Annotated in this window: 94 protein-coding genes and 1 tRNA gene (2 of these 95 running past the window's edge); 53 read left to right on the top strand and 42 right to left on the bottom strand. The window is 58.3% G+C overall.

Going from position 1 to position 115,343, the window contains the following annotated elements; genetic code table 11:
- The 22 genes from nusG to XX99_RS22600 form a co-directional block, all read left to right on the top strand.
- A protein-coding gene (nusG, locus tag XX99_RS22705; RefSeq protein WP_050061691.1) for a transcription termination/antitermination protein NusG crosses the window boundary here: on the top strand, positions 1–11 show its 3' portion. 577 nt of this gene lie to the left of the window's left edge; 11 of the gene's 588 nt are visible here — the last part of the coding sequence; its start codon lies off the left edge, out of view; it ends in the stop codon at positions 9–11.
- 23 nt (positions 12–34) lie between these two features.
- A complete protein-coding gene (locus XX99_RS22700; protein ID WP_050061690.1) occupies positions 35–757 on the top strand; it encodes a polysaccharide biosynthesis/export family protein in 723 nt (240 codons plus the stop codon).
- Positions 758–822: 65 nt separating this feature from the next.
- Positions 823–2,313 carry a GumC family protein gene (locus tag XX99_RS22695; RefSeq protein WP_050061689.1) on the top strand — a complete coding sequence of 497 codons (1,491 nt, stop codon included), beginning with the start codon at positions 823–825 and terminating at the stop codon, positions 2,311–2,313.
- Positions 2,314–2,325: 12 nt separating this feature from the next.
- Positions 2,326–3,675: an AAA family ATPase gene (locus XX99_RS22690; RefSeq protein ID WP_050061688.1), complete on the top strand. Its 1,350-nt coding sequence runs from the start codon at positions 2,326–2,328 to the stop codon at positions 3,673–3,675.
- Between the two features lie 49 nt (positions 3,676–3,724).
- The gene (locus XX99_RS22685) at positions 3,725–4,474 is read left to right on the top strand and encodes a CpsD/CapB family tyrosine-protein kinase (RefSeq protein WP_050061687.1); all 750 of its coding nucleotides are present in this window, start codon (positions 3,725–3,727) and stop codon (positions 4,472–4,474) included.
- A 215-nt stretch (positions 4,475–4,689) separates the two neighbouring features.
- On the top strand, positions 4,690–6,141 hold the full coding sequence (locus XX99_RS22680) for a sugar transferase (RefSeq protein ID WP_082125859.1): 1,452 nt from the start codon (positions 4,690–4,692) through the stop codon (positions 6,139–6,141).
- Positions 6,142–6,327: 186 nt separating this feature from the next.
- Entirely contained in the window at positions 6,328–7,473 is a 1,146-nt protein-coding gene (locus XX99_RS22675; RefSeq protein ID WP_050061685.1) for a glycosyltransferase family 4 protein, read from the top strand.
- A 10-nt stretch (positions 7,474–7,483) separates the two neighbouring features.
- Positions 7,484–8,053 carry an acyltransferase gene (locus tag XX99_RS22670; RefSeq protein ID WP_050061684.1) on the top strand — a complete coding sequence of 190 codons (570 nt, stop codon included), beginning with the start codon at positions 7,484–7,486 and terminating at the stop codon, positions 8,051–8,053.
- Positions 8,054–8,226: 173 nt separating this feature from the next.
- A complete protein-coding gene (locus XX99_RS22665; RefSeq protein ID WP_050061683.1) occupies positions 8,227–9,228 on the top strand; it encodes an NAD-dependent epimerase/dehydratase family protein in 1,002 nt (333 codons plus the stop codon).
- Between the two features lie 24 nt (positions 9,229–9,252).
- Entirely contained in the window at positions 9,253–10,023 is a 771-nt protein-coding gene (locus tag XX99_RS22660) for a WecB/TagA/CpsF family glycosyltransferase (RefSeq protein ID WP_050061682.1), read from the top strand.
- A gap of 84 nt (positions 10,024–10,107) precedes the next feature.
- On the top strand, positions 10,108–11,061 hold the full coding sequence (locus XX99_RS22655; protein WP_082125858.1) for a glycosyltransferase family 2 protein: 954 nt from the start codon (positions 10,108–10,110) through the stop codon (positions 11,059–11,061).
- A gap of 218 nt (positions 11,062–11,279) precedes the next feature.
- Positions 11,280–12,452 carry a glycosyltransferase family 4 protein gene (locus tag XX99_RS22650; protein ID WP_184084964.1) on the top strand — a complete coding sequence of 391 codons (1,173 nt, stop codon included), beginning with the start codon at positions 11,280–11,282 and terminating at the stop codon, positions 12,450–12,452.
- Between the two features lie 104 nt (positions 12,453–12,556).
- The gene (locus XX99_RS22645; protein ID WP_082125856.1) at positions 12,557–13,483 is read left to right on the top strand and encodes a glycosyltransferase family 2 protein; all 927 of its coding nucleotides are present in this window, start codon (positions 12,557–12,559) and stop codon (positions 13,481–13,483) included.
- 134 nt (positions 13,484–13,617) lie between these two features.
- A complete protein-coding gene (locus tag XX99_RS22640) occupies positions 13,618–14,889 on the top strand; it encodes an oligosaccharide flippase family protein (RefSeq protein WP_050061678.1) in 1,272 nt (423 codons plus the stop codon).
- Positions 14,890–14,963: 74 nt separating this feature from the next.
- A complete protein-coding gene (locus XX99_RS22635; protein ID WP_050061677.1) occupies positions 14,964–16,154 on the top strand; it encodes an acyltransferase family protein in 1,191 nt (396 codons plus the stop codon).
- A 290-nt stretch (positions 16,155–16,444) separates the two neighbouring features.
- Positions 16,445–17,443, top strand: a complete 999-nt coding sequence (locus XX99_RS22630) for an O-antigen ligase family protein (protein ID WP_184084967.1) — start codon at positions 16,445–16,447, stop codon at positions 17,441–17,443.
- A gap of 65 nt (positions 17,444–17,508) precedes the next feature.
- A complete protein-coding gene (locus XX99_RS22625; RefSeq protein WP_050061675.1) occupies positions 17,509–18,984 on the top strand; it encodes an MBOAT family O-acyltransferase in 1,476 nt (491 codons plus the stop codon).
- Positions 18,985–19,042: 58 nt separating this feature from the next.
- Complete coding sequence (locus XX99_RS22620) at positions 19,043–20,245, top strand: hypothetical protein (RefSeq protein WP_156186155.1); 1,203 nt, start codon at positions 19,043–19,045, stop codon at positions 20,243–20,245.
- A gap of 30 nt (positions 20,246–20,275) precedes the next feature.
- Positions 20,276–21,502: an acyltransferase family protein gene (locus XX99_RS22615; RefSeq protein WP_050061673.1), complete on the top strand. Its 1,227-nt coding sequence runs from the start codon at positions 20,276–20,278 to the stop codon at positions 21,500–21,502.
- Between the two features lie 55 nt (positions 21,503–21,557).
- Positions 21,558–23,354 carry an HAD-IIIC family phosphatase gene (locus tag XX99_RS22610; RefSeq protein WP_050061672.1) on the top strand — a complete coding sequence of 599 codons (1,797 nt, stop codon included), beginning with the start codon at positions 21,558–21,560 and terminating at the stop codon, positions 23,352–23,354.
- Positions 23,347–23,595 carry an acyl carrier protein gene (locus XX99_RS22605; RefSeq protein ID WP_050061671.1) on the top strand — a complete coding sequence of 83 codons (249 nt, stop codon included), beginning with the start codon at positions 23,347–23,349 and terminating at the stop codon, positions 23,593–23,595. Before XX99_RS22610 ends, XX99_RS22605 begins: the two co-directional genes overlap by 8 nt.
- A 171-nt stretch (positions 23,596–23,766) precedes the next feature.
- Positions 23,767–24,213 carry a VOC family protein gene (locus tag XX99_RS22600; RefSeq protein WP_197081934.1) on the top strand — a complete coding sequence of 149 codons (447 nt, stop codon included), beginning with the start codon at positions 23,767–23,769 and terminating at the stop codon, positions 24,211–24,213.
- 119 nt (positions 24,214–24,332) lie between these two features.
- Here the strand turns inward: XX99_RS22600 and XX99_RS22595 are convergent, their stop codons facing one another.
- Both XX99_RS22595 and XX99_RS22590 read right to left on the bottom strand, forming a co-directional pair.
- Positions 24,333–25,391, bottom strand: a complete 1,059-nt coding sequence (locus tag XX99_RS22595) for a sugar phosphate isomerase/epimerase family protein (RefSeq protein ID WP_050061670.1) — start codon at positions 25,389–25,391, stop codon at positions 24,333–24,335.
- A 27-nt stretch (positions 25,392–25,418) separates the two neighbouring features.
- Positions 25,419–26,543, bottom strand: coding sequence for a Gfo/Idh/MocA family protein (locus tag XX99_RS22590; RefSeq protein ID WP_269430985.1), 1,125 nt, complete (start codon positions 26,541–26,543; stop codon positions 25,419–25,421).
- Between the two features lie 286 nt (positions 26,544–26,829).
- On the opposite strand from XX99_RS22590, the gene XX99_RS22585 reads away from it, so the two are divergent.
- Both XX99_RS22585 and XX99_RS22580 read left to right on the top strand, forming a co-directional pair.
- Positions 26,830–28,020: an SGNH/GDSL hydrolase family protein gene (locus XX99_RS22585; RefSeq protein ID WP_231581566.1), complete on the top strand. Its 1,191-nt coding sequence runs from the start codon at positions 26,830–26,832 to the stop codon at positions 28,018–28,020.
- A gap of 85 nt (positions 28,021–28,105) precedes the next feature.
- Complete coding sequence (locus tag XX99_RS22580; RefSeq protein ID WP_050061667.1) at positions 28,106–29,281, top strand: Gfo/Idh/MocA family protein; 1,176 nt, start codon at positions 28,106–28,108, stop codon at positions 29,279–29,281.
- 90 nt (positions 29,282–29,371) lie between these two features.
- On the opposite strand, the gene XX99_RS22575 is transcribed toward XX99_RS22580, so the two are convergent.
- From XX99_RS22575 to XX99_RS22550, 6 genes are all read right to left on the bottom strand, one after another.
- The gene (locus XX99_RS22575; protein ID WP_082125854.1) at positions 29,372–30,364 is read right to left on the bottom strand and encodes a ThuA domain-containing protein; all 993 of its coding nucleotides are present in this window, start codon (positions 30,362–30,364) and stop codon (positions 29,372–29,374) included.
- Between the two features lie 65 nt (positions 30,365–30,429).
- The gene (locus XX99_RS22570; protein ID WP_050061666.1) at positions 30,430–31,365 is read right to left on the bottom strand and encodes a VOC family protein; all 936 of its coding nucleotides are present in this window, start codon (positions 31,363–31,365) and stop codon (positions 30,430–30,432) included.
- A gap of 23 nt (positions 31,366–31,388) precedes the next feature.
- Positions 31,389–33,011 carry a TolB family protein gene (locus XX99_RS22565; protein WP_050061665.1) on the bottom strand — a complete coding sequence of 541 codons (1,623 nt, stop codon included), beginning with the start codon at positions 33,009–33,011 and terminating at the stop codon, positions 31,389–31,391.
- Between the two features lie 213 nt (positions 33,012–33,224).
- On the bottom strand, positions 33,225–34,484 hold the full coding sequence (locus tag XX99_RS22560) for an ROK family protein (RefSeq protein ID WP_050061664.1): 1,260 nt from the start codon (positions 34,482–34,484) through the stop codon (positions 33,225–33,227).
- Positions 34,485–34,801: 317 nt separating this feature from the next.
- Positions 34,802–35,974 (bottom strand): Gfo/Idh/MocA family protein, encoded by a 1,173-nt coding sequence (locus XX99_RS22555; RefSeq protein WP_050061663.1) that lies wholly within the window; start codon positions 35,972–35,974, stop codon positions 34,802–34,804.
- 102 nt (positions 35,975–36,076) lie between these two features.
- Positions 36,077–36,517 (bottom strand): cupin domain-containing protein, encoded by a 441-nt coding sequence (locus XX99_RS22550; RefSeq protein WP_050061799.1) that lies wholly within the window; start codon positions 36,515–36,517, stop codon positions 36,077–36,079.
- 406 nt (positions 36,518–36,923) lie between these two features.
- Here XX99_RS22550 and XX99_RS22545 point away from each other — a divergent pair, with 406 nt between their 5' ends.
- Genes XX99_RS22545 through XX99_RS22530 form a run of 4 tightly spaced genes read left to right on the top strand, consistent with a single transcriptional unit; the run spans position 36,924 to position 42,901 of the window.
- On the top strand, positions 36,924–38,021 hold the full coding sequence (locus XX99_RS22545) for a sugar kinase (RefSeq protein WP_050061662.1): 1,098 nt from the start codon (positions 36,924–36,926) through the stop codon (positions 38,019–38,021).
- 19 nt (positions 38,022–38,040) lie between these two features.
- Positions 38,041–38,703, top strand: coding sequence for a bifunctional 4-hydroxy-2-oxoglutarate aldolase/2-dehydro-3-deoxy-phosphogluconate aldolase (locus tag XX99_RS22540; RefSeq protein WP_050061798.1), 663 nt, complete (start codon positions 38,041–38,043; stop codon positions 38,701–38,703).
- A gap of 11 nt (positions 38,704–38,714) precedes the next feature.
- Positions 38,715–39,923 (top strand): D-mannonate dehydratase ManD, encoded by a 1,209-nt coding sequence (gene manD, locus XX99_RS22535; protein WP_050061661.1) that lies wholly within the window; start codon positions 38,715–38,717, stop codon positions 39,921–39,923.
- Positions 39,924–39,931: 8 nt separating this feature from the next.
- The gene (locus XX99_RS22530) at positions 39,932–42,901 is read left to right on the top strand and encodes a glycosyl hydrolase 115 family protein (protein WP_082125853.1); all 2,970 of its coding nucleotides are present in this window, start codon (positions 39,932–39,934) and stop codon (positions 42,899–42,901) included.
- A gap of 52 nt (positions 42,902–42,953) precedes the next feature.
- Here the strand turns inward: XX99_RS22530 and XX99_RS22525 are convergent, their stop codons facing one another.
- Positions 42,954–44,225 carry an amino acid deaminase gene (locus XX99_RS22525; RefSeq protein ID WP_050061660.1) on the bottom strand — a complete coding sequence of 424 codons (1,272 nt, stop codon included), beginning with the start codon at positions 44,223–44,225 and terminating at the stop codon, positions 42,954–42,956.
- Between the two features lie 173 nt (positions 44,226–44,398).
- Here XX99_RS22525 and XX99_RS22520 point away from each other — a divergent pair, with 173 nt between their 5' ends.
- From XX99_RS22520 to XX99_RS22510, 3 genes are read left to right on the top strand one after another with little or no spacing between them, the layout of a single operon-like run.
- Positions 44,399–45,748, top strand: coding sequence for an N-acyl-D-amino-acid deacylase family protein (locus XX99_RS22520; protein WP_231581565.1), 1,350 nt, complete (start codon positions 44,399–44,401; stop codon positions 45,746–45,748).
- A gap of 22 nt (positions 45,749–45,770) precedes the next feature.
- Positions 45,771–46,163, top strand: a complete 393-nt coding sequence (locus XX99_RS22515) for a RidA family protein (RefSeq protein WP_050061658.1) — start codon at positions 45,771–45,773, stop codon at positions 46,161–46,163.
- A gap of 55 nt (positions 46,164–46,218) precedes the next feature.
- Positions 46,219–47,586 (top strand): GntT/GntP/DsdX family permease, encoded by a 1,368-nt coding sequence (locus XX99_RS22510; RefSeq protein ID WP_050061657.1) that lies wholly within the window; start codon positions 46,219–46,221, stop codon positions 47,584–47,586.
- A 32-nt stretch (positions 47,587–47,618) separates the two neighbouring features.
- On the opposite strand, the gene XX99_RS22505 is transcribed toward XX99_RS22510, so the two are convergent.
- Positions 47,619–49,448, bottom strand: coding sequence for a beta-L-arabinofuranosidase domain-containing protein (locus XX99_RS22505; RefSeq protein WP_050061656.1), 1,830 nt, complete (start codon positions 49,446–49,448; stop codon positions 47,619–47,621).
- 174 nt (positions 49,449–49,622) lie between these two features.
- Here XX99_RS22505 and XX99_RS22500 point away from each other — a divergent pair, with 174 nt between their 5' ends.
- The gene (locus XX99_RS22500; RefSeq protein WP_050061797.1) at positions 49,623–49,910 is read left to right on the top strand and encodes a Dabb family protein; all 288 of its coding nucleotides are present in this window, start codon (positions 49,623–49,625) and stop codon (positions 49,908–49,910) included.
- A gap of 145 nt (positions 49,911–50,055) precedes the next feature.
- On the opposite strand, the gene XX99_RS22495 is transcribed toward XX99_RS22500, so the two are convergent.
- The 10 genes from XX99_RS22495 to XX99_RS22450 form a co-directional block, all read right to left on the bottom strand.
- Positions 50,056–50,613, bottom strand: coding sequence for a hypothetical protein (locus tag XX99_RS22495; RefSeq protein WP_050061655.1), 558 nt, complete (start codon positions 50,611–50,613; stop codon positions 50,056–50,058).
- Between the two features lie 253 nt (positions 50,614–50,866).
- Positions 50,867–51,613, bottom strand: a complete 747-nt coding sequence (locus tag XX99_RS22490) for a hypothetical protein (RefSeq protein ID WP_050061654.1) — start codon at positions 51,611–51,613, stop codon at positions 50,867–50,869.
- Positions 51,614–51,755: 142 nt separating this feature from the next.
- Positions 51,756–52,277 (bottom strand): GNAT family N-acetyltransferase, encoded by a 522-nt coding sequence (locus XX99_RS22485; protein WP_050061653.1) that lies wholly within the window; start codon positions 52,275–52,277, stop codon positions 51,756–51,758.
- Entirely contained in the window at positions 52,264–53,733 is a 1,470-nt protein-coding gene (argH, locus tag XX99_RS22480) for an argininosuccinate lyase (RefSeq protein ID WP_050061652.1), read from the bottom strand. The genes XX99_RS22485 and argH overlap by 14 nt, the downstream gene beginning before the upstream one ends.
- 17 nt (positions 53,734–53,750) lie before the next feature.
- On the bottom strand, positions 53,751–55,103 hold the full coding sequence (argG, locus tag XX99_RS22475) for an argininosuccinate synthase (RefSeq protein WP_050061651.1): 1,353 nt from the start codon (positions 55,101–55,103) through the stop codon (positions 53,751–53,753).
- A gap of 166 nt (positions 55,104–55,269) precedes the next feature.
- Positions 55,270–56,241, bottom strand: a complete 972-nt coding sequence (gene argF, locus XX99_RS22470) for an ornithine carbamoyltransferase (RefSeq protein ID WP_082125890.1) — start codon at positions 56,239–56,241, stop codon at positions 55,270–55,272.
- Between the two features lie 43 nt (positions 56,242–56,284).
- The gene (locus tag XX99_RS22465) at positions 56,285–57,538 is read right to left on the bottom strand and encodes an aspartate aminotransferase family protein (protein ID WP_050061650.1); all 1,254 of its coding nucleotides are present in this window, start codon (positions 57,536–57,538) and stop codon (positions 56,285–56,287) included.
- Positions 57,539–57,747: 209 nt separating this feature from the next.
- A complete protein-coding gene (gene argB / locus XX99_RS22460; protein ID WP_050061649.1) occupies positions 57,748–58,530 on the bottom strand; it encodes an acetylglutamate kinase in 783 nt (260 codons plus the stop codon).
- 93 nt (positions 58,531–58,623) lie between these two features.
- On the bottom strand, positions 58,624–59,682 hold the full coding sequence (gene argC, locus XX99_RS22455; RefSeq protein WP_050061648.1) for an N-acetyl-gamma-glutamyl-phosphate reductase: 1,059 nt from the start codon (positions 59,680–59,682) through the stop codon (positions 58,624–58,626).
- Positions 59,683–59,756: 74 nt separating this feature from the next.
- Positions 59,757–60,212, bottom strand: coding sequence for an arginine repressor (locus tag XX99_RS22450; RefSeq protein WP_050061647.1), 456 nt, complete (start codon positions 60,210–60,212; stop codon positions 59,757–59,759).
- Between the two features lie 205 nt (positions 60,213–60,417).
- Here XX99_RS22450 and gltB point away from each other — a divergent pair, with 205 nt between their 5' ends.
- The gene (gltB, locus tag XX99_RS22445; RefSeq protein ID WP_082125852.1) at positions 60,418–64,971 is read left to right on the top strand and encodes a glutamate synthase large subunit; all 4,554 of its coding nucleotides are present in this window, start codon (positions 60,418–60,420) and stop codon (positions 64,969–64,971) included.
- A 57-nt stretch (positions 64,972–65,028) separates the two neighbouring features.
- The gene (locus tag XX99_RS22440) at positions 65,029–65,499 is read left to right on the top strand and encodes an AI-2E family transporter (RefSeq protein WP_050061646.1); all 471 of its coding nucleotides are present in this window, start codon (positions 65,029–65,031) and stop codon (positions 65,497–65,499) included.
- A 166-nt stretch (positions 65,500–65,665) separates the two neighbouring features.
- On the opposite strand, the gene XX99_RS22435 is transcribed toward XX99_RS22440, so the two are convergent.
- The gene (locus XX99_RS22435; RefSeq protein WP_050061645.1) at positions 65,666–66,016 is read right to left on the bottom strand and encodes a winged helix-turn-helix transcriptional regulator; all 351 of its coding nucleotides are present in this window, start codon (positions 66,014–66,016) and stop codon (positions 65,666–65,668) included.
- A gap of 121 nt (positions 66,017–66,137) precedes the next feature.
- Between XX99_RS22435 and XX99_RS22430 the strand changes: the two genes are divergently transcribed.
- Complete coding sequence (locus tag XX99_RS22430) at positions 66,138–67,586, top strand: MATE family efflux transporter (protein WP_082125851.1); 1,449 nt, start codon at positions 66,138–66,140, stop codon at positions 67,584–67,586.
- A 240-nt stretch (positions 67,587–67,826) separates the two neighbouring features.
- Here the strand turns inward: XX99_RS22430 and XX99_RS22425 are convergent, their stop codons facing one another.
- The 5 genes from XX99_RS22425 to lnt all read right to left on the bottom strand — a co-directional run bounded on the left by XX99_RS22425 (position 67,827) and on the right by lnt (position 74,251).
- Positions 67,827–68,438 (bottom strand): thioredoxin family protein, encoded by a 612-nt coding sequence (locus XX99_RS22425; protein WP_050061644.1) that lies wholly within the window; start codon positions 68,436–68,438, stop codon positions 67,827–67,829.
- A 77-nt stretch (positions 68,439–68,515) separates the two neighbouring features.
- A complete protein-coding gene (locus XX99_RS22420) occupies positions 68,516–70,684 on the bottom strand; it encodes a protein-disulfide reductase DsbD family protein (protein ID WP_050061793.1) in 2,169 nt (722 codons plus the stop codon).
- A 237-nt stretch (positions 70,685–70,921) separates the two neighbouring features.
- A complete protein-coding gene (locus tag XX99_RS22415; protein WP_050061643.1) occupies positions 70,922–71,392 on the bottom strand; it encodes a CoA-binding protein in 471 nt (156 codons plus the stop codon).
- A 3-nt stretch (positions 71,393–71,395) separates the two neighbouring features.
- Positions 71,396–72,530, bottom strand: a protein-coding gene (gene prfB / locus XX99_RS22410) for a peptide chain release factor 2 (protein ID WP_184084970.1) whose coding sequence is annotated in 2 segments (ribosomal slippage) — positions 71,396–72,460 and positions 72,462–72,530 — 1,134 coding nt in all. Because the reading frame shifts where the segments join, the coding sequence is not laid out codon by codon here.
- Between the two features lie 14 nt (positions 72,531–72,544).
- Complete coding sequence (gene lnt, locus XX99_RS22405) at positions 72,545–74,251, bottom strand: apolipoprotein N-acyltransferase (RefSeq protein ID WP_184084973.1); 1,707 nt, start codon at positions 74,249–74,251, stop codon at positions 72,545–72,547.
- Between lnt and XX99_RS27850 the strand changes: the two genes are divergently transcribed.
- The 3 genes from XX99_RS27850 to XX99_RS22390 all read left to right on the top strand — a co-directional run bounded on the left by XX99_RS27850 (position 74,226) and on the right by XX99_RS22390 (position 77,729).
- Positions 74,226–74,453 (top strand): hypothetical protein, encoded by a 228-nt coding sequence (locus tag XX99_RS27850; RefSeq protein ID WP_050061640.1) that lies wholly within the window; start codon positions 74,226–74,228, stop codon positions 74,451–74,453. The genes lnt and XX99_RS27850 overlap by 26 nt on opposite strands.
- A 139-nt stretch (positions 74,454–74,592) precedes the next feature.
- On the top strand, positions 74,593–76,974 hold the full coding sequence (locus tag XX99_RS22395) for an APC family permease (RefSeq protein WP_050061639.1): 2,382 nt from the start codon (positions 74,593–74,595) through the stop codon (positions 76,972–76,974).
- 500 nt (positions 76,975–77,474) lie between these two features.
- A complete protein-coding gene (locus XX99_RS22390; RefSeq protein WP_050061638.1) occupies positions 77,475–77,729 on the top strand; it encodes a hypothetical protein in 255 nt (84 codons plus the stop codon).
- A 50-nt stretch (positions 77,730–77,779) separates the two neighbouring features.
- Here XX99_RS22390 and XX99_RS22385 read toward each other — a convergent pair whose 3' ends face one another.
- On the bottom strand, positions 77,780–78,490 hold the full coding sequence (locus XX99_RS22385) for a metal-dependent hydrolase (RefSeq protein WP_050061637.1): 711 nt from the start codon (positions 78,488–78,490) through the stop codon (positions 77,780–77,782).
- A 183-nt stretch (positions 78,491–78,673) separates the two neighbouring features.
- Here XX99_RS22385 and XX99_RS22380 point away from each other — a divergent pair, with 183 nt between their 5' ends.
- The gene (locus XX99_RS22380; RefSeq protein WP_231581564.1) at positions 78,674–79,912 is read left to right on the top strand and encodes an SPL family radical SAM protein; all 1,239 of its coding nucleotides are present in this window, start codon (positions 78,674–78,676) and stop codon (positions 79,910–79,912) included.
- On the opposite strand, the gene XX99_RS22375 is transcribed toward XX99_RS22380, so the two are convergent.
- Together XX99_RS22375 and XX99_RS22370 are read right to left on the bottom strand one after the other, a co-directional pair.
- On the bottom strand, positions 79,888–80,553 hold the full coding sequence (locus tag XX99_RS22375; protein WP_050061636.1) for a class I SAM-dependent methyltransferase: 666 nt from the start codon (positions 80,551–80,553) through the stop codon (positions 79,888–79,890). The two genes, XX99_RS22380 and XX99_RS22375, sit on opposite strands and share 25 nt — an antisense overlap.
- A 102-nt stretch (positions 80,554–80,655) precedes the next feature.
- Positions 80,656–81,081, bottom strand: coding sequence for a bactofilin family protein (locus XX99_RS22370; protein ID WP_050061635.1), 426 nt, complete (start codon positions 81,079–81,081; stop codon positions 80,656–80,658).
- A 199-nt stretch (positions 81,082–81,280) separates the two neighbouring features.
- Here XX99_RS22370 and XX99_RS22365 point away from each other — a divergent pair, with 199 nt between their 5' ends.
- From XX99_RS22365 to XX99_RS22325, 9 genes are all read left to right on the top strand, one after another.
- A complete protein-coding gene (locus XX99_RS22365) occupies positions 81,281–82,306 on the top strand; it encodes an aldo/keto reductase (RefSeq protein WP_050061634.1) in 1,026 nt (341 codons plus the stop codon).
- A 354-nt stretch (positions 82,307–82,660) separates the two neighbouring features.
- Positions 82,661–84,220 carry an alpha/beta hydrolase-fold protein gene (locus tag XX99_RS22360; protein ID WP_050061633.1) on the top strand — a complete coding sequence of 520 codons (1,560 nt, stop codon included), beginning with the start codon at positions 82,661–82,663 and terminating at the stop codon, positions 84,218–84,220.
- A gap of 193 nt (positions 84,221–84,413) precedes the next feature.
- Positions 84,414–85,757 (top strand): amidohydrolase family protein, encoded by a 1,344-nt coding sequence (locus XX99_RS22355; protein WP_231581563.1) that lies wholly within the window; start codon positions 84,414–84,416, stop codon positions 85,755–85,757.
- A gap of 151 nt (positions 85,758–85,908) precedes the next feature.
- Positions 85,909–86,895 carry a 4-hydroxy-3-methylbut-2-enyl diphosphate reductase gene (locus XX99_RS22350; RefSeq protein WP_050061791.1) on the top strand — a complete coding sequence of 329 codons (987 nt, stop codon included), beginning with the start codon at positions 85,909–85,911 and terminating at the stop codon, positions 86,893–86,895.
- A gap of 46 nt (positions 86,896–86,941) precedes the next feature.
- Positions 86,942–89,068 (top strand): squalene--hopene cyclase, encoded by a 2,127-nt coding sequence (gene shc, locus XX99_RS22345; protein ID WP_082125844.1) that lies wholly within the window; start codon positions 86,942–86,944, stop codon positions 89,066–89,068.
- Entirely contained in the window at positions 89,069–89,416 is a 348-nt protein-coding gene (locus tag XX99_RS22340; RefSeq protein ID WP_050061631.1) for a hypothetical protein, read from the top strand. It begins immediately after the preceding gene.
- A gap of 17 nt (positions 89,417–89,433) precedes the next feature.
- A complete protein-coding gene (gene hpnH, locus XX99_RS22335) occupies positions 89,434–90,573 on the top strand; it encodes an adenosyl-hopene transferase HpnH (RefSeq protein WP_050061630.1) in 1,140 nt (379 codons plus the stop codon).
- Between the two features lie 5 nt (positions 90,574–90,578).
- Positions 90,579–91,025 carry a hypothetical protein gene (locus XX99_RS22330; protein WP_050061629.1) on the top strand — a complete coding sequence of 149 codons (447 nt, stop codon included), beginning with the start codon at positions 90,579–90,581 and terminating at the stop codon, positions 91,023–91,025.
- A gap of 193 nt (positions 91,026–91,218) precedes the next feature.
- Positions 91,219–91,560, top strand: a complete 342-nt coding sequence (locus XX99_RS22325) for a PilZ domain-containing protein (protein WP_050061628.1) — start codon at positions 91,219–91,221, stop codon at positions 91,558–91,560.
- A gap of 75 nt (positions 91,561–91,635) precedes the next feature.
- Here the strand turns inward: XX99_RS22325 and XX99_RS22320 are convergent, their stop codons facing one another.
- The 3 genes from XX99_RS22320 to XX99_RS22310 form a co-directional block, all read right to left on the bottom strand.
- Positions 91,636–92,619: an aldo/keto reductase gene (locus tag XX99_RS22320; protein ID WP_050061627.1), complete on the bottom strand. Its 984-nt coding sequence runs from the start codon at positions 92,617–92,619 to the stop codon at positions 91,636–91,638.
- A gap of 170 nt (positions 92,620–92,789) precedes the next feature.
- Entirely contained in the window at positions 92,790–93,857 is a 1,068-nt protein-coding gene (locus XX99_RS22315) for a LacI family DNA-binding transcriptional regulator (protein ID WP_050061626.1), read from the bottom strand.
- 167 nt (positions 93,858–94,024) lie between these two features.
- Positions 94,025–95,791: an acyl-CoA mutase large subunit family protein gene (locus XX99_RS22310; RefSeq protein WP_050061625.1), complete on the bottom strand. Its 1,767-nt coding sequence runs from the start codon at positions 95,789–95,791 to the stop codon at positions 94,025–94,027.
- Between the two features lie 187 nt (positions 95,792–95,978).
- Here XX99_RS22310 and XX99_RS22305 point away from each other — a divergent pair, with 187 nt between their 5' ends.
- Positions 95,979–97,103, top strand: a complete 1,125-nt coding sequence (locus XX99_RS22305) for a hypothetical protein (protein ID WP_050061624.1) — start codon at positions 95,979–95,981, stop codon at positions 97,101–97,103.
- Positions 97,104–97,130: 27 nt separating this feature from the next.
- On the opposite strand, the gene XX99_RS22300 is transcribed toward XX99_RS22305, so the two are convergent.
- The 3 genes from XX99_RS22300 to XX99_RS26920 form a co-directional block, all read right to left on the bottom strand.
- Positions 97,131–97,670 carry a DUF3106 domain-containing protein gene (locus XX99_RS22300; protein WP_184084976.1) on the bottom strand — a complete coding sequence of 180 codons (540 nt, stop codon included), beginning with the start codon at positions 97,668–97,670 and terminating at the stop codon, positions 97,131–97,133.
- 391 nt (positions 97,671–98,061) lie between these two features.
- Entirely contained in the window at positions 98,062–98,565 is a 504-nt protein-coding gene (locus tag XX99_RS22295; protein ID WP_156186154.1) for a hypothetical protein, read from the bottom strand.
- A gap of 129 nt (positions 98,566–98,694) precedes the next feature.
- Entirely contained in the window at positions 98,695–99,672 is a 978-nt protein-coding gene (locus tag XX99_RS26920) for an RNA polymerase sigma factor (protein ID WP_082125843.1), read from the bottom strand.
- A 149-nt stretch (positions 99,673–99,821) separates the two neighbouring features.
- Here XX99_RS26920 and XX99_RS22285 point away from each other — a divergent pair.
- A tRNA-Val gene (locus XX99_RS22285) sits at positions 99,822–99,896 on the top strand.
- Between the two features lie 431 nt (positions 99,897–100,327).
- Here the strand turns inward: XX99_RS22285 and XX99_RS22280 are convergent.
- On the bottom strand, positions 100,328–100,870 hold the full coding sequence (locus XX99_RS22280) for an RNA polymerase sigma factor (protein WP_231581562.1): 543 nt from the start codon (positions 100,868–100,870) through the stop codon (positions 100,328–100,330).
- 686 nt (positions 100,871–101,556) lie between these two features.
- On the opposite strand from XX99_RS22280, the gene XX99_RS22275 reads away from it, so the two are divergent.
- Both XX99_RS22275 and XX99_RS22270 read left to right on the top strand, forming a co-directional pair.
- Positions 101,557–102,729, top strand: a complete 1,173-nt coding sequence (locus XX99_RS22275) for a PepSY-associated TM helix domain-containing protein (RefSeq protein ID WP_184084979.1) — start codon at positions 101,557–101,559, stop codon at positions 102,727–102,729.
- A 138-nt stretch (positions 102,730–102,867) separates the two neighbouring features.
- On the top strand, positions 102,868–105,249 hold the full coding sequence (locus XX99_RS22270; RefSeq protein WP_050061619.1) for a TonB-dependent receptor: 2,382 nt from the start codon (positions 102,868–102,870) through the stop codon (positions 105,247–105,249).
- 46 nt (positions 105,250–105,295) lie between these two features.
- Here XX99_RS22270 and XX99_RS22265 read toward each other — a convergent pair whose 3' ends face one another.
- The 3 genes from XX99_RS22265 to XX99_RS22255 all read right to left on the bottom strand — a co-directional run bounded on the left by XX99_RS22265 (position 105,296) and on the right by XX99_RS22255 (position 111,145).
- The gene (locus XX99_RS22265; RefSeq protein WP_050061618.1) at positions 105,296–108,397 is read right to left on the bottom strand and encodes an efflux RND transporter permease subunit; all 3,102 of its coding nucleotides are present in this window, start codon (positions 108,395–108,397) and stop codon (positions 105,296–105,298) included.
- A gap of 25 nt (positions 108,398–108,422) precedes the next feature.
- Complete coding sequence (locus tag XX99_RS22260) at positions 108,423–109,640, bottom strand: efflux RND transporter periplasmic adaptor subunit (protein ID WP_184084982.1); 1,218 nt, start codon at positions 109,638–109,640, stop codon at positions 108,423–108,425.
- Between the two features lie 134 nt (positions 109,641–109,774).
- Positions 109,775–111,145, bottom strand: a complete 1,371-nt coding sequence (locus tag XX99_RS22255) for an APC family permease (protein WP_050061616.1) — start codon at positions 111,143–111,145, stop codon at positions 109,775–109,777.
- A 316-nt stretch (positions 111,146–111,461) separates the two neighbouring features.
- Here XX99_RS22255 and XX99_RS22250 point away from each other — a divergent pair, with 316 nt between their 5' ends.
- Positions 111,462–112,727, top strand: a complete 1,266-nt coding sequence (locus XX99_RS22250; RefSeq protein ID WP_050061615.1) for a D-tagatose-bisphosphate aldolase, class II, non-catalytic subunit — start codon at positions 111,462–111,464, stop codon at positions 112,725–112,727.
- Between the two features lie 22 nt (positions 112,728–112,749).
- Here the strand turns inward: XX99_RS22250 and XX99_RS22245 are convergent, their stop codons facing one another.
- The 3 genes from XX99_RS22245 to XX99_RS22235 form a co-directional block, all read right to left on the bottom strand.
- Positions 112,750–114,039, bottom strand: coding sequence for a M20 family metallopeptidase (locus XX99_RS22245; protein WP_050061614.1), 1,290 nt, complete (start codon positions 114,037–114,039; stop codon positions 112,750–112,752).
- A 324-nt stretch (positions 114,040–114,363) separates the two neighbouring features.
- Positions 114,364–115,056, bottom strand: a complete 693-nt coding sequence (locus XX99_RS22240) for a response regulator (RefSeq protein WP_082125839.1) — start codon at positions 115,054–115,056, stop codon at positions 114,364–114,366.
- 15 nt (positions 115,057–115,071) lie between these two features.
- A protein-coding gene (locus XX99_RS22235; protein WP_184084985.1) for a sensor histidine kinase crosses the window boundary here: on the bottom strand, positions 115,072–115,343 show its 3' end. It continues 1,792 nt past the right edge of the window; 272 of the gene's 2,064 nt are visible here — the last part of the coding sequence; its start codon lies off the right edge, out of view; it ends in the stop codon at positions 115,072–115,074.

The raw sequence follows: 115,343 nt of genomic DNA, 5'->3' as shown, positions 1-115,343 counted from the left end.
GCCAGCTGTGAAAAATCAAGACAGGAGTGAGAGTATGCGAAGGACAATATTCCGTGCCACGGCCGTCGTAGTTTTCTCAATCGCCGCCGCCGCTGCTGGAGCTTACGCGCAGCAGCCGCCCGCCGACGCAACGCCGGCCATCGCCAAAGTCGATGCGCCTGCGGGACAAGCGTCCAGCCCCTCGCTTCAGCAGCGCTATCCTCGCTACATTATTCAGCGCGAGGATTCCCTGCTTCTTACTTTTCCTGTTTCGACGGAGCTCAATCAAACGGTGACCGTGCAGCCTGACGGGTTCATCAATCTACAGGTGGCCGGCAGCCTCCATGTGCAGGGGATGACGGTCCCCGAGGTCACCCAGGCGATCCAGCAGGCATATGGGCACATTCTGCACAATCCCATCATCAACGTGGATCTGGCGGACTTTCAGAAGCCCATGTTTACCGTCTCCGGCCAGGTAGGGAAGCCGGGCCAGTATGAGTTGCGCTCCGACCTCACGGTGGCCGAGGCTCTGGCCGTCGCCGGCGGCATGGTCATGACCAGCGCGAAGACGCAGGTCTATCTCTTTCACCGGACCTCGCACGACTGGTACGAGGTAAAGCGAGTCAATCTTAAGGAAATCCTCCGTGGCAAGAAACTCGATGAAGATGCCATGGTGCAGCCCGGGGATATGATTTACGTGCCTGAAAAGTTCATCACCAATTTCCGCAAGTATGTGCCTTACTCAGCGACGACAGGAACTTTTGTGCAGCCGAATTAGGCTGCGAATCTTCCAGGGCAGTTCGTGAAATCTCAAGAGATGAAGGGTGAGGACGTATGAGAGAGATGAACAATAGGTTTTCGGAAAACAAAGACGCTGCGGATATCTCCATGCGCGACCTGGTCGCCCCGCTCTTTCGCAAGAAGCGTCTTATACTCCTCACTTTTCTAGGGGTCTTTGCCGCAGTAATTCTGCTCTTCGCGCTGATGGGGCCGAAGTATACCTCGCATATGGCGATTCTCGTCAATCGCGAGCGTCTCGATCCCTTGGTTTCGACTGAGGCGACCACCCAGATGGTCACCACCAGCACGCCGGTGAGTCCCGAGGAAGTCAACTCCGAAATCGAGTTGTTAACCAGCCGCGATGTGCTAGAAAAGGTCGTCGTAGCAAATGGGCTGGAAAAGCCCAAAAAGTCCTCGTGGTTTCATTCGAGTAAGCCAATATCCGAAGAAGATCGCATCGCCCGCACCGCAACGGGATTGGCCAAGAAGATCAAGACTAATGTCACGACCAAGACGAATGTGATCGAGGTCCAATACAGTTCAGGCGATCCGAAGCTGGCCTACGGGGTTCTCAAATCGCTGGGTGAGCTTTACACGGCGAAACACGTCGCGGTGCATCGGCCGGCCGGCTCCTACGATTTCTTCGCTCACGAAACGCAGCGTTATAAGGATGAGCTCGATAGCGCTGAAGCCAAGCTGCGAAACTTCAGCCGTGAGAATGACGTCGCTGCGCCGGACCTCCAGCGTACGAACTTAGCGCTTCAGGTGGCGACCTCTATCGGCATTCAGCATTTGGCTGAGCAGGCAATCGCTTCGGACGAAGAGCGTGTTCGCAACGATCAATCGCAATTGACGTCGACCCCTCAGCGCTCGGCCACGCAGCAGTCCACCGCTGCAGCCGACAAGCTGCTTGAAGATCTCAATGCCACACTGCTGGCCGCGCAAACAAAGCGCACCCAGATGGCCGCGAAATACGATCCGAGCTTTCCCCTGGTGACAGAAGCGGATCAGGAAGTCGCTCAGGCGAAAGCAGCTATCGTAGAAGCCGAGAAGACGCGTTACGTCACAGAGACCACGGATCGCGACCCTACCTTCGAGCTTATCCGCGAGGATCTGGTTAAGTCGCAAGAAGATTTAGCTGCTCAGCGTGCAAATCTGGCGGCGACAAAACGCAGCATTCAGGCGATCCAGGGACAGATGGTCGATCTCGATCAGAAGTCCATCTCTCAAAACGATTTGCTCCGCGAGGTCAAAGCTGACGAGGATAACTATCTCCTCTATCTATCTAAGCGGGAGCAGGAACGTACTACGGACGCTTTGGATTCCACCCGAATCGCAAACGTCGCGATCGCGGTGCCCCCCGCAATCCCCGTCCTTCCTACTTATGGATGGCCGCTAATCATCATCGCCGGAATTGGAGTGGCAGGAGTTCTGAGCCTGTCTACGGCATATGCTGCGGACTACTTCGATTCCTCGTTCCATACGCCCGCACAGGTCGTCGATATGCTGGGCATTCCAGTAGTAGTCACCGTATCGAAGAAGAAGAGCGCGTAACCGGCGCCAGGTATGATCCTCCGCCACTTCCACTTGCGAGAGCAGCCCTTCGGCGTAACGCCGGACACTCGGTACTTATACGCGAGTGCTACTCATCGTGAGGCGCTCTCTTCGCTTCTGTACGGGCTTCAGTCCGGTCTCGGCTTCGTAGCGCTTACCGCGGAGCCGGGCATGGGCAAGACCACGCTGCTCTTCGAAACGATGAGCAAGATCCAGTCGGCGAAGAAGACGATCTTCCTCTTCCAGACGATTGCGACGCCTCTGGATCTCATGCGCGCAATCCTGATTGATTTAGGAATTAAGGATACGCAGGGAAGTCTGGTAGATCTTCAGGCCCGGCTCAACGAAACATTGGTAAGCCAATGCGCATCGGGAACGCCTCTCGTGTTAGTCGTCGACGAAGCGCAGAACCTCGACGACCCCATCCTCGAACTGGTTCGAATGCTCTCCAACTTCGAGACGCCGAGCCAGAAGCTCATGCAGATTGTTCTCTCTGGCCAGCCCCAGTTGGCTGCAAAGCTCGCCTCTCCCTCGCTGTTACAGCTACGGCAAAGAATCTCGATCTTTGCCCGCCTTGACCCGTTGTCGCCGAGTGAGACGACGGCCTACATCGAGCACCGGCTTCAGATTGCAGGCTATGATTCGCCGGTGCGGTTGTTCACCCATGGCGCGTTAGGATTGATCGCGGAGTACAGCGGCGGCATACCGCGGAATATCAACAATATCTGCTTCAATGCGCTCTCGACCGCCTTTGCGCTCCAACAAACGACGATCAACGCAGACTTGATTTTGGAAGTGCTCGCGGATCTCGGCATGCGGCCCGCCGACGGAAAGAAAACGGCATCCGCCCCCGCCATGAACGACGTGCTGTCGGTTCGGCGGCAGCCAGAGCAGGAAACAAGTTTGGGAAAGCGGCTGATCGCTTCGAGCTACATGCGGTTTGCGGTGTTGTGCATCATCGCGATCGGGATCGCGTTGTTCATCTTGAGATCCAACCGGGATGTGGCGACCGCGCCCACAGTACAGGCACGCAACAGTACCGTCGCAGCTGCAGCCCCGGCGGTATCGCCTCAACCTGCTGCTTCGGTGGTAGCAGCGCCTCCACCCGAAGTTGCGGCTGCGCCGCAGCCGGATGTTTCAGTTCCTCCGCAGCCCGCGCCGTCTTCGATCCCATCCAAGTGGGTACCGGTTCGCAGAGGACAAACGCTTCACAGTATCTGCATTGAACACTTCATCGACTGTGGTCCTGAAAATTTGCGAAAGATCGTTGAGCTCAATCCGCCCCTCGCCGACGCGAACCATATCAAGTCAGGCCAGCAAATTCGTATCCCGATCACTCTAACTCCTTCGATGAAAAATTGAGGCGAGCACCGACCATGACTCTCCCCAAAACCGCGAAGAAAGGCCAACAATGAGCAAACACTTCGAGCTGATGCAGCAACTGGAAAGAGAGCGGGAGTTCAACCAGGAACGCCCCTCTTCCTCCACGGTGCAATCTGTGCGCGAACCAAGCTATGGGTACAGTCCCAGCCGGTGGGCGAACGATGAAGCGCTGAGGCTGGTTCAGCAGGTATTTCTCCTGCAGGCCCAGGATCCGCCGCGCATCGTGGTCTTCGCCGGCATCGACCATGGAAATGGCTGCAGCCAGATTTGCGCGTCGGTTGCGGAAACACTGGCGAAGAACGCTCGCCGGCCGGTTTGCCTGGTCGAAGCGAATTTTCGCTCGCCGGGTTTGCCCGAAATGTTTGGAGCCACCAATCACCACGGCCTTACCGATGCCCTGCTCAAGAAAGATCTCCCGATCAGTGCATTCACCAAGCCGGTCGATCTGGAAAATCTTTGGCTGTTGTCCGCCGGCGCCCTCGCGGCAGATTCACCCAATCTGCTTGCTTCCGACCATCTCCGCGACAGATTGTTAGAGCTTCGCGAAGAATTCGATTTTGTAATCATTGATGCGCCTCCCTTGACTCGCTATTCGGACGCCATCGCCCTCGGCCAGCGTGCCGATGGCCTGGTTCTGGTTTTAGAGGCGGACTCCACTCGTAAAGAAGCAGCCGCGGTGGTTGCGGCAAACGTGCGGTCAGCCAACATCTCCATACTGGCCGCCGTCCTGAACAAGCGTACCTTCCCGATTCCCGAGCGGATCTACAACCGCATCTGAGTCTTCACGACTCAATCAGCGGATCGATGCACGACAAAATTCAGAAGAGGGTCTACCTGTGAGTCGGTAGATCTTTTCACTCCACCTCCCTTTGTAGTTTCTCGCAGCGGCAGAGTGTTTCTCTGCGTACGCGCTGTATCCCCCTGTCTTTGCTGGACGGACGTCGGTCCTCCGGCACAGATACTTGTCTAAGATTTTGAAGTTAACAAACAGTTGTGCGGAGGGGCATCGTGAACGATAGGAACCGTCTTCTCATAAGCCTACTTAAGCTGTTTGACCTTTTTCTCGTGGTGCTCGCGTTTGGGTTGACAACGGCGTTGATTGTGCAAGAGAAGCAGCAGTCATCTCTTGAACAGTTCCTCTCGATGAGGACGAAGGTATCGAACTTCGTGATCTTCCTCATGGCTTTGGTTATTTGTCACTTAGTGTTTTACGTGTGCGGGCTCTACAGATCCATGCGGCTTTCAAGCCGCAAGGCGGAAATCGTCGACATTCTTAAAGCGACGACGCTGAACATCGCATGCTTCGTGGTGCTGGGCTGGCTATTTGCTATCCAGATGGTTACAATTCCGTTTCTGGCGATATTCTGGGCTCTCAGCACACTGATCCTATGCGGCGCACGAATGGCGATTCGCCTTGTTGCTGGGCGTATCCGCATTCACGGTAAAGACCTGCGCTACATGCTGATTCTGGGAACGAATCCTCGGGCCATCGAATTCGCAAACAGGATTCTCGCCCGCCGCGATCGCGGATATCGTCTTCTGGGATTCGTAGATGACGATTGGCCGGGCCTTCCTGGTCTGGCGAAGGCCGGTTTTGAAGTAGTCAGTGACTACGCCGGTCTGGCCGAATACCTACGCCGCAATGTTGTCGACGAAGTCGCCATCTATCTACCCTTCGGGTCTTTCTATAGGCACTCCTTCGAGGTTGCCGCTCTCTGCGAGCAGCATGGAATCACCATGCGCTATAACTCCGATATCTTTGGCCTGAAAACGGCACGGTGGCGCGCAGAAGAGTTCGACGGCGATCAATACATTGCCACTTACACGGGAAACAATGAAGTGTGGCCGCGAACCGCAAAACGGTTGATCGATATGGCCGTCTCTGCGAGCGCCTTGCTGGCTCTATCGCCCATCTTGATTGCTGTCGCGATTGCCATCAAGATGTCCTCGCCCGGTCCACTTTTCTTCCTGCAAGAGCGTATCGGTATCAACAAACGCCGCTTTAAGATTTTCAAATTCCGCACCATGGTTCCCAATGCCGAAAGACTCATAGCGAACCTTGAGAAGCAAAATGAGATGTCGGGTCCCGTCTTCAAGATCAAGAATGACCCGCGCATCACTCCGATCGGCAAATTCCTACGTCGAAGCAGTTTGGATGAGTTGCCGCAATTGATCAATGTCCTCAAGGGTGACATGAGCTTGGTAGGTCCACGACCTCTTCCCGTCCGCGACTACGAGGGCTTTAATGAGGATTGGCAGCGGCGGCGATTCAGCGTTAAGCCTGGCATCACCTGTCTCTGGCAAGTGGGCGGACGCAGCGGAATCTCATTCAACCAGTGGATGCTGCTCGACCTCCAGTACATGGATGAGTGGTCTCTCTGGCTGGACTTTAAGATCCTCGCCAAGACCGTTCCTGCCGTCCTAAAGGGCGAAGGCGCCGCATAGCAAGATCTCCAGTGGAGGCGGCGAAGAGCCCGGTTCTCGAACTCGCCTCCACTGCAATCACCCAGTAGTCTTTTGAACAGCGCGCAGCTTTACGCTTGTCGATATGCCGCGGCCACAAATGTATCGCCGTATGCAAAACTGCAAGGTTGAGACCAAGACAGTTGCAAGCGCGATGCGGAGGAATGAATGGATCGTAGTAAGAGAAAGCAAGTAACGATCATTTACCGCATGCTTCCTCAGTATCGGGTCGATTTCTTCGAGCAATTGAGGTCAATGCTTGATGCCGAAGGCGTCGACCTCAACTTGCTATATTCGAAAGCGATCTCGAATGTAAAGAAGGACGAAGCTCATTTGCCCTGGGGCACGATTGTCCCGCAGATGAAGCTGAGTATTTCGGGGAAGCACCTGCTGTATCAGCGCTTGCCCAAGTCGATCTATGATTCCAGCCTCATCATCCTGATGCAGGAAAATAAGATCCTTAGTAATTATGTAGTATCGTTTCTCGCTCGCCGTCGCGGCATACGCGTCGCTTTGTGGGGACACGGCATCAACTTTCAGGAACAATCCGCTGGTCTTTCCAACTGGTGGAAAAAGCAGTATTCATCCAAAGTAGATTGGTGGTTCGCATACACCGACAAAGTTGCCCAGCTGGTCCAGTCGATGCCATTTCCCGGGGACCGCATCACGGTAGTGAATAACGCTATCGACACGAAAAGCCTCATCAAAGCGCTTGGCGAGGTCTCCGAGTCACAGAAGCAGGCTTTGCGCGAAAAGCTGGGGCTCGGCCCCGGACCCGTCGGTATCTACTGTGGTGGAATGTATCCGGAGAAGCGGCTCGACTTCCTCTTTGAAGCGTGTGAGACAGTAAGGCGCGAGGTTCCAGGCTTCGAGCTCATCTTGATTGGCGCTGGGCCGGACGCAAGAATCGCAGAGGAGTTCGCTGCTACTCGTCCCTGGGTTCACTATGTCGGACCGATGTTCGGCTTAGAGCGTGTCACCTATTTCTCTCTTGCGGAGATATTTCTAATGCCCGGCCTGGTTGGGCTCGCGGTCCTCGACTCGTTCGCTCTCGGGACGCCCATTGTCACGACGAAATATCCGTTTCACAGCCCGGAAATCGACTACGTGACCGACAGGCAAAATGGTCTCATCTCCGATGACGACGTCTCGGCCTATGCGCGAGCAGTAACCGGCGCGCTCACTGATCCCGGTCTGCTTCCATACCTGCGCGACAAGGCGCAACAAAGCGCTCAAACATACACGGTAGAGGCAATGGCTGCGAAGTTTGCAGCTGGCGTTCTGCAAGCCATCCAAGCGCCGTCGGCCGGGTAGAGACGAATCTATGTCACTTGCAAAAACGATCTTTCAAAAAGTTAATGCAATTTATGCGGTTCGTCGCGGGGTTCAGCTGGGCGAGCGGGTCCATATCGGAATAGGTTCGATTCTGCAGGCCCCGGCCTCGCTTCGTGTCGAAGACGATGTCTATATCGGAAAGTTCTGCACCATTGAATGCGACGGAAGAATTGGCGCCCACACCATGATCGCCAACACCGTCGGCATCATCGGAAGACTCGATCATGATTATCGCGTCGTGGGAAAGACTATCCGCAAGGCGCCTCACGTCTGGGACGCAGATCATCGTGTCGGGGAACCGAAGCTGGTCGTAGATATCGGCGAAGACGTTTGGATCGGCTACGGAGCCATCGTGCTGTCCGGTACAAAAATTGGTCGCGGCGCCATCGTGGCAGCCGGATCCGTAGTTAGTAAAGATATCGCCCCTTACGACATTGCTGCGGGAGTGCCCGCGCAAAGCATAGGACGGCGTTTCCCCTCGGATGATTTGATTCATGAGCATGAATCTCAATTACTTCACGAGCATGGAATTCCAATGAGTGTGCCGGTCTATTCATAATCTTTCTTCTATCCATCGCGTGGGCCGGGCATAACGATGGAGCGACGTCGCTAAACGCTGTTGTTTCGGTAGTAGGAACAATCCTTCGCAGTCATATTCTCTTACTTCTTAAATAAGTGGATGCGCCGCTGTATGCAGCTGTGTGAACAACCATAAATCTCTAGGAGGAAATCGTGAAACTCAACAATGAAAAGGTAATTGTCTGCGGTGCTGGCGGATTCATCGGTGGCCATCTTGTGAAGAGGCTTCTCGATGACGGAATCGACGTCATTCGCGCCTTGGATATCAAGCCTCTGCACGAGTGGTACCAAGCTTCGGAAGGCGTCGAAAATGTGGAAGCGGACCTGAAGAGCCTCGAAGCCTGCGAAAGCGCCGTTGACGGTGCGACCGTGGTGTTCAATCTCGCCGCGGACATGGGTGGAATGGGCTTCATCGAGAACAACAAAGCATTGTGCATGCTGAGTGTCCTTACGAATACCCACCTGTTAATGGCTTCGAAGGAGGCGGGCATAACCCGGTATTTCTTCTCCTCTTCGGCCTGCGTCTATAACGGCGACAAACAGCGGGACGCGAATGTCACTCCGTTGAAAGAGAGCGACGCGTATCCGGCCCTGGCGGAAGACGGCTACGGATGGGAAAAGCTGTTCAGCGAGCGCATGTGCCGTCACTTCGAAGAAGACTTCGGCTTGCAGTGCCGCGTGGCCCGCTACCACAACGTCTATGGGCCGCTGGGCACCTGGACAGGTGGACGTGAAAAGGCTCCCGCAGCAATCTGCCGGAAGGTCTGGGAGGCGAAACTTTCAGGCCGGCACGAGATCGAAATCTGGGGCGACGGCAATCAGACGCGGAGCTTCATGTATATCGATGACTGCACCATGGGTTCGCGCATGATTTTGGAGAGCGAAATCCATGAGCCGATCAACCTCGGCAGCAGCGAGATGGTCACAATTAATCAGTTGGTCGATCTCGCAGAGGAGTTCGCCGGCATCAAACTCAAGCGAAACTACAACCTCAGTGCTCCCAAAGGCGTGAACGGCCGCAACAGCGACAATACTTTGATCCAGCAGTACCTTGGCTGGGAGCCATCCACGTCTTTGCGTGAGGGTTTGCGCAAAACGTATGACTGGATTGGGGAGCAGGTAGAAGTTGCCCTCAGTGTTAGCTCCGGTGACTGAACGCTTTGCCGCGGAGAAAATCGTATGAGCCAGATAAAGAGAGCGAATATACTCGGCGTCGGCGTTAGCGCCATTTCGATGGACGACGCCGTTCGTCACTCAGACACGCTTCTGCAGAACGGTTCGCAGGGATATATCTGCGTTACGGGTGTCCATGGAATCATGGAAGCTCAGTCCGATCATGTGTTCAAAGATATTCTCAACGGATCGTTTCTCACCACGCCAGACGGCATGCCAACCGTCTGGCTCGGTCATCTACAGGGATTCAAAGGCATGACTCGGGTCTACGGCCCCGATTACATGCTCGAGTTATGCAAACTCTCTGTCGAGCGCGGTTATAAACACTTCCTCTATGGCGGAAAGCCTGGAGTAGCGGAAGACCTCAAGAGAACCTTGGTCGAGCGCTTTCCAGGATTGCAAATCGTCGGTACTTATACCCCTCCTTTTCGGCCTTTGAATGCCGACGAAGAGGCCGACCTTAGTCTCCAGTTGGAGCGTTCGCAGGCCGATGTCCTTTGGTGCGGTCTCAGCACTCCAAAACAAGAACGCTTCATGGCTCAGTATTGCGGTAAGTTGCCTGTAAAACTGATGGTAGGCGTTGGCGCGGCTTTCGACATCAATAGCGGTCATCTCAAAGATGCCCCTGCATGGATGAAGAAGGCCGGCCTGCAGTGGCTATATCGGATGATCGAGGAGCCGCAGCGTCTAGCCGGAAGATATCTTAAAAACAATCCCCGGTTTATGTGGCTTACCTGCCTTCAACTTTGCGGCTTCAGAAGATACTCGATCTCTTAGCTCCTATCTGTTAGCTGTGCTTCAAGTCATGCACGTCCCTTGCACCCTCTTTTTGGTGCTGCAAGCACGATCTTGGAGATAAAAATGAATACGGACGTCTCAGTAGTTATGCCCGCGTTCAATGCAAGCGCAACAATCGCGCAATCCATTGAATCCGCATTAAACCAGACTGCACCGCCGTTGGAAATCATAGTGGTAAACGACGCATCGACGGACGACACAGGCAGCATTGTCGCCGAAATGGCAAAACAGCATCCATCGCTACGGGTCATCGAAATGAAGCAAAACTGCGGCCTGTCTGCGGCGAGAAATACCGCGATCAGAGAAGCAAAGGGAAGCTGGATTGCCCTTCTTGACTCCGACGACCTGTGGGCCGAAGACAAGCTGTCGGATCAACTGGCATTCGCTGCAGGCAATCCCGACGTAGACATGATCGGTTGCTTTTACCGCGAAATGTTCGATTCGTCCATTGGTGCAGTACGGCGAGAGTTTTTTTGGCCATCAGCTTGTCTCATAAAAAAGTCCGTAGCGTTGGATGTTCCGTTTAATCCGGAATGGGTAGCCTCGGAGTTTCCTGAATTTCTTTCGCGTTTCGACGTGATGTACAAGAAGGACGGCGTACCGAAGCCGCTGATGTTTTACCGCCTGAACTTAACCGGGATCGCACACCGATCCTTTCTCCGCGAGCGCATGGCCTGGAAGCTCGCAAGCGAAAATGCAAGACGGCGGAAAAATGGAAGTCCAGAAATCAGCTATAGCGAACTCGAGGATTGGTATCGACGCAGCTTCCCGTGGACCACGCGGCTGCGGAAGGGGATATCGTGGCGCGGCGATCGATTGCTGCGTGAATCGCTCTTCCACGCCAAAAAAGGCCAACTACTGCGCGCGTGCCTTCTAGGACTCGCCGGAACTTTACTAAATCCTATGTCGCTCGCCACAAAGTGGCGTAGGCTCGCGTCGCTCGGCAAAGAGACCTCTCCCCAATCCACCTTACAAACCGACCAAAAGACGGAAGCGCAGAAGAATATCGCGGCATAAATCACCGCACATGCATGCTGTGCGGTGAGAATCAACCATCGAGGATCATGGCACGGCGTCTCTTCGCGTACGGCTGGTCCTCGTCAGGCGGGTGAGAGCTGGAGAAATCGATGAAGATACTTTTGTCCGCGTTTGCCTGTGACCCTGCGCAAGGATCGGAGCCAGGTGTCGGGTGGACTTGGGCATACCAGCTAGCCAAAATGGGTCACGATGTTTGCGTGTTGACGAGAGATCGTCATCGGGTATCGATTGAAGCGGCGCAATTGGCCGAGCCCATTCCAAATCTCAGGTTCATTTACCTGGAGGTACGCAGAGTTCCATACAAGATCATCGGGCTCAGTGTTTATCCCTTCTACTGGGCATGGCAACTCAAGGCGTATCTCCTTATTAAAAAGCTGGAAGATTTATCTAGCTTCGACTGCATTCATCACATCACCTACGCCAGCTATCGAACTCCGTTCTTCCTAGCGTGGCTCGGCGTTCCTTCAATCTTCGGTCCAGTCGGTGGAGGAGAAGTTGCTCCCGTCCGAATGACGAAGGGCATGTCGCTCAAGGGAAAAATACACGAGTTCGCGCGTATCGGTCTCAACATCGCAAGTTCGCTCGCGCCGATGGATGGATTGGTCTGGCGACACCCCGCTTTGATCCTGACTGCAACCCAGGAAACGCGGCTGCTTGTCCCCGAAAAGTATCGCTCCAAATGCAAGGTTCTTCCTACCATCACCACACCAGCTGTAACGAATGAAAAGAACGGTCGCCGCACCTCAGGTCGCCGTCCTTATCGGGTCTTATTTGTCGGAAGGCTATTGGAGTGGAAGGGCGTTCAGTTTGCCATCCGCGCTTTGGCCATAGCTCGAAAGACCGTGCCCGACATTCTGTTGACGATTATCGGGGATGGCCAGTACGAAGCCTCGCTGCGAGCCTTGGAAAAGACGGAAAGCCTGCAGGGCAGTATCGAATGGATTGCGCGCATGCCTCGGGCCGAGGTGCTCGATGAATATGAAAAGCACGATCTCTTCGTTTTGCCGAGCCTCCATGACTCTGGCGGAATGGTGCTTTTGGAAGCGCTGGCTCACGGCACCCCGGTTGTATGTCTGAAACTTGGTGGCCCCGGTGTGATCGTCGACTCCAGTTGCGGAGCGGCCATCGATGTCTCCAAGCGGTCCGTTGAGGAAGTGATACAAGCGTTTGCCGATCAGCTTGTACGCTTTGCGAACATGTCAGAGGCCGAAGCAGAGTTAATCCGGGCCGGCACGCGTCCGCGCGCAGCAGAATTTACGGTAGACGAAGTTGTTGGCAAAGCCTACGAATGGTTTTCCGAGATCATTGCCCAGTCTCCGTCGCAGAGCTTCATCAAGAAGGCAAAAGTGCCAGGCGCTGAATCCGCATAACACTCAATTGCTTCGGCTGGCTGAAATGTAGATCTACAGGCAGGTAGAGCCGCATTTTTTAGTTTGAATAAATAGTATTAATCACGACCTTGGAGCACATTGAGATGCACGTGGCTATCTGTATTGCGACTTGCAAGCGGCCGAAGCTCTTGGAACAGCTTTTGTTCAATATTTCAGCGTTAACTTTTGAGAGAACAAACCCCGTTCCTCAAATAAGTATCGTTGTCGTGGACAATGACGCTGCCGGTACCGCGAAGGACGTCTGTCAGCAAGTATCGCTTCCGTGGCCTCTAACCTACGTCATCGAACCGAAGCGCGGCATCGCATCGGCAAGAAATCGGGCTCTCCGCAATGCAGAAAACGCAGATTTCATCGCGTTAATAGACGACGACGAGGCGCCGGCGCCTGAATGGCTCGATGAGCTTTTGTGGACACGCTCGCAGTTCAATGCCGACGTAGTTTCGGGCCCCGTGGTTCCGATCTTCACTGAAGATGTGGCTGATTGGATAAAGGCAGGAAAGTTCTTTTACCGGCAGATCCACGAATCCGGGAAAGCGCTCAATTGGTTTGCCACCAATAATGTTCTGATCTCGAGACGTGTGCTCAACCAACTCTCTTCCTTCGACGAGCGGTTCCAACTGACGGGCGGAGAAGACCTGCAATATTCCATGAAGGTGCATCGCGCTGGCTTCAAAATAGTCTTCGCGAAAGATGCGATCGTAAGTGAAGTCATCGATGCCGATCGCGCCAATGTCCAGAGCATCTTGAAGAGGGCCTATCAGGGAGGCAATTGCCAGGTATTCGTCGAGCGCTCGCTTGATACCGGAATATCGGCGTGGATCACGAGGTTTGCGAAGGGCTGTGCTCGAACGGTCCAAGGTATAATCGAAGTAATGGTGGCAGTTTTAAAGGGTCGTGTCGCCGCCTTGGAATCAATGCGAAGAGTTTGCACCGGCGTCGGAATGCTCTCCGGATTGATAGGCTTTCGATATGAGCCATACAGAGTCATCAAAGGGCGATCGACAGCATAATGCATGTGCTCGCTGCGGCTGGCCGCTCATGGTCAACTTGCGCATCGAACGTAGACTTTCAGGCACATTCGCCCCGTGATCACTTCTGATTACTGAACCGACGCTAGGTCGGCCTACTTATTTCTTGGAGCCCAATGTTCGATCTCATGCGCAGAAGTGTCGTGGCTCGCAATACTGCCTGGATGTTTGCCGGCCAGGGGTTAAGGCTGGGCATTCAGGCGGCTTATTTTACCGCCATCGCGCGATCTCTGGGGGTAAGTAACTATGGCGCCTTTGTCGGCGTTACCGCGTTTGTTGCGGTTGCCTTTCCGTTTGGTTCCCTTGGAAGTGGCCATCTTCTAATCAGGCAAGTCGCCAAGGATAAGAGCGCCTTCGCGCGTTGTTGGGGCGAGGCTATTGGCACCACAGTGAGTGTCAGCGCCATCCTGCTTGGCATCCTGCTGATCGTTTCGCGATTTCTAATTCCGGCCACTATTCCAACCGCATTGGTTTTCCTCGTGGCCTTCTCTGATCTATTTGGATTGAGCATCATCGGCATTGCCGGGCAGGCGTTTCAAGCTTTTGAACTGCTCAAGTGGACTGCAGTAATCAACATAATGATCAGCAGTTGCCGCTTGATTGGCGCACTTCTTCTCATTGCCTTTGTGCATCATCCCTCGCCGCTCCAATGGGGATACATATATTTCGGCAGCACCTTGGCCGTGGTCATCGCCGCCTACCTGATGGTGACGCAGAAACTCGGATCGCCAAAAATAAGCCTGCGTCGCTCGCCGCGCCAGATCTTGGATGGCGTTTATTTCTCGATCAGCTTAAGCGCGCAATCGATCTATAACGATATCGACAAGACCATGCTCGTCCGCTTGAGCACCTTTGGAGCGACCGGCATTTACGGTGCTGCCTATCGTCTCATCGACGTGAGCTTTTCTCCTGTCTCCGCGCTGCTCTATGCCGCTTATCCTAAATTCTTTCGCCAGGGGGCAGGTGGCCTTGGCCCAAGCCTCGCTCACGCGCGATCGTTGTTACGCAAGGCATTGTTGTACGCCTCAGTAATTTGTGTCGGGATATTGCTGCTAGCCGGAGTCGTGCCTCACGTTCTCGGCGCTGAATATGCTCGAACGGTTGAAGCGCTTCGCTGGCTGGCGCCGCTCCCGATACTGAAGACCATCCATTACTTCATTTCAGATGCTCTCACCGGAGCAGGGCATCAGGCACTGCGAAGCGGCATACAGGCTTCAGTCGCTGTATTTAATGTGCTGATCAATCTTTGGTTGATTCCTGCTTACTCCTGGCGTGGTGCAGCATGGGCAAGCATCGCCTCCGATGGGCTCCTCGCATGTCTCATCTGCACGGCCGCCTTTGTGTTATCCCGGCGCTCGCAGAAAAAAATGGTGTTGCAGGTCCAATAGCTTTTACGTATGCGTAGTTCCATTGACAGTGTTGCACTGCGGTTTACGAGTCACCAGGGAGGCATGTGTCCACGATGAACACGGTAGCAGATGTCTCCGTCACTCAAGTCAGTGCGGTCAGTTCGAAATCCGCCGAAAAGCGCTTCTATCGCCCTGAACTCGACACGCTTCGGTTTCTTGCTTTCTTGGGCGTATTCATCTTTCATGTCATGCCGCATGACGTGGCATTCTACCTCCAACACCCGATTATCCCTCTGCCGGTTGCGCGCCTTTTCACCGCCGTATGCGGTGCAGGCGCATTTGGAGTCGATCTCTTCTTCGCGCTGAGCTCCTACTTAATCACGGTTCTGCTCATTCGCGAGCGAGCTGTGTCAGCGGATGGCCTGCACGTCAAGTTTTTCTATATTCGACGCATCTTGCGAATATGGCCTCTATACTTCTTCGTCATCGCCATCGCAGTGTTGCTTTCATTTGTCGTTCGCGAACAGCATTTGGGCTGGCCTTATGTCGCCGGATATCTGCTGCTGGCCGGTAACTGGATGTACGCGTGGCTCGGCCCTCCAATCTCGATCGCCACACCACTGTGGAGCATATCGATTGAGGAACAGTTCTATCTGATATGGCCGCTAGTCTGTCGGCGGCTTTCGCGGCGCGGAATGATCGGCATTGCGATTGGCCTTCTGGTCGTAGCGAACTTGGCCAGAGTTTGGCTGGTGTCGGCTCATGTTCTCGGTGCCGGAGTGGAGTACAACACCTTCGCTCGCCTCGACCCCATCGCATGGGGCATCATCGTAGCGTTGGTGCTCGGCGAAGACGCGCCCCGCCTATCCGGATTGCAGCGGGCGCTTCTATTCCTATCTTCGATCGCTCTCTGGTGCACCGTGTCAGAGTTCGCTCGACTCAATGCCCCAAAGGCTGTCGCACCGGTGATCGGTACTCTGGTCGGGCGCCCCTTGGTTGCCGTAGGCGCGATTGCAATGTTGATCGCCTGCATCGGCGCTCCATCGGCAGGTTTTCGGTGGATGACCGCACCGTGGCTCAGGTATCTCGGACGCATCTCGTACGGCCTCTACGTCTATCACATGGCCGGTCTATTACTGGCGCGACGGTTTTTCCCAACGAACACTGTAATCGGATATGCGTCGTACGCCGCGTGCGGACTTCTTGCCACGCTGGTCTTCAGCTCTGTTTCTTACCGCTGGCTTGAAACACCGTTTTTGCACCTGAAAGAACGCTTTGCCGTTGTACGTTCCAGGCCCGTTTAACTATGTCATTCTCCGCGAATCGCCGCGTTCTTGAAACCGGGTATTACCTCGCTGTCCTGTTTTTGTCGACAGGCGCGTTTCAGTCGCTGCTTATTGATACGTCGAGCATGGAGTCCGGAGCGGCGGGATCTCCCGTTCTCCGCCTGTTGTGGATAGGCATGAGCCTCATCGCTTTCATCCGCTGCATCAGGAGACGTCAGCAAGTCGCTCGGCTCATACGCGCAAACAAGGCGCTCTCTGCCTTGGTCCTTCTGTCTACATGCTCGCTGCTTTGGTCTGTGGACCCTAGTTTGACCCTTCATATAGGCCTGGTATTGCTGGGCACCACGTTAGTCGGACTCGATCTTGCCGTCCGCAGGACGCTCAGTGAGCAGTTAAATCTATTAATCCCAGTTCTGGGGTTGATTACGATACTGAGTGTCTTAACGGAGTTGCTGGCGCCGGGGTTGATGTACCACGATTCGCCAGCCTGGCAGGGCGCATTCGAATTCAAGAATGTTTTTGGACGCTTTCTTGCTCTCACCGCTGCAGCCTTCTTAAGCTATCCCGTCCACTCGCAAAAGGGAGCGATCGTCAAGGGCCTCGCTATGGTGGCTCTCGTCGGTATTGTCATTAAAGGACATTCCGCGGGCGCGCTTCTGTATGTCGTCCTGCTCATACTCCTGTATAAGGGCAGCGCAATCTTCCGCTGGCATCGCAAAATTCTTTTGATCGCCTCTGTTCTCTTGCTCATGGTGGCTATTCCGGCAATCTACTATGTTTCGAATAATGTAGAAGCGGCCGCCGCCCTGCTCGGTCGAGACGCAACCCTCACCGGACGCACCGATCTATGGGACTTCGCGATCAAGAGCGTGTTCCAGCATCCGCTGCTAGGCCATGGTTACGGAGCCTTCTGGAGCCCGGCCTCCCACGAAGCTGAGGCTATCCGCGAAAGCATCGGATGGCAGGCTCCGACCTCGCACAATGGCTATCTCGATCTTCTCTTGGACTTCGGCCTGGTAGGCATCGGACTATATTTCACGAGCTATTTTGTCGCCGTTCGCAGAGCAGTGATCGTATTTCGCAATGCCCGCACTGAGGATGCAGTCTGGCCGATGCTGTTCCTCATTTTCATCATCCTCTGTCAGCTTTCAGAAGCAAGCATCGTTCACGGCAACTCCATTTATTGGGTGCTCTACATATCAATAACCTTCGGACTCTACAATGAGGTCACTGCTGATGAGTCGTCTGTCGCTCGCAGAGACTCATTGCCCAATGTCGAAGTAACCAAGACCGCCATGCAGTACTGAATTTATTGCCATTCGACAGCTGTTGCGGTGGCGATTGACCCCCTTTAAAAACGGAGAGAAATGGTTTGCACCTTCTGAACTCATATCTTCCCATCTATAGCCTCACAGCCCCCGTGTTTCTGATATTCATGGCGGCGCTGGCGGTCGTTTATCGGCTCACTCCCCGCACTATGCGCGCACCTCTCCTTCTGGTTGCGTCGTACTTTGTCTATTTTGAATGGAACCATTGGCTCACCCTTCTCCTCGCCGTGATCACCCTGGTCACTTACTACTTGGCGCTGGCCATAGAGGCGCAAAAGTCTAAGGGCAAGAAGCAACTGAGCATGGCGGTGGGTGTCGCCATCGTGCTCTTGTTGTTATGTGCCTATAAAACTTATCCGTTCTGGCGCATGCATTTATCGGGAGCTCTCTCCCAGTTCAGAACAAACCTCATTGTTCCGCTCGGCCTTTCTTATTACTCGTTCAAGCTTCTCAGCTATATTCTCGACGTCTATTACGAGAAAACACCGGCCGAGAAGAATCTGACCGCATTCGCAACCTACGTCGCTTTCTTTCCGCAGATGCTTGCCGGCCCCATCCAGCGCAGCGAAAGCTTCCTGCCGCAGGTTGAAGCCGCGCCTAACGCGACATGGTCTCTCGCACTTCTCGGCATTCAGCGCATCCTCCTCGGCCTCTTTAAGAAATTCGTTGTTGCCGATAACATGGCGAAGCTGGTGGACTATGTCTACACGAATTTACACCTCGGCGGCACGCCGCTCATTCTCGGTTTCTATATTTTCCCCCTGCAGATGTACGCCGATTTCTCGGGCCTGACCGACATCGCAATCGGCTCTGCTCTTCTGCTGGGCATCGAAACTCCTGAGAACTTCATCGCTCCTTTTGCCGCGCCTAACATCAGCGAGTTCTGGCGCCGCTGGCATATCACTCTCACCACCTGGCTCACCGATTACGTCTTCACGCCGGTGCGTATGACCGTTCGCGAGTGGGGCCAAACGGGTCTTGTGTTTGCCCTCTTCGTCAACATGATTGCGATCGGGCTCTGGCATGGTGTCAAGCTGACCTATGTGACCTTCGGGGTTCTACAGGGCGCATATCTTTCGGTCGACGCGCTCAGCCGTAAAACGCGTAAAGGATGGTACAAGCGCAGCAAGCTCGCCGACCGTGTCACCGATTGGATAGGTCCGGTCCTCACCTTCCACCTATTCGCCTTCAGTCTCATCTTTTTCCGTTCGCCGAACATGAGCGATGCGTTCTATCTGTCAGGTCATCCTTTCAGTGGCCTCACTCATCTCTCCTCGGAATTCGTCACCTTCTGGGGCTATTGGGGACGCCTAATCGAAGTTGGGTTCGGTGGCTACGTTCTGATCGAACTGGGCGATTACTATCGCCGCCACAGCGAAGACGGGGGCGCTGTACTGCTTCTGCCGCGCTGGGCGCGCTGGTCAGTCTACTCCTGCACCGCGATGAGCGTGCTGGTTGCATATGTTCTGCTTTACGTGCTGGCAAGCGGCGGAGGCGCGTTTATCTATGCGGCTTATTAGAGATATCGTTAGCGTTCTAGTGATTACGGTTTGTTGGGTCATCCTGATCGACGCGGGGATGCACATCGCGGAAGCCGACTTCAACCCGTCATTCATGATGCACGACTCCGACCGCTTCATTCATCTTCGGCCGGGAGCTCACGGCTGGTGGAAGGGCGAAGGCCGCAGCTACGTGGTCATCAATAGTTATGGATTCCATGATCGGGAGCACGCTGTAGCCCGCCCAGCAGACACTTTGAGAATTGCTGTGCTCGGAAGTTCTGTCGTCGAGGCTGATCACGTAAGCTACGAGCAAAGCCTCACGTCCGTTATTCAAAGAGAGCTGGAAGATTGCCCGAATCTTCCCTGGAAGCATGTCGAAGTCTTCAACTTTGGAGTGGAAGGCTACGGACTGGCGCAGCAGTTGATCACGCTCCGAAAGGATGTGTGGCGTTTCGATCCGCAGATAGTCATCGATGTCGCAGCTTTAAATAACGACATCATGAACGACGATCGCAGGACGAAGCACAACGCAGGTGCGTATCCCTTTTTCCTCGTTCAAGACGGAGAGCTTGTACCAGACAAGATAACTAAAGATCAAAAGCCAATTGATCCCAAGCGTCTGGCCGAATCGAACAAAATCAAGGACATGATCAACAAGTCTCAGATAGCCTTGATGATCGAAGCTTCTATGCTCAGATACCAGGGGCCGCACGCCCTGCTCGATCAGCATCAGGAATTTTATCCGCCCAAGGATCCGGGGACGATCAATGCATGGGCGGTTTCAGAGGCCGTTTGGGGTCAGATGAAGCATGAAGCTGCACAACACGGCGCCGAGTTTTGGCTAGTCACCCCGGATATGAATGAACAGGTAGATCCGGATCTCGCCGACCGCGAAGCATTCCGAAATAAGTTGGGTGTTTCCGACTTATATTACCCAGATCGCCGCGCCGCTAATTTCGCAGAGCAGAACGGCATCCCGCATATTACCCTTGCTCCAACGCTTGCCGACTATACCGCGAAGAACCATGCGTATATCCACGGCTTTTATAACACCGCTCCTAATTACGGTCATTGGAACGTTCTCGGTAATCGGCTGGCCGGGGAGATCGTAGCTGCAAAGTTATGCCAGGAGAGCCAGATAGTGCACCGGCAAGCGCCGGCTGACACTCAGACCGCGAGATCTGTTGGAAAAGGCGCGTCCCAGGCCGCGTCCGTCAATCGGCTTGTGCTGTCGCAAGCGGATAACATCGCTCAAACCTCCGCCTCTGTATCAAGGTGATGCGCGCCAATTAGGTCGAAAATACACACTATGCCACAAGACCAAATCCTCACCGACACAGAGCGAAAGAAGAGCCGCGTTCTTCCCGCCTATTCTCTGCACTTGGACTTCGTGCGAGGATTAGCGGCGCTCGTGGTCTTTTACGGACACCTGCATCTCATTGTCTATGGACATACGAACGCCGCCAGTTCACTGCATAAATCAGATCCAACCTCGCATCCCGCGGATGCAACTGGGCTCGGGCACGCAGCCGTCGTCGTTTTCTTTGTGCTGAGCGGTTATCTCGTAGGCGGGAGCGTGCTGCGCGACTTGAAGCGCAATGCCTTCTCCTGGCCGAAGTATGCGCTCCGTCGCGTAGCTCGTCTTTGGACAGTGCTAATTCCGGTGCTGGTTCTTGGCGCAATCATCGATTCCTTAAGCCTTCACTTCTACTCGTCCACACAAATCTTTACCGGTGGAGAGTTCAGCCGGCATGTCACCGGCTTTCCAGGAATCGGCGTCTTTCTGCATTACCTGTTTTTCTTGCAGACGATAACTCACTTCGCCCCGGTGGCCTTTGGTTCGAATGGTGCGCTGTGGAGTCTTTCCTGCGAGTTCTGGTATTACGCGCTCTTTCCACTTATCGCCGTCTGTCTTTTTTCTCCGAGAACCTCGAAGGCCGTGCGTATAGGGTTGGGCATTCTCGCGATCATCGGCCTTTGGTTTGTGGGCTCTCGCATTGCGCTTTACTTCCCACTCTGGTGCTTAGGTGTCGTCGCTTATCTCATCCCGCCGCGCGTTCCGCAGTCCTGGCTGAAGCCGGTAAATCTACTTCTTCTCCTGCAGTTTCTGGCCGTGCTCTATATTCTTCGCTCGAAAGCGATCGGCGCCCTGCGAGCGGATATGGTCCTGGCAGTTTCATTTACGCTGTTTCTCTACGGTATTCTCCACCTCACAGGTCCAGCACGAACATCGCTATATTCGCGCCTGGCGCATGGATTGTCATTCCCTTCGTATACTCTCTATGCGTCTCATATTCCCATGGCTATCTTCCTGGCTGCTTTCACTGAGGCGACGTTTCCGCAGCTCTTTGGTCACAAGGTCGTAGTCACTGCATTGCTCTTTGTTCTGGTGTATCTCTATGCTGGGATTCAATATTTACTATTCGAGCGCAACACCGATTACTTCCGCCGTCATGTAGAAACACTCATTTTTCGACAGCGGGCTGAGCAGAGAGAAAAGGCCGGTGCAACGCCAGTGGAAACCTACGCGAAATAGATGAAGTTTGTTGTTACCGTCAACGCATTTATTACATTTATAGGATGGCGCCATAATGGATCTGAACTCACTATCCGTTGATGAACTTCTGACTAAGCGAAATAGCCTGCGGCGGCAGCTCTCAGCTTCGACCGATTTGAAAGAGCTGCGGATCGCCGTGCTTGGCGGCTCGACCACCAACGAGTTAGTCGGTTTGTTCGAATTACTGCTTCTGTCGGATGGCTTTCGTCCCGTGTTTTATCAGTCGGATTACGGACGTTTCTATGATGACGCTGTTCACGATCCTCAGGCGCTCATTGATTTCAAGCCTGACCTTGTCTACGTTCATACGTCTTGCCGTAATGTACAGAATGCGCCTCCGCTCAGCTGCACCGAGGCGGAACTTGCCAGCTATGTGCAGACCGAGACAGCGCGCTATGCCGAAATTTGGGACGCGCTCGAGCGCAATGTCGGCTGCCAGGTCATTCAGAACAACTTTGAAGCGCCGCCCTACGCAATCCTCGGCAACTACGATGCGATTGCGAGCGGAGGCCTAACTCGCTTCCTGTTGCAGTTGAATGTCTCGCTCTCCCAGGAAATCGCCAAGCGGTCGAAGGTGATTCTGCAGGATGTGCACAGCATCTCCGCAAGGCTCGGCCTGAAGCAATGGTTCGATTGGACTCGCTACTTTAGCTATAAGTTGCTGCTAACTCCGGAAGCCCACCTCGAGCTGGCGCGCTCCTTCGCAGCGACCGTGAGTGCTCTCTACGGCAAGAGCCGCAAGGTGCTGGTTCTCGATCTGGATAACACTTTGTGGGGCGGTGTTATCGGCGACGATGGCGTAGATAAGATTCAGATTGGTCGCGAAACACCGGTAGCTGAATCCTACACTGCCTTCCAGGAATACTGCCTCTCGCTCCGCAATCGCGGCATCCTGCTTGCCGTCTGCTCGAAAAATACTGAGGAGATCGCCAAGACTGGCTTCGAGCACCCCAGCTCAGTGTTGAAGCTCGAGCATATCTCCTGCTTCAAAGCGAACTGGGAGCCGAAGCACGAAAACATTCTGGCGATCGCTCAGGAACTGAACCTCGGAGTCGACAGCTTCGTCTTCGTCGACGACAATCCCGCCGAGCGCTCGATTGTCGAGGCTCAGGTGCCGGGGGTAGCTGTGCCTGATGTCGGCAGCGAAGTCTCAAAGTATGCAGAGATAGTGGAGCAGGGTCGTTATTTCGAATCCCTTTCGTTGTCGAAAGAGGATCTGGAGAGAGCCGCACTCTACGCTGAAAATTCTCAACGTGCCGCTCTGGAAAGAAAATTCGCGAATTATGGCGAATATCTCGACTCTCTCGAAATGGTTGCGGAGATCGATACATTCAAACCTGTCTACATCGAGCGTATCGCCCAACTGACAAACAAGACCAACCAATTCAATCTCACCACGCGCCGCTACACGCTGGCTGAGATGGAGTCCATCTCAACAGATTCGAATTACATTGGTATTTATGGCCGGCTCATCGACAGATTTGGTGATAACGGCCTGATCTCGATTGTTCTCGGACGTAAGGACTTCGAAGCTCCTGGTGGCACTTTGCTCCTCGACTTATGGTTGATGAGCTGCCGCGTCCTGAAACGCGATATGGAAGTTGCCATGTTGGACGAACTGGTGGCGCGCGCCAAGCAGTCAGGACTGGCGCGGTTAATAGGATATTATCTTCCTACGAAGAAGAACGGCATGGTGATGGAACACTATGCTGGTCTTGGCTTCGAAAAAACTCGGATGGATGCGGACGGAACCTCGGAATGGACACTGGATTTGGCCGGATACCAGCCACGCAACACTCACATTCGGATACTGGAGACTGTAAATGGATAGCAATGCGATTCTCGCGGATATGCAACCGATCTTTCGCGATGTTTTAGATCAGCCGGACCTCGTAGTTACCCGCGAATCGAGCGCACTGACGGTGGAAGACTGGGATTCGCTCTCGCACATCAACATCGTGACCGGCGTGGAGAAGAAATTCAAAGTAAAGTTCACTCTTGGCGAATTGCAAAAACTGAAGAATGTCGGAGAGATGGTGGACCTGGTTGCAGAGAAGCAGCAAGGGAAGTAGCTTCCGCGAAGATAAATTGAACGTTGAACTAGACGCTGTCTCATAGGTGGTTCGTATCAGGGCACGACTTAGTCGTGCCGTTTAGAACCTTGGAATGACTGGGCTTTAGCCATTGAATATAGTCAGCCATAAATCATTTATCAGGCAAGTTCTAGGCGATGGAGGGTTAATTTGAGTGGAACTGCTCTTCTCCGGCTCCATCATGTCGGATACGCTGTAAAAACGATCGAACCGATGGCCGAAGCGTATGTCCAACGCTATGGCTACGAACTAAGTACCGGCATCATCCACGATCAGCTGCAAACCGCATTTGTGCAATTCCTGAAGCTTGCCGAAGACAGCGCCTATTTGGAGTTTGTAGCTCCAGATGGGCAGGGAAGCACACTCACGACCGCGGCCAGAAAAAGCGGAGGACTCAACCACCTTTGCTACACAGTCGGCCCCCTCGAGGAAACGATTGCCGCGCTGGGAGAAGGCGGAATGCGGCTCATCTCCGAGCCAAAAGCAGCAGTCGCTTTCAACGGTCGACGCATCTGCTGGCTGGTTGGAGACGATCCTCTGCCCATCGAGCTGGTCGAGCGACGCAACGACAACGATCGATGCGAGCCTGGACTGTAATAAGCAGTAGATATGTAATCGGCTGATCCAGTAATTAAGGAAAAAAGAGAGCGTGGCCGGGAGAAAGCACTTATGCTTATCCCGGCCACGCTCTTTTTGTTTATAGCTGAGCTATCGAATTATTGCCGGATCCCCAATAGGGCCTTATTCAATTGAGGATCGCTCGAACCGCCCGCAAAATCATCGAACGCCCGCTCGGTGACTCGGACGATATGGCGGTTCATGAAAGCCGCACCTTCGCGCGCGCCGTCTTCTCCGTTTTTGAGGCAGTCTTCCCACTCGAGAACCGCCCAGCCCGGATAGTCATACTGCGCAAGCTTGCTGAAGACCGCTCCAAAATCCACTTGCCCATCCCCAAGAGAGCGAAATCTACCCGGGCGATCCACCCATGCCTGATAGCCCCCATACACGCCAGACCGGCCATTGGGGCGGAACTCCGCGTCTTTAGCATGAAATGCACGGATGAATGGATGATAGATGTCGAGGAACGCAAGAGAGTCGAGCTGCTGCAGCACAAAATGGCTGGGGTCAAAGAGTATCTTGGCTCGCGGATGGTTGTTCACCGCCTCCAGAAATCGCTCGAAGGTCGCGCCATCATGTAAGTCTTCTCCAGGATGAAGCTCAAAACATGCATCGATGCCCGTCTCTTCGAAAGCATCAAGGATCGGCGTCCAGCGGCGGGCGAGCTCAGCAAATGCTTCTTCGATCAGTCCCTGCGGACGTTGCGGCCACGGATAGAAATACGGCCAGGCCAGCGCGCCGGAGAAAGTAGCGTGCGCGTGCAATCCTAGATTTCGGCTGGCCTTTGCGGCCAAGCGCATCTGCTCGGTTGCCCACGCCTGCCGTTCCTGAGGATGGTTGCGAAGCTCCTCCGGACCGAAGCTTGCGAAGAGTTGATCGAATGCGGGATGCACCGCCACCAGCTGGCCTTGCAGATGCGTTGAAAGCTCAGTTAGAGATAGCCCGTGCTTCTGCAGCGTGCCTAGCAGATCTTCGCAATAGCTTTTGCTTTCCGCCGCAACCTTCAGATCAAGAAACCGCGCGTCGTTGGTGGGCAGTTGCAATCCCTTGAAGCCAAGACTCGCAGCCCATGCCGCAATACTGTCGAGAGAATCGAACGGTGGTTGATCGCCGATAAACTGCGCGATAAACAGGCCCGGACCTTGAATCGTCTTCATAGTGAACCTCAATGAAAGCAGCGAAAGTTAATATTCCAGCGCGGTCCATGCTCCGTCGGCCTTGCTCGAACCGATTGCGCGTTCCATGAAGGCCATGCTCCGCACTCCCTCTTCGATTCCGCAGACGCTGCCGCTCAACGATGCATCCGGCCTCTCCTGCCGCTCGAAAATTGCATGAGAAAAATCCCGATAGATGTTGGCGAAAGCTTCGACAAACCCCTCGGGGTGTCCAAGCGGCAATCGGGTCGCATGACGCGCCGCCTCGCTCAGGAACGCGCTGCCAGCATGCAGCGTCTGATCCGGACGATCCAGCCACTTCAGTTGCAGTCGATTGGGATCTTCCTGGTACCACTCCAGGCTGCCCTTCTCGCCATACACGCGCAAACGCAACCCATTGCGCTCGCCTACAGCGATTTGCGATGCAGCGAGGATTCCCGGCGCGCCATTCTCAAAAACCAGCATCGCCGAGCAATCGTCATCGAGCGCACGCCCCGCGACCATGGTGCGCAGCGTTGCCGATAGCTTCTTCACCGGCTGTCCGGTCACGTATTCGAGAAGGTTGAATGCGTGTACACCGATATCTCCGATGCACCCTCCGATCCCCGACTTAGCTGGATCGGATCTCCACTCCGCCTGCTTCTGTCCCATCTTCTCCAGCGGCTGAGTCAGCCATCCCTGCAGATATTCGACCATCACCTTGCGAATCGCGCCCAACTCGCCGCGGCGGCAGATCTCCCGCGCCTCGCGCACCAGCGGATATCCGGTATAGGTGAAGGTGAGCGCATAAAGCCGGTTGGTGCGCTCCACAATATTTTTCAGATCGAGCGCTTCCTGAAAATTCGCGGTCGCCGGTTTATCGCTCATCACGTGCAATCCCGCTTCCATCGCGGCGCGAGCGATCGGCAGGTGGAGATGATTTGGAGTAACGATCGCGACAAAGTCGATTCCGTCCGCGCGCTTTGTTTCCGCTGCGATCATCTCTTCGTAATTGGCATACGCCCGCGCTTCATCGATGCCATACGTCTGCGCTGCCGCCTTGGATTTGCCGGCATCCTGGCTGAATGCGCCCGCGACCAGCTCGATATTGCCATCCAATTCTGCTGCCATGCGATGAACCGGGCCAATGAAAGAGCCCGGCCCCCCGCCTGCCATTCCCATGCGAAGGCATCTTCCCGATCGTGTGCTCAATGTTCTCTCCCGCTCCCAATATATTCCGCTTGCGGCTCGTGGACGAATCGTCGCCCAAGATTGCCGCTGCGTCCTGCCGAAAATTTTGTTGCAATGAAATTCACCTGGACAAACCTCTGTGCCGGGATGCTATTTTTCTCATTGCACCTAGTAGAAAATCGATTTACAAGGAGCGGTTCCATACCGGCACATGAGATCAGCACAAAGAAAAAGTCTATCCGTCATTCTGCTGTCGCTGGGATTCGCAGCGATGCAATTCGCAAGCGCTCAAGCCATCAAGCGTGACTGGATCGGATCATGGGCCGCGTCTCAGCAGATCCCCGAGCCGCAGAATGCTCTCGCGCCCGAGGATCTGCACGATGCCACGCTGCGTCAGATCGTCCACTTGTCGACCGGTGGCTCAACCCTGCGCGTGCATCTATCCAATGCCTTCGGAACGGCGCCGCTGCACTTTACCTCGGTGCACATTGCGCGACCGCTCTCAACGAGTGCAGCGAAAATTGATCCTGTGACCGACAAGGCGCTGAGTTTCTCGGGAGAGAGCGACGTTATCGTTCCTGCGGGCGCGGAATACATCTCCGACCCAATCGAATATCCGATGGCCGCGCTCTCTGACCTTGCTGTGACCCTTCATCTCGACGCCGCGCCGGCGCAGCAGACCGGGCATCCCGGCTCGAGGTCTACTTCTTACTTTGTCCACGGCGTTCTGGTCTCCGCTGCAGATCTTCCTGAAGCCAAAAAAGTGGAGCACTGGTATTTGCTGGCAGGAGTCGACGTGGCCGCATTCCCGAACGCTGTATCCATCGTTGCGTTTGGCGATTCCATCACTGATGGCCACGGAGCCACCACAAACGGAAACGACCGCTGGACCGATGTTCTCGCGCAGCGCCTTCAGGCATCGCCTGCAACAAAGGCAACCAGCGTGCTCAATCAGGGCATCGGAGGAAATCATCTCCTCACCGATGGCCTCGGACCGAATGCGCTGGCACGCTTCGATCGCGACGTGCTGGCACAGCCCGGCGCGCGCTATCTCATCGTGCTCGAAGGTGTAAACGATCTCGGCGGCCTCACTCGTCTGGGCGACGTGAGCCCTGCGGAACATGCCGCGCTGGTACATCGCATCCTAGCCTCTTATGAACAGATGATTGTTCGCGCCCATGCAGCCGGCATCAAGGTCTTCGGTGCGACCATCCTTCCTTACACCGGCTCGGATTACTATCATCCCGGACCCGCGAGCGAAGCCGATCGGCAGGCCATCAATCAATGGATTCGAGCCGCCGGTCACTTCGACGCAGTTGTGGACTTCGACGCGGTCACACGAGATCCCGCGCACCCCGAGCGCTTGCTGCCCGCCTACGACTGCGGCGATCACCTCCATCCCTCACCCGCCGGCTATAAGGTCATGGCCGAAGCCATTCCGCTCTCGCTCTTCGCGCAATGAGCGAAGAGCGAATCTTCCCGGCCGCGCGATACAAAGTGCGGCCCACTCTTCATCGGGTATGCCACCATCAGGACGGGAGTGAAGAATGACCGAGGCTGTTCGAGTCGGCATCGTAGGCGCGCGCTTTGCGGCCAGGTTTCATTGGGATGGCTTACGGCGCGTATATGGTCTGCCCGTCGAGATCGTCGGTGTAACCTCGAAGACCCCAGAAGCGCGCGATGCCTTCGCCCGCGAGACGGGAATTCGCGCGTTCGAATCCTTTGCCGAACTCTGTTCGGCAGTCGATGTCGTCGATATCTGCACCCCGCCGTCGTCGCACGAACAGCTCGCCATCGAAGCCTTGCAAGCGGGGAAGCACGTCATCATCGAGAAGCCGCTCACCGGATACTACGGTGCAGGAGCTGATGGATTTCACGGCAGCGCCTTCTCGAAGGAGCAGATGCTTCGCGAAGCGACTGCAAGCTGTGCTCGCATTCTCGCGGCAGCCAAGGCCAGCGGCAAACGCGTTTGTTACGCAGAAAATTGGGTCTATGCTCCAGCAATCCAGAAAGAGGCGGAGATCCTCGCCAAGAGCAGCGGCCAAATTCTGTGGATGCTCGGCGAGCAATCTCACAGCGGATCGCATTCGCCATACTACGGTTCATGGAAATTTTCCGGCGGCGGGTCGCTGGTCGGCAAGGGCTGCCATCCCCTGAGCGCAGCTCTCTACCTCAAACGCATCGAAGGTCAATCGCGAAATGGTGCGCCCATCCGGCCCGCAACGGTAAGCGCGCGAACCCACGAGATCACTCGCATGCCTGGCTATCGCGATGAAGGTTTCCTGCGCACTGCGTACGACGACACCGAAGATTATGCGCAGATTCACATCAAGTTCGCCGACGGCACCGTGGCCGATATCTTCTCTTCGGAGCTGGTCATCGGCGGCGTCCACAACTGGATGGAAATTATCTGTAACAACCACCGTACCCGATGCAACCTCAACCCAATCGATGCGCTCGAGACCTTCAATCCCAAGGAAGAGATCTTCAAGGACATTTACATCACGGAGAAGCTGGGGAGCAAGCAAGGCTGGAGCAATCCCGCACCGGATGAAGCCTGGCAGCACGGATACCCGCAGGAGTTTCAGGACTTCATGGAAAGCATCTTTCATGGTCGAGAGCCACTCTCAGGCATCGAGCTGGCATGCGACGCAATCGCCACCATCTATGCAGGCTATCTCTCCGCAGAGCGCGGCGGCGCCGAGGTCGAAGTTCCTCTCTAGATCAAGGACGCACGATGGCCCAATCAGGAAGCCGCCACTGAAACGCCATAAGTGCGATGAGCATGCAGGAAAGCGCCAGCGTTGGCCTGACTATTGAATTTGCGGGGTCGACTTCTTCGGAGGAGCAGGTTGAACGCCTGCGGGAGCCACCGTGGTTGGTACGCCCGCCATAAATGTAGGGTCCATTTCGGCGATGTCCACGCGATAGCTCACCGTCTTCTCCGTAGGAAAGGTCCCCGGCACCTTCTGAGTCACTCTGCCCGTGGCGGCCCACTCCGTGCCCCGCTGAAAAGTAGTCATGAATCCGACATCGCTCAGCGCAAAAACGTCATGCCCCATCGTGGTGTGAAAGATCCGTCCTTTGCCGTAGCTCACGACCATGAGCATCGGTTCATCGCGATCCGTGCCTTTGTTCTTGGGGTCGGAATGTGCTGTCGCCAGCACCGTCATGTTCTTGCCCGGACCGCGAAGCGTTGCATAGAGCTCGTCCTGGCTGTGCATCCATGTAAAAGGCAATCCCTTCATGATGGGATGCTGGGGCTCGCGTGTCGTTACTCGAAAGGGAAGCCGGTTTCCGTGTGATCCGGTTGGCCCCGGCGAAGGATCGGCCGCCAGCTTGCCGTCCCTGAGATACCGGTAAGGTCCAGCCGACTCCGTTCGATGCCGCCATCCGCCTAGACCGGTCATCAGGTTGTACTCCGGCCAGTTGGGAAAAGCATTATCGGCCGCATGCACCACCACCAGCCCGCCGCCGTCGCGAATGTATTTCTCAAATGGCTGACGCAGATTATCAGGCCAGTCGGGCGCGTCGTAGTTTGAAACGATCACCTGATACTTACTGAACTCAGGATTGAACCCGCTGAAGCCCTCGCTCGATGGAGGAGCCGTCACCACCGTCACGTCGAACAGCCCCGTCTCTTCCAGCTCCAGCTTTAACACCGGAGTCGTGAGCCTCCAGTTGTGATAAGGACCGGCGCTTTCTCCGTCCAGCAACATCACGTGAATCTTCGGAGTAGTCGGCGGCGTGTTTATTGCAGAGATAAAAACGCCGCAAAGAACAGCGCACGTCAGTCGCTTGATCATGAAGTTTTCTCCACGCTGCTTTTTTTCGCTGCATTGGAGCTATAAATTACGGTGGCGAGCGATCTCTACTTTGTCGGGCTTGCCGCCGTAAACTCCGAGCAGCACGGCTTCACCGCCGGCTGAAATTCCATTACCTCGGCCCGTGTTCCATCCGGATCGTACAAATTGAGCTGCCACTTGCCGTCGCGTCCAATCTGCGGTGGGCTGTGCTTCGCAGTAAGACGATCGCCGGCATAGAGCAGGTTGACGGTCTTCTCCATGTTGAATACGCCAAGCGAGAAATGGTTCAGCACGCCGAGCGTGTCCTTCGACATATCGGCGGGAATGCCCTTCGTCTCCGGCCCTTTTACCGTCATGTACTCAAGCCAGTCCGTGCCGTCTGGTACTTGCTGTGATATCCACTCCGTCGAAGTATCGGTTCGACCGCCATGCCAGTAGGGGCGAAAGCCCAGGAGCGCGCGAAAGAAGACATCTTCGGTTGCGGGATTATGAACGATAAAGCCCACATGAATGATGTGATTGCTGAGCGGATTTGCCGCTACCGCCTCAGGCTTCGCGGGCGGCTGCAGAAACTGGATCTTGTTGCCTTCAGGATCTTCAACATTGAACCAGCGGCTGCCATCGCTGCCCTTCTCTACCTCCGACGGCACAGTGACGCCATGCGCGGAGAGATACTGTTTTAACTTGTCAGCGTTTGCAGTCGTGAATGCCACATGATCCAGGCGGTTGATTGATGTGTCGCCAGCCGGAAGAGGCAGCACCTCGACAAACTGGATCGAGCTGAAATAGTAACGAACGCCCGAAGTATTTTCCGGGTCGGTGCGCTTCACTCCGCCCAGGTCATGCACGTAGAAAGATTCGCTCTTAGCCGCGTCCGTCGTATACACGCTGATGTGCGACACCCCTGTGATCGCCGGTCGCGCCGACGAACTCTGCGCGTGAAGTTGCAAAACCGGCAGCAGTGCCACAGCAGCCATGGCTGCGAATGTTAAAGTCTTCATTGCGATACTCCCTCGGTCACTCTTCATTGGTTGGATCCAGCTTCCTCTAGAGGAAGCATCTGGTAGCTGACGAATGCAAAATGATGGCTGTCCGGAGACCACGATGGCACATTGTCGGTCCCCGATCCACCGACCAGATTGACCAGCGTGCGAACCTTGCGGTCATCCATCGACATAATGCGTAGAGCAATATCTTTGTTCGCGGGGTGGCCCGTCTCGCCCTTGTCATAGGTGAGGAAGACCATCGATTTGCCGTCTGGCGAAACGTGCGGCGTCCAATTGTTGAATTCATCCGAAGTCATCTGCTCGGGATTGCTCCCATCCGGACGCATCCGCCATATCTGCATATTGCCGCTGCGGTTCGAATTGAAGTAAATGTATCGGCCGTCAGGCGAATAGTCGGGGTCATCGCTGACTCCAGCGCCTGTGGTCAGCGGCATTTCCGGGCCGCCATCTGCAGAGATCGCATAAATGTTTCCACCGCCGCCCTTGACCGGCCGAGTGAACGCGATCGTTTTGCCACCCGGAGACCAGCTATGCCAATACGAGTTGGGATTCAACGTAACCAACCGCGGCGTGCCGCCTTCCGCAGGAATGACGTACACGTGCGACTCCGGCTTGTCGGGCATGGAGCAACTGATGGCCAGCCATTTGCCATCCGGAGAGAAGCCGTGGCTGCCGTTGCACCGGCTCGCAGCGCCGATGTTCACTGCCTCCGGCTCGCCGCCCTTCACTGCGATCTTCCAGATACGGCCGTCCTGGTTGAAGACAAGATAGCTGCCATCCTTCGACCAGTTCGGAGCCTGCATCGATGCCGGCCTCGAGGCAACCACCGTCGCAACGCGGGCATTGGCGTCGATCTGAATAGTTTTGAGCGAACTATAGAGCGTCAGCTTTTCTGCTGCCGGTAAGGGCTCTGGAGACTTGAGTTCGACGTTGGAAAATACTGCCTTTTCAACCACATTCTCATTGTGCGAAGAGAGCCCGATGCCGGCATAAAACGCTCCGTCGAACGGAAGCTTGATCGACGCCCCTATCTGATGCAAGGGTTCATCATGCATGCTTAGGAACATGGTAATGGTGTCGCCGCGCTTCTCCAGTCGCAGATGCTTCGGGGCATCAATATTCAGTTCGATGTCCTGCGTCGTGTCACTCTTGGTGCGCCGATACTGCAAGGCCGTCAGTCCCGAGCCATGCTGCGCTGCGTCGGCATATACACCGTCCGCATCGAGGCCTTGTCTGAACAATAGAACCGCCTTGCGATGAGGATTCGAAGCGGCGGAGCTCTCAGGAAACGTAATATCCGCTGAGAGCGAAACATCGCCCGAGACTTTCTTCCACACAAAATGGAATGCGTCGATCGTCGACCAGATATTCGCACCCGCCGCCGTGATCCTATAAGTCTCGCGGGCCGGATCGAAGTGAAGCGTACCAGCGGGCTTCACACTGCCCACATCGGACTGGCCCTCGAAGATACCGAGCGGTTCCGATTGCAAGGCGAACGCATTGCTCCACGAGCACAGAGCGATGCCGAAACAACACAACGCAGCCAAGCGCCGGGTCGGACTTTTTGACATGAAGGCAGCCTTCGCGAAGAGCCGATAATCGTTCAGTGAGGGATAGAAGCCGGTTTGTACGACCAGCAAACTATATGTATCGGCGTAATCACTGTCAACGCGGTTTCGTCCCCCTCCTGCCAAAAACTCCTTGCGGACGAGCTCACTTCTTTGGGAACACCGAGAGGCATTTGTTAAGAAAAATCCAGCAGAACGGTCCCGCAAATGGAACCTCCGGGAACTCGCTTTCAACACGAGATTTTTTTACGAATCGAGATTTCTGCGAAGGATTGTGTCGAGCGGCTACTTATGAGCGTTCGCTACACGGCGGCCCGAGCGGCTCGCGTTCAGCGACGATCTTCGATAGCCCGAGTGCCGCTGCAGAACCACCGCTGCCGCGCCACGCAGTCGAGAGAGCTCGCCGTCGTTTGTAATCCCCAGGCGTGGCGCGGGCCCGGCCAGCATCGTATTCTCCAGCTCGGATTGAATTAGATGTCCGAAGCGCGACCACGAAGTGGTCAGATCGCCGGTTATCAAAATGACCTCCGGAGAAAGCGCTGCTGTAATCAGGCGAAGACCGCGACCGACGAACGAAGCCTGGCGGGAAACAGCGGAGACAGCCTTCGTGTCTCCCTCTTCAGCTCTTTGCAGCAGATCATGGATATTCGCCGCTCGGCTCTTGGGAGCAAGCTCGGAATAATAACGAAGCGCGGCGTTAGAAGACGCGAAGACCTCCCAGCAGCCGTGCTGCCCGCAGCCGCACACTGGACCAGTGGGATCGATGGGACTATGCCCGAACTCGCCGGCCAATCCACTGCGGCTGGTAATAATTTGTCCATTCGCAAGAATTGCCGCGCCGATCCCCTCCGACACTGTAACCAGCACCGCATTGCGCACGCCATCCAGCTTGCCCGACCACAATTCAGAAAGCAGGCAGGCATTAGCGGCATTGGCTAGCTCCACCTGAAGGTGCATCTTCTCCTCGATGGCACGCTTGATGTCGTAATCTCCCCATTTGAGATTAGGGGCGAGAATAAGCCGTTGCGACTCGGGATCGACGCGCCCCGGCAAGCTCACGCCGATGCCTTCAAATGAACGGTCGCGATGGCTGGCCCGCATCAATTCCATCGATTGAACGATCTTGCCGATGGCGCGCTCCGGTTCCGAAACCAGAGGCACCACCTCCCGCGCAAGAAAGCGGCCATTAAGGTCGACCACGGCAACGATCGCCTGATTGGGCCGCACGTCCGCCGTCAAAATTACCAGCTCATCGTTCAGCGAAAGCAGAGTCGGCCGTCGTCCCCGCGGCCTGCGTGCGATCGCTCCTTCCTTCACCCACTTTTCCTGAAGAAGCTGTTCGACGATTGCAGAGATCGTGCTCGGCTGCAGACCCGACGCGCGGGCCAGGTCGGCGCGTGCTACTGGCTGCCGCGAACGAATGATTTCGAGAACAATATCGCGGTTGATGTCGCGCGCGTTCTCGCTCGACGCCAGCTCCACATAGGCTAGATCGATACGCTTGAATCCGCGTGTTGCAGGTTCGGAACGTGCAACGGGTTTCATCTGTCTTGGTTGCTCCGCAGACCTATGGAAAGTTTTTTCTCACGTTCATCCGGAACGCCGCACTTCAATACAAAGCCGGCAGACGTTATCGGGAATAGCTTTCGGATAGACGAGCTCGCGAGCTTTGCGTGAATCAAGTCCGTAGTCTATTACGGTTTTCTTCAGAAGAAAATCATTTCCAGCTTTCGTTCAAGAAAGAAGCGCCCCAGGCCAGTCTGAATAGTTGAAAGGCTGGTAATTACTTCGATCCAAAAATAGAAACGTTTCAATGGGGGGAAGTGAGAAGCGGCTCCGTTGTCACATGAAACAGCCAAAATTTATGCAGAAAAAGTAAGGACCTTCGCATTCTTCTGCGCCTTCAGAACCAATTCCGCGGCCAGCAACGCCTGCTCCTGGTTCTGCCCGGTATGAGTTCGGTTCACAACGTCGGAAACGAACTGTTGGCCGAAAGGAAGCTCGACTTCGTTGCAGTCGATGTAGCGAATCTCCTTCTGATCCACGATGAATAGATGGTTTCCTTTGGGACGCCCGGCGATATCGATATATTTTCGAAGTTCGATATAACCCTCCGTACCCAGGATGAAGAGCCTGCCGTCGCCCCACACAGGAAGACCATTCGGTGTAAACCAATCCACCCGCACGTAGCCCGCACCGCCGTTGCCGTGCAGCATCATGTCGCCGAAATCCTGGAACTCCGGATGATTCGGATGAGCCGCGTTCGCGATCTGCGACGCGGTGACATCAGCGGTAGTCGAGCCAGTGTAGTAAACAAACTGGTCCGCCTGATGCGATCCGATATCCGTAAGAATGCCGCCGTACTTTTTCGGATCCCAGAACCAGTCGGGACGAGAGATGTCATTCACCTTATGCGGAGCGATGTTGACCGTCTGCACTACCTTCCCGATCGCGCCTGCTTGGATGAGATAGCCGGCTTGCACCGCCGCCCGCACCTCCAGCCGTTCGGAGTACATAATGGCAAACATCTTTCCCGTCTCAGCCGAGACCTTGCGCGCCTCCGCGAGCTGCTCCAGGGTGGTGATTGCCGGCTTGTCGCTGAGAAAGTCCTTGCCGTGCTGCATCGCACGAATACCCAGGGGCGCGCGCAGGTAGGGAATCGGAGCTCCGCATACCAGCTTGATCGACGGATCATCCAGAATCTCATCCTCGCTCCTGGCCAGCTTGGCATTGGGATAGAGCTTTTGAAAATCGGCAATGGCCTGCGGCAGCGTGCAGTAAAAAGCCGCCAGTTCGCCGCCGCCCCGGATCACGGCAGCGGTGATGCCCATGATGTGATAGTGATCGAGGCCGATCACGCCGAATTTGATGGAGTACTTCGGCTTCGATTTGACGTCATATCCGGGCGCGGCGACCGTATGCGCAATGTGGCTGCCGATCGCGAATCCAAAGGCCGTGTCCGGCAACGCCGATAACATCCCTACCGATCCCATTGTCTTGAGAAACGACCGCCGGCCTATGCTTTCACTCTGCATCCATTTGCTCCGTCACGAAGTTTGGTTCTGTGAAGTCCTCTTAATCGGGACGCGGATTAAGTCTTCCGTACTCGCTGCTCAACGCCGCCGGGAGACGGCGCGTCACTCCTTCGGAGTAGCCGCGGACTTCCAGTTGATGACGTGATAAATGGCCGGCTCGGCGCCGACATTTCGGAATCCATGGAGTTGGTTCGAGGCATTGAAGATCACCGACCCCGGTCCCACCCGCGTCCACACCCCATTCGAGAGCGTCTCCACTGTTCCTTGGCGGATGATGATCAGCTCCTCGTTTGGGTGCCTGTGCGGCGGATGCGACGTCTTACCCGGATCAAGAGTGGTCACATGAATCTCCAACTCATCGAGCGTTGCCGTGGGAGCTTTCACAAACGATCGCACCGAACCGACATCGGTCTTCTTGTCCGGGATAGAATTCCAATCGAAGACAGCGGAGCCCAAAATAGGCGTGCTGTTGGTAAAAGCGAAGGCTCCTGCCGTGAGGGTGATGGCGATCAAGGCTACGAATAAATCTCTGCGGGTAATCATCTCGCTCACCTTTGTCGATCCGGATTCGGCTGCGCGATGCAGGGTCCCTGCTGGCAAAACATGCCGGTTTGCAAATTCCTTATTATGGAAGCAGCCGGGCAGGAACATTTGCGCGCGTCGATTTCTTCCTGAATCGATTCGCGCAGCATCCTAGTCCAATATTTCTTGCCTAGTCAAATTTATTTTTGAGTGAAGATGTCAAGAACAGAAAATGTCGCCGCGTCGCGAGCTCCAGGAGGTCAGAAATCTCGCTCAGACTGAGGCTTCACAGGGCTACTTCGGCTGACCGGGAAGATTGCTGTCCCAACGGCAATTGCTCCCGAAACAGTTAATACAACGTGTAATAATCTACCTGCCTGCGCAGATTAGTTCGATCATTGGAATAATCATTGAGAAGGGTTAGAAGATGAGCCTGGAGTTACGCAAGAAAGAGCTCTCCCGCTGGGATTTGGTCAGCCTCGGCGAAGTCATGTTGCGCCTCGATCCGGGAGACTTCCGCATCGCGACAGCGCGGCAGTTCCGCGTCTTCGAGGGCGGCGGCGAATACAACGTAGCTCGCGGCCTCAAGCGCTGCTTTGGCCTGAACACCGCTGTCGTCACTGCGCTTGCGGATAATCCTATCGGACGCCTGGTCGAAGACCTCATGTATCAGGGTGGCGTGGACCAGAGTCATGTCCAGTGGGTGAAGTACGACGGCGTCGGCCGGACCGTCCGCAATGGATTGAACTTCACCGAGCGAGGCTTCGGTGTTCGCGCTGCCGCCGGCTGCTCCGATCGCGGCAACACCGCTATCTCGCAGTTGTCCGCGGGACAGGTCGATTGGCAGAAGATCTTTGGCGAAGAGGGCAGCCGCTGGTTTCACACTGGGGGTATTTTCGCCGCGCTCTCATCAACCACACCTCAGGTGGCCGCGGAAGCCATGGACGCCGCCCGCCAGCACGGTACTTGGGTCTCCTACGACCTCAACTATCGCGATTCGCTATGGAAGGCGATCGGTGGTCAGAAGGAAGCGACTCGCGTCAACCGCGAGTTGGTGAGTAAAGTGGATGTCCTGATCGGCAACGAGGAAGACTTCACCGCCGCTCTCGGCTTCGAAGTTGAAAACGCGGACGAGCATCACAGCCAGCACGACATCGGCAGCTATCAGCGCATGATCGAGCGCGTCGTCGCCGAGTTCCCGAACGTCAAGATTGTCGGCACCACTCTGCGTAACGCCAAGACCGCCTGCATCAATGATTGGAGCGCCATCGCGTGGCACGGCGGCAAACTGTATCGCTCCATCGAACGCCCCGATCTGGAAATCTACGATCGCATCGGTGGCGGCGACTCCTTCTGCTCCGGCCTGATCTATGGACTGCTCACCGGCCGCGATGTGCAATGGGCGGTCGAATGCGGAGCTGCGCACGGTGCATTGGCTATGACCACGCCCGGCGATGTGAGCATGGCGACCTTATCTGACGTGGAACGTGTGATGAAAGGCGGAGGCGCCCGAGTGGCCCGCTAGAGCGATGACAAATCAATCGATGACAAAGACGAAAAAACAGGAAGTAATCGACCGCATTCTGAAAGATGGCGTAGTTCCCGTGCTGCGCGCCGAATCTCCCGAGATCGCACTCCAGGCAGTCGAAGCGCTTCGCGCCGGAGGCATCGGCGTGCTCGAGATCACCATGACAGTGCCCGGAGCGGTGAAGCTCATCGAACGTCTCAGCCGCGACATCGGCGAGGAATGCCTGATCGGCGCCGGCACCGTTCTCGACGTGAAGGCCGCAAAGGATTGTGTGGCCGCGGGCGCGCGCTTCATCGTCAGTCCTGCGGTGAATGTCGCCACGATTCAATACTGCCGCGACAACGAAATTCCTATTTTGCCCGGAGCATTTACTCCGACCGAGATCGTCACCGCGTGGACCGCCGGTGCGGATGCAGTCAAGCTCTTCCCCGCGGGCGCGGGCGGAGGCCCTGGCTATCTGAAATCCCTGCGCGCGCCTTTGCCTGATGTGAAGTTCGTTCCCACCGGCGGCGTCTCGCTCGACAATGCCGGCGAGTATATCCGCGCCGGAGCGGTGGCCATCGGCATCGGCGCCGATCTGGTTAATACCAAGGCCATCAGCGCCGGCAAAGCGCACATCATTACCGAGCAGGCAAAGCTTTATCTCGCCGCGGTGAGCGAAGCACGGTCAGGAAACTAACCGGGATCACCATGAAAATTACCAGCGCCAAAGTAATTGTCTGCAGCCCCGGCCGCAACTTCGTTACCTTGAAGATCGAGACCGATGAAGGCATCTACGGTCTCGGCGATGCAACTCTGAATGGCCGCGAGCTATCCGTCGCCAGCTATCTGCAGGACCACTTGATTCCATCGCTCATCGGTCGCGACCCCTTTCAGACGGAAGATATCTGGCACTACTTCTATCGCGGCGCCTACTGGCGGCGCGGACCCGTGACCATGACCGCCATCGCCGCCATCGACATGGCGTTGTGGGATATCAAAGGCAAAGCTCTCAAGGTGCCGGTCTATAACCTGCTCGGAGGCAAAAGCCGCGAAGGCGCGGTGGTCTATGCGCATGCCAACGGCGTCGACATCGAGCAGACCATCGATGAAGTTGCACGCTACAAAGACCTGGGCTATCTCGCGATCCGCGCTCAAAGCGGCATCCCCGGCTTGAAATCAACCTACGGAGTTCCGAAAGACAACAAGCCATACGAGCCGGCAGAGCGCGGGCTACCGTCAGAGAGTCTATGGTCGACTGAGAAGTATTTGCGCCATGTACCCAAGCTCTTCGATGCTCTGCGAACCCGGCTGGGCGAAGAGTTGCATCTGCTGCACGATGTTCATCACCGGCTGACCCCGATCCAGGCTGCGCGTCTGGGCAAGGAGCTCGAACCGCATCATCTCTTCTGGATGGAAGACCCCGTTGCGGCGGAGTTGCAGGATGGCTTCCGCCTCATTCGCCAGCACACGACCACGCCCATCGCGGTGGGTGAAGTCTTCAACAGCATCTATGACGCGGAGCAGCTCATTCGCGAACAGCTCATCGACTACATCCGCATGACCGTTGTGCATGCCGGAGGAATCACGGCCATGAAGAAGGCTGCGGACTTCGCCGCTCTCTACCATGTACAGACCGGCTCTCACGGAGCAACGGATCTATCTCCAGTCGCCATGGCAGCCGCTCTGCATCTCGACGTCGCCATCAACAATTTCGGCATTCAGGAGCACATGGCGCACAACGCCGAGACCGAAGAGACCTTCCCGCACGCTTATTCGTTCAGCGAGGGCATGATGTATCCCGGCGATACTCCCGGCCTCGGTGTGGAGATCGACGAAAAACTCGCCGAACGGTTTCCCTATCAACGCGCCTATCTTCCGGTGAATCGCAAAGAAGACGGCACGCTCTTTCACTGGTAGAGCTTTCAATGAAAACTCCTTCGGCGCGTCTCCCGCTCGTTCTTGTTCTGGTCGCGATGTGGACCACGTGTCCGAAGGCCCACGCCACGCAAGGCCCGCTGTATGTGGCCACCAGCGAAACCGCCGACGCATTATCGCTCGCCGCGAATGGTCATGTGCTTCCGCTATGCGTGGCAGCCAATGACTACGCTGGTGTAACTCGCGCAGCAGGCGATCTCGCTGCCGACTTTGGCCGCGTCACCGGAGCTAAGCCCGAGCTCCGCTGTCCATCATCTCTTGGATCGCAGGATCTGATCTTGGCTGGCACCATCGGCCACAGTGAAGTCATCGACCGGCTGATTCGCTCACGCAAGATCGATGTCGACGCCATCCGCGGCAAGTGGGAAGCGACGCTCACGCAGGTAGTCGATCATCCGATGCCCGGCATTCGCCGCGCACTCGTCATCGCCGGCAGCGACAAGCGCGGAACCATCTTCGGCATCTACGATCTCTCCGCGCAGATTGGCGTCTCACCCTGGTATTGGTGGGCCGACGTGCCGCCCTGGCATCACGACGCGCTCTACGTGCAGCGTGGTCGCTGGATCAGCGCCGAACCCGCCGTCAAATATCGCGGCATCTTCCTGAACGATGAAGCGCCCGCCCTCACCGAATGGGTAAACGCAACCTACGGCGGTTACAACCATCGTTTTTACGAGCACGTCTTCGAGCTGCTACTGCGCCTTCACGCCAACTATCTCTGGCCGGCCATGTGGAACAGCGCCTTCAACGAAGACGATCCGATGAATCCCAAGCTCGCCGACGAATATGGCATCGTCATGGGCACCTCGCATCACGAGCCCATGATCCGCGCTCAGCAGGAATGGAAGCGCCACGGAACAGGCGAGTGGAATTATGCGGCCAATGCTGCGGAGCTGAAAGACTTCTGGACGAAGGGCATCGAGCGCAACGCCAACTACGAAAGCACCATCACCATCGGCATGCGCGGAGACGGCGATAAGCCGATGTCCGAAACGGACGACGTTGCGCTCCTCGAGGAGATCGTCGCCGATCAGCGAAAGATCATTGCCGATCACGCAACGCCCACCCTCAAGAGCGATCCTCAGGTGTGGGCGCTCTACAAAGAGGTGCAGGGATATTACGAGAAGGGCATGCGCGTGCCCGATGACGTGACCCTGCTGTGGTGCGATGACAACTGGGGCAACATCCGTCGCCTGCCCACGCCCGCGGAGCGCCAACGGCCCGGCGGTGCTGGCATCTATTATCACTTCGATTATGTAGGCGGACCGCGCTCCTACAAGTGGCTCGCAACCTATCCTCTTCCCAAAGTCTGGGAGCAGATGAACCTAGCGCTGCACTACGGCGCCGATCGCATCTGGATCGTCAACGTCGGCGATCTCAAGCCGATGGAGATGCCCATCGAGTTCTTTCTCGACCTCGCTCGCGATCCAGCGCATCTGAACCAAGATCAGATCGCATCGTGGACGCAAAGCTGGGCCGCGAACGCTTTTGGCCCCGAGCATGCATCGGAGATCGCCGATCTTCTCGCGAAATACACCAAGTACAACGGACGCAGAAAGCCGGAACAGCTCGAACCCGAGACCTGGAGCCTCCTCCGCGATCACGAGGCCGATTCAGTCGAAGCCGACTGGAAGGCGCTGGTAGCCAAAGCTCAGGCGATCAATGAAGAAATTCCAGAGCCGCGCCGCGCCGCGTATTTCGAATTGGTGCTCCATCCCATCGAGGCTTCTGCAACGGTAAATGAGCTCTACATTGCCGCCGGCCGCAACCATCTGTACGCGACGCAAGGTCGCAGCAGCGCGAATCAGGAAGCCAAAGAAGCTCTTCAGCTCTTCGATCAGGATGCGGCGATCACCAATGCCTATAACCAGGAGCTGCTGAATGGCCGATGGAACCATATGATGGATCAGACTCACATCGGCTATACCTTCTGGAACGAGCCGCCGCTCAACAGCATGCCTGCCGTGCATTACGTGCAGCCGGCCCCGGCGCCGCGTATGGGTGTTGCCGCGGAAGGCTCTGCCTTCGCACTGACCGCGAATGTCGGTACGCTCACGCTTCCCGGCTTCGACAGCCTGAATCAGCAGGTGCGCGACATCGACATCTTCAACATGGGCAGCGGATCTTTCTCGTACACTGCCACCTCCGATGCTCCCTGGGTGCGCTTAAGCAGCAGCAGCGGCACAGTCGCCGATCAGCAGCGCATCTCGGTAAGCATCGATTGGGCCGCTGTGTCTTCAGGCAATAACAACGCCACGATTCACATCGCCCAACAGAAGGGCGACGGTTACGATGTCCGCATCCACGCGCTGAAGCCGGAGGGTGTTACACGCAGCTCTCTGCAAGGTTTCATCGAAGCCGACGGAGCAGTCTCCATCAACGCCGAACACACCACTCGCCGCGAGAATGCCGGCGATAAGAATGCTATGCACTGGGAGCTGTTGCCGGACTACGGTGAAACGCTATCCGCGATGACCCTCTTCCCGGTAGATGCTTCGGGTGGAGAAGACCCCACGCATTCGGCGAAGCTCGATTACCGCATCTGGTTCACTGATTCCGGGAACTTCGATGCGCAATTTATCCTCGCACCCACACTGAACTTCGTTCCCGGCAGCGGTCTGCGTTTTGCCGTAAGCATCGACAATGCAGCGCCGCAGATCGTCGATGCACTCGCCCACAATACGGACGAAGACTGGGCGAAGGCGGTCAGTGACGGAGTGCGGCGAGTGAGTCTTCCGCTAGCCATAGGAGCGACGGGCTATCACACGCTGAGTATCTACGCCGTCGATCCCGGATTGGTGCTCGAAAAGATTGTTCTGGCGCGATCATCGGATCGCCCATCGCGTCTGGGGATCGCAGCGCCGCCAAGTTATCTCGGTCTCCCCGAAAGCTTTCACTCCGAAGCGCCTTCGCTCCCGGATAATTCCACTTCGCCATCTAAGTTGTCATCCCAACCGTAGCGAAGCGCAGTGGAGGGATCTGCAGTTTCTTACTCTTCGTGGCGATGGCAGATCAAAAGAAGGTTTCGACAATATCCACGACATCGTAGCCGGCATTCAGGATCGGCAGCGTCCTCCACTTATCGAAGGTCAGGCACGGATGCGAGATATCGAAGCCGATCATGTCGCCCACGCGAAGATCGTCATTCTTCGCGATCAGCATGTAAGCATGTTGATCCATCATCTTGGTGAGCGACCAGTGCGCCGCAGCGGCCTCAGGGATTTTGTTTCCTGGCCGGAAGTGCAGCACAGGCGTAGGTAGCCCAGCATCGAAGGCCGCATCGCGTTTGCCCAATCCAATGATGGCCCGATCTTTCTCCGGTATCGACTGCACGTACGCCCAGACCTGGAGCGCAGGCAGAAGACTGGAACGCATCCGGTGTGCGATCGGATTACGCTCCTCGATATTTTTCTGCGCCTCCCGGTAGACGCCTACGTCGTGCGTGAGATAACAGCCGGGGCGAAGAACGATTTCGACCGCGTCTCCGAATCCGGCAGCGGAAAAAACCTCGGCAACCACGTCATACCAGGCTGAACCTGCACCAGAGAGAAGGATCGGAGCGCGCTCAAAGCGCTTTTCCTCCGCCAACTTTCGTGTAACTTCCACCGCACGCTGGAGGAAGGCGCGAATGGAAGCGTCGTCGCTGAGAACTCCCTCATAGATCTCGATTCCACTCAATACCAGCGCGCCGCTCCAGCGAGAGAGTGCGCCAAGCACCGAGGACATCTGCTCGTCATCCCGCACGCCCGTTCGTCCCCCCGCAGCCCCCAGCTCGAGAAGCACCAGCAGCCGACGGCCTGCTGCGTTGAAGTACGCACCAAGCTGATCGACCTGCGCGGCCGAATCGACAAGACAGTAGTATTCGAACGCCGGGTCTTCGAGCAGGTGCGCAATTATCGACATATTGGCTTTGCCAATAAGCTGATTCGCCATCAATACGCGGCGCACCCCATGCTCATACGCCACCAGCGTCTGATGAGCCGTGGCCAGCGTAATGCCCCAGGCTCCACCCTGCAGTTGCCGCTCAAATAATTTGGGAGCCATCGTAGTCTTGCCGTGCGGCGCGAGCTTCACTCCGTACTCAGTTACGAATTGCTGCATCCAGCGAAGATTGTGAGTCAGGCGATCTTCATAGAGAACAGCTGTAGGCAGGCTGAGGTCCTCATGCAGCAGATTCCAGCCGAGCTTCACGGCCGCCTCTACCTCGAGCGCCCCGCCAAGCGCCCCAAGTCCCTTGTTCAAAGGCGAAATCTTCGCCGAATGCCTGAGATCCCGATTGCTCAAACGACCCCTCCACACAACATCTCCGCGAACGCACGGATACGATATAGGCTATATCTGAACGACCTGACATGCGAAACTGCGACATACTGATCCGGAACGCGAACGTCATCGATGGAAGCAATGCTTCCCCTGAATGCATGGATGTTGCCATCGAAGGCGATCGTATCGGAGCGATGGGTAGATCTCTGGATTGTCGCGCATCGGTCGTCATTGACTCCGCGGGTCTCGCGCTGGCTCCTGGTTTCATCGATGTCCATACTCATGACGACACCAGCGTTATCCGCACTCCGGAGATGCTGCCCAAAATATCTCAGGGAGTGACCACCGTCATCGTGGGTAACTGCGGTATCTCCGCCGCGCCTGTGCAATTGCGCGGTGGGCCGCCCGATCCAATGAACCTGCTTGGAGAGGCGGATGCCTTCCGCTATCCAACCTTCGCCGCATATGTAGACGCACTTGCCGAGGCGCGCCCCGCTGTCAACGTTGGAGCACTGGTAGGTCACACCGCGCTGCGCAACAACCACATGGACCGCCTCGACCGGATCGCCACGGATGCCGAAGTCGAAGCAATGCGCGCGCAACTGCGGGAAGCCCTCGACGGCGGGGCGCTGGGCCTCAGTTCCGGGCTCGCTTATCTTTCCGCAAACGCGGCCTCGACCGAAGAAGTACTGGCGCTAGCCGAGCCGCTGGCAGCCGCGGGAGCCGTATACACCACGCACCTGCGCAGCGAAACAGAAGCGATCCTGGACGCGATGGAGGAAGCCTTTCGTATCGGCCGCCTCAGCCGCGTGCCGGTCATCGTCTCGCACCTGAAGTGCGCGGGCATCGCCAATTGGGGCCGCAGCGGCGAAGTCTTGCACGCGCTCGATCACGCACGGACCGCACAATGCGTGGGCTGCGATTGTTATCCCTATGCCGCCGGTTCCAGCACCCTCGATCTGCGCCAGGTCGACGAGCGTGTCGAGATCACCATCACCTGGAGCACTCCGCATCCGGAAGTCGCAGGACAATCGCTCGCCAAAATCGCAGGGTCGTGGAATGTAACTCAGCTCGATGCGGCGCGACAACTCCAGCCCGCCGGAGCCATCTATCACAGCATTTCAGAAGAAGACATGCGGCGGATATTAAAGCATCCCGCAACCATGATCGGCTCCGACGGCCTGCCCAACGATCCTCGCCCTCATCCCCGATTGTGGGGCACCTTCCCTCGCGTGCTAGGGAAATACAGTAGGGAAGAGCGGTTGCTGACCTTGCCGGAAGCGGTCCACAAGATGACGCAGATGCCGGCCCATCGCTTCGGTCTTGCCGATCGCGGCCTGATTCGGCCCGGATATCACGCAGACCTGGTGCTCTTCGATCCGGAAAAAGTAATCGACACGGCTACATTTGCTGATCCGGTGCGGGCATCTGAAGGAATCGAGAGCGTCTGGGTGAACGGCGTCCTCTCCTATACCGCGAGTGGATCGACGGGGAATCGCGCGGGGCGTTTTCTCCGCCGTGGAAAAAAAGCCTGGATACAGTAGTGGAAAGAAGAAAGGGATACAGATGAGCATCAAGAGGTATGGTGTCGAAGGTGGCAAGGGTACAGGTGGTCAGCACCTTCCGTTCGCGCGCGCAGTGGAGGCCGATGGCTGGCTTTACGTCTCGGGTCAGGTTCCGATGGTGAACGGCGAGGTCATCACGGGCAATGTCGTAGCCCAATCCCACCAGGCGATTCGCAACCTGCTGGCCATTCTCGCTGAAGCAGGATACACGCCGGAGCACGTCGTCCGCTGCGGTGTCTGGCTCGACGATCCGCGTGATTTTTCTTCCTTCAATACCGTCTTCAAAGAGTATTTCGGAGAGAATCCTCCGGCCCGCGCCTGCGTCGTCTCAAGTATGGTGGTCGACTGCAAGGTGGAAATTGATTGCATTGCCTATAAGTCGCCATCTGCTTAATCAGGACCCGTTTTCGTTTTCCTAAATCCACGAACCCAGAGCGACACCGCTGCCCATGATTGATCACCACAGCATCTTTCTGCTCGTATCGGCCCTGGTCGCGGTGATCTGCCTGGTCGTGCTCATCGCCGTCTTCAAGCTCAACCCCTTCATCACCCTGCTGGTCACATCGCTGTCGCTTGCCGCGGTCGCAGGCATGCCGCTGCAAACCGTGATTCATTCCTTCGAAGCGGGTCTCGGAGGAACCCTTGGCCACATCGCCGTAGTCGTGGCTCTCGGCACCATGCTCGGAAAGATGATGGCCGAGTCAGGCGGCGCAGATCGCATCGCATATACGCTGATCAAGCTTTTCGGTGAAAAGAACATCAGCTGGGCCATGGTGCTCATCGGTTTGGTCGTCGGCCTTCCCGCCTTCTTCGAGGTGGGCTTCGTCCTCCTCATCCCCATCGCCTTTACCGTCGCGCGCCAGACCAAAACGTCGCTGATTCTAGTCGGTCTTCCCATGCTCGCTGGCCTCTCCGTAGTCCATGGACTCGTCCCGCCGCATCCCGCCGCATTGCTCGCAGTCACGGTCTATAAGGCCGATGTCGGGCGCACCATCTTCTACGCGCTGCTCATCGGCATCCCCACGGCGATCCTTGCCGGTCCCGTCTACGCGAGAATCATTGCGCCGCATATCCACCTCGCCGCAGAGAATCCGATGGCCGCACAGTTCGCCGATCGCGAAGCCGCCGATCCGGGTCAAGGACAGCGCCCGCTTCCCAGCTTCGGCGTCACCTTGCTTACGATACTTGTTCCCGTTCTGCTGATGTTGTTCGGAAGCTGGGCCGACGCCATCTTCGCGCCCAAGAGCGCCCTCAATGAGGCCTTGCACCTAGTCGGCAACGATGACATCGCACTGCTCATCGGCGTACTGTTCAGCTTTTGGACCCTCGGCAAAATGCGAGGCTTTACCCGCGAAACCATTCTGCGCTTTACGAATGAGTGCCTCGCACCCACCGCAACCATCACCCTCCTTGTCGGCGCCGGCGGAGGCTTCGGCCGCATCCTTCAGGACAGCGGTGTTTCGAAGGCGATCATCGCCGTCGCCATGCACAGCCATGTTCCGCTGTTGATTCTGGCCTGGTCCCTGGCGGCTCTCATGCGTCTCGCCACCGGATCATCGACCGTGGCCATGACCACCGCGGCCGGCATCGTCGCTCCCATCGCGCTGCAGAATCCCGGAGTTCGCCCCGAGCTGCTGGCCATCGTCACCGGAGCCGGATCGCTCATCTTCTCCCACGTCAACGACGGCGGATTCTGGCTGGTCAAAGAGTACTTCAACATGAGCGTGGTCGAGACCATCAAGACCTGGTCGGTCTGCGAGACGATCATCGCGGTGACTGGATTACTCTTAGCCCTGGTCGTTTCTTTCGCAATCTGATCGCATGGAGCCCCGGGCTCTCCACCGCGTCCTCACGCAGTTACGTCGTGATACAAACGATATTTCTGATCTCTAATCTCGCCGAAGGATAGAAAAGTAACCGGCTGGCCAGACGATGCCACTCTCCATCCAGCCCCCTGCTGCCGCGCCGCCAAAAGCTGCGCGCGTGTGAAGCGGCTGTCCAGCGGGTCGACCGCGAACAGCGTCAGAGGGCCATTCAGCAACGCGGCAGTCTGCAGATGCTGCGCATCGACGCTCTCCAGACGCAGCGGCATATCGATGCTGTATTCGATCCGGTCGCCGTCCTTCCATTCCCGCTGCAAAGGAATGAACGATCCCGGCCGCAGCTCGACCGAAACCGCTTTCCCATTCACTGCCAGCATCGTCTTACTTCCCGCCCACTGCGGCACGCGAAGGTAGATAGCAAAGCTCTCCGCGCGATCCGTGTGAACATGCATCGTAATCTCCGGCGAATACGGATACTGCGTGCGTTGCTCCAAAGCCACCCGTGCGCTGCCCTGCCGCCAGCTCACCTGCGATGGAACGAAAAGGTTCACATAGACGCCATCCGGCGAGCGGAAGTAAGAGCTGATCCCATAGTCCGCCGTGATCTGCGGAAAAGTGCCCGAACAGCAGGGCCACTTGTCTCCGTGATAGAACTTCGACCCCGAGTTGTTGTAGTCCGAGTAGTAAAAGCTGCGCCCATCCGGCTGCAGAGGCTTCGCGCCCAGAATCGTGTTGTACAGCACCTTCTCCATGCTGTCGCCGTAGCGGCTATCGCCCGTCACCCGCATCATGTAGCGCGCAATCTTGAAGTGTCCGTAAGCTCCGCACGGAGTCTCGAAGCTGGCATGCGTCTTGGCAAGGCTGCTTCCCAGATCGCCGCTGTCAGGTTTGCGAAAACTCTCGTCCGGCCCCCAGCCGCCGGTTGCAAAACTCTGCGTATCGAGGACAAACCCGAAGCCGTTGCGTGCCGCGCGCAGATGCTTCTCACTGCCCAGGACCAGATAAGCCTGCGAGGCTGAGCTCAGCGCGTTCACATGGCTGTACGCGTGTTGCCCAGGCAGTACATTGCGCCCCTCGGCCAGCGGATCGAAGTAGGTATCGTCTTGCAAAAAGCGCTGGGCCAGCTGCCGATAGCGGGGATCGCCGCTGCGCCGGTAAGCCAGGAAAAAGTTCTCCGGCAGCGTATACGATTCATCCCACGTATACGCCATGTTCTTGTGCGGTCGCGCCTCCATCTCCGGCCGCGTCAGCGCCTTCTCCGGCAAATAGGGAAGCACCGCATCGGTCGCATAGCCGAGCACCGCCAGGGCCATAGGATCGCTCGCAAATTGGTGCGCGTCGATCAACCCGCAGTTCGTCTTGTCGAAGGTGTAAGCCGGCAGCGGATAGTTCACGTAAAATTTCTCGCTCACCGTGGGCGCGAAGTTGCGCACCAGGCGTTGCACCTTCTCGCGGGTCGGCTTGTCTCCGGTCGCAGCACAGGCTCGAGCCAATCCCGAGAGATACTGCCCGAAGGTATGCCCCGGCACGTAGCCGGTCATGTTGTGCGGCGGATCGAAATCCTTCGACCAGCTGTACCACCCGCCCATATCCTCGCCCGGAGCCGGTAATCCCGCTGCCTGCCGAAACGGCTTCAGCAGCGCGTCTTCATCGAGCCCCAGAAAGAACGCGTGATTGGTGTTGAACTGCTCGAGCAGCGGGCCATCGAGCAGCTTCACATCCGCGTAGTCGAACTGGGTAAGCTTCGTAGAGACGGCGTCCGTCACCGCCGCCAGAGAGGAACGGCGAAGGAAGGCGGCGCCCGCGGCAGCGGTCGCGCCTGCCTTGAGGAAACTTCTGCGAGAGGTCCGGTACATAATTCTCCACGTCGATCGATATTTTATTGAGAGGCGCCCAGCTACCGGCGGCCGGCGCGCTTTTTCGCTGAGTACGGGATTGAGAAAAGGTTTACCTGTCCACCGCTTTCCCTGTCAAGACCACCCCGGCGATCTGTTGCGCGCGGATCCACACCACCCCTTAAAATGGCTTCCATGTTCATCCACACCTTCGCCTTCCGCTGGAAACCCGGTGTCACTGCAGAGCAGAAGCAGCGCGCCATCGCAGCAATTCGCGATCTGCAGGGCAAGATTCCCGGCCTGCTCGAAACCTGGGTCGGAGAAAACATCTCCCCGCGCTCGCAAGGATACGAACTCGGCGGCGTGATGAAGTTTGCCAACCGCACAGCGCTCGATTCCTACGGCGCCCACCCCGTCCATCAAGCCCTCCTCGAATGGCTGGTGCCGCTTATCGAACCGATCGAAGTCGATTTCGAAAGCTAAGAGCGATTCAGCTCCGCCAGCGTCCTCGCCATCCCCTCGCGTTGTCATCCCGACCGAAGCAAAGCGAAGTGGAGGGACCTGCAGTTTCTGTTCCCAATATTCGCGCTCAGGAGCCGCCAGCATCACGCGGCCTTCGGGTCAACCATCACGAGGCCTGCCTGCCCTTGCTCCGCAACGCAGTAAACAGCGGAGCGCCCCACGCACCAACAGCCAGCAGCGCCCCAAACAAAATCACGGCGTCGATGCTCTCGCGTCCTTGCGAAGTCCAGTAATCATTGGCCTGCAGGTTGAGCCACAACGCAAACTCATCCAGAGTCAGCGCCGCGCCTACCCCATAAAGAATGGCAAAGAGCCGGCTGCAGAAGAGAGAAATCGTCGTAGTTCCATTTCCCCACTCCGCCGTCCACGCATAGCCCACCGCCAGCAGGAGGAAGATGCCCCACACCAGGTGATGGATATGTCGGCCGCCTACCATCACCCATCCGAATGGACCGATGTGGTGCGTGATCGCCGTCACCAGCAACCGCACGCCCAGAAAAGTGATGAAGAAACTCACAGCAGCCAGAAACATCCTGCGCCGCGACCGGTCGGGGATTCCCTCATGCACCAGCTTTCCGAGCTTGGTGAGATGAAGCAGGGTAAGCATGATCGCTGCCACGAGAGCAGCGAAGATGAGCAGGATGATTGCGCCTGTCCAATGCATAGGTACGAAGAACTCCTCCCCAAACTACGATGCATGCCAGAGCAGCGAATGAATCTACAGCCGCCGCTTCCTGGAACGCAAGCATAACTCGTAAGGAATGAAATCACACAAAGAAGATACGGCTACGTCCGCAGCTTCAGAGGGATACTGCCGGCACCCTAAGTCTGACGAGCAAAGGGAGGAAGAATCTCAGCGAAGTGTGGAGTGCATCGAAGGACCTGCGTTGCACAGTCCGGTCAGCCATAGCAGGGAACTAACCGCCCAGCGAAGGCAGCCGGTCCGATGAGCCCAGCAAGAAGATCACGCCGATCGCGAAGCTGTAGATCGCACCCGCCACTGCGGCCCAGCGATAGACCGCCGGCCGATGCATCCCCGCGCCAAAGATGCCGCCCAGCGATGCGGTCATCAGAGTATTCATCAGCACCAGCCCCGCAGCGAAGGCCAGCAGCCCCATAAACCCGTGAACCGTGCCGCCCAGGCTAGCCGCCAACAGAAAGAGCATTAGCTGGCTCGGTGTCTCTGCACCCAATCCATGCAGAATGCCGATGGCGAAGACGGATCCTCCGCCGTAGTTCCAGGAAAACGGCTCGGGCCGGGGGACAAGGGGGTCAAAGATGCGGCGAACGCGCCACCATCCGTACTGCAATCCCGAGATGAGAATGGCCCAGCGGCTCTGAATCGCACGGTGCGAATGCGAATGCTTGATCAGGTTGGCGATCACTCCGATGCCGAGTACGATCAGCGTCGCGCCGATCAACCGCTCCGTCCAGTTATCCAGCCGCGCAGGCAGCGGGATGTGCAGCATGATCACCAGCGCGCCCATCGTCACCACGGTGAGCGCGTGGCCCAGCGCATAAGTCACGCCCAGGCGCATGCCCTGCTTCCAGCTCTTCTGCACAGCCGTAATGTCGGAGATAGCGGCCAGATGGTCGTAGTCGAAGCCATGGCGCAGGCCAAGCAGAGCGCAGGAGAAGAGAGCGAGGTCAAGTTTCCAGTTCATGTGTCAGGTGAGGTGCGAAGCATCCGCCATCCCCACTCGATTGTAACGACCGGGAAGACATCGCGCGAACTCAGCGAAAGAGATGTGATTGCTGCTCGGCGCCAAAAGGCGCAGTCGCCTGGACGGCCAGTCCCAGACCCGATCAGCCGCCGATTCGCACCAGCTGCTCCGCCTGAATCCTCGGTCCCAGGATCGAGACGCGTGGCAGCTGTCCCCGTGCCATCGCCACTTCATCGCAGCGGTAGAGGCGCGGGCAGTTCTGGCAGTCTTTGAAGATCTTATCCGGCAAAGCCGCGCGGTCTTCCACTTCGCGGAATCCGTAGCGAAAAAAGAAGTCGGGGATGCGCGTGAAGAGGCACACGCACCCAATGCCGTGATCTTCCGCCTCATCCAGCAGCGCCTGCAGCAGGCGCCCGCCCGCGCCCTGCCCTTTGGCCTCCGGCTTCACGACGATGGACCGCACCTCGGCCAGGTGCGGTCCATAAAGATGAAGCGCGCCGCAGCCCAGAAAGACTCCGGAGTCGGTCTCCGCGACGGTGAAGTCGCGCACGTTCTCGCAGATCTCTGCAAAGACCCGCCGCAGCAGCGTGCCATCGCTCGACAGGCTGTTGACCAGCTCGTAGATGTTGGTCGCATCCTGCAGGCGAGCCTTACGCACCCGCATGGCTTACCTCGTGGTGTTGCTCCTCATTGCCGAGGCTCACCGCTCCATAAATGTCCGCCAACGCCTTCACGCGAGTCTCCGCCTCCGCCAGTGCCTGCCGCACACGCGCGCGAGCCGTCCCGCCGATGACGTCATGGCAGTCGAGCGTGGCTTCGAGCGTCACTGCTGCATAGAAGTCCTGCTCGAACTCCCGCCCGAATTCCTTCAACTCGTCCAACGTCAATTTACCCAATTCGCGTCCACTCTCCAGACCAAAGCGAACCGCGTTGCCGATCTTCTCGTGCGCCTTGCGAAAGGGAACTCCCTTGTAGACAAGATACGTAGCCGCGGCCATCGCGTTCAAATAGCCGCTCTCGCACGCTGCCTTCATGCGATCTGTCCGGAACTTCAGCGCAGCCGTAAATTTCGCCAGCAGAAAGACCATGATGTGCGACGTACGCGTGGCTTCAAAGACCGGCTCCTGCGTCTCCTGCATATCTTTGTTGTAAGCCAGCGGCAGCCCTTTGAGCAGCAGCGTCACTGTCTGCGCCGCGCCGTTGATCCGCCCAACCTTCCCGCGCACCAGCTCCGTCAAATCCGGATTCTTCTTCTGCGGCATCGCGCTCGAGCCGGTCGAGAACGCCTCGGGCAGCTCGATGAACCCAAACTCCGCCGTCGCAAACAACGTCATCTCCTCGGCAAAACGGCTCGCATGCAGTCCCACAAACGTAAGGGCCTGCAGATACTCCAGCACAAAATCGCGATCGCTGGTCGCATCCATGCTGTTCGCCGTTGGAGCGGTGAAGGACAGCTCTTCCGCAGCGATGGTGCGATCCAGAGACAGCGTGGCCCCGGCAACTGCGCCCGAGCCTAGTGGACAATAGTTCAAACGCCGCGCGCAGTCTTCAAGGCGCGAGGCATCGCGAAGGATCATCTCCACATACGCCAGCAGCCAGTGCGCCACCAGCACCGGCTCCGCGCGCTGCAGATGCGTGTACGACGGCATTACCGCATCGCCGGCGGTCTTTGCCTGCTCCACCAGAGCCGCGGCCCACGCGCCTAGATGCGCGATCAACACATCGATGCGGAAGCGGATATACAGCCGCAGGTCGGTCGCGATCTGCTCGTTGCGGCTACGCCCGGTGTGAAGCTTGAGCCCCAGATCGCCGATCGCTTCCACCAGCTTCATCTCGACGAAGTGGTGAATGTCCTCGGCATCGGCGTTCATCGCTTCAGGCTGGTGTGGCTTCTCGCCCAGCTTGTGCGGCTGCTGAATGAAGCGATCGAGGATCGAATCCAGCCCATCGACAATCGTCTGAAATTCGCTCTCGTTCAGAATGGACGCGGCCAGCAGCGCGCGTGCGTGTGCCTTGCTGGCTGCCGCCTCTTGAGAGAGCAACGCGCGGTCGAACTTGAACGAGCGCTGCCAGTGATCGAAAACCGGGTCCAACGGCTCGCGAAAGCGTCCCGACCACATTTTGAGAGGTTGTTCGCTCACGATTGCTCCTCGCTCTTTGCGACTCCGCTATTCAGCTGCGGCATCTCCGAGCCATGGCTCAGCGTGATGAGACCGCTCTGCGCGTAGGTCAGCAGCTTGGCGCGCGTATCGGTGATGTCGAGATTGCGCATGGTGAGTTGGCCGATCCGGTCGCGCGGAGAGAATGCAGATTGGGTCTTCTCCATGCTGAGGCGCTCGGGATGAAACGTGAGGTTGGGCGACTCCGTATTGAGGATCGAGTAGTCGTTACCGCGACGCAGCTCCATCGTGACCTGCCCGGTGATGGCGCTCGCCACCCAGCGCTGCGCCGACTCGCGGAGCATGATGGCCTGAGGATCGAACCAGCGTCCCTGATAAAGAAGGCGGCCCAGCTTGCGGCCATTCTCGCGGTACTGCTCGATGGTGTCCTCGTTGTGAATGCCAGTGATGAGGCGTTCGTACGCAATGAACAGCAGAGCCAGGCCGGGCGCCTCATAAATGCCGCGGCTCTTGGCCTCGATGATGCGGTTCTCAATCTGGTCGCTCATGCCCAGGCCGTGGCGTCCGCCGATGCGATTGGCTTCGAGCAGCAACTCGACCGGGTCGGAAAACTCCACACCATTGAGCGCGACTGGAAAGCCTTGTTCGAAGCGAACCGTCACCTCTTCGCGCTTCACCTCAACATCGTCCCGCCAGGACGCGCTGCCCATGATGGGCTCGACAATGCGGATGCTGCTCGAAAGCTGCTCAAGATCCTTGGCTTCGTGGGTCGCACCAAGAAGGTTGGAGTCCGTGGAGTAGGCCTTCTCGGCAGACATCTTGTAACCGAAGCCGGCCTTTTGCAGGAAGGCTGACATCTCGGCGCGTCCGCCCAGCTCGTCAATGAACAAGGGATCGAGCCACGGCTTATAAACCTGCAGATTCGGATTGACCAGCAGCCCGTAGCGATAGAAGCGCTCGATGTCATTGCCCTTGAAGGTCGAGCCATCGCCCCAGATGTTGACGCCGTCTTCCTTCATCGTCGTGACCAGCATGGTGCCGGTGACCGCGCGTCCCAGAGGCGTGGTGTTGAAGTACGTCACACCGGCAGTCGAGATGTGAAAGGCGCCGGACTGCAGCGCGGCAATTCCTTCGCGCACCAGCGGTCCGCGGCAATCGATCAGCCGCGCCTTCTCCGCGCCATATTCCAGCGCCTTGCGGGGGATCGCGTCGTAGTCGCTTTCGTCCGGCTGCCCGAGATTCGCCGTGTAGGCATAGGGCAACGCGCCCTTCTGCTTCATCCAGTGAAGCGCGGCGCTGGTATCCAGGCCCCCGGAAAAAGCGATGCCGACTTTCTGGCCGACCGGCAGACTTTCAAGAATGACAGACATTTCCTAATCCTTTTGCGTTCTTCGCGTCTTAGCGGTGAGAACCTCGGTCCGCGTTTCTACGGTGAGGGCGTTGAAAGCCAAGAGGCTAGCGGGTGCTGGCGCTCTACTCTGAAGGGTGGCCCACATCTCGCTTCTGAGACGTGGGACACCCATAAACGTAGGAAACTCAACCCTGAGCTCTGAGCCCTGAGCCCTGAGCTCCACCCAACAGCAGAAGCAACAAAGCCTTCTGCGCGTGCATGCGATTCTCCGCCTGGTCGAAGACCATCGACTGCGGACCGTCCAACACCGCATCTGTCACTTCGGCGTTGCGATGCGCCGGCAGGCAGTGCATGAACGCCGCGTGGGACGCAGCATGCGACATCAGCTGCTCGTTCACCTGGTAGGGCTTGAAGATCGGCGCGCGCTTCGTTACTTCATGTTCGAAGCCCATGCTGGTGCAAACATCGGTGTAGACAACATCCGCCCCGGTCACCGCGGCTACCGGATCGGTCACCAACTCCACGCTGCCGCCCGTGGTATTGGCGATCGCCCGCGCCTGCGCCACGATATCCGCCTTGGGCGCATAGTTCTTCGGAGATCCCACCACGCAATGCGCGCCCAGCTGCGCCGCGGTGAGCATGAGCGAGTGGCAAACGTTGTTGCCGTCTCCCACGTAAGTGAACCGCACGCCCTTGGCTGTGCCGAAGCGCTGCTCAATCGTTAGGAAATCGGCCAGAGCCTGGCAGGGATGCTCGAGATCGCTCAGTGCATTGATTACCGGACAAGCCGCGTAGGAGGCCATCTCCGTAATGGTCTCGTGCGCATAGGTGCGCAGCACGATCACCGATACCCAGCGCTCCAGGTTGCGCGACATATCCGCCAGCGATTCCCGCTCTCCCAGCGGAGACTGCGTCTGGTCGACGAAGATCGCCGAGCCGCCCAGCGTATTGATCGCCGTCTCGAAGGTCAGCCGCGTGCGCAGCGAGGCCTTCTCGAAGAACATCACCATCTGCTTGGCATCGAGAGCCCAGCGGAAAGCCGCAGGATTTGCTTTCACGTCGTGCGCCAGCTGCATTACTGCGGCAATCTCGGCCGTCGAGAAATCGGCAATCGAGCAGAGGTCGCGTCCCGCCAGCGACTCTATGGGGGAGGGAATCGTACCCACCTGTTCTTCCGTTTCATTGAGTAGATAAGGCTTACTAGACAATCTGTTTGCCTCCCGTCGTTGCCGCGCCTGCGCCCTGCGGCGCGCGCTCCGTCAATATTTCATCCAGTGCGGAGATAGCCGTGTCCACATGCTCGCGGCCAAGAATGTACGGGGGCAGAAAACGCAATACGGCCTCGCTGGTTCGGTTGATCAGGATGTGCCGCTGCAGCATATCGGCGACCACGTCCTTGGCCAGGTCAGCGGAATCGAGCTCCGCAGCCAGCATCAATCCCATGCCGCGCACTTCCACAATCGCTGGATGCTTTTCGGCCAGATCCTTCAGCTTCTCGTGGAAATACGTGCCAACTTCAGTTACATGTTCGAGCAGCTTCTCGTCCTCAATCGTCTGGAAGACCGCAAGCGCAACAGCGCAAGCCAACGGACCGCCGCCGAACGTCGTGCCGTGCATCCCGGGATGAATCGCGCGGGCCGCTTCCTCGGTGCAAAGCATTGCACCCAGCGGCAGCCCGCTAGCCAGAGGTTTCGCGACCGTGGTCACGTCCGGCTGAACGTCGTAATGTTGATACCCGAACCACTTGCCCGTCCTGCCCATGCCTGCCTGGATCTCATCGCAGATCAGCAACGCTCCGGTGGAGCGCGTAAGCTCGCGCGCAGCAGTCATAAATTCTTGAGACACAGGACGAATTCCACCCTCGCCTTGAATCGCCTCGATCAACACCGCGCAAACATCCGATGAAAACTTCGCCGTCAGATCCGCAATGTCATCGAATGCGACAAACTCCACGCCCGGCATCACCGGCTCGAAAGGTTCGCGATATTTTGCCTTGTGCGTCGTCGCGACGGAGCCCATGGTGCGGCCGTGGAAGCTATGCTCCAGAGCCAGAAACTTCGTGCCGATGTTCTTGCCCTCGCTGCGCAGCAGGCCCGCGTGGGCGCGCGCCAACTTCAGAGACGCTTCCCATGCCTCGGTGCCGCTGTTGCAGAAGAAGGCGCGATCCATGCCGCTGGCTTCCGTCAATCGCAGCGCCAGCTCCGCCTGTCCCTCATGAAAATAGAGATTGGAGAGATGAATCAGCTTGCGGCTCTGCTCCGCGATAGCTGTCTCAATCGCCGGATGCCCATAGCCCAGAGCGTTCACCCCAATGCCGCTCAACAGATCCAGATAGCGCTCACCCTTTTCGTCGAAAAGGTAGACTCCCTCGCCCTCAACAAACAGAATCGGATTGCGCTCATAGGTAGGTAGCAGCAACTTCGCCTCCGCCGCCTTGATTTCTTCTAAATTCATAACTGCTCCTAAAACAATCTCAAAACGATCACGCAAAATGTTTCACGCTAGCCGTTTCTAAGCTGACCGACTTGCACCACCCGCCGGGTGCCCCACATCTCGCTTTTGAGATGTGGGGACTGTGCTCCAAGCCCACACGCCGCCCGAACTTGAGCCACCCACTCTTCAGCCAACCGGACCTTAGCCACCCGCTTCTCAGCGACCCGCTGTTATGCCACTAGCACTTCCGTCCCAAACGAAACACGCGAGCTGCATAGATCCGGCAGCACGGACGCGACCTCTGCAGGCAGAATCCGCACCCGCTTCACGCCCTGCAATAGAGCTTCGCGGCAGGCGCTCAGCTTGGGCAGCATGCCGCCGCTGATCACCGCATCGCGAGTCAGCCCCGCAATCTGATCCACATTCAGCCAGCGCATTACCTCGCCATCGGCTCCGCGAACTCCCGGCACGTCGGTAAGGAAGACCAGCGCATCGGCCTTGCAGGCTGCGGCGCATGCTGCCGCCATCTCGTCGGCATTCACGTTGTAGTACTCGCCATCAAAGCCCAGCGCGATGCTCGAAATCACCGGCACCGCGCCCATCTGCCAGATCGCGTCCAGCCAGCGCGGATCGGACGCGACGATCTCGCCCACATAGCCAAGATCCGGCGCGGTCCGCTTCTTGCGTGCGCGAAAGATGAGTCCATCGCCGCCCGAAAGCCCCATCGCCGCCTGTCCATGCCCGCCCAGAGCAGCGACGAGCGCTTTGTTCACCTGACCGCCCAGCACCATCACCGCCGTGTCGCGCGTCTCCGCATCGGTCACGCGCAGCCCGGAGATGAATTCGCTCTGCTTGCCCATTAGCTTGAGCGTGCGTGTCAGTTGCACGCCGCCGCCATGCACCAGCGCGACCTGATTGCCGTCCTTCACCATATCGGCGATGGCCTGCGCACAGGCATGCAGCATTTCCGGATTCTCCAGCGCCGCCCCACCCAGCTTCACTACAAATTTCATCGGTATTGCCTCGCAACTCTCAATCGTTAACGAACTATCAAATTCTGTGCCCTGTGCCCTGTGCCCTGTGCCCTGTGCCCTGTGCCCTGTGCCCTATTCCAACCCCGCAGCCTCGTCCCAACCGCACATCAGATTTAGATTCTCCACCGCCTGTCCGGCTGCACCCTTCAACAGGTTGTCTAAACAGGAGACGACGATGCACCGCCGTCCGTCCTTATCCAGCTCGAAGCCGATGTCGCAATAATTCGTGCGCACCGAATACTGAATCTGCGGCAGATGCCCCGCGCCGAAAATCCGCACCATCGGGCTGCCGGCATAAAATTCGCGATACAGCGCATCGACTTCGGAGGGGCTCTTCTTTTCTCGGAACGTCACATAGATCGTCGAAAGAATCCCCCGCGGAATCGGCAGCAGATGCGGAGTGAAAACAATCTGCGAGCGGTCCAGGCCCAGCTGCTCCAGCAACTCGCCCATGTGCCGGTGCGAGAAAGCGCCGTAGACCGAAAGATTATCCGCCGCATACATATAGTGCGTCTTCGCCGACGGAGCCTTGCCCGCGCCCGACACCCCCGATTTCGAATCGCAGATGATCCCGCGATCTAAATCCAAAACGCCCGCCGCGACCAGAGGCTTCAGCCCCAAAATGATCGACGTCGCATAGCATCCGGGATTCGCCACCAGCTCCGCATCGCGAATCTCATCGCGATGCAGCTCCGGACTGCCGTACACGGCCTTCGTCTGAACCGCCGCCGTTACCGCGCTGCCATCGTCATCGAATTTGTAGACGGCGCGATTGTCCGCCTCGCTCAACCGCCACGCCCCGCTCAGATCGATCACGCGAATCCTGTGCTCCAGCGCCAGCGGCGCATACTCCCGCGATTGCTCGTGCGGAGTGGCCAGGAACAACACCTCAACTCCCCGCTCCTTCAACAGCTCCCACGAGAAAGGCTCGATCTTCAGTCCCGCCGAGCCATTGTTATCCACCAGCTGCGGATGCAGAGCGGTTAAAGACGAATCCTGCCCCGCCTCCGCCCGGCCCAGAAACACCGGCGGACGCCCCTTCAAATTGGGATGATGCAACAGCAGCCGCGCCAACTCCGCGCCGGCATATCCGCTCACTCCTAAAACCGCTGTCTGTATCGAATCCTTCATCAAACGATTACTCCAAATCTTGCTCTGTTCCTGCGCGAAGCGCGATCGCCTGGACGGCGAGTCCCGGCTAGTCCCTAGCCGATCATCTCTTCCAGCCGGTCACGCAGCGCCGAAGCGCTCTTCTGGTCGGGGCAGATGATCAAAATCGTGTCGTCTCCGGCAATTGTTCCCAGCACCTCATCCCAATCCTCGCGATCGATGGCCAGAGCCACCGGCTGCGCTCCGCCATGCGTCGTGATCAGCACCAGCTGATTGAGAGCCTGCTTCACCTTCAGTCCGAAGCTCGAGAGCACGTCCTCGACCGACGGAGAATCGTCCTCCTCGTCTTCGATCGCCAAACCGTTCCCGTTGGCCAGCGCATAACCGTTCGGCCCCTTATAGAGACGGATCTCGCGAATGTCCCGCGACAGCGTCGCCTGGGTCACGTCGAAGCCACGCCGCACCAATTTGCGGCGCAGCTCGTCCTGGCTAGTCACAGCCGCGCTGGCTACAAGCTCCCGGATCGCGTTATGTCGGTCATACTTCGTCAAAATAGAAAATCGCGGGCCAGAAACTCACCCGCGCCTTATGCATAAAAATACATTTCAATGTATAAATATACGCAGGGCGTCTGTCAAGGCTCTTCAATAAATATTATTGATGCAGGCTATGGCAATTTTTTATAAAGCCTTCCGGCTCCCTGTAATCAATACATTTTCGCGATGCCTGCGCGACAGAAGGGCCGTATAGTGTCATATGGGCTGCATAAATTTTTCTGATTCCAAGCCAGCGTTCGAGCGCCCACAAAGCTCTCATTCTTCCTCGGAACCCGTCCGTACAGCCGCCCCCCGCTCCAGTGCTTGTTGTTTCACCGGCGCGAGTCTCATCGATCCCCGCTTCGAACATGAATCCTGCGGCGTAGGATTCGTCGCGACGCTGACCAATCAGCCATCGCATGACATTCTGCAGAAAGCACTTACCGCTCTCGCTCGTCTCGAGCACCGGGGCGCCATCGCTGCCGACGGCAAGTCGGGAGACGGCATCGGCATCTCCACCGGCATTCCCCGCGATTTTCTTCTGAAGTCAGTCGGCGCAGATCTCGCCGCAGATCGCCCCTTTGCCGTGGGTGTGGTCTTTTTCCCACAGCAGGCCGCCGCAACGTTGCCCGCCGCACTGGAGGAATTCGAGCAGTCCCTCGCCGACCAAAATCTGAAGGTGCTGGTCTGGCGTGAGGTGCCCATCCGCAAGGATGTCCTCGGCGAAATTGCGCTCTCCACCCTGCCCATCATCCGGCAGGCGCTCGTCACCGCGGACGACGCTGAACAATTCGCGCGTCGCCTCTATCTCGCACGCAAGCACTTCGAGCGCGGCCAGAGCTCTCGCGGAGACGACAAAGCCTACGTCTGCTCGCTCTCGGCCTCGAACATGGTCTACAAGGCCATGTGCATCGGTCGCCTGCTCGCCGATTTTTACCCCGATCTCACTGACCAGGCCTTCACCACTTCTTACGCGCTCTTCCACCAGCGCTACGCCACCAACGTGGCTCCCTCCTGGGATCGCGCCCAGCCGCTGCGCATGCTGGCCCATAACGGCGAGATCAACACCGTCTGGGGCAACCGCGCCCGCATGGACGCTCGCGCCGCCACCTTTGAGGACGGACTGAAGCCGGTCTTCACTCCTGAAGGCTCCGATTCCACCAGCCTCGACGAAACCGTCGAAATGCTGGCCCGCAATGGCCGCACCGTGGCCGAAGCCCTGCGCATGCTCATCCCGCCGGCCGCCACCGGGAAGCGCTCCGCGTTCTTCTCCTACGCCGCCGACTGTGCCGAGCCGTGGGACGGTCCTGCCGCCATCGCCTTCTCTGACGGATATCTGGTCGGAGCGATCCTCGACCGCAACGGCCTCCGTCCCTGTCGTTACTTCGTGACCCAGGACAACCTCGTCGTCCTCGGCTCTGAAGCCGGCCTGGTCGATCTCGATCCCGAGACCATCGTTCACAGTGGCCGCCTCGGCCCCGGCCAGATGCTGGTCGTCGATCTCGACGAGAAGAAGCTTTACGAGGACGAGCAGATTCAGGAGATCTTCGACGCCGCCGCGCCGCTATACGAACGCCTGCTCGAAGACCACACCCTCGAAGAGCACGTTCCCGATCCGCCGCTCGACGCTGCCGAACTCACCCGCCTCCAATTGGGTTTCGGCTACTCCCGCGAAGACGTGAACATGATCCTCAAGCCCATGGCTCTCGACGGCAAAGACGCCATCTGGTCGATGGGCGACGACACGCCGCTCGCTCCGCTGGCGCGCGCGCCCCGTCCCGTCTATGCCTATTTCCGCCAGCGCTTCGCGCAGGTGACCAACCCGCCCATCGATTCGCTGCGTGAGGCTCGTGTCGTCCAGCTTCATACCCGTCTTGGCCCCTGGCCGCACATGCTGGACAAGCGCTCGCCGCTGCCCGGCCTGTCCCTGGCCTCGCCGATTCTCTCGCTGGCACAGCTGCACGACCTTCGCGCCCGTCAGCACGCGCTGGCCAACAACCTGCCGCTGGCGACGCTCGAGTGCGTACTGCCTCAGGGGGCAACGCTGAGTGCAGCACTCGATGAAATCTGCGCCAAGGCCATCGATCTCGTTCGTGGCGGAGCTGCCATCCTGCTGCTGACCGACCGCGTGACCGGCGAGAACCGCAATGCCGCGCCCATCCCCATGGCCCTCGCCCTGGGAGCGGTGCATCAGGCTCTGATCCGTGCCGGCGAACGCACCCGCTCCGGCCTCGCTGTCGAGGCTGGAGACTGCCGCGACCTGCACCACGCTGCTGTTCTCCTCGGCATGGGCGCCGGAGCCGTCTGCCCGTGGCTGGCTCTCGAAACCGCGCGCAGCCTCAACCCCGAAAAGGGCGAGGCCAATCTCCTCCACGCCTTCGATCAGGGCCTGGCCAAGATCATGTCCAAGATGGGCATCTCGGTCGTGGACAGCTACCGCAGCGCGCATCTCTTTGACTCCCTCGGCCTCAGCCAGGAAGTCGTCGACCGCTGTTTCTACGGCACCCCGGCCCCGCTTGGCGGCATCGGCTTTGCCGAGCTCGAAGAGCACATCCGCCAGATATGGCTCGGCGGCTTCGGCAACAACAGCGAAGCTCCGGAAGGCGATTCGCCTGCTCCCACGGCCACAGTGACCAAAGACCTTCCCGACTACGGATGGGTGCGCTTCCGCAAGGCCGAGAAGGCCGAGCCGCACTCCTGGCAGCCGCAGACCGTGAAGGCGCTCCAGACCGTCGTCGGAACCGCTCGCGGTGTCGCCGCCGTGGCCGAGCCGGCCATCGCCTGGGCTGCTTTCTCCACGCAGGCCGTCGAAAAACAGCCCGCATCCCTGCGTGATCTGCTCGAAATCCGTCCCGCCGGCGCGCCGCTCGCTCTCGAGCACGTCGAAGCGCCGAGCAGCATGTACAAGCGCTTTATCGCGTCTGCCATGTCTTTAGGCTCGTTGAGCCCCGAGGCCCATCAGACCATTACCGCCGCCATGAACATGATCGGCGCGCGCTCCAACACCGGCGAGGGCGGCGAAGATCCCGCCGTCTATCAGCCCAACGTCGATCTTGACCTGCTCGGCAAGCCGACACCGTCGCACCTGCTCAACAACAAGGTGAAGCAGGTGGCCTCGGGCCGCTTCGGTGTCACCACCGAATACCTCATGCACGCCGAGGAGATTGAGATCAAAGTCGCTCAGGGCTCCAAGCCCGGCGAAGGCGGACAGCTCCCCGGCCACAAGGTCACCGAGCTCATCGCCCGCCTGCGCCACGCCCAGCCCGGCGTTCAGCTCATCTCGCCGCCGCCGCACCACGACATCTACTCGATCGAGGACCTCGCCCAGCTCATCTACGATCTGAAGCGCGTGAATCCCAAAGCCGCCATCGGAGTGAAGCTGGTCTCGGAATGCGGAGTAGGAACCGTCGCTGCCGGTGTCGCCAAGGCCTATGCCGATTACATCGTCATCGCCGGCCACAATGGTGGAACCGGAGCCTCTCCGCTCTCCAGCATCAAGTACGCCGGCAATCCCTGGGAGCTCGGCCTCGCCGAAGCCCAGCAGGTGCTCCTCGCCAACGGCATGCGCAGCCGCGTCCGCCTGCGCTGCGACGGAGGACTCCGCACCGCTCGCGACATCCTCATCGCCGCTCTCCTTGGAGCCGACGAGTATGCCTTCGGCACTGCAGTCCTCGTCGCTCTCGGCTGCGACATGGCCCGCCAGTGTCATCTCAACACCTGTCCCACCGGAATCGCTACACAGCGCCCCGATCTCCGCGCCAAGTTCCGCGGCCGCCCCGAGCACGTCGTTCGCTTCTTCGAAGAGCTGGCCCGCGATCTTCACGTCTTGCTCGCGCAGTATGGCCTGCCCTCCATCGAAGCCGCCATCGGACGCACCGATCTGCTCGAACAGGTCCGCCACGACGGCTCTCTGAATCTCGCTCCGCTTCTCGCAGCACCCGCACAGGAAGAATCTCGCTGGGCAGGGAAGCGCAATACCCGCTTCACTCAAACTCCGCCCATCGACGAAGCCTGGCTCGAGCCCGCGCTTGCCGCCTATCGCAACGGCGAGCACTACGTCCACGACGCGCTGGTCTCGAATGAGGACCGCACCCTCGGTGCAAGACTCTCCGGCGAGCTGGCCCTGCTTCACACCTCCGGCGTCCGCACCGAAGGCCGCCTCACCTTCAACCTCACCGGCGTCGCCGGCCAATCCTTCGGAGCCTTCGCCGCATCCGGTCTGGAGCTGGTACTGAAGGGCATGGCCAACGACTTCGTCGGCAAGGGGCTTTCAGGCGGCGAGCTCATCCTGAGAGGACAAGGTCGCGCCGCTCTCCAATCCGAGCTGCACGTCATCCTCGGCAACGTCGCTCTCTACGGAGCCACCAGCGGAGCGCTCTTCGCTGCCGGCCGCGCCGGCGAGCGCTTTGCCGTCCGCAACTCCGGAGCACTGGCCATCGTCGAAGGCGTCGGCGATCACGGCTGCGAGTACATGACCGGCGGTCTCGCCGTCATTCTCGGAGCCACCGGCTACAACTTCGGAGCCGGTATGACCGGCGGCCTCGCCTGGGTCTTCGACGAGGATGGGGATTTCTTAACCCGGGGCATGTATCACCCCGACTTCCTCACTCCGGAGCCCTACGAAACCCTCGACGGCGAAGCCAGGGAGAGCATCCGCGGCTTCGTCCAGCTCCACGCCGAGAAGACCGCCAGCACCCGCGCCTACTGGCTCCTCTCCAAGTGGGACGAGCTGGCCCCCCGCTTCATCCGCCTAACCCCCAAGCCGCAGGCATAAGCCTGCGGCCAGGCGGCCCGCCCGCATCTTATTTCCACCGCATCTATACTTTCATCGATGCCACCAGACCTCCGCACTCACGCGCGAACCGCCGGAACGGCGCTCTTCAACTGGTGGAAGGCGGTTACCCTCGAAGCTCTCTTTGTAGCCGTTCTCTGGCTCATCGGCCTGCTGCTGCTTCACGTTCCGCTGGCGCCGGTCTGGGCCCTCATCGGCGGCCTGATGACCTTCATCCCCAACTTCGGCGGAGTCATCACCGTCATCTTCCCGGTCCTGATGATCCTCTTCAGCGGCCACGACATGTATCGTCTCGGCCTCGTATTAGGCCTCTACGCATTGATCGTCGTGATAGACCAGCTCGCGCTGCAGCCGCTCCTCCTGAAGCGCGTAAGCCGCATCCCCATCTGGGCGTCGATCCTCGTGCCCATCGCCCTCGGCATCGTCATCCCCTTCTGGGGAGTCCTTCTCGCGCCACCACTGCTGGCCGTGATCTACGCCTTCCGCAGACCTAAGGATGGCACGCAGTAAAGCGCGACCGCCTCTGATCGGCTTCAATCCGCTTCAAAACTACTCTTAATTAGAAACGTTATTCTGAGCGAAGCGAAGAATCTCAGCAGATCCGACATCCAAATGTTAGCCCGAATCGAAGAGTCGCAGGGATTCTTCTATCGTCCGTTGACCATCAAAACGACGATCACTTTTTAGCCGCACTCACTCCCCTCCTGCCTTTGGGAAGATGAGCCTCACCCCACTCATTCAAAGCAGTCAAGACAGGCTGCAAGGATCGCCCTTTTTCAGTCAAGACATATTCGTGATACGCGCTCCCATCCGATGCGGGAGCCACTTCCAAAATGCCGTTGTCGACGAGTTTGCGCAAGCGGGAGCTCAGCACATTTTTAGCCAGCCCAAGACTCTGCTGAAACTCGGTAAACCGCCTCTTGTCTTGAAATGCGTCCCGCAGGATGAGGATCGACCACCATTCGCCGATCACGTCTAAGGTCCGCGCGATTGCGCAAGGCGAGTTCTTCATACTCTTACGCTGCATAGTATTTCGACCTCGTGCGCTGGACTTCATCCTATGAAGCCAGCAGGTTGCATTATTATACCGAGTCTGCCATGCTGCAAATATGGTTGCTTTATTAAACCAAATGAATGAGATGACCAGGATGAATGAGGAATTACTCTTAGACGACCCCAGGACATTGCCGGCATACACGCTCGATGGATCGCAGGCGGCCGTGCGCAACGATCACGATACAAGCCCCAAGATGCTGGCCCGCAAAGCCATGCTGCACGGACCGATTCTCTCCACGATCCTCAAGCTGGCCTGGCCAACCATCGTTGTCCTGCTCGTCCAGACATTAGTGGGAGTTGCGGAGGTCTACTATGTCGGGCGTCTCGGAATGCTTGCCCTTGCCGGTACGGCGCTGGTCTTTCCCTTCTGGTCGCTGATGACCATGGTTTCGAACGGGGGCATGGGCAGCGGAGTATCTTCCGCCGTCGCCCGCGCCATCGGTGCCGATCGTCATGACGACGCAGACGCGCTGGTCTTCCATGGACTGGTCCTCGCGATGGTCTCCGGGGTGATCTTTTCGCTCGGCGCGTGGCTGCTGGGGCCAACTATCTTCTCTTTACTCGGCGGACGAGGCGAGGCCCTCAGCGTTGCTCTTCACTACTCAAATTACATCTTTGCCGGCGCCATCCCCATCTGGATTGTTAGCCAGCTTACGTCTGCTCTTCGTGGCGCAGGCAATATGCGCGTGCCCGCGATAGTTACCCTTGCCGGAGCGCTGGTTCTGATTCCTGCCTCGCCCGCGCTCATTTTCGGCTTTGGCCCCATCCCCAGATTTGGCGTTGCCGGCGCAGGGATAGCCGTGGGAGCTTACTACTCGATCGCGTGTCTGCTGCTGCTCCGGTACATGGCATCGGGCCGTTCCGGTCTGAAGCTTGCCTGGGTGCCGCTGCAGTGGCGTCACTTTGCCGACATCCTGCGTGTGGGGCTGTTGAGCACCATCGCCATCGTCCAGACCAACCTCACCGTCATCGCCGTCACCGGAGCCTTCGGCGTCTTCGGCATCCACGCTCTTGCCGCTTACGGCATCGCATCGCGCCTCGATTATTTTCTAATTCCGGTTTTGTTCGGATTAGGCACCGCCCTGCTGACCATGGTCGGCGTGAATATCGGAGCCGGCCATGTGCAACGCGCAAAACGCATCGCCTGGATAGGCGGCGGACTCGGTGCGCTACTCATAGGACCCGTCGGTCTCATCACCGCTCTCTACCCAAACCTCTGGCTGCACCTCTTTAGCCACGATGCCGCAGTCGTCGCACCGGCTGCGATCTATCTCCGCCGCGTCGCGCTCGTCTATGGATTACTCGCCTTTGGCTTCTCGCTGGGCTTCGCCTCTCAAGGCAGCGGACGCATGTTCTGGCCCTTCGCTGCTGGAACCAGCCGGCTGCTCATCGCTGCAGGTCTGGGATGGCTGGCCGTCGCACACTTCGGCGCAGGCATCGCAACCCTCTCACTCATCGGAGCTGCAGCGATTGTCGTCGACGCCTTCGTCTGCTCGATTCCTATGTTCAACGGAAGCTTCGGCAGCACACCCGGAAAATAGATCTAAAAACTACTGCGGCCTAGGCAGCATGTTGTCTTAAGAGACAGCTTGGCTCTGTTGATATCCTTCGGCGCCCTCTCGGAATTGTCATCCGGAGCGAGTCGAAGGACCTGCAGCCTGCTCGCACCGCCGCCAACTTCAGGCGTTCGCAATTGCCGCGCTCACGCAGAGAATTTCAACGATGATTGCTCAGCAAACGCCGCTGAGATTCTTCGCGTCGCTCAGAATGGCGAGCCGCGCCTAGTATCCCCAATACTTCACGCTGCATCCATAAGGACGCGTGTAAGCGGTCGCTACCGCCTGCCCTGCCATCGCCTCCGCCAAAGCCGCCGAGACATAATTCTTCGAAGCAGGAATATCGGCGGTATCCGTTGTCGGATGGTCGTCGATCGCACCGTCGTAGATCAGCTTGCCGGAAGGATCGATCACGAACATGTGCGGCGTGGTCTTGGCGGCATACAGATGTCCGATATCACCGTTCGGATCGAGCAGCGCTGCCGTGGGATCGGCGTGCACCTTGGCGATGTACGCGTTCTCCTGCGTCGCCGTCATGTATCCCTGCCCACCCTGCGCGGAAGAAAGAATGGTCAGCCAGACAACGCCCTTCGCCGTCCACTGCTTCTGCAGGGATTGCATGTTGCCGCTGCTGTAATGCTTGATGGTGTAAGGACAGCCGTTGTTAGTCCATTCCAGGACCACATATTTGCCCTTATACTCCGACAGCTTATGCGTCTGTCCATGGGAATCAGTGCCGGTAAAATCCGGAGCGGCATCGCCGACCCGGATCGCCTGGAGAGAAAGAGTAGTGAGGAGGGCAAACGCCACGACGAGAATGCGACGGTAGCTTTTCATAGAGCTGCGATCTCCTTTGCACATTAGACGCAGGCTCAGGCGAGCCGGCCTTCCCCGAATGCGAGGAACGGTCGCGATTAACGGCCGGGAGAAGCAGGCTCCGAGACCTGTGCTCTGAGCCCTGAGCTCTGACCGCTGTTTTTCACCGCGTCCAACGCATTGAAAACGATCCCCGGAGTCAGAACCTCCGGCAACAATTGCGGCTGTTTGTTGGTATCCGCAGGATAGAACGCATAGGTCGGCACACCGCTCCGTCCCAGTCCCGCCAATGTCTGCGCGATGACCTCATCATGCCGCGTCCAATCGGCGCGGATCAACGCCACGCCGCTCGAAGCCAGCCGCTGCTGCACCTCGGGCCGGTCCAGAACCACACGCTCGTTCACCTGGCAGCTCAGGCACCAGCTCGCCGTGAAATCGACAAAGACCGGCTTGCCTTCCGCGCGATACTTCGCGACCAGCTCCGGCGTGAAGGGCTCCCACTGCGTCCCAGCGGCGCCTGCCTTAGTCGTAGCCGTAGCAACCTCAGGCGTACCCAGCTTCTCGACGGCCAACACCGGCACCGCAATCGCCAGCAGCAGAACGATCGCCGCCGCAAACGTAGCTGGAGCCTTCGCAGGCCACCGTCCCAGGATCCATCCGGCAATCGCCAGCAGCAGGAACGCGGAGAGCAGTCCAACCAGCGCGCTCGGCCCAGCGGTCTGATTGAAGACCCACACCAGCCAGATCACCGTCCCGAAGATTGGAATCGAAACCGCCTGCTTCAACACTTCCATCCACGCACCCGGCCGCGGAAGCACCCGTGACCATGCCGGGTTGAAGGCCAGCAGCAGGTAAGGCGCAGCCAGTCCCAGAGCAAGCGAGGTGAAGACCGCAAAAGTGATGACAGCGGAGTTGGCCAGCGCATACCCGATGGCTGCGCCCATGAAAGGAGCCGTGCACGGAGTGGCCACGATCACCGCCAGCACTCCGGTAAAGAAGCTGCCCGCATAACCGCTCTTCTGCGCCAGGCCCGAGCCCGCGCTGGTAAGCGTGAGGCCAATCTCGAACTGACCCGCCAGCGACAGGCCAAGAAAGAACAACAACAGCGCCATCAATGCCAAAAATGCTGGCGATTGAAACTGGAATCCCCATCCCAGCTGGTGACCCGCACCGCGCAGAATCAGCAGCGCGGCAACGACCGCCCAGAACGAAGCCAGAATGCCAAGCGTGTACACCAGGCCATGCCGGCGCATCTTCCCTCGCTCCTCGCTCGACGACTGCACCAGCGCCAGACCCTTGATGAAGAGGACAGGGAAGACGCAAGGCATCAAATTGAGGATTGCGCCGCCGACGAACGCAAAGAGAATAATCCCCAGCAGCCCCTGCGAGCCTGCAGTTGAAGTTGATGCGATCGTTCCCGGAGTGGCGTGAAATTCGTACGCCCGCCCATCGCCCAGCACCAGCAGGCCATGCAGCTCCTTCGGCGCAGTGGTAAGGTTATCGTCCTTCACCAGGCTGATCTGGACACCGTTCTTCAGCGGCGTCAGTGTCTGAGGGGCGGCATTCGCGAGGATGTTCTGATCGAAGGGAAAGAACTGCGCCGAAGTCTCCTTACTGCCCGTAATGACAGCCAGCGTGAGACCCTTCGCGGTGCTCTCGAACTTGGCCTGACCGCTCGATGGGAGTGGCTTGGGCAGCGTGCTTTGGAAGTGCTGGATCAGCTGCGCGTCGGCATCGACATTGGCTGGGGTTGCCGGAGGCGTGGCTGCGCCTGTTCGCGTGACCGCCAGATCCGCATGGCCAGGGATGCAGACTTCGCGGCAGACCAGCCAAGTGACCTTCCCGCCCAGCGTGGCGTTCTGTCCTGTTGGTTTAAAACTGGAGGCGACCTGCACCGGAATTGGAAAGAGAACCTCGCCCTCGTAACCGAAATCCACCAGCGGGCCCAGCGGCAGCCGCTTGGGAACGGGGAATTGCATCGCCCCGGCCGTCACATCCGCAGGCAGATTCCACTTGATGGAAGGCGCCTCACCAGAGTCGCCGGCGTTGGTCCAATAAACGTGCCAGCCCGGATCGAGCTTGAAATACAGTCCCGCGGTGAAGCTCTGCCCAGGATAGATCTGCGCAGGAGGCACAACCAGCTGCACGGTCAGGTGCGTGGCCGTGACAGAAGGGGCGGCAATCCCTGCAGCTGGCGCAGCAGGTGCGGCCCATGCCGCAGAACCAAGCAGAAGCGAGAGGACGGAGGTAAGAAAGCGGGCAGCCATAGCAGTCACATTCATTGTAGAACCCCAATTTACACGGAGTTGTCAACCTCTCGTCACCGCCTCGAAAAATAAGGATTTTCAGAGCAAAAGCGCTCAAACCTGACGATCATCCCAGGCACGCCAACAAAACCGGGTGCCCCCAGGTCTCGCTTGTGAGACCTGGGCGTCAGAGAGTCAGCGGAATTCAATCGATCCAGGCTAAATTGGCAGGTACAGGGGGTATAGGCGGCGAAGGCGCTATTGTCCGGAGGGGAATCTTCCCGCCGCAGGCGGAGTCGCCTGGACGGCCAGTCCCCAGCCGGCGGCCATGCGGTCTTTGAGAATGCAGCGGTCCATCACGACCTTGATCCCCGCCGCCTCAGCTCGCGCCGCAGCCTCGTCGTGCACGATTCCTTCTTGAATCCAGAGGTAGGGAATATTCCGCCGGATCGTGTCCTCGACAACCGCCGGAATGTATTGCGGCAGGCGAAAGACATTCACCAGATCGATGGTCACACCCGCCCCGGCAACCGCCTCGTCCAGCGTGGGATAAGCCCTCTCGCCCAGCGCGCTCTCGATCAGAGGATTCACCGGAATGATCCGATACCCGCGCGACTGCATGAAGCGTGAAACGCCCAGCGACGCCCGGCCTTCCTTATTAGTCAGGCCGACAACCGCGATGGTCTTCACATGATCAAGGATCTCGCGGATGACAGCCGGCTCATTCATCGCCTACTCCAGATCGTCCTTATCATCCACACCGGCTGGAACCCCGCCATTCCGCCGCATCAGCAGATAGCCGCGAATAAACGGCTCCAGGTATCCATCCAGCACCTTGTCCACATCGCCCACTTCGACTTTCGTGCGATGATCCTTGGCGATGCGATAAGGCTGCAGCACATACGACCGGATCTGCGAGCCGAAGTTGATATCCAGCTTCGAATCTTCCAGCTTCTTCGAGATTTGGCGCTTCTTCTCGAGCTCGTATTCGTAGAGCCTCGAGCGCAGCATCTTCATCGCCTTCTCTTTGTTCTTATGCTGCGAGCGCTCGTTCTGGCACTGCACCACGATATTCGTCGGGATATGCGTAATCCGCACCGCCGAGTCGGTGGTGTTCACATGCTGCCCGCCCTTGCCGCCTGAGCGATACGTGTCGATGCGGATGTCGTCCGGCTTGATGTCGATCTCAATCGAATCGTCGATCTCTGGCGAGACGAACACCGACGCGAACGAGGTATGCCGCCGCTTGGCCTGGTCGAAAGGCGAGATGCGCACGAGTCGATGCACACCCGTCTCACCCGACAACTGGCCGAAGGCGTATTCACCGGTGATGGTGAAGGTCGCGGACTTGATGCCCGCCTCTTCGCCATCCTGATAATCGTTCATCTCCGTCTTGAAGCCCTGTTGCTCGGCCCAGCGCAGGTACATGCGCATCAGCATCTCGGCCCAGTCCTGGCTCTCCGTGCCGCCTGCGCCCGGATGCACAGTAACGATCGCGTTCAAGCCATCGGTCTCGCTCGAAAGCAGGGTGCGGGCTTCCATGGCCTCGGCAAACTCGTTCAGCGACTTGATCTCGCGCTCGATCTCCGGCTCAACGGCCTCACCCTCGCGGGCCAGGTCGAAATAGGCCTCAACGTCGTCGGTGCGGCGCGCCAGCTCGGCGTCATCGGATAGCAGCGCTTCGATGCGCTTGCGGTCGCGCATCAGCGGCTGCGAAAGCTGCGGGTTCGACCACAGACTCGGGTCGGAAAGCTTCTGCTCGATTGCGGCTAGTTCTGTCTTGAGGCGGGATGGGTCAAAGATACTCCCGCAGGTCGCGGACTTTGTCGCGCACGGGAGTGTAGGCGAATTCGAGATCGTTCAACACTGGATGGGACCTGTCTATGGCTGGAGTCGGCGGCGCGTGTTCGCTAGAAACAAGATCGCGCCTAAGGTGATTATCCCACACGCATAGGCGAAGACATCGCCGTAGCGCGTGTAGAAGGTCACGTCGTCGCGAAAGCCATACGTGACAGCCAGAGACGTGAACACCCCCCGCGGCGCGCTCCGCAGCACGCGACCGAAAGGATCGATCGCCGTAGTGACTCCGTTGTTGGTGTCGCGCACCAGCCAGCGCCTATTTTCAATCGCCCGCATGCGCGCCATGTTGAGGTGCTGCCAGGGTGCGCTGGTGTCGCCATACCAGCCGTCGTCTGAAATATTGAGGAAGACCTCGGCGCCATTTTTCGCGAACTGCCGGATCTCATCGCCAAAGATCGATTCGTAGCAGATGAAGGTGCCGTAGCGATGCCCATTCAGCGTGAAGACCTTGCGTTCCGTGCCCCGCGAAAAATTTCCCGCCTGCCGCGTGAGCTTATGCGCGAAGAAAAACATCTCGCTGTAAGGGATGTACTCGCCGAAGGGAACTAGATGAATCTTGTCGTAGCGGCCAATGCGCTCGCCTTCCGGCGAAAACACCGAAGCGGAGTTGTATTGCTTGATGACCTGCTTGCCTTCGGCATCGATGGCCCACTCCGCTGCAGGATTGCCCGCAACGAAGGCCGCATGGGTCGCGCCGGTCAACTGGCGCACCACCGCCAGGAAGCGCGGATCGCCTTCGTAAAACGGCGAAGGCGCCTCCGGCCAGGCGATCAATGAGATTGCCGCGGGCGCAATCGCTCCTGGCGTCGAAATTCCGAGTGGCGATGCGACTTCGGTGTGCAGCGTCTTATGCGGATCGGGCATGCCCGTGTACCAAGGGCCGTCCAGGCTCTCGCTCCGCTGAAGAAACGGGACGATATTCTTGTCCCACAGCGGTCCCGGCCAATCGTTCTCTTCATCGACGCTGAAGTTCGGTTGCAGCAGAACCGCTGTCGCCTGCGTCGGCGCAGCCTCAGGTGGAAGCCACGAGCCTATCTGTAACAGTGACGCCAGCAATATCCCGCTCACACCGAGGCGCACGCGCAGAGAGACGGAGAGCGAAAGCAGCGCCCCAACCAGAAGCGCATTGACCACCACCAGCACAAAAGAGATTCCATAAACGCCGGTGAACGGCGCCAGCCGCGTGAGCAGAAAGTTGTCCACCTGCGAATACCCGAACTGGTCCCAGGGAACACTCGTGATCCGCGAGGCCGCCAGCTCGACTCCCACCCACGCAAACGGTGCGAGGATCAACGGCGCCCAAACGCCGCCGGACACGCGCCGCACAAAAGCAAGGATCCCGCCGAACAGCCCGAAGTAAAGCCCCAATATCAGGCTGTAGAGAACCAGAATCCCCGCCGAACCCAGCGCCGGAACATGGCCGTAGAGATTCATCGTCCGGTCGATCCAATAGCAGTTGAGGATGTACCAGAAGATTCCGCAGAGATAGGAAATCAACGCGCTACGGCGAATATATTTCGGGTCTGCGATATCGCTGCTCGACAGCAGCGCATACAGCAGCGGAACCAGCGCCACCCACCCGAAGGCGGCACGCCATGGCGGCAGCGGTCCGGCGATGGGGAAGGGAAGATCGAGGAGAATCGCCGACAGCAAGCTGAGCGCGATTCGAGGAAAAATCCGCGCATCCGTCGAAGGCAAGACCGTGCCCGGCTTTCGATTCTCTGTCACCACGGCCATTCAGCCCGAGTCTAACATCGCAGGGGAATCGGTTCCCGCTCTCGTAGCGAAGGTTTACAATAACTGTGTGATTGAATTCGCCAAGCTCGGCATGCATGTCCTCACCTTTTTATTTTTCGTGGGGCTGGCGGGGTCATCCGTCGTCGTTGTTATCAGCTTCGTTGAGGACCTGGCGGAACTCCTTGGAGATTAATCGTTAGTGCCGACGCGATTGACGTGCTCGCATTCGGGACATACACTCAGCGAGAGCGTCACGACGAAAGATAGGCTGCATCCCACGCGCAACACAGTGGCGTCAGCCGTCCGATCCTGACCCAAACCGCCCACATTTCATGTCATCAGGACAAACCCTTCACGCCCCGCAATCGAACCGAGTCAGGCTGGTCGTCGCCTCCTCGGTCATGCTTACATTCATCTCCTTTTGGCGAGCCGCAGCCGTCGTCCTCAACGATCTTGGCTCCTCGGCGTTCTATGCCGGTGGCATTGCCGAAGAGGCGGTAGGCAAGGCTGCTCCCTGGTTCATCCTCGGCGTGATGTTGTTCTCCTTCGCCGTGCGCGCGGTCTACGTCGAAAGCTGTTCGATGTTCACCCGCGGCGGCGTTTACCGCGTTGTAAAAGAAGCGCTCGGCGGAACCTTCGCCAAGCTCAGCGTCTCGGCGCTGATGTTCGACTACATCCTCACCGGCCCTATCTCCGGCGTCTCGGCCGGTCAGTACATCACCGGCCTGCTCAATGAGCTGATGACCGTCGGCGCGACCCACGGATGGCTCCCCGTAGCGCTGGTCAGCGGCAACCACATCGCCCGCCAGTTGCCGGTCAACGAGACCTCTGCGATCTTCTGCATCATCGTGACCATCTATTACTGGTGGCAGAACATCAAGGGCATCGAGGAGTCCAGCGACAAAGCTCTTGAGGTCATGAAGATCACCACCATCATGGTGGTTCTTCTGCTCGGCTGGGGCATCTGGTCCGCTTTCCACCTCGGCGCCAAGCTGCCGCCGCTGCCTGTTCCGTCCAACCTGCATTTCTCTCAGGACGCTCTGGGCTTCCTTGGTGGAACCAAGCTGGCCTCTATGCTGGGCCTCTTCGGCATCATCATGGCCTTCGGCCACTCCATCCTCGCCATGAGCGGCGAGGAGACTCTGGCCCAGGTCAATCGTGAAATCGAACACCCCAAGCTGAAGAACCTGAAGCGCGCGGCGATCGTCATCGCCATCTACAGCTTCGTCTTCACCGGCATCGTCTCGCTGCTGGCGGTCATGCTCATTCCTGACTCGGTGCGTATCCCGGTCTATCGCGATAACCTCATCGCCGGACTTGCCATGAACATGGTCGGTCCGCTGACGCTGCGCATCGTCTTCCGCGTCTTCGTTGTGATCGTCGGATTCCTGATTCTTTCCGGCGCCATCAACACCTCGATTATCGGCTCGACCGGCGTCCTGATGCGCGTCGCCGAAGACGGCGTACTGACCGACTGGTTCCGCAAGCCGCAGCGCAAGTATGGAACCAGCTATCGCATCGTCAATCTGGTTACCGCGCTGCAGCTCTTCACCATCATCGTCAGCCGCGGCAACGTCATCACGCTGGGCGAAGCCTATGCCTTCGGCGTCATCTGGAGCTTCACCTTCAACAGCCTTGCCATGCTGGTTCTGCGCTGGAAGTACAAAGGCGAGCGCGGATGGAAGGTTCCGATCAATATCAGGATCGGCAAGATTGAGTTCCCGGTAGGACTCTTCTCCGTCTTTTTGGTTCTGTTGTCGACGGCCATTGTGAATCTCTTCACCAAGAGCGTCGCCACGGAAAGCGGAATAGCCTTCGCCGCGACCTTTTTTGTCATCTTCAGCATCTCCGAACGCAAGAATCTGAAGAAGCAACTCGCCACCGTCGCGCAGATGAAGGAGCATTTCCAGCTTGAGCACCCCGAGAACATCGACCGGGCAGCATTGGAGATCAATCCCGGCGCGGTGCTGGTCACAATGCGCGATTCGGCGAATCCTTTCGCGCTCAAGTGGGCTCTGTCTCGAACCAACACCGACGAGCAGGATGTGGTCGTACTCACCGCGCGTGTGATGGGCGCCGGCGGCCCCGAATACCTCGACGAGCAGCCCTTCAGCGAACACGAGCAGATGCTGTTTACCAAGGCCGTCTCTGTCGCGGAAAGCTTCGGCAAGCACATTTCGTTGCTGGTCGTCCCCGCCGGCGACATCTTTGCAGCACTGGTGCAGACGGCGAACAAACTCGAAGTAGCCGCCGTGGTCTCCGGGCTTTCGACCAAGATGTCGGCGCAGGAGCAGGCCTACCACATCGGTCAGGCATGGGAATCTCTGTCCGAGCCCAAGAGGCAATTCACTTTCTACGTGGTCATGTCCGATGGCGAGGCGCAGGCCTTCCACATCGGCCCCCACGCCCCGACTCTGCAGGCCGAAGACGTCCAGCTCGTGCACCGTCTGTGGCTGAATTTCCGGCGCGATCCGGAAATGCAAGGATTGCATCACAGCGACATCGTTACTTACGCCCTGACCCGCCTCGCCACCGAATATGCCCGCGACAAAGTCGAGACCGTGAAGGAGCTGCGGCGCTACACCCAGGACGGTCCCCGCACAACTACGGCCTTGGGCGTTAGCGATCGCGGCTCCTATCGCAGCGGACTCGATTACTCGATCGCCGCGCCCCGCTCGTCGCCAGAGTCTTCCAGCTCCGGCCAGGAAGAATAAGCTGGAAGCCTTCTCACAAGTGGTGGCTATCAGAAATCATTCTTGCCGGGATAGCGTTTTGTACCCGGAGGGAGGGCCTGGCTTCAGCCATGCCATGAAATATCCATTTTTCGAGGGCTTCAGCCCCGGAACAGGATCGGCGTTGACAGCCAGAATCAGTTAGGGTTTCAACTCTGAACCGAGTGAAGTTCACACCAGCAAACGCGGCCGAAGGAACACAGGTTTGCTTGGATAGCCGGCTTTGGTAACCTCCGCCCGCTCCCACGAAGACGACGCAAAACGATCCCAACGCATTCAAACAAAACACGCCACTTAGACAATTATTTCTAAATTTGGACACCTTTTTAAGGTGTTCAAATTGGTGTCTCCTTACGTCTCATTAGAGTTTGTCAATTTCTTGCATCCCGAGTTAGGCTGTAACTGTAACTATCCCCTACTCGAAAGGCGCTTAGTTCGGCTTAACTCGAAAGATAAAGCCGACGAGGCGACGGGAAGAAAACGTGCAGGTTAGTCAGATACTGGCAGAGATCGACAATGAGATCGCAAGGTTGCAACAGGCGCGCAGGCTCTTGGCAGGCGAAGGCGATCTTCATCTGGCACGCAACGGGACCACAGGTTTTATCCCGTCCGCGAAGAAAAAGCGTACGCTGAGCGCAGACTCTAAAAAGAGAATTGCCGAAGCTATGAAGCGTCGTTGGACAGAGCGCCGCAAGCTGGCAGCAAAGGCCGCGAAGGTTGAGAAAGCCGCGAAATAAAAGAAGTTAGAGGAATATGGCCGCCTTTTAAGGCGGCCCTATCGGCCAAGTTACTTCGCTGTCGCACCCGGAGTCAGCGTCAGCGTCTCCACCCCTTGCTTTTCGAGATGAGTCTGAAGTTCCTCTGGAGTTCCGGTGAGTTGAGGAAATGTCCCGTAGTGAATGGGGATAACCGTCTTCACTCCGAGATAGCCGGCCGCTAACGCTGCCGCCTTCGGACCCATGGTGTAATGATCGCCAATGGGCAAAAGGCCGATCTCCGGCGAATAAAGATCCTTGATGATCTGCATATCGGAGAACAGCGATGTGTCTCCCGCGTGATAGATCACGGGTCCGTCGTCGATGGCGAGCACTAATCCCGCGGCCACACCCGCATAGAGAGTTTCCTCTCCATCCTGGATGCTTGAGCTATGCTTCGCCTCCACCAGGCTTACAGCAACGTCCTTGAAGCGATACGTGCCGCCGAGATTCATTCCTACGGCGTCTTCCACGCCCTTGCTCTGCAGCCACGCAATCAACTCGAAGATGCCGACGGCCTGGGCTTTGTGCTTCTTCGCCACCGATACCGCATCTGCGATGTGATCGCCATGCCCATGCGAGAGGAGCAGGAGATCGATCTTTTCAGGAAGCTTGTAGTCCTTCGGATATTTAGGGTTCTGCTCCAAGAACGGATCGATGAGAATCTGCGTGCCCTTCGCCGTGGTGATGAGAACCACCGAATGCCCGAGCCATGTAATCTGTGCGCCTTTTAAGTTCGCCATACGATAGAACTCCGATACATCCCTGAGATGATGAGTCTTCCAATTTCTAAGCTACTGAAGCACGGTGAATAGACGGTTTCATGTGAGAGCACCATTTCTCTGGCCACACTGGTTAGACTTACGCAGCCAGCTCAAGGATGCCGCGGCCAGCGGAGTTCGTGGTGAAGGAAAATCCATAAAATTTTGACAGGCATTCTCCCGTTGACACGCTCGCCGGGCGGGAGTAGCTTTCTCTCCATGGGCGAATATAAGGCGAAAACGGAAAGCCTCTTCCCAATTCTCACTGCTCCGCCTGAGACAAGTTGTCAGGGGGATTCCCCCGCGGATTCAAACCGGCTGCGGGGAATCGCCCGGCTCGCCGCGCAAGGCGATGCCGCCGGCGAAGGCCATTGCGTCGAGTTCCGCACCCTGCCCGTCCGCTCCATCCTGAACTCCTCCGTCTCCCGTCGCGGGCTTTGGTTCGCCAAGAGCATCAATCCCTACCGCGGCTGCGAGTTCGCCTGCCGCTACTGCTACGCGCGATACACTCACGAATTCATGGAGATGAAAGATCCCGCGGACTTCGAGCGAAAGATTTATATGAAGGAGAATGCGGCGTGGCTTCTTCAGCAGGAGATCCGTCACCTACGCGCGGGCGAGGAGGTGGCGCTCGGTACCGCGACCGATCCCTACCAGCCCGTCGAACGGAAAGCCAAAATCACCCGGTCTCTGCTCGAGGTCTTCGCCACGCAGAGTGGGCTGCGCTTCGGCATCGTGACGAAGTCGACGCTCATCGAGCGGGATATCGACCTGCTGCGGCGCATCGCGGACAAAAATGATCTGGTCATCCACATCACCATCACCACGCCCGACGCGAAGCTGGCGCGCATCCTCGAGCCGCGCGCTCCGCGCCCCGATCTGCGTTTCCAGACAGTGCAGCGGCTGCGTCAGGCCGGACTGCGCACCGGCATCCTCTGTTCGCCGCTCCTGCCCGGCATCACGGATAACGCGCGAGCTCTGGACAGCATGGCGCGCAGGGCAAAGGCCGTCGACGCCAGCTTCTTTGCTGCCTCGCCGCTCTTTCTCAAACCGTGCTCCAAGGGAACATTCTTGACCTTCATCCACGAACACTTCCCGCAGCTCGACTCCAGCTACGCGCAGCGCTATGCCGATGCCGCCTTCGTCTCCAAGGCTTACCAGAAGCGAATCACCGATCTGGTGCTTGCCATTACGAAGAAGCACGGACTGAATCGCCGCTTCACTGATGCGTTGCTGACCCGCGACGCGGGATCGGAGACCGGCTCCTCAAGCGAAGACCAGCGCCTGCCCGTGCAGGCGGAACTTTGGCCATCGATAAATAATGAAAAGAGAGCACTTGAGAAACGAGGCCCGTCATCGGTCGCCGCTGAGAAGGTGGCTCAGCGGGTGATGATGACCTCGTAAAGATTGTCTTTGGCCAGGAAGAAGCGATAGCCGCCGTAGTGCGAAAACAGCTTCTCGATATTGCGATTGGTATAAACACGCAGAACCGGATGCGGCTCCGATTCCTGCAGTTCGATCGAGTCGCTGTCGGTGAGGTGGTAGCGGCAGAAAGCCGTCTCCGGTCCGGCAGCCTTGGTGTGGAAGATAGCCAGAATCTTGCCGCCCCGCTTCACCGCGGTGTGCAGGTGTTTGATCAAGGGATCGATCAGGCCCTGCGGAATATAGTCCAGCGTCGTCCAGAGCAAGACCACGTCGAATTCCCGGCCGCCGAAGTTCAGGTTTTGCTCGAAGAAACTCGCCACGTCGAAGCCCGGCTCGCCACCCTCTTCGGTAGCAGCGGTAATCCACGATCCACCCGCAGGCCCGGCAAGCGCCTCATGAACCACGTCGGACATATAAACGCTGTGCCCGAGCCCGGTGAGAAAGTTGATGTTCTGCGGAGAAGTAGGCCCGATGTCCAGCACGCGCAGGCTCTCTTCCTCTTTGAGGTGTTTGAGCATGGCCGACCAGCCGCTCGAGTGGCGAGGGATGCGGGGGCCGGAAAGCAGAGTACGGCTGGTGCGCTGCGGCTCGGATTCACGCTTGAAAAGGCTTCGAATCACGCTTGCTCAGTGACCTCATTCGCCGAGCATCCGGCGTACCCCTGCCGTTCGAAAGCGGAAGAGCACACCGGACGCCGTTGGCTGAACCTGGTTAGAACCTGGCTATTTCGACGCCCCGAAGAGAGCGCCGGGCTGCGTGGACGTAGGAGGAGCCGATGGTGCGGAACCTCGGTCGCTGATGGAGGCCGCAGTTCCCTGGATCAGGTCAACCTTTCCCGAGAAGGCGGCGTTTTCTTCGATAGAAAGCCGCGCCGCTTTAATGTCTCCAACGATGTTCGCACCGGCACGAAGCTCAACCCGGCCGGTGGCGACAACGTCACCGTTGAGGGCGCCGAGAATCACCACGTCGCGGGCCGACACATTGGCCTGAACCTGGGCATTGGGCCCGATGGTGAGACGGCTCTCGGTGAGGGTAATCGTGCCCTCCACCAATCCGTCTACCAGGAGATCTTCGCTGCCTTTCACTTCTCCACGAATCTGCACGGATTTGCCGATGGAGGCGGCGCCGGCTGCATCTAACGGTGGCATCTGAAAACTCCTGTTGAAATTACTGGGTGGTCTTGGTCGAACTATACGCAAGGAGTGTGCGGGGCCGCAACTTTTCCCTGCGACAGGTAGCTCCGTCGATACCATGTTGCGAATTTGTAACAATAGGTACACCTGAATCTGTCGCCAGACTTGAACCTCGATTCTGAACCCCGGCGCTTCGTCCCGCATCCATAGCTCCATGGAATACAGACAGCTTGGTCATTCGGGTCTGAAGGTCTCTACGCTCAGCTTTGGCGCGGGCACCTTCGGCGGTGGAAACGAGTTCTTTCGTGCGTGGGGAAACACCGGTGCGGATGAGGGCGCGCGGCTGATCGATCAGTGTCTCGATGCCGGAGTCAACCTCTTCGATGTCGCGGATGTCTACTCTGACGGTCTCGCCGAAGAGGTGCTGGGCAAGGCCATTGCGGGAAAGCGCAACCGCCTTCTCGTTTCAACTAAGTGCACCTTCCGCCTGGGCAAAGGCCCGAACGACGTCGGCTCTTCGCGTCACCACATCATCGAGTCGGTGCATGGCAGCCTAAAGCGTCTGGGCATCGATCACATCGACATCTACCATATGCACGGCTTCGACGCGACCACGCCCATCGATGAAACGCTGGAGACGCTGGACACGCTGGTGAAGGCCGGCAAGATCCGCTACATCGCCTGCTCCAATTTCTCAGGCTGGCACCTGATGAAGTCGCTCGCCATCTCCGAGCGCTATGGCTGGGCGCGGTACGTTGCGCAGCAGTCCTACTATTCGCTGGTCGGACGTGAGTTCGAGTGGGAGCTGATGCCTCTCGGCCTCGATCAGAAGGTCGGAACGCTGGTGTGGAGTCCTCTCGGCTGGGGAAGGCTCACCGGCAAGATCCGCCGCGGCCATCCGCTGCCCGAGCAGAGCCGTCTCCACGTCACCGCCGACAACGGGCCACAGATAGCTGACGAGTATCTATATAAGGTCGTCGACGCCATCGATGTGATTGCTGCGCAGACCGGCCGGAGTGTGCCGCAGATCGCCATCAACTGGTTGCTGCAGCGCCCGACCGTCTCCAGCGTGATCCTCGGCGCGCGCAATGAAGAGCAGCTCAAGCAGAATCTCGCCGCAGCCGATTGGAGCCTGACGACGGAGCAGGTTGCCGCACTCGACGCCGCCAGCGACGTCATGCCGGTCTATCCCTACTGGCACCAGCGCCAGTTCATGGAACGGAATCCGCTGCCGGTTTAAAGCGAAGCCCGATCCATAGCGGAACATTACCATCCGCTATTTTGCCGGCCAATATCGCTCAAGCTCACAACGCATGATCGATATTGGCCGGCACGACGATCGGCCTGCTGATGCAGGCCTCACACCCCCTTTGCCTCTATCTCGCGCGATGTTTCATCCCCTAGACCGTCGTTTTTCTGATCCGCGCATCCTACCGTGGGCGCTTCTGCCCAGGCCACTGCCAATTGTTTTTATTTACCTCTGCCGAGGCATTGCGGAATGCAATCCCCTTATGGAACCACGTTGAATACACCTGTTCCTTCGAAGACCTCGGATCGCAGAGAAGTATCTGGTCTTTTGCTAGAATCCTCCCTCATGCATCGCTGCCGAATTGCCGCCCTCTACGCCTTAGTCTCTTGGTTTGCGTGCGCGGCTGCCACTGCGCAATCCTCCGCACATCTCTTTTTCCGCGTGACGCTGGGTCAGCAGGCACCGGCCGCTGCCTCCGGCCGGATACTGATCTTCCTTACCGAGGGCTCGGGAGCGACGGCGGTCGACGACGATCCTTTCTCGCCTAAACCGGTCTATGCTGCAGCCAAAGAGGTGACCCAGCTCAAGCCAGGCGGATCGGTCGAGGTCGATACCGACGATCTCGTTTATCCGCACGGCTTTTCGACGCTGAAGCCCGGCAACTACCAGGTGCAGGCCGTGCTCGACACGCGGCATACCTATGACTATTCGGGACGCGGCGAAGGCGACCTGATCAGCAAGGTCGTCGCGCTAACCGACTGGACACCGGGCAAGGGAAGCGAGCCGTCCCTTACGTTGACCGAGGCCGTGGCGGAACGAGCGCCGCGCACCCCGCTCACTGCAGAGCAGGAGCATGCCGCGCATCTCGAAGATTTCGTCAGCCCGGTGCTGAGCCGCTTCTTCGGCACGCCCGTCCACATGCGAGCCTGGGTGATTTTGCCGCCGGGATATCAAGCCAATCAGAAAGAGCGCTATCTCAGCGTCTATTGGACGCACGGCTTTACTGCCACTCTCGCCTCCTGCAAACAGTCCGGCGCGGCGATCTACAAACGCATGGCGGAAGGCAAGATGCCGCCCATGATCTGGGTGATGCTGGATGAGTCGTGGGCGACCGGGACGCACGAGTTCACAAATTCAGCGAACAACGGGCCATGGGGCTCGGCGCTGACCGCCGAGTTCATGCCTTATCTGGAAGCGAAGTACCGGATGGATTCGACCGTACACGGCCGCTTTCTGCAAGGACACTCTTCGGGCGGCTGGGCCACGCTGCAGCTGCAGGTGAACTATCCGGGCATCTTCGGCGGAACGTGGTCGACCTCGCCGGACCCCAGCGACTTCCATGACTTCACCGGCGTCGACCTCTACGCACCCCATGCCAACATGTATCACCGGCCCGACGGCACGCCCTATCCTCTGGTGCGCGATCACGACAAGGTGCTGGGAACGGCCGAGGGTTTTGCCAAGATGGAGCGGGTTTTGGGCGAGTACGGAGGGCAATTCGGCTCCTTCGATTGGGTCTTTTCACCGCGCGGAGCCGATGGCCGTCCGCTGCCCATGTTCAACCGCGATACCGGCGACGTCGATCCCCAAGTCGTCGCCTACTGGCGCGACCACTACGATCTCGCGCATAAAGTCACCACCGAGTGGTCGGTCCGCGGTCCGGCACTGCGCGGCAAGATCCACGTCTTTGTCGGCACGGCCGACACCTTCTATCTCGATGGCGCAGCGCACAAGTTCGACGCCGTCCTCCGCAGCTTGAATGCCGATGCGCACTTCACCTTCATCGAGAATCGCACCCACTTCGACCTGTACAAGGTAGGCGACGACCGGGCCGGCCTCCTCGACCGGATCGGAGCCGAGATGTGGGCCGCCGGACACAACGGCCAGCAGTGGAAGGGAAAATAGCCACGCGCAGCAGACGGGTAGGCGCGGCAAAAGGGTAGGTGCACAGCGGACTGGTAGGTGCGAGCTTCAGCTCGCACATTAACAATGCACGATAGAAGCGGCTTCAGCCGCTGAGGCGAGCTTAACGCCGACCAATCCCCGATCATGCTAGCTTCACCTTGTGATGGTTTTTCTTCCTTCCCGCGTCGCATTTGTGTGGCCCCGCTTGCTGCTGGCGGTCTGGCTCTGCGGCATGTCCTGTCTCGCGCAAAGCCAATCGCCTGCGAACGATGTAACGCGCGACATCGATCCCCAAATCGCCGCGGTCATCGCCTCCATCAAGGCCATCGATAACCACGCGCACCCGGTACTGCCGCCTCCGAACGACGGCACGGATCGCAACTTTGACGCCCTGCCCGTGGACAACATGGAGCCGGAGACCGATCCCGTGGCATGGCGTCCGGACAATCCGCAGCTGCCGCTGGCCTGGAAGGCGCTGTGGGGTTTCGATGCGACAGCTCCGCTCGATGCCGATGGGCTCAAGCAGCTCAACGCAGCCCGCGCCCGGATCAAAACCCGGGAGGGCGAGCATTATGCCGCCTGGGTGCTGGATCAGACGGACATCGCGACCATGCTTGGCAATCGCGTCGCGATGGGGACGGGATTGGCCGCGCCACGCTTTCGCTGGGTACCCTACATCGACGCGCTGTTGTTTCCGCTGGACAACGGCAGCCTCACAGCGGCAACGCCGGACCGGGCGCAGTTCTTCCCGCTCGAAGAGCGGCTGCGCAAACAATATCTGCAGGCGGCTGGACTGCAGGCAGCTCCGGCAACTCTCGCGGAGTATCTGACTCGCGTGGTCACTCCGACCCTGGAACGGCAAAAGGCAGGAGGAGCGGTAGCTGAGAAGTTCGAGGTCGCCTATCTGCGAGGATTCGACTTTGCCGACGTGCCGCGGGAGACCGCGGAGCGTATCTATGCAAAGTGGGCCGCAGGCGGCCGTCCCGATCCGATCGAATACAAGGCCCTGCAGGATTTTCTCTTCCGCTCCATCGCCGCGGAGTGCGGCCGGCTCGGCTTGCCGGTCCATCTTCACACCATGTCCGGCGGCGGAGGGTATTTCGATGTCGCCAAGGGGAATCCCATGCTGCTGGAGAATATCTTCAACGATCCCCGGCTTCGCAAAACCCATTTCGTGATGCTTCATGGCGGCTGGCCCTTCGTGCGCGAAGCTGGAGCGCTGCTTCAGAAGCCGAATGTCTATCTCGATCTCTCGCAGCAGTCGCTCACCTTTCCTCCGCGAACCATGGCCAATTGGCTCCGTGAATGGCTGGAAACCTTCCCGGATAAGGTGATGTTCGGGACCGATGGCTACCCGTTCTCCGAATCGATGGGATGGGAAGAAGCAGCATGGATTGCCAACCGCAACGCCCGCCAGGCCCTGGGATTGGCGCTGACCGGAATGCTGCGCGATGGAGAGATCGGCAGGGAACGTGCCGCCTCCATTGCCCAGATGGTGCTGCGCGGAACAGCCGCTCAACTCTACGGTTTCCAGTAAGAGAAGTGTGGATTTTCTCCGCTGGATTCAAATTTCCGCCGCTTTCTATTCGCGGGCGTGACTCGGTTACTACTGTTCGCTTGCACTTCAGAACGGTATACTAATCAATGTGACTGCCACCACTTTTGCAACCAATGCCCCCGGCTCCGATATCGCCGAGCCGACAGCCACTGATAAGCGAGTTCTCCTTCTCAAGCCGCGCGGTTTCTGCGCTGGCGTGGTGCGCGCCATCGATATCGTCAAGATTGCCCTCGAAACCTTCGGCGCGCCCATCTACGTGCGCAAGGAGATCGTCCATAACCGCTTTGTAGTGGATGAGTTAGCGGCTAAGGGCGCAATTTTCGTCGATGACATCGACCAGGTCCCGTCGGGCATGCGCGTGATCTACAGCGCCCACGGTGTGTCGCCTGCCGTCCGCGAGCAGTCCAAGGAGCGCAAGCTCAAAGTGATCGACGCCACCTGCCCGCTCGTCACCAAGGTTCACGTCGAAGCCATCAAGTTCGCTAAGCAGGGCTATTCGCTGATTCTTATCGGCCATCGCGATCACGACGAGATCGAAGGCACCCTGGGCGAAGCGCCCGACGTGACCCAGGTCGTCTCCAGCGTCGAAGAAGTGCAGACATTACAGGTCCCCGATCCGGAACACGTCGCCTACCTCACCCAGACCACCCTGTCGCTCGACGAAGCGCGGGACATTATCCAAGCGCTCAAAGACAAGTTTCCCAAGATCGCCGGGCCGCACTCCCAGGACATCTGCTATGCCACCGAGAACCGCCAGACGGCGGTGAAGAACGTGGCGCACCAGGCGGACCTGGTCCTCGTGGTTGGCTCCAACAACAGCTCCAACTCCAACCGGCTGGTTGAGGTTTCGCAAAATCTCAGCACGCGCAGCTATCTTATCGAGAACTCCAGGGCCATCGATTCCGTATGGCTGGATGGGGTCTCTACCGTAGCGGTTACCGCCGGCGCTTCGGCTCCAGAAGTCCTGGTCGAAGATGTCGTCGCGTATCTGAAGGATCGCGGTTTCGGGTCCGTCGAAGAAGTGGAAGTAATGCCCGAGAACGTCCGCTTCGGCTTACCGCCGGAGATAGTGCAAGCCATCCAATCCGCTCCCGGAACAACTCCGGCGACGGTCTAAATGGAATTAGCATGACCGGCGCACCGCGGCCGGCGATTCGGACAGCATGAGTACAACATTCGATACACCACAACCCGGAGCACCTGATCACCCTGTATCCCCGCAATCTGTAGGCTCCAAGTCCCGCTCCGCAGCATCGAATGCCGGCACTCCGGGGCATGTGGCGGAAAACGATACGCCACGCGAGAACGGCCGCGTCCGCTTCGGCCGGATCGACGCCGATCTTCAGGACGTCGAAGCCGCCGCGCATCGCTCCCGTGATTACATTTTTTCGCAGCAGGATCCCGCCGGATTCTGGTGCGGAGAGCTCGAAGCCGACCCCCTGCTGGAAGCGGATTACATCTTTGCCCATGAATTACTGGGCACCAGGGCCGGCAACGAAGACAAGCTTCAGCGTGCCATGACCGAGATCTGGCGTTACCAAAACGCCGACGGCGGCTGGTCGATCTACCCCGGCGGCCCTTCGAATATCAGCCTTACCGTGAAATGCTACTTCGCGGGCAAGCTAATGCGCATCTCTCCCGACCGCCCCGACATGAGCCGCGCGCGCGATTGGATCCTCGCTCACGGCGGCGTTGTTGAGTGCAACACCTTCACTAAGATATATCTTTGCTTTCTAGGGCAGTATGAGTACGACGCCGTCCCGGCCGTTCCGCCGGAGATCGTGCTCTTCCCTAACTGGTTTTATTTCAACATTTACGAGATATCCTCCTGGTCCCGCGCCATTCTGGTCCCGCTTTCCATTGCGTATGCCAAGAAGCCGTTTAAAAAAATTCCTACCGAACAGGGAATCGACGAGCTTTTTGTCGGCGGCCGCACCAACGCCGACCTGCACCTTCGCTTCGATCGCAAAAACAAGATCAGCTGGCGAAATTTCTTTCTCCTCGTCGACCGTATCGTGCACTGGATGGAGCGTATTCACATCCGCCCCCTGCGCAAGATCGCGCTCAAGAAGGCTGAGAAGTGGATGCTGGAGCGTTTCGAGATGTCGGATGGTCTGGGCGCAATTTATCCTGCCATGTTGAACTCCATCATCGCCATGCGCTGCCTGGGCTACTCGCTCGACGATCCCCAGGTCATCCGCGCCATGGACGAGTTCGAAAAGCTCGGCATCGACGCGCCGAATGGGACCAAAGATTATCCGCAGCCCACCTTCCGCATGCAGCCCTGTGTTTCGCCGGTGTGGGACACGGCGCAGGCGGTCTATGCCTTGGGTGAAGCCGGCGTGCCGCGCAACGACGCCCGTCTGCTTAAGGCCGCCGACTGGATGCTCTCCAAGGAAGTTCGGCATAAAGGTGACTGGTCGGTAAAGGTGCCCCGCGTAGAGCCGGGCGGATGGTACTTCGAGTTCAACAATGAGTTCTACCCGGATGTCGATGATTCCGGACAGGTTCTTCTTGCTTTAAACAAGGTCGACAACCCCCGCGAGCGCTATCAGTACGACGTCTCGCAGCGGGCCATCGATTGGATTTTCTCTATGCAGTGCAAGAACGGCGGCTGGGCCAGCTTCGATAAAGACAATACGAAGATGATCTTCCAGTACATCCCGTTCGCCGATCACAACGCCATGCTCGATCCGCCGACCGTCGACATCACGGGGCGAATCCTGGAAGCGCTGGCGACCTACGGCTTTACCCGCAAGGACAAGCGCATCGAGCGGGCCATCAAGTTTGTCTACGACGAACAGGAGCCGGACGGCAGCTGGTTCGGTCGCTGGGGCGTCAACTATATCTACGGCACGTTTCTGGTCCTGCGCGGTTTGGAAGCGATTGGCGTCTGGAACCACGAGCCGCAGATCCAGCAGGCAGCGGAGTGGATTCGCTCAGTGCAGAATGCCGACGGCGGATGGGGTGAGAGCTGCAACAGCTACGACGATCCGGTCACGCGCGGTATTGGCCTGAGTACGCCTTCGCAGACCGCCTGGGCGGTTCTGGGACTGCTGGCCGCCGGCGATAAACGCAGCGACTCGGTCGCCAAAGGCATCAAGTGGTTGTTGAAGTATCAGCAGCCAGATGGTTCGTGGGACGAGAGTGTAGGCTCAGGACCGCAGAGGCAGGCGATTTACACCGGGACAGGGTTTCCGCGAGTGTTTTACCTCGCCTACCACCTCTACAGGGACTACTTCCCACTGCTGGCATTGACGAACTACAAGCGAGCCTTGGAGAAGGACTAAATGCCGGCTGAGATTAAGGGAGGAAGTGCGATGTCGATCGTAGGCGATTTGCGTCAGCCACTGCAGGATGTCGTCGCTCCCGATCTCAAGGCTGTCGTTGCCGGATTAAACGCGCTACGGGATGAGGTGCGCAGCGGCAATGTAAATTTGAGGGAAGAGATCGGTTTGCTGCGAGACGAATTGCGGCTCAATTCAACCGAACTCAAGACAGAGATTGCAAGTGCCGAGAAACGTGCTGCGGAACGACTCGAGAGAATCTACGACGCCGTAAAAATCTCTGATCTGACCCGTCGCAACGCAGAACTAGAAATCGAGCTGGCGCAGTTACGCAAAGCGCAGCAACACTGAAGGGGACACACGAACCGATGGCCGTACCGATATCTCAGGCATGGACAGTTGCCACATATGTGTTGAAGCAGAAGCTCAAGGGGCGCAAACGCTATCCGCTGGTGCTGATGCTGGAGCCGTTGTTCCGCTGCAATCTGGCGTGCGCCGGTTGCGGCAAGATCCAGTATCCGGCCCACATTCTCAAGGCCGAGCTGACGCCGGAAGAATGCTTCCGCGCAGTGGAAGAGTGCGGCGCGCCGATGGTGTCGATTCCCGGCGGCGAACCATTACTCCATCCCCAAATGCCGGAGATCGTGGCCGGACTGGTCGAACGTAAGAAGTACGTGTACATGTGCACGAACGCGCTGCTTCTTAAAGAAAAACTTCATCTTTTCAAGCCCAGCAAATACCTGTCGTTTTCGGTCCACGTGGACGGACAGCGCGAGCATCACGACTTCTCGGTATGCCGCGAAGGCGGATATGACATTGCCATGGAAGGCGTCCGCGCTGCAGTGGCCGCCGGCTTCCGCGTAACCACCAACACCACGCTCTTCGACGGTGCCGATCCGAACTCGGTCCGCACGCACTTCGATGAACTGATGGCGGCGGGTGTCGAGAGCATGATGGTCTCCCCGGGATACACCTACGATAAGGCGCCGGACCAGAATCACTTTCTGGGCAAGGCGCGGTCGCGCAAGCTCTTCCGCATGATCCTCTCCAACCGCAAAAAGAGCTGGGAGTTCAACACCCATCCTCTGTTCTCCGAATTTCTGATGGGCAAGCAGCACTTCGAGTGCACGCCCTGGGGTATGCCGACATTTTCGATCTTCGGCTGGCAGAAGCCCTGCTATCTGCTGCAGGACGGATACGCCGACACGTTCGCGGAGCTGATGGAAGCGACCGAATGGGCGAACTACGGGGCAAAGAGCGGCAATCCCCAGTGCGCCAACTGCATGGTCCACTCGGGACACGAAGCCTCGGCCGTTGATTACAACTTCAGCTCGCTGAAGGGATTCCTGGTCACCGCCAGGAGGTACATGTTCCCGACGCTCTATCCCGATCCCGACGCGCAGAAGCTTCTCAACGAATGGAAGCCGGAGCACACCAGTCCGCTGGTGCAGATCCAGCCTTCGGTAGCTGCCGCCAGCGATTCGCTGCAGACGGTTTCAGGAGACTAGGCCGAATGGCAACCGAGCAACAGGAGCACCTTCGCATCGAGCAGCTGCGCACCCAGAGTGCCGACGAGCTGGAGCATATTGCCGGACGCGAGAAAGAGAATCTCGAAGGCTGGATTCCGTCGCTGGCTTCGGACGAGGAGATTCGTGCCGCCCTGGAGAAAGCCTTTGACTATCGCGGCGACGTGACTCTGACCCTGAAGGACGGACGCCAGGTCGCCGGCTACATCTTCGACCGGCGCACCGGCTCGAATCTGCAGGACTCCGCCGTGCGCGTCATCCCGTCGACGGAACGCACTAAACTGACCATCCCTTATTCGGATATCGCGGCCCTGGCCTTCACCGGCCGCGACACCGCCGCAGGCAAGAGCTTCGAAGCCTGGGTGAAGAAGTACTGGGAGAAGAAGGCCGCCGGCGAAAAGGAAATCGCCATCCATCCGGAGGCGCTGGACTAGCTCCAGCCTCCGGACGCGGCTCTTTCCAACCGATTGATCACGTCTCATCTCTCTTTTTCTAGGGATTCTCCCCCAAAGCTCCCATATATCTACCCTGAAGGTTGTATGGCCGCGCGCTGAATCGTACTAATATCCTTTAAAGATTCAATAACTTGCGGAGCCTTTTGAAAATCACTTAACATGAGCGGTATTTATGGATGCGACCCTCACGCACGAGCGAGCACTACAACGTCGAGCAGCTGTCCGGTATAAGCTGCGGCTGCCGGTGATCTTTCACTGGAACGACGGAGCAGAACATACCGGAGAAGGTTTTACGGTGGATGTCGCTCTGGATGGAGCGTTCATCCTCAGCAGCAAGTGCCCTCCCATGGGAAGCAATGTTCGCATCGAAATTCTCTTTCCGTCGCCTGACGGAAACACAGGCGAGAAGCGGATTGAATCGAGCGGCACGGTCACTCGGACCGTGGGCGAAGCGGACTCAAGGGGATTTGGCATTCAGGGAGTGCTGGATGACGCTCTCACCGGAAACATTTAGCTCCTCCTCAGCCATTTAAAAGAGCGATGCCCTCCGAATGGAGGGCATCGCTGTTTGCGGAAAACACTTGTTGCTCTAACTGTGTCCCAGAATAGGGTGCGGCTCATAAGGCTCTTCCAGCGCCTTGATCTCTTCCGGCTCCAACTTGATCTCCAGCGCTTTCAGTGCGTCGTCGAGATGCGACATCTTGCTGGCTCCGATGATCGGCGAGCTGACTTCGGGCTTGGAGAGGATCCATGCCAAAGCCACCTGGGCATTGTTGACGCCGCGCTTTTTGGCGATCTCAGTAATGCGATCGACGACGGTAAAGTCGGAGTCGCGATAGTAGAGGTCGTGGGCAAAGGCGTCGGTCTTGGCGCGGGTGGTTTCGCCCTTATCCTGTTTGCTGCGATTGCCGGCCAGAAAACCGCGAGCCAGCGGGCTCCACGGAATGAGGCCGATCCCTTCGGCTTTGCACAGCGGAATCATCTCGCGCTCTTCTTCGCGATAGATCAGGTTGTAATGGTTCTGCATGGTGACGAACTTTGCCAGGCCAAGCTTCTCCGACGTGTACAGCATCTTCTGGAACTGCCAGGCATACATCGAAGACGCGCCGATGTAGAGCGCTTTCCCGGAGCGGACGACGTCATCCAGCGCTTCCAGGGTTTCTTCAACGGGCGTGAACGGATCGAAGCGGTGAATCTGGTAAAGATCGACATAATCGGTGCCGAGCCGGCGCAGGCTGTCGTCGATCGAATGCAGGATGTGTTTGCGGGAGAGGCCGCGCTGGTTCGGGTCGTCGCCCATGGGACTGAAAACCTTGGTGGCAATCACCAGCTTGTCGCGCGACGGGCCGAAATCCTTGAGGGCGCGGCCAAGAATCTCCTCGCTTACACCGAGGGAATAAACGTCGGCGGTGTCGAAGAAATTGATGCCGCTTTCCAGCGCGCTCTGGATGAAAGGCCGGCTCTCGGCCTCTTCAAGAATCCACTCGCGCCACTTCTTCGAGCCATAGGTCATGGCGCCGAGACAGATGCGGGAAACCTTCAGGCCGGTTTTGCCTAAGTTGACGTAGTCCATTGTTACTCCTATGCGATTGGATGGGGCGTCGTTACCGCATTTGGATGCGGCGGAGCCGGCGTTCGCTTCAGGAGCGGGATTGCCACGATCAAAATCGAGAGAGTGCCTGTCACGAGAGGATCATTCGGAAGTCGTATAAGAGCCGCCTCTGTCAGAAACAGAAGCGGCCACTAAGCTCTCTTGGGCCTGGCGAGCGCAACAGGCGCCTGGCCAGTCGACTCTCGCACGATCAGCTCCGGCTGCATGACGATCTCCGTTGGCTGTTCCTTCTTCGGATCGGCAATCAGTTCAAGCAATATCTGTGCGCCTTCGCTGCCCATCTTGCGCAGCGGCTGGCGAACCGTTGTGAGGCTCGGTTTCTGGTAGGCAGCGCTGATGATGTCGTCGAACCCGATCACAGAGATATCTTCAGGCACCGAGAGGCCGGCATCGTGAATGGCCCGGATGACGCCGATCGCGGAGATGTCGTTGAAGCAGAAGATCGCGGTGAAGTCGCGAGAGCGCTCCAGCAGCGTCTTCATCGGATGATAGCCAACCTCCGGCGACCAGCTATCGGCGCTTAGCTGGATGCACAGCTCCGGCTTAACTTCTATCTTCAGTTTCTTCGCCGCCTGAAGAATGCCGTTCCATCGGTATTCCGTATCGGGGATGATCTCCGGGCCTTTCATAAACGCAATTTGCCGATGTCCCAGCTGATAGAGGTGCTCGAGCGCAAGCTCGGAGGCCATGCGGTGGTCGAGCACGACATTTGTAACACCCTTGGTGTCATTATGCGCGGAGATGGCAACGGTGGGCAGCACGCTCTCAACCGCAGCCGGAGTATTGAGGAGAAGAAAGCCGTCTACTGCGCGCTCGACCAACAGGCGCGGGTAATCATTCATCAGATCCGGCTGCCAGTAGTGGCTGGCCGTGAAGTAGAAGTAGTGCGCGCGCAGCAGGTATTCTTCCACGCCTTGCATCACCAGCGTGAAGTATCCTTCGCTCAGGTCCGGCGCAAGCACACCGATGGACATGCTCTTGCTGCGCCGCAGCGACCGCGCGAAATAGTTGGGCCGGTATTGAAACTTGCGAGCCGCTTCGAAGACCCGTTCGCGAGTATGCGCGGGGATGGACTTGGCCGCCGGCGAGTCGTTGAGCACCAGAGAAATGGTGGTTTGCGACAGTCGCAATACCTCGGACAGCTGCCGCAGATTGATCGGTCCATTTTCGGAGCGCGTGTCTTGCTTCTCCTTGTTCATAGGCGATGTTTTAGCACGTTCTTCCCTCAGACGCGAGAAAATCATGGATTCGTGACGCAACGATAAACCGTTTTTTTAGAGGGTATCCGGATAAAGCGGGAAGATGGAGATTAATTCGTACGATTCGTTCTAGAAATTTTCGTGCGACCAGAAGGTCTTTGTGCGCATCACGCGATGCTTACTTCCCGATAGCTTCCGAACACTTGTTCGAGCGCTCCGGCAATCTCTCCGACCGTCGCATAGGCTCGTACGCAGTCCAGCAGGTAAGGCATAGTGTTGGCGCTGGAGATGCCGCCTCGGTTCGCCTGCGGCTCCTGCTCTGCCGCACGGCGCAGCGCATTGAGGCTGCGCTCCACCGCCTCGTTCGAGCGCGCACTGCGCAGCCGTTTCAGCTTCGCTGTCTGCATCTCCCGCACCGACTCGCCGATATACAGAATGGGCGGCTGCTTCTCGTCGGTGCGATAGTCGTTGACGCCGACGATGATCTTTTCGCGAGCCTCCACTGCGCGCTGATACGCGTAGCTGGCTTCTGCGATCTCCTTCTGCGGAAATCCGTGCTCGATGGCCTTGACCATACCGCCCATGGCATCGAGCTTCTCGAAGTATGCGAAGGCGTTCTTCTCCATCTCTGCAGTGAGGCTCTCGACGAAGTAAGAACCACCCAGCGGATCGGCAACGTCGGCCACTCCGGATTCATAAGCCAGGATCTGCTGCGTGCGCAGCGCAACGCGCGCCGCATCCTCTGTGGGCAGTGCCAGAGCTTCGTCGAAGCCATCGGTGTGCAGCGATTGTGTCCCGCCCAGCACCGCCGCCAGCGCCTGAATGGCCACGCGCACGATGTTGTTCTTCGGCTGCTGCGCGGTGAGCGAGACGCCCGCCGTCTGCGTGTGAAAGCGCATCCACTGCGAGCGCGGATTCTGCGCGCCGAAGCGCTCCGTCATCAGCCGGTACCAGATTTTGCGCGCCGCGCGAAACTTGGCGATCTCCTCGAAGAAATCATTATGCGAGTTGAAGAAGAAACTCAGCCGGGGTGCAAAGTCATCGACGGAGAGGCCGCGCCGCAGCGCCCACTCGACGTACTCCACGCCGTCGTAGAGGGTGAATGCAAGCTCCTGCAGCGCGGTCGATCCTGCTTCGCGAATGTGATATCCCGAGATGGAAATAGGATTGAAGCGCGGCGTGGAATGCGCGCCGAACTCCAGCGTGTCGACCACCAGCCGCATCGAAGGCGCAGGCGGATAGAGATACTCCTTCTGCGCGATGTACTCCTTGAGGATGTCGTTCTGCAGCGTGCCCGAAAGCTGCGCCCAATTCGCGCCCTGCTTCTCGGCGACCGCGAGATACATCGCCCACAGGATGCCGGCAGGGGAGTTGATGGTCATCGAAACCGATGTCCGGTCGAGAGCGATGCCGGAGAAGAGCGTCTCCATATCCTCCAGCGAATCGATGGCCACACCGCATTTGCCTACCTCGCCTTCGCTCTCCGCATCGTCGGAGTCGCGCCCCATCAGCGTGGGCAGGTCGAAGGCCACAGAGAGCCCGGTGCCTCCGCTGGCCAGCAGATACTTGTAGCGCAGGTTGGTCTCCTCCGGGCTGGCGAAGCCGGAGAACTGGCGCATGGTCCACAGCCGTCCGCGATAGCCGGTCGGATGAATGCCGCGTGTATAAGGAGGCTGGCCGGGAAGCTCATCTTCGAAGTCCGCGGGCAGATCGGCTGCCGTGTAGAGCCGTCGTACTTCCGCTCCCGAAACAGTTGTGAAACGCGCCCCGCTCTGCTCATCGCGATTGATGCCGGTGGGCGCTCCGATCGCCTGCTCCGGCATCTTGCTCAACGCAGGTGCGAGCGTCTCCTGCTGCCAGCGCAGCTCTTCGGCCGATGGCTTCCGGACTTCATGCGCTTTTGTGTGTTTGGGTCGGGATGAAGTTTCAGCCATGAGCGTCTGCGGGAGCGACCTCTCAGCATAGTGAAGCGCAGGGACAAGAGCAAATGAGCGTAGCCGCTCATCGAAAAGGCCTCATGCAGCACGGAACGAAAGTGGCAGCCGGTTTGCACCGCCTGCATGCTAGACTGAGCCTCATCTTTTGTGAGGGTGAGAGCATGGCGGAGGAAGATCGCGTCGGATGATTGCAGATCGCAGCGGCCAGTCCCGCTTTGTGGATGAGTGCATTCTCGTTCTTATCTACTTTGCGGTCGCGGCCGCATCCTTCAACGGCTTCTATGACAAGTGGAACTTCCGCGATGGCCAGACGTTTCCGGGCGTCTCCATCGAAGCCATGCTGAACGGCACTGCCGACCGGCCATTCATCTATCGCAGCCTGCTGCCCTGGGTTGCCAATCGCGTGGATGCGGCTCTTCCCGCCCGGGTCAAGGATCGCATCCTCGCCAGGGCTGTTCTTCCCGACGGCACGCTCATGAGCAAGATCAAGTCCAGCGTGGCGCGCGATCCGCAATACCTTATCCGCTACCACCTGATTTACTTTATGGCCTTCCTGTTTCTCTTTGCGTCGATGTTCCCCATGCGCGCAGCTTGCGCAGCCGCAGAGATGGACGCCATCAGCTCGACGCTCGCGCCCGTGATCCTGGTGCTCTTCCTGCCGTTTCTACTCACGGTCGGGGGATACTTCTACGATCTTTCGGAGATGTTTTTTCTGATCTCGGCCACGGCGTTGGCCATGAGCCGCAGGTATTGGCTGCTTGTGGTTGTCGTGGGGCTAGGCGCCTTCAACAAGGAATCGTTCGTTCTCTTTCTGCCTGCGCTCTTTCCGCTATTGCGCATGCGCCTCTCGCCGCGCCGGGCAGCTATTTTCAACGGGGGATTGCTGGCCATCGCTGGCGTCATCGGCTTCGCCGTATCGCGCCACTTCCATGCCAATCCCGGACCGAATGCGGAGTTTCATCTGGGTAGAAACATGCTCTTCTATCTCAACCCGAGAAACCTCTTCCAGCATGAGGTGAACTACGGGCTGATTACTTTCCGTGGATACAACATCGTCTTCGTCCTGATGATCGCGGTGCTGCTGCTGCGGGGATGGAAGCCGCTGCCGGTGCGCATCCGGCAGCACATCGCCATTGCCGCCGCCATCGACCTGCCGCTGTTCTTCATCGTGTGCGCGCCGGGAGAGCTGCGGAACCTCAGCCTGCTCTATCCCTCGCTGTTATTCCTGATTGGACAATCGATCGCTCTGTGGGTGGCGGGGATGTCTCGGCCAGCAAGCAGTGAGCGACTGACGGAGTTGTTGCCGTAGCCATAGCGGCTTGAACTGATCGCGCTCTTACGGTCGCCCGAAATAAGGCTGCGGAATGCTCTTCGGCTCGTAGGGCTCGATGGACAGCAGATTGCCCAGGACCGTCCGCTCCTGGGGCGAGAACTGGCCGCCGTAGATCTGCGAGTTCAGCATCTGCTCCCGTTGCGCGGGAGGCATGTGGCGAAGCTGTTGAAAGGCTCGCCGCACCACCTGTTCTCGATCCGGAGACATCTGATGCAAAGCCTGCGCTGCACCCCGCACCTCCTCCCGCCGCTCGGGAGAAAGTCGCTCGAAGGCCTCGTTGCGGGCCAGAATCCGCTGCTGCTGCTGCGGACTCTTTGCCTCCAGCGAGTGCAGCCGGTCGATCAATCGTTGCTGCTGGTCGGCAGGCAGGTTGTGAAAACCGGGCTCCCGCCGCAGCGCGTCGGCCTGCTGATCCGGAGTCAGATTGCGGTGGCTGGCCCACCAGTCGGGCAGGTGCTGTTGGTTCTGATTCGGATGGGCGCCGGGATTGCCAGCGGAATTCGGACGGCTCTGAGGCTGAACCTGCGATCGTACTTCCGGCATGGATTGAGGTCTCGGAGCCTGTGCAGGTGGAGGAGCAGGAGCCGTATGCTGGACCTGGTGAAATCCGCGGGACGCTGCCCAGGCCGCGTTTCCGAAGAGAGAAGAAGCGGCGAGGAGCACGGCGAGGAGTACGGGGCCGAGCATGGGAACGGCGCGGAAAGCACGCGCAGACGAGAGCGCAGCAAACCTTCTGCGCTCGAGCCAGTGAAACCGGCTCGCCGTTTTGTTTCCACCGCTCCGCATAACTGACTCGACTTCCGAGGCAAAGGCCGGAATCATTCCGGCCAAAACTTCAAGAATTGCTCTAGCTCTTCATTTGCAACTGGAGCCCGGAACATTCGGTCTCCCATCCTTGCGTGGGTCCAGCGCTTCAGATGAGAAACCGCCATCGTTACAAATTACTATTCGACGCTGGTCCGTTATCGGACTCATCGTCCTGCTGGTCCAGAGCATTCAACTGCTGAAAGACCTGAGAGTTCTCGTCCAGCGACTGCAGATCGCGAACCGTCGCCGAGGTGTGGGCCGGAGCCGGGGTGGTGTACATAAACCCGGCAAAGGTTCCTCCGCCGATCAGCAGCAGTACAGCCAGGGCTCCCGCGGCCACCGGGCGAAACTGCACATTCGATCCGAAGAGCAGCCGGGCGCGCCAGCGCTCGAAGAACCCGGCCGGCGCGGCCTCGCGCTCCTCACGCAGCAAGGCCGCCATCCGGGCGTTGAAATAAGGAGAAGGCTCGGGAGCCTCCCAGCTATCGAGCAGGGCCATGGTCGCGCGCAGCTCGGCAAGCTCCTGCCTGCACTCTGCGCACTCGGCGGCGTGGCTCCGTAGCTCGGCCAGAGAAGTATCTGGGCGTGTATTTGAGACCTGGGAGGTCGATTCGTCCTCAACCAGGTCCATCAGTTTCGTTTTTGCAATTCGGCAGATCATCGTATTCACCAATCTTCTGTATTCCCTGTATCCCGTGCGAAGAGGAGGATCTAGCGGCCTCTTTGTCTTCTACCGGCTCCGGCCTGAATCTCGCTTCCTCTACACAAATTCCTTCAACCGCTCCCTCAAGGTCTGGTAGGCGCGAAAGAGCAGCGACTTGGTCGCCGACTCGCTCAACTTCAGCACTTCGCCTATCTGCTTATAATCCAGCCCCTGATACTTGTGCATCAATACTGCCGTGCGCTGCCGCTCGGGCAACGCCAGAACGTGCTGGCGGATGGCCCGCATCCGCTCGTCTTTCACCAGCTCCTGCTCGACCGAAGCGGTCAGGTCGGCCACATCCGGCGTCGTTCCCGTCTCCGGATCGGGCTGGTCCAGGTATACATTCTGCGCCGCCCGCTCATACTTCGTATCCCGCGCATGATTCACGCCCAGGTTCGTCGCAATCCGGTAGAGCCAGGTGGTGAACTTGGCCTCAGCCCGGTAGCTCTGCCGCGAGCGATAGACCCGGAGAAAAACCTCCTGTGCCAGCTCTTCCGCCACCGCCTGATTGTGCACCATGCGGAACATGAAGTGAATCATGGGCTTGTGGTACTTCTGGATCAGGTATTCAAAGCCTGAGTCGTCGCCCTCGCGTACCCGGAGCATGATCTCCGCGTCGCTCATCGCGCTCAGCTCCGCGGCGGTCGCGCTGCGCCCCGTCTCGAAGCCAGCTCCCCGCAACCCTGAAGGAGCCTCTAAGGAACTATCCAGTGGCCGGTCTAGTGCAATGGTCGCCATGTCTTCATCAACCCCATTTTCGTCCCCAGGTTGCGCGCCGGCGTCCATTGTTTCTGTCTCTTCCGGGTCGTCCCCGAGGTCATTCCCGATGTCGATTTCCAAATCGGAATCGAGTTCCTCGTCCCAATCGGACTTGCTCGTCGATTCGACCTCGGAATCCGGTCCCGACCGCACCGGTAGCGGGCGAGTCCCATCTCCGGAATCCGCTTCAGGAGTGCCCGCGTGTGGCTCTGGGTTGTCGGGATCGGTCCGGATATGGTCCGGGCGAGGGTTCGGAAGTGGCTGGCGAAAGGGCATCAGGTCCGAAGGGTGAGGAAATTAAGTCCAGAAGAAGATTGTAGCCGCTCTGCAGCCGGGTTTGGCACCAGCGCGAGGCGGTGATACTCTAACACTTGTCCTGATAGTGCCGCTTTTCGAGAGAGAAAGCAGGCCGCCTGCATCACCCAGGGCGCATAACTCAGCGGTAGAGTGCCACCTTCACACGGTGGAAGTCGTAGGTTCGAATCCTGCTGCGCCCACCAATATTTCAGAAATTTACAGATCTCGCGGATCAGTAATTGGTTGCGAATGCTACCAATCGCAGTTGCGAGCCTGCGTTGCGGGTGAGTATCGCGTGGACCGCACCCTAGGTGCATCTTGCCGAGCCTCTTGGGCGTCTTGCCGAGGATTGGCGCTGCTCCATCCGGAATCGAATTCCGGCGATTGGGGAAGGAGCATCGATGACGTGATGCTTCGCTTCGTATGCATCGACAAGCGTTGCCAGTACGTCCAACTCGTCGCCCTCGAGAGTATCCGAGAAGCGCTCATCAGGGCTCCACTTCGCGCAACGGCACGATGATGATCTCTTCAGTTCGAGTCGGGCGACACTGCATACTGGCTTGGGTCATGGGCGACCCTGCTTTACGTTCCCGCTTTTTTTAACTCCTGTAATCTGTCGGCCGGGTTTCCCTACTTAAACCAGCGTTCTGCGCAGCGCCTGCCGGGCGCGTAGCAGACGAGACTTCGCGGCCGCAACGGAGAGATTCGCAAACTCCGCTGTTTCTTTCAGGGATCCATCGCGCGCCTGTTGTATCTCGACAACGCTCCGGAGTTTCGGCGGTAGCCGGCCGATGGCCTTCCGCAGTCGGAGGGTCCGTTCATAGATGAAGTAGTGCGTCTCGATGTCCGCGGAAGAGTCGATCAGATTCCAGACGTAAGAGGAATCGATATCGGACGAGCTATCGATCGAGGTCTCAGGGCGGATGCGGCGCTTGCGGAGAATAATGAGGGAGGAGTTGATGGCGATGCGAATCAGCCAGCTTCCGAATTGCGCTCTTCCGTCAAACTTCGCGATATGCGCGTAGGCATTGAGGAACGCGTCCTGCATCGCGTCTTCGGCATCGTGATGATTTCCTGTGACGCGAAGAGTTGTTCTAAGGATCTTCGCCGAGTGCCGATGGAAGAGCTCCACGAAGGCGTGATGCTCCCCGGACTTGGCCGCCGACACCAGTTGCATATCGTCAGCATGTTTTAAGGGAGACGAATTGGCGCCGGCAGAGCAGCTGTACGGACTCATCTGGAGGAAACTCCCTTCTCGATTCTCGTGAGCATGAATTGAAGGGGCACGCCGGCGAGACAACCGCCCGATGGTTTCGCTGTGATCCCCACGCGGATTTCTACGGGAGCAGATGCACGCATCCATCCCTCGTCAGGTTTCCCGGCAGCCGTCCGGCTCCACGGTTCCTATCGTGAGAATGACAGATGAGAAAGCAAATGACACGGTGAGCAACGGTCATCTCACGGTGATATCCAAGCAGTTAACCCGCCGCTCCAGGGGGGAACTCGCAGTAAAGCGAACGGGCCGTGCGTGGCGTTGGCCAAGCGAACGCAGAGGAGATTCGCTGATCTTTTGGCAGCCCACCCGGAAGTGGGATCAAAATTTCACCAACATTACATTGGCGTCATCTTGATATGCGACTGAATTTGTCGTATTTTGAGAGTGCGAGGAGACCTCCCCTGGTTGTCTTTTTGGCGAAGCACCAGGGGAGGTCCGAGATCGACAACCCGAAGGCTGACGATTGCTGCCAGTATAAAACGCGCAATCCTTTCCTGTCGGTGTCTCTGGAGGATGGCGTTGGTAAACTGTCTGGAATCTGCGGCAATTTTGCGAGCCACGACTCAAGCGATCGGGCGACAGCCTCGATGACGCTCCGGAGAGCGCTTCTCTGGCTTCACCTGACAGTCGGCCTCACCATTGGTCTGGTGGTTGCGTTTCTCGCCATCACCGGGTCGATCATGACCTTCCAGGCCCAGATCATCGGCTGGGCAGAGCGTAATTCGCGGATTGCCGCCCCTTCTCAGCAGAGCTGTGTCGAGCCCTCGGCCCTCCTCGAAAATGCAGTCGATTTTGAGCCCGGCTCGCCGACCGGATTGATGCTCTACTCCGATCCGCACCAGCCGGCCGAAGTTGCCTTCGGAACCGACAGAGTCGTCCTCGTCGATGGTTGTGAGGGAAAGGTGATCGGCCAGGGCGCGAATGGGCTGCGAAACTTCTTCCAGGCGACGCGGGACCTTCATCGGTGGATCGCGCTCAACGGGGTCCGTCACGAGACGCTTCGCGCCATCAAGAACGCCGCGGTCCTCGGCTTCTTCTTCATGATCCTCAGCGGCATTGTCATCTGGCTTCCGCGAAAGTTTACCTGGAAGCATCTGCGCCCCGCGATTTTCTTCCGCGGCAATCTCAAGGGGCGTGCCCGCGAGTGGAATTGGCACAACGTCTTCGGCATCTGGATGTCTCTGCCGCTGGCCCTGATCGTTCTGAGCGGCATCATCATGGCCTACCCCTGGGCGAATGCGCTCCTCTATCGTGCGGCTGGAGATCCTCCTCCGATGGAGCGTGCCGGCCTCGAGCCGAAGCGGCCAAAGCCGCTCTCGTCCGATAAATTTCCCACACTCGACCTCGCCATCCGGAAGGCCATGATGCAGGACGCAAGATGGAAGAGCCTGTCGATGCGCCTGCCGGCTGCGAAGGACCCGAACGTGACTTTTACGGTGGACGAAGGAGAGGGCAGCAGACCGCAGCAGCGTGCGCAGCTGGTCATCGCGCGCAAAGACGGTGAGATGGTTCGTTGGGAGCCGTTCTCTGCAAACCCTCGCGGCAGGCAGTGGAGACTCTATGCGAGATTTCTACACACCGGAGAGATGTTTGGAATGGTTGGCCGCTTCATCGCGCTGTCGGCGACATTGAGCGCCCTTATGTTGGTGTGGACAGGCTTTTCGCTTTCGCTGCGGCGCTTCGCGTCATGGAGAAAGCGCCGGAGGGCCCACATGGCAATCGCTCCCGACAAGGAGGCGAAGACAACGGTCCGCGTCTAACGTTTTCGCACGTTGTATTGGGAAGTCTTGGGTGGAGTCTTTTGGCGAAGGTCTACCGGGACGAGAGATCGATGGATTCGAGGCTTACGACTGCTTCACGAGAGAGCGGCGCGTGGCCCCTTGCACGAAAGGTTGGTTATGTTCCGTTCCCTGTTGTCCCTGATTTTTGCCGCAGCTCTTTTTGTTTCTGTTCCGAACTCCGGCTACGCACAGTCTGCCTGTCCCTCTCACGGTGATCCGGAGGTCACGCTGTCCGGTATCATCTCCGATCCGAGCGGAGCACTGCTTCGCGATGCGCAGGTAACGCTCACCTGCGGCAACCTTGCGGTCAGCGCCACGACCGATGCAACGGGAGCCTATACCGTTCAACTTCCCGCAGGCACATATAGCTTGGCCGTGGTCTCAAAAGGCTTCACCACGAAGCAGCAGACCTTTCAGGTTTTGCCAAACAGGGCCAATCAACAGGATTTGGTCTTGAATGTCGCACAGGAAAACAGCACCGTTGAAGTTCGGGCTGGTGCGCAAGGCTATGCGGTAAGCGAAAATAGCGAAGCGACTCGCACCGATACCTCGATTCGCGATATACCGCAGGCCGTCTACGTGATCCCAGAGCAGGTTTTGCAGGATCAGCAGGTTATAAGGCTTGCCGATGCCGTTCGCAATGTGAGCGGCGTCACCATTGCGGAGGACGCCGGTGGCCGGCAGGAACGCGTGACGTTACGCGGTTTTGTCACCGACACCACATTTCAGGATGGCTTTCGCAACGCTTCGAATGCCAACGCCACTTTTCCTGATTTCGCGAACGTCGAGCGCGTGGATATTCTCAAAGGACCATCATCAACTGTTTTTGGCCGCCTCGATCCCGGCGGGGTCGTCAATCTCGTTACGAAACAGCCGCTCTCAGAGCACTACTACAGCGCAACGATGCAGGGCGGCTCGTATCAACTCCTGCGGCCGACGATCGACGCCTCCGGACCTCTCACCGCGAACAAGTCGTTGCTCTATCGCTTCATTGCCTCGGGGCAGGATAGCCAGAGCTTCCGCGACTTCAACTTCACCCGGCGTCTCTTCCTGTCTCCCACGTTGACGTGGACCCCCTCGCCATCGACGAGTCTGCGGCTCTACACGGAATTTCTCGGCGGAAGCAATCTCAACGACCGCGGCCTGATTGCCATCGGAACAAGGCCGGCCAATCTGCCGGTGAGCCGGTATCTTGCTGACCCCAACCTCGTCTATCCATATCGCCAGGGCAAAGCTGGATTAAGTTTCGATCAAGCCCTGGGGCGTGGATGGACCTTTCGCAGCTATGAGCGCTCTTCCACCGGCTGGGATAACTACAACGCTCGCGTCGCCAATGCGCTTTCGAAGGATATGCAGATGGTCACACTGAACGATCTGCGCTCGGATCAGTACTTTCAAGCTCACTATTGGATCAATGAAGTGACGGGAACGGTGAAGACAGGACCGATCCAGCACACGCTGCTCGCCGGTGCGGAGCTTGACTACGAGATATACGACACCAATACGACGCGCCAGGCTTCCGGAACCCCGGCCGAGACCTTGAACATCTACTATCCAAACTATGCCGCATTGCCGCCGCGCGATCTGATGGAGTCGACCATCAATCAAACCCGCGATGGTTACGGCGGCGGTTATCTGCAAGACCAGATCACGCTCACGCCGAAGCTCAAAGTGACGGGCGGCCTTCGCTATGACCTGGCCAAGCTCAAGACCGTCGGCTACTTCGCGTCTCCAAGCTCTTCAAGCCGTGACACGGCATGGTCGCCGCGGGTCGGCCTGGTGTATGACCCGGTTCAGGCGTTCTCGTTCTACGCAACCTACAACAAGTCCTTCCAGCCGGAGTCTGGAACCCAGGCAAACGGGACGCCCTTCGTTCCCGAGTATGGGCGGCTGCTCGAGACCGGCTTCAAGTTCGACACCTTGAGCCATCGGGTTACGGGAACAGCGGCGGTCTATCAGATCGATCTCACCAACGTCATCACCGCAGATCCGAACAATCCTGGGTTCTCCATCCAACTGGGACAGCAGCGCAGCCGCGGCATGGAGTTCAACGCGCTTACGCACCTGACTCATCAGTGGGATCTCATCAGCGGCTACGCTCTTACCAACGCGACCATCCACAAGGACAACACCTACCTCGTCGACAGCCAACTGCAATCCGTGCCCAGGCATACGGGGAATCTCTGGACGCGCTACACCCAGTCGCAAGGCCGGTTAAGCGGAGCTTCGATCGGTGCCGGTGTCTCCGGCGTGAGCAACATGCAGGGACAACTCATTACGCAGGCTGCGCCGAATACCTTCTACCTCGTACCGGGATGGGGGAGAGTCGATGCCGGTATCTCATATGAGCCTCCGAAGGAGGCAGGCTGGAGGTATCGCTTCGCGCTGAACGCGAACAATCTTCTCGACCGGCGCTACTTCTCGGGAGCCAGCGGCCGCTTCGCGGTTTATCCAGGAAGCCCGCGAGACATCATCGCTTCATTCCAGTTGATCCGCTAGCAGGCTCATGGGCGGTGCGAAGATGTTGCGAGCGTCCAAGCCGGAATCAATCCGAGATCGTGGCTTCCAGCGTTTGCGGAGCCGCGATGGTATTCCGATGACTCCAAGTCGGCCGAAGGCGTTGGAAACGGTGCAGATAGAGATAGATCACCGGCGTGACATATAGAGTGAGAGATTGCGACAAGAGAAGACCTCCCACAATTGCGATACCGAGCGGGCGCCGTGCCTCGCCGCTTGCGCCGCTGCCGAGAGCGATGGGAACAGCTCCGAGCAAGGCAGCCATGGTCGTCATCATGATCGGACGGAATCGTTGCACGCATCCTTGAAAGACTGCGGCCTCAGGTTCCAGATGCTGCTCGTGCTCCGCCTGGAGCGCGAAGTCGACAATCATGATCGCGTTCTTCTTGACGATCCCGATCAGCAGGATCACACCGAGGAAGGAATAGAGATTAAGGTCCTGCCCGAAAAGCAGCAGTGTGAGCAGCGCGCCGATAGCCGCTGACGGCAAGCCGGAAAGAATGGTCAGAGGGTGGATGAAGTTCTCATAAAGCACACCGAGAACCAGATAAATGACCATCACCGCGATCACCAGCAGGAGCCCCAGGCCCTTGAGCGAGCTCTGGAACTGTGCCGCCGTTCCCTGAAACGCGAATGTTAAAGTTGCCGGCATGCCAATGTCTTCCGCAGCGCGTTGAATCAATCTCGTTGCAGAATCGAGCGAGACGCCGCGCTGCAGGTCGAACTGAAATGTCACAGCAGGGAACTGCCCGACGTGGTTGACGCTCAGCGGGGCCACGGTCTGCGTGAGACGAGTCACCGCGGAGAGCGGAACGAGACGCCCCGTGCTGGATCGAAGATAGAGATTTCCCAATGATTCCGGATCGCGTTGATCTTCTTTCAGTACCTCGAGGATCACGTCGTACTGTTGCGAGGCGACGGTGATGGTGCTGGCGCGCCGATTCCCGTACGCATCGTACAGCGTGCTGGCGATGCTCTGCGGATCGACACCGAGCGACATGGCCAGGTCGCGTCGTATGTCGACATTCACCCGCGGCGCGCTCAGCTCCAGATCGGTGGAAACTTTCGCCAACTCAGGAAGCGATTGCAGCTTAGTCTGCAACCGCGGCGCCCATCGGTAAAGTTCGTCGGGATCAGGCCCTTGAAGAACCGCGGAGTATTGAGAGCGTGTCTCATTCTGTCCGAGGCTCAGAAAGTCTCCCTGCCGCAGATACACATTCAGCCCTGGAATCCGATTCAGCTTCTTCTGTAAATCGGCCATGAGAATCTGCACGTTGGGCCGATGCCGATCTTCGAGAAGATTGATATGAAACCATCCACGGTTCTGTGCTTCCACTCCCGACACGTTGCTCTCCATCCACGGCATCTTTGCCAGGATGGCGTTGACCTGCTCGCCATAGGCAATCATCTGCGCAAAAGAGTTGTTCTGCGCGGCCTCCAGCGTGCCGTTGATCGAACCGACGTCCACCGGAGGCATGAAGCTCTTCGGCATCTCCACAAACAAAACGATGGTGAGCAAAGTCATTGCTACACTCAGGCCGATGGTCGCGCGTCTGTGTTGCATGACAACGCCGAGAGAACGCTGATAGCCGTGTTCCATCGCAGCATACATGCGTTCCGTTTGCCGCTGGAACCAGCTCTGCGCCTGCTCCCGCGATCCCAGGAAGCGGCTGCACAGCATCGGAGTCAGGGTGAGCGCGGTAAGAGCGGAGAGCAAAATCGAGACCGAGATGGTCACGGCGAATTCGCGCAGCAGCCGTCCTAGCACGCCATTCAGAAAAAGAATCGGAAGAAAGACGGCGACCAGGGAAACCGTCATCGAGATGATCGTGAAGCTTACCTCGCTCGCTCCGTCGAGCGCCGCCTGCAGTCTGGACTTGCCCATTTCGCGATGGCGCACAATGTTCTCGATCATCACGATGGCGTCGTCGACGACAAAGCCCACTGAAAGCGTGATGCCCATCATGGAAAACAAATCGACGGAGTAGCCCAGCAGCCGCATCGCAAGGAACGAGCCGAGAATCGACACCGGAATGGTGGCGCAGGCAATCATCGTCGACGACACCGTACCAAGGAACGCGAAAATCACCAGCACCACCAGCACGATGGTCAGGATCAGCGTCCTGTTTACTTCTGCGATGGAATCGCGAACCATGGTGGCGTCGTCCGCGACGTTTCCCAGCGAAACGCCAGGCGGCATTGAGGCGCGCAGCGAGCGAATGACCTCCTTCACGTGATCGGCAACATCCACCGTGTTGGTGCCCGGCTGTTTTCTGACAGCGAGGATCACGCTGGGCCGCCCGTTGATCCAGAAAGTGCTCTTGTCATCGCGCGAACTGTTGAAGACATCCGCGACCTGATTCAACCGCAGCGGAACACCACCTCTGTACGCCACGATCAGCTGCGAGAACTGCGCGGCAGTCGTCAGCTGGCTATTGGCCTGCAGCGAATAGTCTCGCGCATCGCCATACAAGGTGCCGGAGGGGAGACTGGAGCTGTTCGCGCTGAGCGCCGTCCGAATCTGCTCGAGATCCAATCCGTAAGCGGCCAGCTTTGCCGGATCGACCTGCACGCGAATCGCAGGCTGCGAAGGCCCCCACACCGGCACCTGCGAAACTCCGCTCACCATCGCGATGCGCTTCGCGAAAACCTGGTCCGCGTATCTCGCGAAATCACGGAGCGCCATCGTCGACGACGACATCTCCAGCCATAGGATGGGATCAGCCGCCGGATTCACCTTCGAGTAGGACGGTGGAGATGGCATGCTTGCTGGCAGCGTGCCTGCCGCTCGCGCAATCGCCGCCTGCACGTCCTGCGCAGCCGCATCGATGCTGCGGTTCAGGTCGAATTGCAGAACGATGTTCGTCTCTCCCGTCTGGCTCGACGAAGTCATGTTCGCGATCCCGGGGATCATCGAGAACTCGCTCTCCAGCGGCGTGGCCACCGTGGAGGCTATTACATCGGGATTCGCACCGGGCAGCCCCGCATTCACGCGGATCGTCGGATACTCGACTTCGGGAAGGTTGCTGACCGGCAAGGAGAAATAGCAAAGAAAACCAAAGCCTGCAATTGCCGCCATCATCAGCGTCGTTGTAGTGGCGCGCCGGATAAAGAAGGCTGTCAGTCCCATAGTTTGGCCGCCGATCTCCCGCCGGTCATTTCGCAACCGTACTCGCGCTGGGGCCGCTTGATTCCTCGTTGCCGCCAAGCACGGCTACGCGCGCGCCGGATGTAAGCCGCAGCTGTCCTTCGGTCACCACCATGTCGCCGGAACGAACGCCGCTACCAATTACGGCCAGCTCCGGCCCTTCTTCCGGAAGATATGTGCGTGAAACTGTTACATATGTCATGCAAGCCCGGCCTCCACAGAGCAGCCACGCATATTTCCCCCTGACGCCATCCTCGACGGATGCATTCGGAATCACGATTCGCGATGGATCGACTCGCAAACGAAGACGCACGTGAACAAATTCACCCGGCCAGAGCGCCCCATCCGTGTTCGGAAAAATCGCCTTCAGCCGGATCGTTCCCGTCGTGGCATCCACGGTGTTGTCAATGAACGCCAGCCGTCCCTCCTGGGAGGCGCCTCCGCTATGGCTTGCTTCCACCGTCAATGCCCCTTGTGCATTCAGCCTCCGCACCTCGGGCAGCACCTGCTCGGGGACGCCGAACGTGACATCGATGGGCGTCATTTGCAGCAGCATCACCAGCGTCGCGCCATCGTTCGCGACAATGTTCCCCGCCTTTACCATGGCTGCACCTACGCGCCCCGCGATCGGAGCGATCACATTCGTCTGGCTCAGCTGCAGCTGCGTCTCGGCCAGACGCGCCTGGTCTGCATTTCTTGTGGCCTCAGCGGCTGTAACGGCAGCCTGGTCAGAGTGCACGCCGGCGCTTGCCGTATCGTGCGCCGTAGTCAGCTCATCGACGCGCTGCCCGGAGATTACTCCCAACTTTCCGAGCTGCACTGCAATATCCGCCTCGGATTGGCTATGCTTCTCGGATGCAGCGTCTCTTGCGACGATGGCGCGTGCCTGCTCCTCCATCGCGGCATCGCGGGCCAGCTCCGCGCGCTGTTCCGCAGCCTGCTGCTCGAGCGCCGTCCGGTCGATGGCGAAGAGCGTCTGCCCCTTCGCTACGTTCTCCCCTTCCTGGAAAGCGACGCGCTCCACCTGCCCCGCGATGCGCGACTTCACCTCGACGCTGTCGACCGACTCCACATTGCCCACGGCTGCGATATCGAACGGAACATCCTGAGTGACCGCGCGGACGGCACGCACCGGCACCTCTTCTCCCGCATCGGCTTCAGTCTTTGCCGCGACACGGGAGCAGGAGATCGCCGCGAGCGACACTCCCGCGAGTAAAAAAATCATTCCGGCGTTTGCTCGCAGGTCCACGTCCACCTCTCCCCCAGAGTCCATGCGAAACGGGATCAGGGACATCGATATGCAGGAAACGATGCCAAAATTGCAGCAAGCGCCAGAGATCGTGGGATGGAATGGTTCGATTACGACGGCGAGAGCGAGTTCGTAGAATTGTGCGGCTTCGTGCGGCGCATAAGGAAGTAGACGAGCAGACCAAATGCGATCCACGCGATCCCCAGCAACTGCGCGGCGTGGCTGAGGTTGAGCCAGATAAATCCGCAGACCAGGAACCCGAGCACGGGGACGGTTGCAGCCAGCTTGACTTTTTCTCCCGACCGGAATTTGTAGTGCACCAGGGCGGCAATGTTCACGCCCATGAAGGCGATGAACGCTCCAAAGTTCAGCAGCTCGGCTCCGCGCTCGAAGCTGAGAAGGAAAGATCCGGTGAGAGTCACCAGCCCAAGCAGGAGAACGTTGTTCCGGGGAATTGCAGTTTTCGGACTGAGTACTCCGAAGAATTTCTGCGGCAGAGCATTTTCGCGGCCCATTCCATAGAGCAGGCGCGCCGCGCCGAATTGAGCCGCGATGCCCGACCCCATATTTGCAACCAGCAGAGTTCCATTTAACAGCAGGAAGAGAAATCTGCCGCCCACGCGCAGGGCTACGTGAACAAATGCGGTGTCCTCCATCGCGGCGGGAAAGGGAGTGCGAGTGGGCCACGCAAGCTGAGCCGCATACACCTCAACGGCTGATAGCAGTCCGATGGCGAGGCAGGTGAAGACGGTTCCAAGCATGATGTTGCGCTGCGGATTCTCAACCTCTTCGGACATGGTCGAGATGCCATCGAAACCGATGTAAGTCAACACGGCGATGGAGGTTCCTTGAAATAGCCGGCGCGCAGAGAAAGTGGTGGGATCGTAAAACGGCGTCAGCCATGCTCCGCCGATGGGCCGCATCACAGTGGCGATGTAGTGAAACGCATAGGCCAGGAAGATGACGACCACGATGCTCATGCCAAGGGCGAGGAAGGCATTGACGCGCGCCGAGCTCTGCACGCCGCGCAGATTGAGTGCGGTGAATACGATGACAAACGCCAAAACCCAGGCAGCATAGGGAATCGCGGGGAAGATATCCTGCGCGGCCACGCTGCACCACACCACGCAGATGATGGGGTTGAGCATGTAATCCATCAGCATGGACCAGCCGACCACATAACCGCCCAGGGGATGCAGCTCCTTGGCAACGTAAGTGTATGCCGATCCGGCGCTGGGGTAGACTCGCGCCATTCGCCCGTAGCTCACGGCGGTAAAGAGCATGGCGACCATCGCCACCAGAATAGTCGTGACCACATGTCCCCGCGCGGCGTTGCTGACGACGCCGTAGATGCTCATCGGAGCCGTGGGCTGAATGATGATGATGCCGTAGAGGATCAGGTGCCAGAGCTTCAGTGAGCGCCGCAAACTCACGGCTTCGGTTCCTGGGTGAACTTCCGTAGAGGGAACAGCTGTTTTCAAGAGAAGTCCTCGTTTGCGGCGGCGTGAGAGATGGTCCGGGCCGGGGATTGCAGTCTTCCGTTCCAATGAGTGATTGGATTCCGTATTATTACCAGTCATTACGGAATTGCGCCAATACTAATCTTGTCTGCGACTGCCGGAACCACAACCGACCCGCTGAGACAGATGCGCAAACCGCGTTATTTTGCTATTCCTAAGCGATTTCACTGGGATATGCAGCCAGGAAAGTGAAAAGTCTCGACCGAATCTTCTAAATTTCGATTGATGCATATATATTACGTTTTATTACGATACGCATTTGTGGAGAATCTCGCTCATGTCCCACTATCTTCTTGAACTTGCGCAAAAGCGCTCGGTTGGCAGCCAGCGTGGCATCTATTCCGTCTGCTCCGCGCACCCGTGGGTGCTGGAGGCCGCGATGCGGCGGCATCTCTCCGCTGCGGGGCCTTTGCTGATCGAGGCCACCTGCAATCAGGTGAACCAGTTCGGCGGTTACACCGGCATGAAGCCGGGAGACTTCCGTAAGCTGGTGCACGAGATTGCGGCGGAGGCTGGATTTCCGGAGAACCGCATTCTGCTGGGCGGAGATCACCTGGGACCCTTTCCATGGCAGCACCTGAATGCCACCGACGCGATGACAAATGCGTTGGAGATGGTCCGGCTGTTCGTTCGCGAGGGCTACACCAAGATTCATCTGGATGCGAGCATGGCGTGCGTGGACGATCCGCACCCGCTGCCGGATGACGTGATCGCTCAACGAGCGGCCGCATTGTGCGCTGCCGCAGAGGAAGTTGCGCAGGGAACTCCGCTGGTCTACATCATCGGCACCGAGGTGCCCACGCCGGGCGGCGCTGCCGAGGAGATGGAGCTGGCCGTAACATCGCCGGAAGCAGCGGAGCAGGCTCTCGCTCTGCATCGGCAGGCCTTCACGCAGGCCGGGCTCGATGAGGCATGGCAACGCGTGATCGCACTGGTGGTGCAGCCCGGTGTCGAGTTCGGGCACGACGGAGTGGAAGACTATGAGCCGGAAAAAGCGAAGCCGCTCTCAGCGATGCTCGCCCATCATCTCGGACTGATCTTCGAGGCTCACTCGACGGACTATCAACGTCCTGAGGCCTTGTCAGAGCTGGTGCGCGATGGCTTCGCGATTCTTAAGGTGGGGCCGGGACTGACCTACGCCATGCGCCAGGCTCTGTATGCCCTCGCGACCATCGAACAGGAGACCGTGCCGCCGGCGGAGCAGTCTCATCTGCGCGAGCGGATGGAAGCGGTCATGCTGCAGCATCCGGCTCAGTGGAAGAAATATTATTCCGGGACGCCGGAAGAGCAGCGCCGGCTTCGCGTGCATAGTTACAGCGATCGCATCCGTTATTACTGGAATGATTCCGAAGCGGGAGCGGCGGTGGAAAAGCTGGTTTCGAACCTGAAGGCTCAAGGAATACCGGAGACCATGCTGAGCGATTATCTGCCCCTACAGTATGGCAAGGTGCGAGCCGGCACGCTGAGCAATCAGCCGCTGGCGCTCATTCTCGACGCGATTGGCGGTGCTCTCGATCCCTACATCGCGGCTTGCGAGGCTTAAGTATAGGTCGACTCAGTCAGCCTTATCCGTTTGCCCATGAAAGCGCAGCCGTGAGCAGCACCTCGGCTGTCTTGATTACGGAATCGAATTCGACATACTCATCCGGATTGTGCGCGCCTGCTCCGCAAGGCCCGAAGAGTAGCGTGGGAATGCCGAAGTCGCGATGGATCAGCCCGGCATCGCAAGGATAAGGCGCTGCCGTGGTGATCGCAGTTTTGCCCAGAACCCTTTCCGCGCTTTGTTCCATGCATTGCAGCCAGGGATGATCGCTCGCGACTTCGTGTCCGTAGAGCGGGCCGCCGATCAGAGGCAGCCACTGCACCGGATACTTCGCAAAGAATGGGTCGGAGGCGCAGAAGGTTTCAAGCTGCCGCCGCAGCGATGCAATGATCGCGTCGACATCTTCTTCAGGAAGAAACTGCAGATACACGCGCACGGTCGCACGCGACGGCACACTCAGCGGCACATCGGCGTCGAGGCGATTCGATTCGACTGCCAGCACCTGCACCGGCACGGGGTCGGCGAATTTCTTGTAGGCGCTCTTCGATTTCAGCTTGCTCCGCTTCTTTGCGAGTTCCGCCACCCACCCTAACAACCGGCCGATCGGCATCGCCGGGCTCACCACCTCCGCGGTTGAGAAATAACCGGAGGGATCTCCCGCGTCGACCACCAGGTCGACTACGAAGCCGCCGCGCGTCGCACGATAGATCTCGAGTTGCGTGCCTTCAGGAATCACGCAGGCATCTGCCGTATCGCCGCGCAGACGCGCCGCGATGGTTCCGCCACCGCCGCCCCACTCTTCATCCACAACTGACTCGAAGAAAATATCTCCGCCGGTTTTGATGCCGGCACGCTTCAGGGCGCAGACCATCGCGGCGTTGGCGGCCAGGCCGGCCTTCATGTCAAAAGATCCCAGACCATGGATGCGGCCCTGCGAAAACTGTCCTGACCACGGCGAGCGCGACCACGCCCCCTTGCCCGCAGGGACCGTATCGATATGCCCATTGAGCAGCAGGCTCTTTCCGCGGCCGGAGCCCTGCAGACGCACGCTCAGATTCTTGCGGCCCACGTACGACTTGTTTTTCCGCACCTGCGCGAATCCCGAATCTGTAATAAACGCGGTGTCATAAAGCTCGGCGCGAATGCCCTGATCGCGGAAAAAGCCTTGCAGCACTCGCTGCGCTGCCATCTCATCGCCGCCGCTAAGAATGGCTACGCTGTTGGTTCTCACCAGCTCCTGAAGCAGGCGCTTGATACTGCTTTTCAGCGGACGGATTAGCTTCTGGACGTCTGCGGGCGCGGTGCTCGTCATGGAGTGATCCCTTCGGTTCGGCAACAGTCAGCATTGCCGTTTCTTTCGTTTTCTTACGATAATTTACACTTCCAAGCAAACTTAGGGGAGCCAGAAACGGTTGTCAAGACCGCCATAACGGAAGGCGGCATCTGGAAATTGCGGGTCTGCGATTACAGTTTGCAATGAGGCGTCGGCTGTTGCGGCTGCCGCTCCCGCATGACCCAATGGGCCGTGTTCGCGACGATACTTTCGCCCGGCCTTCTCGCACTGTGATGGGAGCTCTCACGCCATGCGAGGTGCCGCGGCTTCTTGAGAAACCGGTGTAGCCGAACATCCGCGCAGTCAGGACAAGGTGATGAGGCCGGTTTGCATCGCGATGAAGATGGCTTCGGTCCGATCGCAGACCTCGAGCTTGTCCGTGATGTGATTGAGGTGATTTCTCACCGTAAATTGGCTGATGCCCAGCGCGCCGGCAACCTCTTTGTTGGTGAGTCCTTTGGCGACCAGCTCCAGAATCTCTCGCTCTCGTGTGCTTAATCCCGCAGTCATGCCGTTGTTGGCGATCCGCTCGGCGATGCGCCGCGGAAAGGCCTGCTTGCCGGCATGTACGGTTCGAATCGCGCGCAGGATGTCTTCGGCAGGAGCTTGCTTGTGAACGAATCCCTGGACACCGGCCTTCACCGCGGCATTGATCTCTTCGTCGTACTCGAAGCTCGACAGGATGATGGAACGCGTGCGAGGCGCAATCTCCCGGATACGCTTGAGGGTTTCAATGCCGGAGAGATCGGGCATGCGGAGGTCCAGCAGGATGACATCGATCGGCGTGTGCTCGAGGAACGCGAGAGCGGTCAGACCGCCATCGGCGGTTCCAGCGACTTCCAGGTCCGTTTGCAGCCCGAGCAAAGCCGATAACCCGAAGCGGACCACGGGATGATCGTCGACGAGAAGGAGACGAATTTTGCGAGAGGATGTTTCCGCGGGAGGTGTGCTGCCGCCGCTTGCAACTGAGCTTCTCTCAAATAAATCGGGGGACATGTTTCAACCAAACGCTCAGCGCTCAGGGCTCAGAATAGCACGCAGGGTAGCGATCAAACCATGCGCGATCTGGAGCGGAGCCGTGACCGTGACGCACGTGCCTTGAAACGGCGTTGTGACAATATCAAAGTGTGCGTGAACTTTCGCCGCCCGGCTCTTCATGCCGGCAATCCCGAACCCGTGCTCCTGTTCCTCATTCACGATTCCGCACCCATCATCGCGAACGGTCAATTGCGCTTCGCTCCGCATCAGCTTGAGGCGAGTATCGAGGGTTCGGCAGCCGGAGT

The organism is Silvibacterium bohemicum (genome assembly GCF_001006305.1).
GTDB classification, from domain to species: Bacteria; Acidobacteriota; Terriglobia; order Terriglobales; family Acidobacteriaceae; genus Silvibacterium; species Silvibacterium bohemicum.
Note: the sequence above shows the minus strand (reverse complement) of the source record. Positions and strands in the feature narration are given on the sequence as shown.

Coding starts and splice junctions, on each gene's coding strand:
- XX99_RS22700 (WP_050061690.1), top strand. CDS start 35: ATGCGAAGGACAATATTCCGTGCCACGGCCGTCGTAGTTTTCTCAATC.
- XX99_RS22695 (WP_050061689.1), top strand. CDS start 823: ATGAACAATAGGTTTTCGGAAAACAAAGACGCTGCGGATATCTCCATG.
- XX99_RS22690 (WP_050061688.1), top strand. CDS start 2,326: ATGATCCTCCGCCACTTCCACTTGCGAGAGCAGCCCTTCGGCGTAACG.
- XX99_RS22685 (WP_050061687.1), top strand. CDS start 3,725: ATGAGCAAACACTTCGAGCTGATGCAGCAACTGGAAAGAGAGCGGGAG.
- XX99_RS22675 (WP_050061685.1), top strand. CDS start 6,328: ATGGATCGTAGTAAGAGAAAGCAAGTAACGATCATTTACCGCATGCTT.
- XX99_RS22670 (WP_050061684.1), top strand. CDS start 7,484: ATGTCACTTGCAAAAACGATCTTTCAAAAAGTTAATGCAATTTATGCG.
- XX99_RS22660 (WP_050061682.1), top strand. CDS start 9,253: ATGAGCCAGATAAAGAGAGCGAATATACTCGGCGTCGGCGTTAGCGCC.
- XX99_RS22655 (WP_082125858.1), top strand. CDS start 10,108: ATGAATACGGACGTCTCAGTAGTTATGCCCGCGTTCAATGCAAGCGCA.
- XX99_RS22645 (WP_082125856.1), top strand. CDS start 12,557: ATGCACGTGGCTATCTGTATTGCGACTTGCAAGCGGCCGAAGCTCTTG.
- XX99_RS22640 (WP_050061678.1), top strand. CDS start 13,618: ATGTTCGATCTCATGCGCAGAAGTGTCGTGGCTCGCAATACTGCCTGG.
- XX99_RS22635 (WP_050061677.1), top strand. CDS start 14,964: ATGAACACGGTAGCAGATGTCTCCGTCACTCAAGTCAGTGCGGTCAGT.
- XX99_RS22620 (WP_156186155.1), top strand. CDS start 19,043: ATGCACATCGCGGAAGCCGACTTCAACCCGTCATTCATGATGCACGAC.
- XX99_RS22615 (WP_050061673.1), top strand. CDS start 20,276: ATGCCACAAGACCAAATCCTCACCGACACAGAGCGAAAGAAGAGCCGC.
- XX99_RS22610 (WP_050061672.1), top strand. CDS start 21,558: ATGGATCTGAACTCACTATCCGTTGATGAACTTCTGACTAAGCGAAAT.
- XX99_RS22605 (WP_050061671.1), top strand. CDS start 23,347: ATGGATAGCAATGCGATTCTCGCGGATATGCAACCGATCTTTCGCGAT.
- XX99_RS22595 (WP_050061670.1), bottom strand. CDS start 25,391: ATGAAGACGATTCAAGGTCCGGGCCTGTTTATCGCGCAGTTTATCGGC.
- XX99_RS22590 (WP_269430985.1), bottom strand. CDS start 26,543: ATGGCAGGCGGGGGGCCGGGCTCTTTCATTGGCCCGGTTCATCGCATG.
- XX99_RS22585 (WP_231581566.1), top strand. CDS start 26,830: ATGCAATTCGCAAGCGCTCAAGCCATCAAGCGTGACTGGATCGGATCA.
- XX99_RS22580 (WP_050061667.1), top strand. CDS start 28,106: ATGACCGAGGCTGTTCGAGTCGGCATCGTAGGCGCGCGCTTTGCGGCC.
- XX99_RS22575 (WP_082125854.1), bottom strand. CDS start 30,364: ATGATCAAGCGACTGACGTGCGCTGTTCTTTGCGGCGTTTTTATCTCT.
- XX99_RS22570 (WP_050061666.1), bottom strand. CDS start 31,365: ATGAAGACTTTAACATTCGCAGCCATGGCTGCTGTGGCACTGCTGCCG.
- XX99_RS22560 (WP_050061664.1), bottom strand. CDS start 34,484: ATGAAACCCGTTGCACGTTCCGAACCTGCAACACGCGGATTCAAGCGT.
- XX99_RS22555 (WP_050061663.1), bottom strand. CDS start 35,974: ATGCAGAGTGAAAGCATAGGCCGGCGGTCGTTTCTCAAGACAATGGGA.
- XX99_RS22550 (WP_050061799.1), bottom strand. CDS start 36,517: ATGATTACCCGCAGAGATTTATTCGTAGCCTTGATCGCCATCACCCTC.
- XX99_RS22545 (WP_050061662.1), top strand. CDS start 36,924: ATGAGCCTGGAGTTACGCAAGAAAGAGCTCTCCCGCTGGGATTTGGTC.
- XX99_RS22540 (WP_050061798.1), top strand. CDS start 38,041: ATGACAAAGACGAAAAAACAGGAAGTAATCGACCGCATTCTGAAAGAT.
- manD (WP_050061661.1), top strand. CDS start 38,715: ATGAAAATTACCAGCGCCAAAGTAATTGTCTGCAGCCCCGGCCGCAAC.
- XX99_RS22530 (WP_082125853.1), top strand. CDS start 39,932: ATGAAAACTCCTTCGGCGCGTCTCCCGCTCGTTCTTGTTCTGGTCGCG.
- XX99_RS22520 (WP_231581565.1), top strand. CDS start 44,399: ATGGGTAGATCTCTGGATTGTCGCGCATCGGTCGTCATTGACTCCGCG.
- XX99_RS22515 (WP_050061658.1), top strand. CDS start 45,771: ATGAGCATCAAGAGGTATGGTGTCGAAGGTGGCAAGGGTACAGGTGGT.
- XX99_RS22510 (WP_050061657.1), top strand. CDS start 46,219: ATGATTGATCACCACAGCATCTTTCTGCTCGTATCGGCCCTGGTCGCG.
- XX99_RS22505 (WP_050061656.1), bottom strand. CDS start 49,448: ATGTACCGGACCTCTCGCAGAAGTTTCCTCAAGGCAGGCGCGACCGCT.
- XX99_RS22500 (WP_050061797.1), top strand. CDS start 49,623: ATGTTCATCCACACCTTCGCCTTCCGCTGGAAACCCGGTGTCACTGCA.
- XX99_RS22495 (WP_050061655.1), bottom strand. CDS start 50,613: ATGCATTGGACAGGCGCAATCATCCTGCTCATCTTCGCTGCTCTCGTG.
- XX99_RS22490 (WP_050061654.1), bottom strand. CDS start 51,613: ATGAACTGGAAACTTGACCTCGCTCTCTTCTCCTGCGCTCTGCTTGGC.
- XX99_RS22485 (WP_050061653.1), bottom strand. CDS start 52,277: ATGCGGGTGCGTAAGGCTCGCCTGCAGGATGCGACCAACATCTACGAG.
- argH (WP_050061652.1), bottom strand. CDS start 53,733: ATGTGGTCGGGACGCTTTCGCGAGCCGTTGGACCCGGTTTTCGATCAC.
- argG (WP_050061651.1), bottom strand. CDS start 55,103: ATGTCTGTCATTCTTGAAAGTCTGCCGGTCGGCCAGAAAGTCGGCATC.
- XX99_RS22465 (WP_050061650.1), bottom strand. CDS start 57,538: ATGAATTTAGAAGAAATCAAGGCGGCGGAGGCGAAGTTGCTGCTACCT.
- argB (WP_050061649.1), bottom strand. CDS start 58,530: ATGAAATTTGTAGTGAAGCTGGGTGGGGCGGCGCTGGAGAATCCGGAA.
- argC (WP_050061648.1), bottom strand. CDS start 59,682: ATGAAGGATTCGATACAGACAGCGGTTTTAGGAGTGAGCGGATATGCC.
- gltB (WP_082125852.1), top strand. CDS start 60,418: ATGGGCTGCATAAATTTTTCTGATTCCAAGCCAGCGTTCGAGCGCCCA.
- XX99_RS22440 (WP_050061646.1), top strand. CDS start 65,029: ATGCCACCAGACCTCCGCACTCACGCGCGAACCGCCGGAACGGCGCTC.
- XX99_RS22435 (WP_050061645.1), bottom strand. CDS start 66,016: ATGCAGCGTAAGAGTATGAAGAACTCGCCTTGCGCAATCGCGCGGACC.
- XX99_RS22430 (WP_082125851.1), top strand. CDS start 66,138: ATGAATGAGGAATTACTCTTAGACGACCCCAGGACATTGCCGGCATAC.
- XX99_RS22425 (WP_050061644.1), bottom strand. CDS start 68,438: ATGAAAAGCTACCGTCGCATTCTCGTCGTGGCGTTTGCCCTCCTCACT.
- XX99_RS22420 (WP_050061793.1), bottom strand. CDS start 70,684: ATGGCTGCCCGCTTTCTTACCTCCGTCCTCTCGCTTCTGCTTGGTTCT.
- XX99_RS22415 (WP_050061643.1), bottom strand. CDS start 71,392: ATGAATGAGCCGGCTGTCATCCGCGAGATCCTTGATCATGTGAAGACC.
- XX99_RS22395 (WP_050061639.1), top strand. CDS start 74,593: ATGTCATCAGGACAAACCCTTCACGCCCCGCAATCGAACCGAGTCAGG.
- XX99_RS22385 (WP_050061637.1), bottom strand. CDS start 78,490: ATGGCGAACTTAAAAGGCGCACAGATTACATGGCTCGGGCATTCGGTG.
- XX99_RS22370 (WP_050061635.1), bottom strand. CDS start 81,081: ATGCCACCGTTAGATGCAGCCGGCGCCGCCTCCATCGGCAAATCCGTG.
- XX99_RS22365 (WP_050061634.1), top strand. CDS start 81,281: ATGGAATACAGACAGCTTGGTCATTCGGGTCTGAAGGTCTCTACGCTC.
- XX99_RS22360 (WP_050061633.1), top strand. CDS start 82,661: ATGCATCGCTGCCGAATTGCCGCCCTCTACGCCTTAGTCTCTTGGTTT.
- shc (WP_082125844.1), top strand. CDS start 86,942: ATGAGTACAACATTCGATACACCACAACCCGGAGCACCTGATCACCCT.
- XX99_RS22340 (WP_050061631.1), top strand. CDS start 89,069: ATGCCGGCTGAGATTAAGGGAGGAAGTGCGATGTCGATCGTAGGCGAT.
- hpnH (WP_050061630.1), top strand. CDS start 89,434: ATGGCCGTACCGATATCTCAGGCATGGACAGTTGCCACATATGTGTTG.
- XX99_RS22330 (WP_050061629.1), top strand. CDS start 90,579: ATGGCAACCGAGCAACAGGAGCACCTTCGCATCGAGCAGCTGCGCACC.
- XX99_RS22325 (WP_050061628.1), top strand. CDS start 91,219: ATGGATGCGACCCTCACGCACGAGCGAGCACTACAACGTCGAGCAGCT.
- XX99_RS22320 (WP_050061627.1), bottom strand. CDS start 92,619: ATGGACTACGTCAACTTAGGCAAAACCGGCCTGAAGGTTTCCCGCATC.
- XX99_RS22315 (WP_050061626.1), bottom strand. CDS start 93,857: ATGAACAAGGAGAAGCAAGACACGCGCTCCGAAAATGGACCGATCAAT.
- XX99_RS22310 (WP_050061625.1), bottom strand. CDS start 95,791: ATGGCTGAAACTTCATCCCGACCCAAACACACAAAAGCGCATGAAGTC.
- XX99_RS22305 (WP_050061624.1), top strand. CDS start 95,979: ATGATTGCAGATCGCAGCGGCCAGTCCCGCTTTGTGGATGAGTGCATT.
- XX99_RS22300 (WP_184084976.1), bottom strand. CDS start 97,670: ATGCCGGAAGTACGATCGCAGGTTCAGCCTCAGAGCCGTCCGAATTCC.
- XX99_RS22295 (WP_156186154.1), bottom strand. CDS start 98,565: ATGGACCTGGTTGAGGACGAATCGACCTCCCAGGTCTCAAATACACGC.
- XX99_RS26920 (WP_082125843.1), bottom strand. CDS start 99,672: ATGCCCTTTCGCCAGCCACTTCCGAACCCTCGCCCGGACCATATCCGG.
- XX99_RS22280 (WP_231581562.1), bottom strand. CDS start 100,870: ATGCAACTGGTGTCGGCGGCCAAGTCCGGGGAGCATCACGCCTTCGTG.
- XX99_RS22275 (WP_184084979.1), top strand. CDS start 101,557: ATGACGCTCCGGAGAGCGCTTCTCTGGCTTCACCTGACAGTCGGCCTC.
- XX99_RS22270 (WP_050061619.1), top strand. CDS start 102,868: ATGTTCCGTTCCCTGTTGTCCCTGATTTTTGCCGCAGCTCTTTTTGTT.
- XX99_RS22265 (WP_050061618.1), bottom strand. CDS start 108,397: ATGGGACTGACAGCCTTCTTTATCCGGCGCGCCACTACAACGACGCTG.
- XX99_RS22260 (WP_184084982.1), bottom strand. CDS start 109,640: ATGATTTTTTTACTCGCGGGAGTGTCGCTCGCGGCGATCTCCTGCTCC.
- XX99_RS22250 (WP_050061615.1), top strand. CDS start 111,462: ATGTCCCACTATCTTCTTGAACTTGCGCAAAAGCGCTCGGTTGGCAGC.
- XX99_RS22245 (WP_050061614.1), bottom strand. CDS start 114,039: ATGACGAGCACCGCGCCCGCAGACGTCCAGAAGCTAATCCGTCCGCTG.
- XX99_RS22240 (WP_082125839.1), bottom strand. CDS start 115,056: ATGTCCCCCGATTTATTTGAGAGAAGCTCAGTTGCAAGCGGCGGCAGC.